Genomic DNA, 114,325 nt, shown 5'->3' with positions numbered 1-114,325 from the left:
TCTACTTCGGCGTGCTGGGTGCGGTGGCGATCGCGCTCGGCGTCCTGCTCGCTGCCCTGACACCCCTTATCAAACGGCTCATGGAGGGGGTTCGATAGGGGCATGGCCCCACTCGAGACCGGTACCCCGCACCTCACCGCCACCGTCGACGACGGCGTCGCCGTCCTGACCATGTGCCGCCCGGAGCGGCGCAACGCGTTCAGCATGGACATGCTCACCGCGCTCGGCAGCGCCCTCAACGAGGTCGACGACGACCCTGCCGTGCGCGTCGTCGTGCTGACCGGCGCCGGCGGGGCATTCTGCGCCGGCGGCGACGTGAAGGACTTCGCCACGCGCACCGACGAGGCGTGGTCGTCGTCGTTCGAGGAGCGGCTGCGCTTCCAGCGGGTCAAGCACCGCAGCACCACCCTGCGACTGTGGGAGCTGACCAAGCCGACCGTCGCCGTCCTCCCCGGACCCGCCGCCGGCGCGGGACTCTCCCTGGCCCTCGCCTGCGACCTGCGCTACGCGGCGGACACGGCCGTGCTCACCACGGCGTTCGCCAAGGTGGGCCTCGCCGGCGACTTCGGCGGCGGGTGGCTGATGTCGCGCCTGGTCGGCACCGCCGTCGCCCGCGAGCTCTACTACCTCTCCGAGGTCCTGGACGCCGCCGAGGCCCAGCGGCTCGGCCTGCTCAATGCCGTCTTCCCCGCGGCAGACCTGCAAAAGCACGCGATGGAACGGGTCAGGCGCATCGCCGACGGCCCGGCGACGGCCATCCGGTACATGAAGGAGAACCTCAACCGCGCCGAGGAGGTCGGCCTCGCCGACTATCTCGACCTGGAGGCCATCCACCACCAGCGCACGTTCGACACCGCCGACCATCGCGAGGCCGCGCGGGCCTTCGTGGAGAAGCGCGCCCCGAAATTCGGCGCCTAACGGCTGGAGAACGCAAAGGCGATCAGGAACCCGAGCACCGTCACGAGCCCGGTGTAGAGCCGGGCGTCGTCGAAGGCCTCCGGGATCATGGTGTCGGCGATCATCGCCAGCATCGCCCCCGCGGCGAACGCCATGATCCCGGCCAGCCCGGCCGCCCCCACACCGCCCGGCAGCGCGAACCCGACCACCGCCGCCGCCCCGCTGACCAGCGCGATGCCGCCCCACAGCCCGAAGACGTACCCCGGGGTGCGGCGCGCCCGCTTCATGCCCGCGGCGCTCGACAGCCCTTCCGGCACGTTGCTGATGAACACGGCCGCCACGGTGGCGATCGAGACGCCGGCCTCTCCGCCGGCGGCCGCCAGCAGGCTCGCGCCGATCACGACCGACTCGGGCACGCCGTCCAGCAGCGCACCGAGCGCGATGGCCGTTCCCGATCCGCCCGCGTCGTCCTCGGCCGGCTGCCCGGTCGAACGCTTGCGGTGCCGCGCGCCCCGCCGGGCGAGCAGCGCGTTGCAGGACGTGTAGACGAGCGCACCCGCGACGGCACCGAGCACCACGGGTGGCAGCCCGGCGCGTTCGTGCGCGTCGGCGACGAGTTCGAACGACACCGCCGAGATCAGCACGCCCGCCCCGAACGCCATGACCGCCGCCACGAGCCGGCGCGGCACGTTCACGAAGAATCCGACGAGCGCACCGATCAACAGCGACGACCCGGCGAGCAGTCCCCACCCACCCGCCTGCATCCATCCCGGCATGGCGTGACTATGCCCTAACCTGCGGGGGTGGTAACCATGGCGACGCTCGGTCTGCTGCCGCACCTGCGCCGGGCGCACGACCACATCGACCGGCACTACCGCGAGCCGCTCGACCTCGACGCCGTCGCGCGGGTGGCCGGCGTGTCCAAGTTCCACTTCGTGCGCACGTTCGAGGCGACCTACGGCGAGACGCCGATGCGCTACCTGACCCGCCGCCGCATCGAACGCGCCCAGGACCTGCTGCGCCACGCCAACCTCACGGTCACCGAGATCTGCATGCTGGTGGGCTTCGCCAGCCTCGGCGCCTTCTCCCGGCGGTTCACGCTGCTGGTGGGCGAGAGCCCGACGGCGTACCGGGACCGCTGGGCGGCGCGCGGCGGCCCGCACGTGCCCGGCTGCTGGCTGTTCATGCGCGGCGCACTCGACCCGGGCGGAACAGCAATTTCGGCGAAGCCCCCGGCCGACGACGGACGGTAACGTCCAGCCCATGATTACGAACATCTCCCTGGTCACCGTGTACGTCCTCGACCAGGACAAGGCGCTGGACTTCTACGTCAACACGCTCGGCTTCGAGACCGCCGTCGACATCACCATGGGTGAGGGCTTCCGCTGGGTCACGATCAGGCACCCCAGCCAGCCCGAACTGGAGGTCACGCTCATGGTGCCCGGCCCGCCGCTGGACGAGGAGGCGGCGGCGTTCGTGCGGCGGCAGTTGGAGAAGGGCGGCATGGGCGGGCTCGGCCTGGCGGTCGACGACTGCCGCAAGACGTTCGAGGAACTGAGCGCCAAGGGCGTGGTCTTCATCCAGGAGCCCGCCGACCGGCCGTACGGCGTCGAGGCGGTGCTGCGCGACAACAGCGGCAACTGGCTCGTCATCGTCGAGAAGCGCCCCTTCACATCCGCGGACTTCGCCTAGCGGGGACCGTCCACGGGGCAGCACGCATGGGAGACTCGTGGCAGCATTCCCGTCCGGAGGTGACCCGCCGATGACCGCCGCACTCGATGACGCCCACCTCGGTCCATGGACCGAGGCCGAGTACTTCGCGCTCGGCGAGACCCAAAACCGGTTCGAACTGATCGACGGGAGCCTGCTCTTGAGTCCCGCACCGACCAAACCGCATCAGGAGATTTCCTCCTTGCTGTGGATGGCGATGCGACCAGGCGCCCGCGCGGCCGGCCTTCGTACCTACGAGGCAATCAACGTCCGCCTCCAGACAGGGCGGATCGTCATCCCGGACATCGTCGTGGCCGACACCGACCCGCTCGGTCTCGTGGCGGAGGCGTCGGAGGTGCGGCTCGTCACCGAGGTCGTCTCGACCAACGGTGCCGACGACCGCCTCATCAAGGTGCAGCTCTACGCCAAGGCGGGGATTCCTTGGTATCTGCTGGCCGACCCCGTGCTACCGGACTACGACTCGATCACCCTGCGGCTGCTGCGGCTCGACGGCGAGCACTACGTCGAGCACGCGGCCGCCAAGAGCGGCGAAACGCTCGAGTTCGACGATCCGTTCCCGTGTCGGATCGTGGTCTCGGACCTGCTCGACTTCGACTGAGTCGCTGTCCGTTTCAGGTGGATAGTCGGGTATTTGTCCGAGGCTCATCCTCGGCCTCGGCGCGGAGATCCATCGCACGGCGCGGTCCGTCGGTCACAGTGGATCGGTGACGTCTGATGCGCGGCGGATTCTGGTTCTGGGCGGGGGCGGGTTCGTCGGGGGCGCGATCGTCGCCGAGGGGCTGAGACGGGGCTGGTCGGTCACGGTGTTCAACCGGGGGCTGCACGGCTCCGTCCCCGAGGGCGCGCTGCGGCTGCGCGGCGACCGGACCGCTCCCGGCGGGCTGCGGCCGCTGACCGGCCGGCCGGCCGGCAACGGTTCCGCCTACTGGGACCTGGTGGTCGACACCTGGGACGGCGCCCCGAAACACGTGCTGTCGGCGGTGCGGACGTTGCGGGACTCGGCCGCGCACTACGCCTACGTGTCGAGCCGTTCGGTGTACCGGGAACCGGTCGAGCACGGCGCCGACGAGAACGCGCCAGTCGTCGACGGCGCACCCGATGACGACGACGGGGACTACGCGCGGATGAAGTCCGGAGCGGAGTTGGCCGTGCTGCAGGCGTTCGGGGAGCGGGCGTTGATCGCTCGGGCGGGCCTCATCCTGGGGCCGGGCGAGGACATCGGCCGCCTGCCGTGGTGGCTGCTGCGCGCCGCGCGGGGCGGCGACATGCTCGCGCCGGGGCCGCCGGACCTGCCGTTGCAGTGCCTCGACGTGCGCGACCTCGCCGGCTGGATCCTGGAACGCGGCGCCGCCCGCCTGTCCGGGACGTTCAACGTGCACAGCCACCCGGGACACACCACGATGGGCGAACTCCTCGCGCACTGCGTCGCCGTCACCGACAACCGCGCGGCGCTGCGCTTCGTCGAGCCCGACGCCCTGCTGGCACACGGCGTCGAGCCGTGGAACGAGCTGCCGGTCTGGGTCCCGGAGGGGCACCCGTACCGCTGGCTGCACACCGGCGACGCGACCCGGGCGCACGCGGCGGGGCTGCGCTGCCGGCCGTTCGCCGAGACGGTGGCCGACACCTGGGCCTGGCTCTGCGACGCCGGCGAGGTGCCGACGCGCGCGGGCCGTCCGAGCCGCACCCGCGTCGGCCTCGACCCGGACAGGGAGGCCGCCCTGCTCACCGCTTGTGGCAGCGAACAGGGCGGCTCCGTCTAGCGAGGATCTGACGAGGTCAGGGAGCCCAGGGCGCCACGACCCCCCAACTGGTGTCCTCGGCGTACGAGACCGGCGAGTCGTACGCGTTCGACCCGCCGTTCGCGGCGATCCACACCTCGGCGGCGTAGTGCCGCACCTTCGTGCCGGCGATGTTGATCGACCGCAGTTCCACCCCGGACAGCCCGTCGAACGCGCAGAACGTGGCGTCGTCCCGGAACAGCTGCGAGTTGTCGTTCGGGTTGAGCCGCACCCGCGAGTTGGCGTGCCGCAGGTACTGGCCGGGGAAGTTCTTCGACTCGAACGAGTAGCAGCTGCTGTCGCTGAGCCCGCGCCGGACGACGAACGTGGCGTCCGCCTTGAGCAGGGCGTCGCTGCCGGCGTTCACCACGTCGGTGCGGGCCAGGGCGCTCTGGTGCCGCAGGTAACGGTCGGTGTAGCCGGGCGTGGTCACCTGGAACGACCGCGCCTGGTCGAGCGGCAGGTCGGTGCCGCTGCGCCACAGCGGGCTCTGCACCGCCCAGGTCGCATCGGCGTCGAAGGCTCCGCCGGTGGGCGCCTCGACGTACACCTGCTCGTTGCGGTGCCGCAGGAACGTGCCCGGCTGGTTGGCCGACTCGAACGTCGAACCGCCGCCGGCCCTGCCCTCCCGCACGCAGAACGTGGCGTCGCCGGCGAACTGCGCCGACCCGTCGTTCGCCGCCAGCACCACCTGCGCACCGGAGTGGCGCAGGAAGGAGCCCGCGGCGGTGCGCGCCTCGAACGAGTAGCAGTTCGAGTCCGAGAGCCCGGGCCGCAGCCAGAACGTGGTGTCCTTGCGGTCCTGGTCCGGCGAGGCGTTGCTGATCACGTCGGTGCGGGCGGCCCCGTCCCGGTGGCGCAGGTAGCGATCGGTGTAGCCGCTGGTGGTGACCTTGAGCGCGACCATCCCGCCGGTGCTCAGCCCGAGCCCGCGCGCCGTGTCGAACATCGCCTGGTGCATGGCGCGCACCCGGTTCGCGTCCATCTTGAGGATGCGGCGGTCGTAGGTGTAGAAGCCGTTGATCTCGTTCTCGAGGTCGTACGGCTCGGTGTAGACCGACGCCGACAGGCCCCGCCCGTGGATCAGGTCCTTGACCTGCGTGGTGATCTGCACGTACCGGTCGGTCAGCGACTTCTCGTCCGGGTACAGCGCGCCGTAGGCGAAGCCGGCCCCGGGCTGCCACTCGTGGCCCTCGATGCGCCGGCCGAGGCCGCCGTACTCGCCGAGGACCGCCACGCGGTTGGCGTCGGGCAGCCGGGTGTTGCCCGGTGCCTGGTACCAGTGGTCGTCGATGATGTCGCCGTTGCCCGGGTCGGGGTCGGAGTCGCAGCAGTTCGAGCCGCTGTTGTGGTTGACCAGGCGGGTCGGGTCGAGGTTCTTCACGAGGTCGGCGATGCGGCCCGCTTCGTATTCGCCCCAGCCCTCGTTGAACGGCACCCACTGCACGATCGAGGTGATGCCCTTGAGCTGGTTGATCATGCGGGTCAGCTCGGACTCGAAGTTGGTGCGCGCGTACTGCGGCGGGTCCCGGTCGTTGTTGTTCAGGGCCGGCATGTCCTGCCACACCATCAGCCCGAGCCGGTCCGCGTGGTAGAACCAGCGCGCCGGTTCGACCTTGATGTGCTTGCGGACCATGTTGAAGCCGAGTTCCTTCTGGCGCACCAGGTCGGAGGCGAGCGCCTCGTCGGTCGGCGCGGTGTAGATGCCGTCCGGCCAGTAGCCCTGGTCGAGGGTGCCGAGCTGGTAGACGAACTTGCCGTTCAGGGTGGGGCGCATGACCCCGCCGATCATGGCCTTGCCGACCGAGCGCTGCCCGAAGTAGCCGCCGACGGTGTCACCGCCGCCGGTGCCGATCAGGGAGACCCGCAGCTGGTACAGGAAGGGGTCCGCGGGCTCCCACAGGTGTTGGTTCGGGATCGGGATCCGCAGGTGCGAGCCGACCGCGCCGGTCGCGGTGCCGACCACAGTTCCCCCGGAAAGGACCTCCGCGCGGACCTGCTGGCCCGCCGGGGCCTTGGCCTGCACGACAAGATCCAAAGCACTTGAGGGAACATCCGGAGTGGTGTCGAGACGGGTGATGTGTGCGGAGTTGACCGGCTCGATCCAGACGGTCTGCCAGATGCCGGAAGCGGGCGTGTACCAGATGCCGTTCGGCTGCAGGCGCTGCTTGCCGATCGGGATCTTGGCGGCGTCGACCGGCGAGTTGACGCCCACGATCAGTTCGTTGTTGCCGGGGCGCAGCGCCGACGTGATGTCGAACGTGAAGGCGTCGAACCCGCCGGTGTGCCGGCCGATCTCGAGCCCGTTGACCCAGACGCGGGTCTCCCACGTGACGGCGCCGAAGTTGAGATTGATTCGGCGGCCCGTCCAGTTGGCCGGCAGCGCGAACGTGCGCTTGTACCACATGTTGTTCTCGTGGCGCTGGATCCCGGACAGCGCACTCTCGATCGGGTACGGCACGAGGACCGCTTCACCGAGCGTCCGGTTGAACGGCGGCGTGTTCAGGTTGGGCGCGGACGCGAACTCCCACACCCCGTTGAGGTTCTGCCACTCGCCGCGGGTCAGCTGCGGCCGCGGGTACTCCGGCAGGGCGTTGGTCGGCGAGACCTCGCTCGTCCACGGGGTGGTGAGCGGCGGGGTCTTCGGTGTCCAGGTGGGTGCGGCGGACACCGGATCGGAGGGTACGAGCACCCCGGCCGCGACGACCGCCGCGGCGAGGAGTGTTCGGAGGGGGTGTTTGGACATGTGTGCTCCCGTTGGTTGGCGGTTAAACAGGGGCGACGGATCTGAGTCGGGTCAGAGACGTCTGGGCGACCACGACGACGGCCAGGAACGCGCCGCTGACGACCTGCTGGTACGCCGTGGGCACGTCGCCGACCTGGTTGATGAGGTTCTGGATGACGCCGAGGAGCAGCACCCCGGCGATCGTTCCGGACAGGGCGCCGGCGCCGCCGGTGAGCAGCGTGCCGCCGATGACGACCGCCGCGATGGCGTCGAGTTCGGTGCCGATGCCGAGCACCGTGACGCCGGAGCCGAGCCGTGCCGCGTTCAGCGCACCGGCGAAGCCGGCGAGCAGCCCGGACAGCGCGTACACCCGGATCTGCGTGGCCGCCACCGGAACGCCCATCAGCCGCGCGGCGTCGGTGTTGCCGCCGACCGCGTAGACCGCCTGGCCGAAGCCGGTGCGGTTGAGCACGACCGAGCCGGCGACGAACAGGACGGCGGCGATCCAGACCGGCCACTTCACGCCGAGCAGGTCGCCGTTGCCCAGGGTCTTGAACGGCTGCGACTCGACCAGGTAGGTGGTCGAACCCTCGGTGCTGACGGCCCGCATGAGCCCACGCGCACCGAGCAGCGTCGCCAGCGTCACGATGAACGGCGCCATGTTGGTGCGGGCGACGAGCACGCCGTTCACCAGGCCGACGGCGGCCCCGACGAGCAGCGGCACCACGAGTGCGGCCACGAACCCGTACTGCGACGCCCACGCGGCCACCACGCCGCCGAGCACGAAGACCGAGCCGACGGAGAGATCGATGCCGCCGGTCAGGATCACGAACGTCATGCCGAGGGCGATGAGGCCGAGCGGTGCGGCGTTCACGAGAAGAGTGCCGGCGTTGTCGACGGTCCGGAAACCGGGGAACGCCAGCAGCCCGACGAGCGTCACCAACGCCAGCACGGCCAGTGCCCCGTGCTTCTGAACGCCCTCCACACTGAGCTTCACCGGGTCCCCCGTTCCCGTGCGGCATAGACGGCGGCCACGATGATCACGGCCTGCACCATCTCAGCGATAGAAGAACGTAGATCATGCTTGATCAGCGTGGCAACGACCAGCTGCATGAGCAAGGCCCCGGCGACGGTCCCCAGAACGCGCACCTTCCCGCCGGTGAGCGGCGTCCCGCCGACGACCACGGCCGTGATCGCCGACAGCTCGTACAGCTGCCCCACCTGCGACGCGTCGCTCGACTGGATGCGCGCCACGGCCAGCACGCCGGCGATCGACGCCAGCACGGCGCTGAGCACGTACACGCCGATCAGCACCCGGCGCACGGGCAGCCCGGCGAGCTGCGCGGCCGGCCGGTTCCCGCCGACCGCCACGAGCTGCCGCCCGAACACCGTCTTGCGCACCAGCAGCGCCACGAGCACGGTCAGCGCGCCCGCGAGCCACACCGAGTACGGCAGCCCGAGCAGTTCGCCGTTGCCGAACGCCACCAGGTCCGCGTTGCGGATCTCCTTGAGCTTGCCGTCGGAGATCACCAGCGCGATGCCCCGGCCGGCGACCAGCAGCGCGAGCGTGGCCACGATCGGCTGCAGCCCGACGCCGGCGATCAGCCCGCCGTTGACCAGCCCGACGACGACCCCGCCGAGGAGCGCCATCGCGACGGCCGGCACCGCCCCATACCCCAGATAGATGGGAACGACCGCCGCCGCCAGCGCCATCACGGCACCGACCGACAGGTCGACGCCCTCCGTGCCGATGACGACCGCCATGCCCAGCGCGACGATCACCACCGGTGCCACCTGAACCAGCTGGATGCGCAGGTTCTCCCAGGCGAGGAAGTTGTCGGTGATGACGGCGTTGACCAGAACCAGCGCGGCGAGCGCCACGTAGACGCCGTACGCCGGCAGCCACCGTCCCCAGTGGACGGTCAGCCTCTTCGGTTTCTCCACGGTGGCGGCCGTCATTTCTCCACCTCCTTTTCGGCTGCTGCCGCGATGGCGCCCAGGAGGCCGTCGGCCGTGACCGCGTCGCCGGTCAGCTCCGCCACGACGGTGCCGTCGCGCAGGACGACGACCCGGTCGGCACCCTCCACCAGTTCCTCGGCGTCGCTGCTGACGAGCACCACGCCGAGGCCCTGGCCGGCGAGTTCGTCCACGAGGGACTGCACCTCGGCCTTGGCGCCGACGTCGATCCCCCGCGTGGGCTCGTCGAGCAGCAGCACCTTCGGAGAGGTGGCCAACAGCCGTGCCAGCAACACCTTCTGCTGGTTGCCGCCGGACAGTTCGCCCACTGGCTGGTCGGGGCCGGCGGCCTTGATGCGCAGGCGTTCCATGAAGCGCGTGACGATCTCGTCGATCCGCTTCTCGCTGACGATCCCGGCGCGGGACATGCGCGGGAGGACGGCGAGCGCGATGTTCTCCCGCACGGACAGCCCGGGAACGATGCCCTCGGCCTTGCGGTCCTCCGGCAGCGCCGCGATCCCGGCCTTCACCGCCGCCCCGGTGGAACCGCGCACCGGCCTGCCGGCGACCTCCACGGTGCCCTCGTCCAGCGGCAGCGCCCCGGCGATCGCCCGAACGGTCTCCGTCCGGCCCGCCCCGAGCAGCCCGCCGAGTCCGACGACCTCCCCCGGGCGCACCGCCACGTCGACCCCGTGCAGCTTGTGCCGGCTACGCAGGCCGGTCGCCTTGAGCACCGGCGTGGAGTCGGCCACCTGGCTCTCCTCCGAGAACCCGGTCACGCCCTCGCTGCGCACTGTCTCCACGTCGCGGCCGATCATGAGAGCCACCAGCTTCAGCCGGGGCAGCTCCTGCATCGGTCCACTGTGGACACGACGGCCGTCGCGCAGCACCGTGACGTGGTCGCAGATGCGGTACAGCTCGTCCAGCCGGTGACTGACGTAGACGATGCCGATGCCCTTGCCGCGCAGGTCGTCGATGACCCCGAACAGGGTCTCGACCTCGCGCGGCTCCAGCGACGACGTGGGCTCGTCCATGATGACGACCCGCGCGTCGACCATGACGGCCCGCGCGAGCGCCACCATCTGCTGCGCGCCGAGCGCGAGCTGCCCGAGCGGCCGCCGGACGTCCCCGGTGATGCCGTAGCCGCGCAGGGTCTCCGCGGCGACGCGGTTCATCGTGACGGTGTCGATGAGCCCGCGCCGCCGCGGCTCCCTCCCCAAGAAGAGGTTCCGGGCCACGCTCATCAGCGGGACGAGGTTGACCTCCTGGTAGATGGTCGAGATGCCGGCCCGCTGCGCCTCCTGCGGCGTGGCGAAGCGGACCCGCTCACCGGCGAGGCGGAGTTCACCCGCGTCCGGCCGGTACACCCCGGTGAGCACCTTGATGAGCGTGGACTTGCCGGCGCCGTTCTCCCCGACGAGGGCGTGGACCTCGCCGGGGCGCACGGACAGCGAGACGGAGTCCAGGGCCCGTACGCCCGGGAACGTCTTGCTGACGTCGATCGCTTCGAGCACGACGGTCCCTAGTAGGCGACCGCCAGGCCGTCCTTCGCGGTGGCCTGGTCGTACTCGCGGTCGGAGATGATGATGTTCTCGTTGACGGTCTCGCCGGCGAAGAACTTCGTCGCCGTCTGGAACGCCAGCGGGCCGAAGCGCGGGTTGGACTCGACGACGCCGTAGATCCAGCCGTCGACGATGCCCTGCACGGCGCCGCGGGTGCCGTCGATCGACACGATCTTCACGTCGCCCGCCTTGCGGCCGGCGCCCTTGAGCGCGGTGACGGCGCCGAGGGCCATCTCGTCGTTCTCGGCGTAGACGCCGGAGATGCCGGGCTTCGACTGGAGCAGCTGCTCGGCGACCTTCTGGCCCTCCTCGCGGGAGAAGTTGCCGGTCTGCTCAAAGTCGATCTTGATGTTGGGCGCGATCTTCGCGATCTCGTCCTTGAACCCGGCCGTGCGCTGGGTGGTCACGTTGTTGCCGGGCGCCCCGAGCAGGATCGCGACCGTGCCCTTGTTGTCCAGCGCCTTGGCCATCGAGCGGGCGGCCCGCTTGCCCTGCTCGTAGAAGTCCGAGCCGATGAAGGTCAGGAAGTCGGTGCAGTGCTTCGCGTTGATCTTCCGGTCGATCGTGATGATCGGGATCTTCTTCGCGGCGGCCTTCTTGAAGACCGGGTCCCAGCCGTCGGAGTTCAGCGGCGCGACGACCAGCAACTGGACGCCCTGGTCGATCATCTGCTCGACGTCGGCGATCTGCTTGTTGAACTTCGAGTCCGCGTTCGTCACGGTCAGGTTGGTGATGCCCAGCTTGGCGGCCTCGTCCTGGATCGACTTCGTCTCGGCGGTCCGGAACGGGTTGGCCTCCTTCTCGGACTGGGAGAAGCCGACCTTGGCGGTCTTGAGGTCGATCTTCTGCCCGCCGTACTGCTGGAGGGTGCAGGTGCCGCCGCCAGGCCCGGCGGAAGCGGTCTGCTGGGCGGCCGCGGCGTTGTCGGTGCCGGTCCCGCCGGTCTCCTCGGCCTTGCCACAGGCCCCCACGAGCAGGGCGAACGCCCCGATCGTGGCTAACGCGGCGGCGGTCGAACGACGGCGTCCAATCATGACGGTCATTGAGTACTCCCTGTGCAAGGTTGGGTGGTGTGGTGCTACGGGAGGCACCCCGCATTCATCCATTTGCAAACGTCAACTGTCAAGACTTCGCACATTTACGAACCCGAAATCAACATCTGCAGGGGTCCAGAGAGGGTGGAGAGCGTTCTCTGGCCCGTTGGGCTTCCCTGGACGCGTTGGATGGTGTTGACTTCTGGTGGAGTGCGTTCAACGCTGTACGGCATGTGCCTCGTACGCGGACGGTGCGGACCACCTTTTCGGTGGACAATGACCTCCTACGGCCACCGCCGGCAGGCCTCCCCCGGTTCCGAAGGAAACCCCACATGCTCGCTCAGCAACGCCAGTCCGCGATCCTCGACCTGATCCGCCGCGAGGGGGGCGTCAAGGTCAGCCAGCTGGTGCACCGGTTCGGGGTCTCGGACATGACCATCCGGCGGGACCTGGAGGCGCTCGCCGACCGCGGTCTCGTCGACAAGGTGCACGGCGGCGCCACCATCGCCGGCCCCGGCTCCACCGAGGAACCCGGCTTCGACGCCAAGTCCGTCCGCCAGCAGGCGGAGAAGCGGGCCATCGCCGCGCACGCGGCCACCCTGGTCGAGCCCGGTACCGCCGTCGCGCTGTCGGCCGGCACCACGACCGCGCACCTGGCCTCGCTCCTCGCCGAGGTGCCGGGGCTGACCGTGGTCACCAACTCGATCCCGGTCGCCGACGTCCTCTACCGGGCCGGTCGCCCCGATCAGACGGTCATCCTCACCGGCGGCGTGCGGACCCCCTCCGACGCCCTCGCCGGGCCCGTCGCCGAGGCGGCCGTCAGCTCGCTCAACGTCGACATGCTCTTCCTCGGGGTGCACGGCATGAGCGCGCGCACCGGGTTCACCACCCCGAACCTCATGGAGGCCGGCACCAACCGGCTCCTCGTCAACGCGGCCCGCCGGCTCGTCGTGCTGGCCGACCACACGAAATGGGAGACGATCGGCATCGCCACCATCTGCCCGCTCCAGGACGCCGACATCCTCATCACCGACAAGGGGCTTCCGCCCGAAGCCCATGACCAACTGGACGAACGCGTCGGCGAACTCGTCGTGGTCGCCCCGCAGGAGGTCAGGTGAAGATCCACCGCACCGAAACGACCCTGGCCGACGGCCGCACGCTCATCTACTTCGACGAGAGCGCGCAGGACCGCGGCACGGCCGACAAGCGCGACCTCCCGCCCCGCGCGGGCGGTTCCGAGCTGCGCTTCGACCCGCTCCTCGACGAGTGGGTGGCCGTCGCCACGCACCGGCAGAACCGCACCCACCTGCCGCCGACGACGGAGTGCCCGCTGTGCCCGTCGACGTCGGCGTTCTCCACGGAGGTGCCCGCCGCCTCCTACGACGTGGTCGTCTTCGAGAACCGCTTCCCGTCGTTCTCCTCGGCGGCCGCGCCGGTGGACGGGGACTCGTACCCGCTCAGTCCCAAGCGTCCGGGCAAGGGGCGGTGCGAGGTCGTGTGCTTCACCGACGACCACGACAGCGCGTTCAACCGGCTGACCGAGCAGCGGGTGCGCACCGTCGTCGAGGCGTGGGCCGACCGCACCGCCGAACTGTCCGCCATGGACGACGTCGAGCAGGTGTTCTGCTTCGAGAACCGGGGCGAGGAGATCGGCGTCACCCTGCACCACCCGCACGGGCAGATCTACGGCTACCCGTACGTCACGGCGCGCACCCGCCGGATGCTCGCGTCCGCCCGCGCCACGCCGTCGTTGTTCGCCGGCGTCCTCGCTTCGGAGCGTTCGGGGCCCCGCGTGGTGGCGACCAACGAGCACTGGACCGCGTTCGTGCCGGCCTTCGCGCGCTGGCCGTACGAGGTGCACCTGTACCCGCACCGGCAGGTGCCCGACCTCCCCGCGCTCTCCGCCGACGAACGGGACGCGTTCGGGCCGGTGTACCTGGAGGTGCTGCGGCGGCTCGACGGGCTGTTCGGGCTGGCCATGCCGTACGTCTCCGGCTGGCACCAGGCACCCGTGCGGGCCGACCGCGACCTGGCGTACCTGCACCTGCAGCTGTTCAGCACGCGGCGGGCTCCCGGCAAGCTGAAGTACCCTGCCGGTTCGGAGTCGGCGATGTGGGCCTTCGTCAACGACGTCCGTCCGGAGGACGCGGCCCGTGCCCTCCGCGAGGTCACACTGTGAACGCTCACAAGGAGGACCGCTACGTGGGTGCGGCTCGATTGTTCGTCTCGCGGTTCGATCGGGAGCCTACCGGGGTGTGGAGCGCTCCGGGTCGGGTCAACCTGATCGGCGAGCACACCGACTACAACGGTGGATACGTCATGCCCTTCGCCATCTCGCGCCGGACCGCCGTGGCCGCCGCGAAGGGTGGCACCGGCTGGACGGTCTGGTCGGCCGCCACCGACGAGGAAGCGGCCTTCGGCGTCGGTGATCTTGCTCCGGGGCGGGTGCAGGGATGGGCCGCCTACGTCGCCGGGGTGCTGTTCGCCCTGCGGGAGGCGGGCTTCGAACCGCCGGCCGCCGAGTTGGTGATCGACTCGGACGTGCCGCTCGGCACCGGGCTGTCCTCGTCGGCCGCGCTGGAGTGCGCCGTCCTGTCGGCCATGGTCGACCTGGGCGGGCTCGACCTGCCGCGCGAACGGTGGCCGGCCCTCGCCCAGCGCGCCGAGAACGAGTACGTCGGCGTGCCGACCGGCATCATGGACCAGTCCGCGTCGACGCTGTGCCGGGCCGGGCACGCCCTCTTCCTGGACTGTCGGGACGGGGCGTCGGAGCACATCCCGTTCGATCCGGGCGGGTCGGGCCTGGCGGTGCTGGTGATCGACACCAAGGCCCCGCACCGCCACGTCTCGAACGAGTACGCGGCGCGGCGGCGTTCTTGCGAGGAAGCGGCGCGCGTCCTGGGCCTGCCGAGCCTGCGCGACCTGTCCGGCGCGGATCTGCCCGCGGCCCTCGACAAGCTTGACGGGACGACCGGTCGCCGCGTGCGCCACGTCGTCACCGAGAACGAACGCGTCCTCAACACCGTCGCCATGCTCCAGGCCGGGCGGATCGCCGGGATCGGCCCGCTGATGACGGCGTCCCACGCGTCGATGCGCGACGACTACGAGATCACGGTGCCGGAGGTCGACACGGCGGTCGAGGCGGCGCTGGCGGCCGGCGCCCACGGGGCCCGGATGACCGGCGGCGGCTTCGGCGGCTGCGTGCTCGCACTGGTGGACGCCGATGCGGTCGACTCGACGACGGCGGCGGTCGCGAAGGCCTATGCGGAGGCCGGCTTCACGCCGCCCGAGGCCTTCACGGCGACGCCCTCCGCCGGCGCCCGCCGCGTCGCCTAGCCCCCGCCCGCACGCCAGCGGCTCCGCACGCCCGGTCTCGCACGCCTGCACGCCCGACCCGTAGGCCCGTCTGGCACGGGCCGGCCCGGCCCCGGGGCCGCCCACGGGTGGCGGCGGCGAGCGAGTGGTACGTCAGCCACGTAACTCCGGCGGAATCAGGTGGCTGGTGTACCACTCGGTCCCTCGTCGCGATCTTCGGGCGGCCGGTGAGCGCTGAGGGCGCCCTCGGCGATCGCCAGGGCCGCCGTCCGGCCGGGGCAGGCGTGGGCGCCGGCACCGAACGGGAGGCCGGCGCTCGCCAGGTCCAGCGTCACGAGTGCGCCGGCCCGCACGCCGGGACGGTCGGTGGTCGCCTGGCGCCGTGTGCTCCTGGCGGGCGGGTCCTCCCGGAGGGCCGCCGCCACGTCGCCGCCACGGGCCGCCGCCGCGCGGATCAGGGCGGCCGTCGCGTTGTTGGCCTGCAGGAGCACGCCGATCATCGCCGCCACCGCCTCGTCATCGCCGGCCGTCGACGTGCCACCCGGCTCGGCCGGCCCGCCGCAGCCTGGAGGCCGGACGCCGTCCAGCACGGCCGCCGCACTGCCGCCCAGACGCCGGGCTCCGGCCGGCTCGGGCGATCCGTCGCCGCCCAGCAGGCGGGCGTTGTCGGGCTCGGGCGGGTGGGCGTCGGCGGCGGACAGGTGGGTGCGCAGGGCCGCCACCGCGGCGTCCACCTCGGGGCCTTCCGGGCCGCCCGGGAGGTAACCGGCCGCGGCCGTCGCCACCAGGCGCGCCGTTCCGGGTAGGCCCAGTGCCGCTGTCAGCACCTCGGCCGTGACCAGGTCGAGGGGCGTTCCGGTCCGGACCGCCGCGGTCGCCGACGCGCGCAGGTGCGTCGGGTCGAGGGCGTCCAGGAGGTCGGTGGCGTCGCGACGGCGGCGCGCGTGTTCCTCGCCGGCGCTGAAGCGTGCCACGCGGGCCCGCAGCCAGGCCATCGCTCCGGGGCCGGGCGGCGGTGGGGGCACGACCATCGTGGGGTCCTCGAGGACGGCGGCCACGTCGGAGTGCGTGGTGAAGGTGCGCATGCGCCGAACCGTAGGGGCGCGACGGTTCGGGCCGCGCCGAAGTGTCGCCGCCGGACAATGGTGCGCATGACGGATGCCGACGGGCTCGCCGCGCTGGCCGCGATCTTCGCGGATCCGACGCGCGCGGCGTTCTGCCTGGCGCTGATGGACGGCCGGGCGTGGACCGCCGGCGAGCTGGCCCGGCACGCGGGAGTCGCCGGCCCGACGGCCACCGGGCACCTGCACCGCATGGTCGACGCCGGTGTGCTCGTGGAGCACCGGCAGGGCCGCCACCGCTACGTGCGGCTCGCCGGCCCGCAGGTCGCCCAGCTCGTCGAGACCCTCCACGCGCACCGCCCGGCCGGGCCACCCGCCAGGACGCTGCGGGCCGTGACCGCGCGGGCCGCGCTCGAGGCGGCGCGCACCTGCTACGACCATCTCGCCGGGCGGCTCGGGGTCGCCGTCACCGACGCGCTGACCACCACGGGACTGCTCGACCAGGACAACGGGTTCGCGGTGACGCCGGCCGGGCTCAGGTGGTTCGACCGGGAAATGGGCGTGGAACTGGTCGGACGGCGCCCGGTGGCCCGGTCCTGCATCGACTGGACGGAACGCCGGGTCCACCTCGGCGGCGCCGCCGGGGCCGCACTCTGCGCCACCTTCCTCGAACGCCGCTGGGTGACCCGCGTCGGCACGGGACGGGCGCTGCGCGTCACCGACGACGGGAAGACCGCCCTGCGTAACCTCTTGGGGGTCGAGGGGTTGACAAACGCGGCCTGAGGTTCCTCGGCGGGCATGGATGGGAATACCTCCCTACGAAGGAGGTAGGTGCCATGTCAAGCACGCTGATCACCGTCCTCGTCATACTCGCCGTCCTGATCGTCGTGGCCGCCGTCGTCGGGCTCGCCCTGTCCCGACGCCGTGCGCTGCGCCAGCGCTTCGGACCCGAGTACGACCGGGTCGTGGCCGAACAGGACGACCGCCGCGCGGCCGAACGCGAACTGCGCGAGCGCGAGCGCCGGCACGCCGAGCTGGAACTACGCGAGCTCGACCCGGCCGATCGGGAGCGCTACTCCGCCGAGTGGGACGAGGTCCAGCTCCGCTTCGTCGACGCGCCCGAACAGGCCGTCGGTGCGGCCGACGAGCTCGTCACCCGGCTGATGGCCGACCGCGGCTACCCCACGAACGGCTACGACGAACAGCTCACCCACCTGTCCGTGGAGCATGCCCGGACGCTCGACCACTACCGCAAGGCGCACGAGATCCACCAGGCGAACGAGCGCGGCGAGGCCTCCACCGAGCAGCTGCGCCAGGCGCTGGTCCACTACCGCGCGCTCTTCGCCGACCTGCTCGGCACCCAGCAGACGAACCCCGCCTGAATCTCCCGAAAGAGGGCCCCCTCCGATGCGTCCTGACAGCCGCACCGACCACACCGACGACGACCGAGAATCCCCGCAGCCGGCGGCGTACCCCGTCTTCACCGGCGACCGCGACCCCGCTGACATTCCGCTGCAGCGCCACGGCGAGAACCCGTTCGGCACGCCGCCCGGCGGGTATGCCGCGCCGCCCGAACCCGTCGACGAGTTCGACCGCGGGCACGACAGCACCGACGACGAGCCCGACCGGACCGAGTACCCGGCCACCGAGCACACCGCCGACGAGCGGGCCGAACAGGCACCCGACGCCGGGGCGGACGACGGCGGCGAGCACACCCGGCACACGTTCGCCGACGCGGACGCGCGCACCGACCGCAGCGACCACGGCGGTGCCGACCCGGACGAGGTGGCGGTCGGCCGCGCCTCGGTGCCGGGCGACACACCCACGCTGGACCCGGACGAACGGGAGGCCGTCGCGTCGACGGCGCCCACCGCCGAGGACTACCACCGGGCCAACGCCGTCGCGACGGATCCGGTGGACCGCGACGACCCCGACGTCCGGCCGACCGTGCTGCACGGCACCGAGCGCGAGACCGGTTTCCACGACGGCGCCGAGGACGAGGGCGGGCGCGGCGACGCGCTGCCCGACCTCGACAGGAGCGTCGGACACAACGTGGCCGCGGCCGACGACGACCGGCCCACCGGCTACCACGACAACACCACCGGCCTCCACGACAACACCGCCGAGGACGACGGCCCGCAAACGGGCGCGCCGGCCGACCTCGACACCAGCGTCGGACATAGTGCGACGGCCACCGACACCGACCGGCCCACCGGCTACCACGACAGCGCCGCCGACGACGACCGGCCGTCCACTGTGGACAGCGACGCCGATTCCGGAGCGACCGGCCACCCCGACGACCACGACGACACCACGGCCACCCACCACGACGAGGAGGAGCCCGTCATCCTGCCGGCGCCGGTCGACGACAAGGCCCACGACACGGCCGACGACGACGGCCACGACGAGCCGACCGCCGACGAGCTGAAGCCGGGCGACGCGGAGGTCGCACCCGTGCCGACGTTCTGGGCCGCCACCGACACCGACGGCTACCGGGACCGCTGGCGGGAGGCGCAGCTGCGCTTCGTCGACGACCCGCAGGGCGCCGCCGACGAGATCCGCGGCCTTGTGGGCGAGGCCGCCGAGGCCGTCGCGAGGGCGCTCGCCGAGCAGCGCCGCGACCTCGACGCGTGGAGCGGCGAGGGCGACGGCCCGCGCGACACCGAACAGCTGCGCGTCGTGATCCAGCGCTACCGCACCTTCTTCGACCGCCTGCTCAAGCTCTGAGAACCGCCTGCTGGGCCTCTGAGAACGCCTCCCGCACCTCTGAACCCGACGGAAAACCACGACGGGCGGCCCTGCACCGATGAGGGCCGCCCGCTGCGCTGTTGACACGAACACGGTTCCGGCATAGGCAGTGAAGAAACCCCTACCCCCGGGGTAAAGGAGCTGCTGCCGATGGAAACCAACCTCGCCCGGCTGTCCGAATCCGCCCACGAACGACTCGGCGACTACCCCTCGGTCTGGTTCGAGGGCACCTGGTACCGCTCCGCCGACCTCCGCGCACGCGCCGCCCGCGTCGCCACCGGCCTGCGCGAGCGCGGTGTCCGCCCCGGCGACCGGGTAGTCGTGATCATGGCGAACTGCCCCGAGGTGGGCATCACCTACAACGCCGTCTGGCGGGCGGGTGCCGTCGTGACGCCGGTGATCTTCCTGGTTTCCGCCCCCGAGCTGCGTCACGCCGTCGAGAACTCCGGTGCCGTCCTCATCGTCACGACCGCCGAGGTGCTGCCCAAGGTCAAGGAGGCGACCGAGGGGCTGGACCTGCCGGTGTTCGTGGTCGGGGCCAACTATGCCGAACTCGAGGCGGCCGATCCGGGCGGCATCGTCGAGCGTGCGCCGGACGACCTGGCGGCGCTCATGTACACCGGTGGCACCACCGGGCGCAGCAAGGGTGTCGCGCTCAGCCACCGCAATCTCGCGCACGTGGGCGCCGCGTCCCGCAAGCGCAGCCACGTCGAGGGGCTCACCCGCGGTCTGCTCGCCCTGCCGCTGTCGCACTCCTACGGGCTGCTCATCACGGTGGGCGGGTTCTACGCCGAGGAACACGCGCCGTCGATCCTGATGCGCTGGTTCGAGCCGCAGCGGTGGCTGGAACTGGCGGTCGAGCACCGGGCGCAGGTGGCCGCGGTCGTGCCGTCGATGCTGGCGCTGCTGCTGCGCTTCCCGCTGGAGTCCTACGACCTGAGCGAACTGCGGCGGGTGTACTGCGGCGCGGCGCCGCTGTCGCCGATCGTGGCGCAGGAGTTCCTGCGGCGGGTGCCGTCGGTGGAGATCCGTGAGGGCTACGGCTGCACGGAGACGGCCGGTCTGATCAGTTCGCAGCCGGACGGGGCGCCGAGGCTCGGCACCGTGGGCAAGCCGGTCGACGGCGTCGAGCTGCGCATCATCGGCTTCGACGGCCGGGAGGTGGCGGCCGGCGAGGAGGGTGAGATCGTCGTGCGCGGGCCCAACGTCATGTCGCACTACTGGGGCGAGGAGTCCGCCGGCGACGCCGACGGCTGGCTGCACACCGGCGACGTGGGCCGACTCGACGACGAGGGTTTCCTGGTGATCGTCGACCGGATGAAGGATCTGATCATCCGCAACGGCTACAACGTGTTCCCGCGCGACGTCGAGGACGTGCTGATGACGCATCCGGCCGTCGCGATGGCCGCCGTGATCGGTCGGCCGGACCCGGTCGTGGGCGAGGAGGTGGTCGCCTTCGTCGCCCTGTCCACGCCGGATGCGGTGACTCCGGGGGAACTGACGGAGTACGCCAAGGAGCGGATCGCGGCGAACAAGTACCCGCGCGAGGTACACATCGTCGACGCGATCCCGCTCACTTCCGTCGGAAAGCTGGATCGCAAGCGCCTGCGCGCCGCCATCACGCGCTGACGGCCTCCCGGACCAGTTCGAACGAGCGGATCCGGTCCTTCACGTCGTACACGAGCGTGGTGAGCATCAGCTCGTCGGCGGCGGTCCGCGCGAGCAGTTCCTCGAGCTGCCGCTTGACCGTCTCCGGCGAGCCGAGCGCCTGCCCCTCGTAACGCTCCTCGACGAACTCCCGCTCCGCCGCCGTGTACGGGTAGGCCGCCGCCTCCTCGGGAGTGGCCAGCGGCTGCGGCCGCCCGGTGCGCAACCGCAGGAACGACAACCCGGCCGGCCCGGCGAGGAAGTGCGCGCGTTCGTCGGTGTCGGCGCAGACGCAGTTGACCGCCACCATCGCGTACGGCTTGTCGAGCCACTGCGACGGGCGGAAGCTCTGCCGGTACAGGGCCAGCGCCGGTTCGGTGTTGGCGGCGCTGAAGTGGTGTGCGAAGGAGAAGGGCAGCCCGAGCAGCCCCGCCAGCCGCGCGCTGAACCCGCTGGAGCCGAGTAGCCAGATGTCCGGCTTGTCGCCCAGCCCCGGCGTGGCGGTGATCGGCAGCCGGGAGTTCTCGCCGGTGAAGTAGGCGAAGAGGTCGTTGAGCTCCTCGGGGAAGTCCTCGGCGGACAGCCCCTCCATCGTGCGGCGCAGTGCCATCGCGGTGAGCTGGTCGGTGCCGGGTGCGCGGCCGATACCGAGGTCGATCCGGCCCGGGTGCAACGCCTCCAGCGTGCCGAACTGCTCGGCCACCACCAGCGGCGCGTGGTTGGGCAGCATCACCCCGCCGGAGCCGACGCGGATGGTGGAGGTGACGGCCGCGAGATGGGCGAGCAGCACCGGCGGCGCCGAACTGGCGATGGCCGGCATGTTGTGGTGCTCGGCCACCCAGAAGCGCCGGTATCCCAACGCCTCTACGCGTTTTGCCAGCTCAGCGGTGTGGCGGAGGGCTTCCCCGCTCGTGGCGCCGGCGGCCACCGGCGCGAGGTCCAGGACGGACAGCGGAACGTCGATCACGTCAGTAATGCAACCCGCCCCGACCCCGGATGATTCCGGGATCGGGGCGCCGGAGCGCGGGACCGGGTCAGAAGGCCCGGCGGCGGAAGTACGCGTTGGCCGCCGGCAGCGCCAGCAGCACGATCACGGTGATGTAGATGACGAGGCTCAGCACCGACACGCCGTACGACAGCGGCAGGTACCAGCTGGGGATGATGCGGTCGACGATGTCGGAACCGGCTTCGCCCCCCGCCGCGGCGATCTTGTCGAGCGACGAACTGGTGGCGGCGAGGCCGATGAACCCGCACAGCCCGAAGACGGTGCCGAGGCCGAGCAGGACCCAGGTGGTGATCCGGGCGCCGTTGGCACCACGCAGGATGAACAGCGCGAGGATGCCGAACGCCATCGCGAAGATGAAACCGAGGATGACGGTGAATACACCGCTGTTGCCGAGGCTGGTGCTGGCGCTGGAGACGGTGAGGCCCATCTCCGCGTACCAGTCCTTGAGATTGTCCTCGATCTGACTCTGCGCGGCGAGGGACGCCGCCGTGTTGATCACCAGGATGACCGTCAGCATCAGCATCAGACCGGCCGCCGCCGTGACGACCCCGGGCCGGCGGCGCGGCTCGCCGGGCACGCCGTAACCCTGCTGCGGATAGCCCTGCTGCGCCACGCCGTAGCCCTGCTGCGGATAGCCGCCCTGCTGCGGGTAACCCCCCTGCTGGTAACCCTGCTGCGGGTAGCCGCCCTGCTGACCGTAGTCGGGCTGACCGTACTGCGGATAGGCCGGCTGCTGCGGCGGGTAGGCCGGGCCGGGCTGCGGCGGATAGGAGGGCCCGCCCGAGTACGGGACGCCGGACTGCGGGTCGGGGTAGCCGGGTGGACCCGACTGGGGATAGTTCGGGTAGCCGCCCTGCGGTGGATAGGTCATGGTCTTTCAGCTCCGGTCTGGGTCAGTCGTCAGCGGCTCAGAGTACCGCCGGGTCCTTCTATACGCTGGTCCCGATTTCGTGGAGTTCTCGCGTTACGAGACGGGTAAAAACGGGGGAAATGCAGTGCAACCCAACCAGTACGACGCATGGCCGCCACAGCCCGACGGCCCACCGCCACCCATGGGGAACGAGCAGCAGCCGCCCCCGCTCGACTTCGGGCAGCCGCCGCCGCTGCCCGGCTACGCGCAGCAGCCCGCCGTATTTCCCGGGCCGGAAGGCATGGGCCCGGGAGGAATGTCCGGGCCGCCGATGTCCGGGCCACCCATGTCGGGGCCCCCGATGCACGGCGCCCCGGACGCGTTCGCGCCTCCGCCGCCGGTGCCGTCGTTCGTGCCGCCGGCGCCGCGGCGCGACCCGCTGAGCTCGCCGGGGGCGCTGATCGGCGGGCTCGCCGGGGTGCTGCTGCTGATCGTCGTGCTCGGGTTCGGGACGTATGCCGTTCTCGGGGGCGAGGGTGACGGTGGCGGCGAACGCACCGCCAATGCGGCAGCTACCCGGGGCGCCACCGGCACCGCCGGGCCGTCCGGCCGGGCCGCCGCGACGACTCCCGCGCCCGGCCGGACGACGGGTGCGCCCAGCCCGACGCAGGGGGCGTTCCGCGATCCGTCGACGCTCGACAGCGCCAACACCGACAAGACGCCGATGGAACTGACGCAGTTCTTTCCCGTGGCGTCGTTCAGCCTGGAGGGGCAGAGCTTCACCCGTTCCGGCGCCGGTTTCTACAGCGCCTGCGAGAACGTCGGCAACAACGCGGTCAAGACGCTCATGAAGAACAACGGCTGCGGCAACATGGCCGCCGGCATCTACCTCAACGCCGACAAGTCCGTGATGATCGGCGTGATGGTGATCCCGCTGCCGGCCGCCTCCAACGCGAAGGCCGTCTTCGACGCGATCTCGGCGAGCCAGGACCTGCGCACCGAGCTGAACATCTGGTGCCCCGCCGCCGGTGAGCCCGGCGCCAACCTGTGCGCGAAGCAGCTACCGGCCGGCACCTACCGCTACTTCGGCTACCTGGCCTACCACCGCTACGCGATCATCGCCTCCGGCGCCTACACCGACGGCCGGACCAAGGGCGACGACGCGTACGTCGGCACGGTCGACAAGCTCTGCATCAAGCACGTCGCCGACTCGATCCCGCGGGTGTACTAGCCCGCGACAGTGAAGTCGGCCCAGGGCTGCACCGGCTTCAGCAGCAGCGGGCGTTCCGACAGGCGGCCGTCGACCCTGGCGAGCAGCGCGAGCGGGTCGGCGCCCGCCGGCTCCAGGGCGTCGTACTCGTTGCGGGCCACGGCGACGCTGACCAGGCAGGGCCGCACGGGCAGGCCGGTGCCGGGCGCCTCGGCGGTCACCCGGCCGTTGAGCTGGATCACGTCGACCACCTCGGCCGCCGACGTCGAGAAGAGGTCGACCAGGGCACAGAGCGTGGTCTGCGCGATCAGTCGCCGGTACCGCTCGTTGATCTCGCGCGGCGGTACCGGTTGGCGGTGGAACGTGTCCCGCGCCGGCACGTACCGGTAGGAGCGGAACCGGGGCAGCAGCTCGGGCGGCGGAAGCTCACCCTCGACGTCGAGCTGGCACAGCTCCGGCCGGTAGCGCACCCGCCACAGCGGCGCGAACTGCGGCGGCCACGACCGGCGCGCCAGCACGAACCGGCTGTACTCCTCCACGGCGACGGGGTCGCCCTCCCGGTAACGGCGGGCGAGCGCGTCGACCTCGGCGTGCTGCGCCCTGGCCCGGGCGGTGTGCGCGGACTGCCGCCGCTGGTGCTCCCGCTTGGCCAGGGAGAGCCGACGGACCCGCTCGTACTCGGCCGCCTGATGCTCGGCCAGGGCCTGCTCGTACTCGGCCTCGGCGGTGCTGCGCGCGCGTTCCCGCGAGGCCTGCTGACCGGGCAACCAGCTCGGCAGGCCGCCCGCGGCGGGCAGGAAGTCCTCCCGGGACGGCGGCGCGATCGGCCGGTCCAACCCGTGCGCGTCGAACGGCTCCTCGACCACCGGTCGCTTCAACGCCCGGAAGCCGGCGTCGACCGGATGCGCGAGCGCGGTGGAGAAGAGCCGGTCGAGCGCGGTGTTGAGGGCCTCGGCCCCCTCGGTGGCGGTCTGCGCGGCGGCATGCTTGCGCTTGGTGTACTCGGCGTAGCTCTCCCGCCGCTTCTGCCGTTCGGCCCCGGGTGGCGCGGTCGCCGGCCGCGAACGCTCGAACGCCCGCAGCCGCTCCTCGCGTTCGACGATGGCGGTCTCGGTCTCGACCTGGCGTGCCGCCCGCTTGGCCGCGGTGCGCTGCCAGACCCGCAGCCGCTGCTCCTGTTGCGGGGTGCGCTGCGGCGGGACGACCCGCCCCTGCTGGGTGAGGCGCCGCTGCTGGACGGTGCGCCGCGCGTCCGCGGAACCCGAGCGCGGCTCCGGGGCGGGAACCCGACGGGCGGCCCGCTGCGACGAGACGGACCGGTTGACGCTGCTGCCCGGGGCCATCCGTCACCACCTCCGGCAAACCCATGTTGATGTGCACGATCCGTGCCCAGCGTGCCACACGCTGCCGAGGAGTGCGCGATCTCGACGCCGAGGCGACTCTATTAGTTGGTTCGCGGCAGCGGACTACGCTCGCCGGCGATGGAGCCGACGCCGATGCCGCTGCGCGAACGCAAGAAGACCGCCACCCGGATGGCGTTGCACGAGGCGGCGCTCCGCCTGGCCGTCGAGCACGGCCTGGAGCGGATCACCGTCGAGGCGATCGCCGACGCCGCGAGCGTCTCCCGGCGCACGTTCTCCAACTACTTCGCCGGTAAGGAGGAGGCGCTCCTCTACGGCGACCACGCGCGGATGCGCACGTTCCTCGCGCACGTGCGGGACCGGCCGGCGGGCGAGCCGCCGTGGGAGGCGCTGACCCGTGCGGCCGAACGCCTCTACCTGGACCTGGGCGAACGCGACCCGCGCTGGGTGGCCCAGTCGCGGCTGCTGCGCGGGCACCCGTCGCTGCTGGAACGCCAGGCCGCCACGTACGCCGCCCTGGAACGCGACCTCGCCACGGCGGTGGCGGCCCGCCTGCCGGCCGGCGGTTCGCCGCTGCGCGCCCGGGTGACGGCGGCGGCGTTTCTGAGCGCGTGGCGCGCGGCGGTGCAGGTCTGGCTCGACCAGCCACCCGGCACCTCCCTCGCCGAACTGGCCCGGGACGCGCTGGGGATCGCCGCCGACCGGTTCGAGTAGCCGCGCTACAGGGCCTCGTACAGGTCCTTCGCCTCCTTGAGGCCGAGGCCGGTGACCTGCCGGATCAGTTTGATCGCCGGGATCGCCTGGCCGCGCGCCTTCAGCGCCATGATCTCCGCGCGGGCGTCCCCGATGCTCGCCGCGCGCTGCCGCTTGATGTCGGGCATCCGGCCGCCGGCCGCGATCGCCTCGACGGCGTCCAGGGCCTCCTTCAGGCCGAGCCCCGTGCGCTCACGCACCAGCTTGACCGCCTCGATCTTGCGGCCGGCGCGGACCAGCTCCATGACCTCGTACTCCATGGCGCCCGAGGATAGAAGGCCGGGGCACCCGGAGGAACACGATCAGACCTCGGCGACGGTGCGCGGGATCTCGTCGAGCAGTTCGCGGGCGAGGAAACCGACCCTCCCGTACCGGGGCACCAGGCGCTGGCCGCTGACGGCGTGCACCCAGGTGCCCCAGCAGGCGGCCTGGGCGGCGCCGGCGCCGCGCGCGAGGAAGCCGGCGACGATCCCCGAACGCACGTCCCCGCTGCCCGAGGTGCCGAGCCCGGCGGCGCCGCTCTCCTCCCGCCAGAGCCGGCCGTCCGGGTCGGCGATGTGGCCGTACAGGGTGACGACGGCCGAGTAGCGCCCGGCGATCTCCACGGCCGTCGCGCCGATGTCGTCGCCCGGTTCCGCGCCGAGAAGAAAGCGTGCCTCGGTCAGGTTGGGCGTCAGGACCACCGGCTGCGTGCGGTGGCGCAGCAGGTCCGGGCTCCGGCTCAGGGCGCCGAGCGCGTAGGCGTCCAGCACCAGCGACGTCTCGGGTCCGGCGGCGCCGAGCAGGCGCTCAAGGAGTTCCCCCGCCAACCGGACGTCGTCGAGGCCGGGACCGATCGCGATCACCCGGGCCTCGGCGGCCAGGTCGGTGAGGCGGTCCGGCGGGTCGCCCGCGACCGAACCCTCGGCGGTCTCCGGCAGCCCGATCACCAGCGCCTCCGGCACGCTGATGGACAGCGCGGTGGCCGAGGACTCGGCGACGGCGAGCTGCAGCACCCCGGCGCCCGCCCGCAGCGCCGCGATGCCGGCCAGCATCACCGCACCCGGCGTGTGCCGCGAACCGCCCACCACCAGCACGGTCCCCCGGGACTCCTTGCCGCCGCCGGGCATCGGCAGCGCCCACTCGCGCAGCAGCCGCGGCGTGACCACCAGGGGCTCAGACCGGCTCACTGTGCACGCCCGCCTCCGTCGTCTCGCGCCGCAGATGGTCGGTGTCGCAGAACCGGTCGACCGTCAGCAGGCCCTCGTCGTCGCGGCGCCACGTGGTGATCGAACAGTTGGCCACCAGGCCCGGCTTCACGAGCTTCATCATGTCCTGCTCGGTGAGGTGTTCGAGCAGGTAGCGCAGCAGGTAGACGCTCACCTCGTGGGCCACGACCAGGACCCGCTGATCGGCGTAGTCGCGGCGCAGGTCGCCGAGCGCGCCGCGCAGCCGCAGCGTGACGTCCGCCCAGGACTCCCCGCCCGGCGGCCGGTAGTAGAACGGCCCCAGCCGCTTGCGGCGTTCGGCCTCCTCGGGGTGGCGCACCCGCACGCCCTTGTAGGTGAGCAGGTCGAGGATGCCGAGTTCGCGGTCGCGCAGCCGTTCGTCGCGGATGATGCGCACACCCGTGTCGCCGACGGCGTGCTCGGCGGTCTGCACGGTGCGCAGGTAGGGCGAGCAGACCACCAGGTCCGGCGGGTCGGCCGCCAGCCAGCGCCCGACCGCCGTCGCCTGTTCCCGCCCGGTGTCCGACAGCGGCACGTCGGCGTCCCGTTCCGGGATGTCGATCACTTCCAGTCCGTCGGCCTCGGCGCGTGCCGCCGCCAGGTTTCCGGTGCTCTCGCCGTGCCGTACATATCCCAACCAGCGCAACTCGGCCATGACGCGCACCGTACCCACTGCGGGGGCGGATGATTCGACGGAACGCACACGTGGAACAACACCCATAGGGTTACGACGACACCGAAGACACCGAAAGGGTGGACACCATGGGACGCAGCAAAGCCGCCAAGGCCCAGCAGGTCGCCGAGGACGCGTGGGACACGCTCGTGTCCGGCTGGGAGACGGCACGCGATCGCACGGGTGACTTCAGCAGCCACACGCAGGACAGGGTCGGCACCGTGACCGACGAGGCCCTGCGCCGGGCAACCGCCGCGTACGAGGCGCTCGCCGGCCGCCGCAACAAGCTGCCGTGGGGCCTGCTGATCGCCGGCGTGGCGGTCGGCGCCGTGGCCGGGTTCGTCGCGGCGACCGTGGTCAACCGGGTGCCGGACTTCCCCGCCCTGGGCGAGGAGGACATCACCGACACGGACATCACCCGCACCGCGTAGACACGATCTTTCCTCTCGTACCTTGGCCGCCCGGCGGTCCGGATGCCATGCTGCTCCGGTCGCCGGGGCGGGCGAGGAGCATCGAGGGGAAGGGATGGCCGGAAAAAGGCGATCCAACGCGGACATAGCGAGCGGCGCGTTACCCGCGATCGTCGTCGTGCTCGCGGCGGCGGCGTTCGGGTTGGTTGTCGCGCTCGTCTCCGGGCTCGGTGCCTCCCCCGCGGGTTGGCAGCTCGGGCTCGCGCTTGTCGTGGCCGTCGGGCTCGGGTTCGCGGCGACACCCGCCGTTCGTGACGCGTACGCGGAGTTCGTCGGGGCCCGGGGGTCGTCGGCGCGCGGGTGGCCGGGGCCGGTGCGGATCGCCGTCGTGGCGCTGGCGGTGGTCGTTCTCGCGCTGATCTGTTGGGTGCATTGGGGGGAACCGGGCCGCGTGCTCTTCTCCCTCGCGCGCGCACTCGTCGGGTTGTTCGCGTACGCGCTGCCGGTGCTGCCGCTGTTCGCTCTTCTTCCGACGGCTGCCACGAGCCGGGTGCCCGTGCCGTGGGGTGTGCTGCGGCGCAGGGACCGCGCCGAGTACCTGCGCCTGGCGCGGGTCGCCGCCGGGGCGGCCACCGTCGCCGTGCTCGGTCGCTGGGTGGGCGTCGCCCTGGTCACCACCGGGCTGTTCCACCTGCTGCGCGGCGCCCCCGGAACGGCGTTCGGCGCGCACCGGCTCGCCGGTGGGCTGATCGGCATGGCCGTCGCCGGCCCGCTCGCGGCGCTGCTGTCGAACGCGGCGGCGCTGGCCCTCCTGTTCGCGGTGCTGGTCTGCGCCGCGCTCGTGATCACCGGCCACCTGTACCGGCACCTGACGCGCTGGCCGTCCGTCGCGGCGCTCGCGCTCCTCATCGTGGTGCCGCTCGTGAGCACCGGCGTGTCGCACCACGTCGGCTACGACCACTACCTGGGTGTGCGCGACGACCGCGTGGTCGTGATCGCCGGCCTCTCCCCGATCCACCGCCAGGAGGTCGAGGACGCGGGGGTGGCGCTGGTGGACGTTCCGGCGGCGATGCGTGACGTGCTCCGGGGCGGGCTGCGGGTCAAGGACCCCGCCGACGGCCGGAACATCGCCAAGGGGCTGGCCGACCCGGCACAGGCGGCGGCCGAGTCGCTGCAGGACGGCGGCCTCAAGCTGAAGGCCGGCGAGTGCTTCACCTTCGTCGGCGGCTCGTCGGGCTTCCGCTACACCGCGCCGTGCAACGGCGAACACACCGGCGAGGTGTTCTACGTGGGGCGGCTGCCGTTCCGCGACAACCCGGGCACGCAGGTGCGCGACGCGGCCGCCCGCGGGATCTGCGAGAAGTCCTACGGCGGGTATCTCGGGGTGCCGTTCGGCTCGTCGTACCTGCCGATGGAGGCGCCGGTGGTGCAGGGCGGCGGCTGGCAGCCGAAGCCGCTGGTGGCGTGCGTGTTCGGGACGGTCGGGCCGTGGTCGCTGAAGGGCACGCGCACCATCGCCGCGCTGGCGCAGCCCGGCGACTGGAGCCCGGGCGAGGGCTGCAAGGCGACGCCGGAGTCCGGCCTGAAGGTGGCCGCCGAGGCGCCGAACGCCCGCTGCGTCGCCCCGGGCAAGGCCGCCCGGCTGGACAATCCGGGGCCGGCGGTGATCGACGCGGAGTTCGCGCCGCTCGGCAGGGCCGCGGGCAACGGGCGGGTCGGGCTGGCCTGCCTCGACGCCGACGCCACGACGGGCTACTACGCGACGGTCGGCGGCGACGGCATCCTAGAACTGGTCAAGCAGACCGGCGCCGAGCGGGTGAAGGTGCAGTCCGCCGGCAAGGCGCGCGCCTCCTCGTCGCCGAGCCCGCAGACGGCGATCACCCCCGTGCAGCTCAGCTGCAAGCCGGTCGAGGGCGGCACGCAGGTCGACGCCAGCGCCGGCAACGGCCGGAAGATCGCGTTCACCGACCAGACGGCGCCGGTGACGCGCTACGCGCCGCGGCTGGTGGTCGAGGCGGCCGAGGCTCCGGTGACCGCCACGGTCAGCCTCTTCGCCGCGGTCCTGCCGGGCGCCTAGCGGGTGTCGGCGTGGATCAGTGACTCGACCTTGTCCAGCAGCGTCCGCAGGACGATCGGCTTGGTCAGGTACATGTCGGCGCCGGCCATGTAGCCGAGCGTGGAGAACTCGGTCGAGTCGCGTGCGGTCAGCATGATCACGGGGATGTGCGCGGTGGCGGGGTCACCGCGCATCTCCTTGCAGACGTCGTAGCCGGTCATGCCGGGCATGGCCACGTCGAGCACGACCAGGTCGGGGTGCCACTCGCGGGCCCGGTCGAGGCCGTCCGGGCCGTTGCCGGCGACCGTCACCGTGTAGCCCGCCTGCACCAGCTTGAACTCCACGAGGGAGCGGATGTCGTCGTTGTCGTCCACGACGAGCACCCGCCCCGCTGACTGATCATGGCCCACCATTGCGAGGGTAACGCCGTATGGTAGCCACGAAGTCGCTATCCGCTATGTAGTGCGGGACCAGACCGTCACGTCGGTCGGAATCGTGTCGCCCTCGACGGGCTCGCTCGCCAGCACGATCCGGCGGCCGGCCGGAAGCTCGACCCGTTCGACCCCGAAATTGGTGACGACCAGGGTCTCCCCCACCTCGGCGGCCAGCACGCGCGGACCGAGGTCCAGGAAGCGCAGTTCCCCCGACCCCAACCCGAACTCCCGGCGCAGCCGCAACGCGGCCTTGAACAGCTCGAACGTCGACCCCTCGACCCCGCGCTGCCGGTCCGGGGCAAGCTGCGCCCAGATCGGCGGCTGCGGCAGCCACGACGCGCCCGTCGGCGAGAACCCGTACGCCGGCGCGTCCGCGCGCCACGGGATCGGCACCCGGCAGCCGTCCCGCCCCTTCGACGTGTGGCCGGAACGCTCCCACGTCGGGTCCTGCCGCAGCGTGTCCAGCAGCGTCGTGTGCTCGGGCAGCCCCAGCTCCTCCCCCTGGTACACGTACGCCGAACCGGGCAGCGCCAGCATCAGCAGCGCCGCCGCGCGGGCCCGCCGCAGGCCCAGCACCGGATCCGGCTGCGGGTCGTCGGCACCGATCCCGCCCAGCATCGGCGGTCCCGAGACGCCCAGCCGGGAGGCCGTCCGGACGACGTCGTGGTTGGAGAGCACCCACGTCGTGGGCGCCCCGACGGCGCCGTTGGCCGCGAGCGACTCGGTGATGATCCGCCGCAGTTCGTCGGGCTCCCAGGGGGCCAGCAGGTACTCGAAGTTGAACGCCTGGTGCATCTCGTCGCCGCGCACGTACCGGGCCAGCCGCGGCGGTGGCGCCACCCACGCCTCGGCCACCAGGATCTTGTCGCCCGGCGTGCCGTACGTGTCGAGCAGCGCCCGCCAGGAACGGTAGATGTCGTGCACCGCGTCCTGGTCCCACATCGGCGGGCCCTCGCCGCTCGGGTCGGCCTTGGCGATGCCCTCGCTCTGCCCCCTCCAGGTCGCGTCGTCGAGCCGCTTCACGAGCCCGTGCGCGACATCCACCCGGAACCCGTCGACCCCGCGGTCCAGCCAGAAGCGCAGCACGTCGAGGAACTCCTCGCGCACCTCGGGGTTGTCCCAGTTGAAGTCCGGCTGATGGGTGTCGAACAGATGCAGGTACCACTGGCCGTCCGGCACGCGGGTCCACGCCGGGCCGCCGAAGACGCTCGTCCAGTCGTTCGGCGGGGCGTCGCCGACGCCGTCGCGGAAGACGTAGCGCGCGCGTTCCGTGCTGCCGGGCGCTGCGGCCAGCGCCGCCTGGAACCACGCGTGCCGGTCCGAACTGTGGTTGGGCACGAGGTCGACGATGAGCTTCAGGCCGAGTTCCCTGGCCCGGGCGGCCAGCTTGTCGAAGTCGTCGAGCGTCCCGAAGAGCGGGTCGACGGCCCGGTAGTCGGCGACGTCGTACCCCGCGTCCGCCTGCGGAGACGTGTAGAACGGCGACATCCACACCGCGTCGACGCCCAGCTCGACCAGATGATCGAGCCGGGCGGCGATGCCGGCGAGGTCGCCGTACCCGTCCCCGTCATGGTCGGCGAACGACCGTGGATAGACCTGATAGATGACCGCGTCTCGCCACCAGTGCATGAGCACCAGCTTTACCCCTTCACGCTGCCCGCAAGCAGACCGCGCACGAAATAGCGCTGAAGCGAGAGGAAGACGATCAACGGGATCACCATCGAGACGAACGCGCCCGAGGTGAGCCGTTGCCACTCGCCACCCTTCGTGCCGGCCAGTGACGCCAGGCGCACGGTCATCGGCGCCGTCTGGTCGGTGCCGCCGAACGTCAGCGCGACGAGCAGGTCGTTCCACACCCAGAGGAACTGGAAGATCGCGACCGAGGCGATGGCCGGGACGATCAGCGGCAGCACGATGTTCCGGAAGATCTTGGCGTGGCCCGCGCCGTCGACCTTCGCGGCCTCCATGAGGTCACCGGGCAGCTCCGACATGAAGTTGTGCAGCAGGAAGATCGCCAGTGGTAGCGCGAAGCACGTATGCGCGAACCACACCTGGACGAACTTCTCCGCTCCCTCCAACTGCCACGGGGGCATCAGCGTCAGGCCGCCGAGCTTGACCCCCCGGGAGAAGAACGACAGCAGCGGCACCAGCGCCATCTGCAGCGGCACCACCTGGAGGGCGAAGACGCCGATGTAGACCCAGTCCCGGCCGCGGAAGTTGAGCCACGCCAGCGCGTACGCCGCGAACGAGGCGATCGCCAGCGGGAACAGCACCGACGGCACGGTGATGACGATCGAGTTGACGAGGAAGCTCGCGAGCCGACCGTTGGCGGCGGACTGGCCGAAGAGCACGTCGTTGTAGTTCTTCATGGTGATCTCGGGGTCGGTGAAGAAGTTCCACCAGCCCGTCGTCTTGATCTCGTTCTCCGGCCGGAACGAGGACACCAGCAGACCGAACGTGGGAGTGGTCCACAGAATGGCGATGATGATCGAGGCGATCGTGGCGCCGCGGCTGACCAGCTTCTTGCGGGTCTTTCCGGCCAGCGTGTCGGCGACGGGGGTGGGCACCGCCGCAACGGGCGGGGTGGAGGTGGTGGCTGCCATCGCGTCCTCCGGGATCAGCGGGTCGCGCGCTGCTGGCGCAGCGCCCGGATCTGGTAGACCACGATAGGAACCACCAGGACGAACAGGAAGACCGCGAGCGCGGAGCCGCGGCCGGCCTCGCCGTAACGGAAGGCGTTGTTGTACATCTCGTTCGCGATGACGCTCGTGTCGAAGTTGCCGTTGGTGCCGGTCCGCACGATGTCGAAGACCTTCAGCGAGGCGATCGAGATGGTCACCAGGACCACGGTCAGCGCGGCGCGGATGCTCGGCATCGTCACCCGCCAGAACATCTGCCAGGCGTTGACCCCGTCGATCCGGGCCGCCTCGACGATCTCCCCCGGGATGGCCTTGATCGCCGCCGAGAGCACCACCATCGCGAACCCGGCCTGGATCCAGACCATGATGACGATGAGGAACAGGTTGTTCAACGGCTTGTTGACCAGCCACTGCTGCGGCTCGCCGCCCATCGCGGCCCAGATGTAGTTGAGCAGGCCGATCTGCTCCTGCCCGGGCGGCCGGTCCGCGTAGACGAACTTCCACACGATCGAGGCGCCCACGAACGACACCGCCATCGGCATGAAGACCAGCGACTTGGCGACCCGCTCGAACTTGGCCTTGTCGATCAGGACCGCGTAGACCAGGCCGATCCCGGTGGAGAGCAGCGGCACCAGCACCACCCAGATGAGGGTGTTGCGCAGCACGATGCGGGTGCCCGGGTCGTTGAACATCCACTTGTAGTTCTCGAGGCCGACCCACTCGGTGCTGCCGCCGTTCTTGAACGACAGGATCGTGGTGCGGATCGCCGGCACGACCAGCCCGATCAGGAGCAGGACGACGGCCGGGAACAGGAAGATGACGGCCGGCAGCCGTTCGGGGCGGTTGCGGAACCGCTCGACGATCGCGCCGGCGAAGCCCTTGCGCTTACGGGTGCCCGTGCTGATCCGGTCGGAGAGTGCGACCAGGGCCAGGAGTGCGGCGACGAAGACGACGAACGCGACGATCCCGATCAGCAGCTGAACGAACTTGGGCGACTCCCTCGCGAAATCCATGCGTTCTCCCAAGGGGTGGGATGGGGTGGCCGCGACGCCTCGGGGTGGGGAGGCGCCGCGGCCGGGGTGGAACCTGCCTCTTCGCAGGCAGGGTGCTACTTCGGCCAGCTGGCCTCGATGGCAGCCAGGGTGGCCGCGCTGTCCTTACCGTTGACCCACTCGATCATCTGCTTCCAGAACGTGCCGGCACCGACCGAGCCCGGCATGAGGTCCGAACCGTCGAACCGCAGCACGCTCTTCGGGTCCTGCAGGATCTGCACCGACAGCTTGTCGATCGGGCTCTCGAAGGTCTCGACCGGGACGTTCTTGTTGGCGCTGACCCACGAGCCGAGCTTGGCCCGCGAGAGGGCCCACTCCGAGCTGGCGAGGTACGCCTGCACGGCCTGCACCTCGGGCCGGTCCGCGAACGCGGCGACGAACTCACCGGCGGCGAGCACCGGCTTACCCTTGGCCGGGTCGACGGCCGGGAAGTAGAAGGCGTACACGTCGCCGTCCTGCGCGACCTTGGTGCCGTCCGGCCACTGGTTGGCGTAGAAGGACGCCTGGCGGTGCATGGCGCACTTCTTGTCCTTGACCGGCAGGCCACCCTCCTGGAACGAGGTGGTGACCTCGCGCTTCGGGTCGCCGACGTACTTGTTGTTCTTGATGATGCTGCCGACCTTGTCGAGCGAGCTCACGATCCGCGGGTCGTTGAACGGGATCTTGTGCTGCACCCACTGGTCGTAGACGTCCGGACCGTGGTCGCGCAGGATCACGTCCTCGAGCCAGTCGGTGGCCGGCCAGCCGGTCGCGTCCTGTGACTCGAGACCGACGCACCACGGGCTGATCCCGCCGCCGCCGGAGGCGACCTTGTCACTGAGTTGGATCATCTCGTCGAACGTCTGCGGAACCGCCCAGCTCTTCTCCTTGAAGAGGCCCGGCGAGTACCAGACGAACGACTTGACGTTGGAGCCGAGCGGAGCCGCGTAGAACTTGCCGGCGACCGTGCCGTAGTTGAGCCAGTCGGTCGAGAAGTTCTTCTGCGCGGTTTCCTTGGTCTTGGCCGAGGCTTCCTTCAGTTTGCCCGCCGTGGCGAACCGCTGCAGCAGGCCGGGCTGAGGGAAGAACGCCAGGTCGGGGGCGTTACCGCCGTCCGAGCGCACCTGGACCTGCGCCTCGAAGGCACCGTCCCCCTCGTGCTGGATGTCGATGCCGGTGCAGTCCTCGAACAGCTTCCACGACTGGTCCAGCTTGTCCGACTCGACGTCCCGGATCGACGAGTAGGCCGTCACCTCGGTCCCACTGTGGCCCTGGTAGTCCTTGAACGGCTGGCACTCCGCGGAATCCGGATCCTTGGCGGTGCCACCGTCGTCGCTGCTGCAGGCCACGGCACCGGTCAACGCCAGGCCCATGACACCGGCGACGGCGAGCACTCGGCGGCCGCGCCTCAAGAGGTCGGTCACGTGGTCCCCCTCACGTCTCAACTGGTTGCGTAGCGCTTGATTTCACCCAGGTTGCCTGCGTGAAGATTTTGTTTCGTGCTAAGCCTCTGTATGTAAGCGCTTGCAAAGCACGGCTGTCCAGCGATCAACCCCCCACCACCGCATAACGATTCGGAGTCGGGCGGTAACCTGCGCGTCGTGGCACGCCAGGTAGAGCCGGTCAGCATGGAGGACGTCGCGCGCCGGGCGGGCGTCTCCACCGCGACAGTCTCCCGCACCCTGCGTGGCCTGCCGAACGTTTCAGCGGACACCCGCGGACGGGTTCTGGCCGCGGCCGCCGAACTCTCGTACGTCGTCTCCCCCATCGCCTCACGGCTGGCCTCCCGGCGCACGCACACCGTGGGAGTGGTCGTTCCGCACGCGGCCCGGTGGTACTTCAGCAAGGTGGTCGCCGGCGCCGAGGAGGTCCTCCGAGAGGCCGGTCTGGATCTGCTGCTGTACAGCCTCGGGGACCTCTCCGCGCGCACCCGCTTCTTCGACCAACTGCCGCTGCGGCGCCGGGTCGACGCCGTGCTCACCGTCGCCATGCCGCTCACCGAGCCGGAGTACGAGGCGGTGCACACGCTGGGCGTTCCGGTGGTGGCGACGGGGCTGCGCGCCACCGGGACGCACTGCGTGCGCATCGACGACACGGGCGTCATGCTCACCGCCGTCGAGCACCTCGCCGGCCTGGGACACCGGCGGATCGGCATGATCTCGACCTACGCCGACCAGAGCATGTGGCTGCCCGTCGCCCACGAACGACGCGCCGGCTACCTCGCCGGGCTGGCCGTCACGGGACTGCCGGTCGAGCCGGACCTGGTGGTGTCGGTGCCGTTCGGGGTGTCGGGCGGGGAGCGGGCGATGCGCCGGCTGATGGAACGGCCCGACCCGCCGTCGGCCGTCGTCGCCGAGTCGGACGAACTGGCGTTCGGGGCGGTGGCGGCGGCGCGCCGGATGGGGCTGGCCGTCCCGGGGGACGTCTCCGTGGTGGGCATCGACGATCACGATCTGAGCGACGTGATGGACCTGACGACGGTTCGGCAGGAGGTGGTCGAACAGGGCGTGCAGGCCGGACGCATGATCGTGCGGGCGGTGCAGCATCCCGGCGAGGAGCCGCGGGAGCTGGTCCTGCCCACGTCGCTGGTGGTGCGCGGGTCGACGGCTCCGGTGGCAGGATCTTCCCCATGAAGCTCGCCACCGCAGACCGGGTCGACCGCGACGCCCTCCTCGACTTCGTGCGCACCCGGCACCACGTCGTGCTGATCACCCACCGTTCGCACGGGGGACTCCAGGTCTCTCCGGTGACCGCCGGGGTGGACACCGAGGGCCGGATCGTGATCTCGACCTATCCGCAGCGCGCCAAGATCCGCAACCTGCGGCGCGACCCGAAGGTGACCGTCTGCGTCCTGTCCGACGAGTTCAACGGCGCGTATGTGCAGGTCGACGGCACGGCGGAGGTTCTGGACCTGCCGGAGGCGCTCGAACCGCTGGTCGAGTACTTCCGGGTGATCTCCGGCGAACACCCGGACTGGGACGAGTACCGCGCCGCGATGGTGAAGCAGGGCAAGTCCCTGATCCGCATCACCATCGACGCCTGGGGCCCCATCGCCACCGGCGGCTTCCCCCCGGAACTGGCCGAGTAGCCGCCGGTCAGACCATGACCGCGTAGATGATCAAATTGTCGGCGTAGTGGCCGGTGCCGTCGTCGAAGTCGCCGCCGCAGGTGACCAGGCGCAGCTCCGGCACCGGCGTCGGCCCGTACACCTTGTTGGTCGGGAACGCCGTCTTCGCGAACGACTCCGTGGCCGTGATCTGGAACGACAGCGTCTTCGGCCCGCGCACCACCTCGATGGTGTCGCCGGGCTTGAGGTCGCGCAGCCGGAAGAAGACCGCCGGCCCCTCGCGGGTGTCGACGTGGCCCGCGATGACGGCCGGCCCGAGATCCCCGGGCGCGGCGCCCTTCGCGAACCAGCCGGCGCGGTGGAAGTCGGTCGGCGGGGTCAGCGTGCCGCCCGCGCCGACGTCGATCTGCTCCAGCTCCGCGTCGACGCCGATCGCGCCGATGCGCACCCGCTCCGGGGCGGGCAGGTCCTGCGCGGTCGCGGCCGGCGAGACGACGGTCGCCGTGAGCGGTCCCGCCGTGGACGGCGGCGCGGACGAGGGCGCGGCCGCGGGAGGCGACGACGCCGGGTCCTTCCTGAGCGCCCACGCCGTCCCGGCCAGGCCCACGACGAGCAGGACCACCACCGCGATGATCAACCGGCGCAACCGGCCGCCGCGGTGGCGGACCACCCGTCCCTTGTCCCGTTCGGCCACGACCGTCAAACTACGACCCTCCGGCGGCGCCGCACCAGCCAGGCGCCCATACCGGCCGTCAGCAGCACGGCCAGCGCCACCTGGGCGGAGATCAACAGCGTGCGGTTGTGGGCCGTGCCGCCGGCCCCGGTGTCGACACCGCCCGCGGGCACCACGGCGCCGCCCTTGGCGTCGGTGCGCACCTCGACCTTGAGGCCGCCTGACGCGTCGTCGAGCACGAGCACGGAGTAGACCCCGCCGGCCGCGCAGTCGGCGGCCACCTCGGTCGCGGTGGTGGCCCCCTGCGGCTGCAGCTTGAGCTTCCACGCGCCCGGGTTGACCTCCTGGTACGGCGTCGTCGTGGCGAACGCGGCCCCGCTCGCGATCGTCGCCCCCGACGACGTCGTCACGTCGATCACCGGCGCCTTGACCGACGCCTGCACGACGCGCACCTTCGCCTTGCCGGCGCTCGGCAGGCCGAGGTCGTCACCGATCACCTTCAGCCCGAGCTCGGCGTTGCGGCCGACGCCCGCGACGGTGTACGCGCCGCCGCCGGAGACCGTCACCTGGGTGCTCAGCACCGGCGGGGTCGACTCGGCGGCGCCGGCACCGCGCATCGCGACCGCGTACGTGCCCTCGCTCAGCGGCAGGTACTGGGAGACCACCCCGTAGCCGACCGCCGGGAACTTCTTCGGCGAGCTGCCGTCGACCCCCGCGAGATACACGTCGACGGCGGGTGTGTCCGGGGACAGGTGCGCCAGCCGGACGTATCCGACGGCGGCGGCCTGTGCCGGGACGGCCGCGGTGGCGACGAAGGCCAGCGCCGCGGCGGCGGATAACGCTGATGCGCGCAAGGTCCGAGACATGTGCTGCACGCTCCGATCGGGGTTTCGGTTGGCAGGCTCGGCGTGTGTCTACCGAAAACGCGAAGATCCGGTCAAGGAAACGGGCGAAGCGTCACCGAACCGTGCACCTTTGCTGTCCGTGTGGCCGGATCGATCAGTCTCGAGGCCGATCGGATCGATCCTGATGGACCTCCAGGATCAGGTCGACGACGAGCGCCGTCCACCCGGTCTGGTGAGAGGCGCCGAGCCCCGCTCCGCTGTCGCCGTGGAAGTACTCGTAGAAGAGCACGAGGTCGCGCCAGTGCGGGTCGTTCTGGAAGAGGGCGCTGTCGCCGAAGACCGGGCGCCGGCCGGCACCGTCCACTGTGAACAGTCGGATGAGCCGGCGGGAGAGGTCGTCGGCGATGGCGTTCAGGGTGGTGCGGTTGCCGCTGCCGGCCGGGTACTCGACCAGCAGGGCGTCGCCGTAGAACTCCGCATAACGTCGAAGTGCTTCGATGAGTACGTAGTTGACGGGGAACCAGATCGGCCCGCGCCAGTTGGAGTTGCCGCCGAAGAGCCCGCTCGCGGACTCCCCCGGTTCGTAGCCGACGGTGAAGTCGCTGCCCCCGAGGTGCACGGTGTACGGCTCGTCGAGATGCGCGCGGGACAGCGTGCGCAGCCCGTACTCGCCGAGGAACTCGCCCGGCGACAGCATCCGCGAAAGGATCCGGGTGAACTGGTCGGTGCCCACCATCGACAGCAGCCGCACCCGTTGGCCGAAGCGGGAGGCCGCCGCACCCACCACGTCGGTGTACGCGGGCCGGTTGGCGAGGAACCAGCGCAGCCGGTTGGCCAGGTCGGGCAGCTTGCGCAGGGTGCGCGACGGGATGACGGTGGCGGCCGCGAGCGGCAGCAGCCCCACCACGGAACGGATCTTCAGCGGCACCGTGTGCCCCTCGACGGTGCGCAGCACGTCGTAGAAGAACGCGTCGTGCTCGTCCCACAGCCCGTACCGCGACGCCGCCTCGGCGATGTACGCGAAGTGCTCGAAGAACTTCGTCGCGATGTCCTCGTACACGTGGTCGTGGTCGGCCAGCACGAGCGCGATCTCCAGCAGGTTCAGCGCGTACATCGCCATCCAGGCGGTGCCGTCGCTCTGCTCGAGCACACCGGCGACCGGCAGTGCCGCCGACCGGTCGAACGGCCCCACGTTGTCCAGCCCGAGGAACCCGCCCTCGAAGACGTTGTTGCCGTTGGCGTCCTTGCGGTTGACCCACCAGGTGAAGTTGAGCAGGAGCTTGTGCAGCACCCGTTCCAGGAAGTCGTAGTCCCGACCCCCGTCGAGCCGGAACACCCGCAGCGCGGCCCAGGCGTGGACGGGCGGGTTGACGTCCCCGAACGCCCATTCGTAGGCCGGGATCTGCCCGTTGGGGTGCAGGTACCAGTCGCGCAGCAGGAGCAGCAGCTGGCTCTTGGCGAACCCGGGGTCGACCCGCGCGATCGTCACCGCGTGGAACGCCAGGTCCCAGGCGGCGTACCAGGGGTACTCCCACGGGTCGGGCATGGAGATGACGTCGCAGCTGTTCATGTGGCGCCAGTGGCTGTTGCGCCCGTGCTTGCGGGAGGCCGGCGGCGGCGGTGAGGCGGGGTCGCCGTCCAGCCAGCGGGCGACGTCGAAGTGGAAGAACTGCTTGCCCCACAGCACACCGGCGATGCCGAGGCGGGCGACGCGCCGCTCGTCCTCGCTCGCGCCGGCCGGGATCACGCTGTCGAAGAACTCGTCGGCCTCACGCGCGCGGCAGGCCATGACGGCGTCGTGTCCGTCCGCGACGTCGAGGTCCCCGCCGGCCGTGAGCCGCAGCCGGATCGTCGCCTCGCCGCCCGCCGGCACCTCAAGCGTGTAGTGCAGCGCGCCCTTGGTGCCGACGCCGTCCGGGTTGACGGTCGCGTGCCCGTGCAGGAGGTGGTCGTTGATGCCGTCCTTGGGGAACGCCGAGCGCCCCGGCAGCCCGAACAGCCGGTCGGCGTTGGTCTCGTTGTCGCACAGGAGCGGCACCGGTGCGCCGTCGCCCGCGAGCACCAGCCGGCCCAGTTCGCGGTGCTCGGCGACGAGCGTGCTCCCGGCGCCGCGGATCTCGGGGGCGTAGTCCCGCCCGGGCAGCCCCCACGACCACGTGTTGCGGAACCAGAGCGTCGGCAGCAGGTGCAGCGTGGCCGGCTCGGGGCCGCGGTTGACGACCGTGATCCGGATGCACATGTCGGTGGGGTCGGCCTTGGCGTAGTCGACCTGGACGCTCCAGTAGCGGTCCTCGTCGAAGACGCCGGTGTCGGCGAGTTCGTACTCGGGCTCGTCGCGGCCGCGCCGGTGGTTGCCGTCGACGAGGTCCCGGTAGGGGAACGCGCGCTGCGGATAGTGGTAGCGCCAGCCCATCCAGGAGTGCGTCGGCGTGGAGTCGGTGTACCACCAGTACTCCTTGACGTCCTCGCCGTGGTTGCCGTCGTGGCCGCCGAGCCCGAACATGCGTTCCTTCAGGATCGGGTCCCGGCCGTTCCAGAGGGCGAGTGCGAAGCAGAAGAGCTGCCGGTCGTCGCAGATGCCGGCCATCCCGTCCTCGTTCCACCGGTAGGTGCGGGAGCGGGCGTGGTCGTGCGGGAAGTAGTCCCAGGCGGTGCCGTACTCGCTGTAGTCCTCGCGGACGGTCCCCCAGGCGCGTTCGGAGAGGTAGGGGCCCCAGGATCGCCAGGGCCGGGCACCCGCGTCGGCGTCCGCCAGCCGGGTGCGTTCTGCCCCTCCGTTCCCGATCATCGACCAATTGTGCGGCCCGCGAGTTACAAAGTGGGTCCGGACCCGGTACGTAACGGAAAGAGACGGCCCTGCGGCGCATATGGTTCGGTCATGGTCGGGTTGGGATCGCAGGTCCTCGGGGACGACCGGGCCGGGGCCGCCCGGGAGTGGCTGGTCACCGACGGTCTCGGCGGCTACGCGATGGGCACCGCGTCGCTGCTGCGCACCCGGCGTTACCACGCGCTCCAGGTGATCTCGGGGCAGCCGGCCGCGGTGCGCACCGTCGGGCTGGTCGCCCTCGACCCGGTCGTCACGACCGCGGGTGGGACCCCGGTCGAGTTGGGCGTCCACGAGTGGGCCGACGGCACCGTCCATCCCACGGGCCATTGTCTGTTGGAACGCTTCGAGCTGGTCGACGGCCTGCCGAGGTGGCGCTGGCGGATCGGGGACGTGGTCCTCGAGCGGGAGCTGGCCATGGCGCACGGCCGGGCGGCGCTCGGCGTGGTGCACCGCCTCGTCAGCGGCGGCCCGGTGCAGCTGACCCTCGACGCCCTGCTGACCCGGCGCGACGCGCACGGCGAACGCGGGGCGGGCGGCCCGGACGTCGACGTGGCGCACCTGTCGGACGGCTGCGTCGTCGAGGACCTGTACCGGTTGCGCGGCACCGGCTGGGAGCCGGCCGGCGGCTGGTGGCGGGGTGCGCACACCCGCGAGGAGGCGGCCCGGGGGCTGTCCGCCACGGAGGACCTCTGGCACGCGGGCCGCTTCGCGGTGCGGCTGACCCCGGGCGCCACGCACGAGGTGCTCTGCTGGGCCGGCGATCTCGACGTGGCGCCCCGGCCGCCCAGCGCGCTGATCGCGGCGGCCCGGGCGCGCGCCCACGCGATCACGGCCGACGCCGGCGACGCGCCCGACCGGGAGGTGGCGGCGACGGCGCTGCTGGCGGCCGACCGGTTCGTGATCACCGGTGCGAACGGGCCGGACGTGGTGGCCGGCTACCCGTGGTTCGGGGCGTGGTCGCGCGACACGATGATCTCGTACGAGGGGCTGTTCCTGGCGACCGGCCGGTACGAGGAGGGGCGCGCGCTGCTGCGCGGCTACGCCGCGACCCTCTCCGAGGGCATGCTCGCCAACACGGCCGACACCGGGCAGACCGAGTTCAACACGGTCGACGCGACGCTCTGGTTCCTGCACGCCGTCGAGCGGCACGTCGCCCGGGCCGGTGACGCCGACCTCGCCGCCGAACTGCTGCCGGCCCTGCTGGACGTGATCGAGGCGCACGTCGCCGGCACCCGCTACAACATCCGGATGGACCCGGCGGACGGGCTCATCTCGCAGGGCGCCCCGGGTGTCGCGCTCACCTGGATGGACGCGCGGGTGGAAGGCGTTCCGGTGACGCCCCGGCACGGCAAGCCCGTGGAGGTCAACGCCCTGTGGGTGAACGCGCTCGGCGGCCTCGGCACGCTGTTCGACCGGGTGCGCGGGGCCGGCCGGCCGGACTGGTTGGAGGCGCTGCACTGGCGGGCACGGGCGTCGTTCGCGGCCCGGTTCCCGGCCGGCGACCGGCTGTACGACGTGATCGACGGCCCGTCCGGCGACGACCGTTCGCTCCGCCCGAACCAGCTCCTCGCCTACTCGCTCCCCTACGCGCCGCTGCCGCCCGACCCGGCGGTGCTCGCCACCGTGTCGGCGCACCTGTTGACCCCGCTCGGGTTGCGCACGCTCGCCCCCGACGCGCCCGGCTACGCGCCGCTGCACCGGGGTGACCCGGCCGCCCGCGACGCCGCCTACCACCAGGGCACGGTGTGGCCCTGGCTACTCGGTCCATACATTGACTGCTATCGAAGTTTGCACAACGTGAACGATTCGCCACTGGTTGGCATCGAAGCCCATCTGGCAGAGTGGGGCCTGGCATCGATCAGTGAAACCGCTGACGGGCAGGCTCCACACCTTGCCACGGGATGCCCGTTCCAATGCTGGTCGGTGGCCGAGTTCGTGCGGGTGCGGCATTCTCCCGCACGGGGTGGAGAATCCGCCTGAGCTTTACGTGTCGGAAATGATTTCAGCCTCCGCGTTAAAAAACGCGAGGCAGAATACCGGGTAACTCCGTCGCTCCACCCACGACTCCCGACCCAGGGGGAAGCGGGTGATGGGTGCTGCGCGAGTGATGAAGTTTGGGAGTGGATCATCCGGGGAAGAGGGCGGGCCGTGTCCGAGAACAACAAAAGCGTCCGGGTGCTCATGCTCTCCTGGGAGTACCCGCCGATCGTGGTAGGGGGCCTCGGACGGCACGTCCACGCGCTCGCCACCGCACTCGTGGAGGCGGGGCACGAGGTCACCGTCGTCACCCGCCACTCCCCCGGCGCACCGCTGGAGGAGTACGCCGAGGGGGTGCGCATCGTGCGGGCGCCGGAGGACCTGCCGCGCTTCCCGCTGGACACCCAGAACCTGCTCGCCTGGACGATGGCGTTCAACCACACGCTCACCCGGGCGGCGCTGCGGGCGGCCGAGTCGGGCGGCTACGACGTCATCCACGCGCACGACTGGCTGGTCGCGCACACGGCCGTCACGCTCAAGGAACACCTCGACCTGCCGCTCGTCGCCACCATCCACGCCACCGAGGCCGGCCGGCACCAGGGCTGGCTCCCCGACCCGATGAACAAGACGATCCACTCCGTCGAGTACTGGCTCGCCGCGGAGGCGTGCCGGGTCATCGTCTGCTCCGAGTACATGCGCTGGGAGATCGACCGCCTGCTGGACACCCCCGCCGCACGGGTCGACGTCGTCCCGAACGGCGTGGACGTGGGCGTCTGGCAGGCGCCGCAGCGCGCGGTGACGGCCGCGCGGTCGACGTTCGCGGGCGACGGGCCGCTGCTCGGCTACGCGGGCCGGCTGGTGTACGAGAAGGGCGTGCAGGACCTCATGGCGGCGGTGCCGCAGCTGCGGGCCCGGCACTCCGGACTGCGCGTGGTGATCGCCGGCGACGGTCCCTACAGGGGTGAACTCCAGCGCACCATCGACGAGCACGGCATCGGCGACGTGGTGCGCTTCTCCGGCTTCCTCGGTGCGGGGCAGTTGCCGGCGCTGATGGCGGCGACCGACGCGCTGGTGGTGCCGAGCATCTACGAGCCGTTCGGGATGGTGGCGCTCGAAGGGGCCTCGGCGGGTGCGCCCCTGGCGGTGGCGCGCACCGGTGGGCTGGCGGAGATCGTGGAGCCGGGGGTCACCGGGGTCACGTTCCCGGCGAAGAACCCGGAGGCGCTGGCCGGTTCCGTCGACGCGCTGCTCGGCGACGAGCCGTTCGCGCGGCGGGTGGCGCGCCGGGCCAAGGCGATGGTCTCCGAACGCTACGGCTGGCTCTCCATCGCCGAGCGCACGGTCGACGTGTACCTGCGGGCGACCGGCGAGGCGGCCGGTTTCGCGGCGGCCCAGACCGCCCGCTACCTCGAACAGGGGCGGCCGACCATCGTCGTTCCGGACGGCAACCTGCTCGAACCGGCAGTCGCCCGTTGATCCGACGGGATGACATCCGGTTGTCGTTCGGTGGTAAGGGTCACCATCACTCCGGGAAGCCGCTCGGCTACGGGTACGTTGGACCACAAGCCGGCGTGGGACAGTGTCCCCGGGCCTCAACTAAATAAGCCTTCGTGGAATACCGTTCGGCTGGAGCCACGTCGCGCCATTCGCCGAGAGGCGACCGCCACGCCGGCCAAGTCGTGGCCCGCCCCGTGACCGCACACCGGTCGCGGGGCGGTTTGCTGTCCGGGCCGGCGGATCAGCGCAGATCCACCGCGCGGTACGCGAGCACGGCGAAGGCCAGCACCCGCTCGCGCACCACCTCGGGCGGCAGCGGATCGCCCTGCCACTTGTAGCGCACCTCGACGTAGACGTTGCCGCGGCGCGCCCGCAGCACGGCGCCGTCCGGCTGGAACTGTCCCCGCGCCTCCGCGCCCAGCCCGACGTCGGGAATCGGCTTCTCCCGGCCGCTCGAGAACCGGGCGATGTAGCCCGACGCGTGGGCGGGGTCGCGGAAGAAGGCGCTGTAGTGCAGTTGGATGTGGGTCCGGTCGCCCTGCGCCCAGGTGCAGTGCCGCGAGTCGAGCACGAACGAGCGGGTCCGTTCGCGCACACCCGGCCCGGGGCCGGGGGCCAGCGCGCCGAGCGCCTCGACCGGTGCGGCGCACGGGTCGGGCGCGGCCGACGCGGCGCTGACACCCGGCCACCACCAGCGGTGCCACGGCCGGTCGACGAACCCGGTCAGCAGGACCACCGCCAGCACGAGGCCGAACACGATCGCGATCCTGGCGTCGCGCCGCAGACCGTCACCGGGGGACGGGCGCCCCGGGCCGCAGCCGCCGAAGGGCCACGCGTCCCCCGAGCACCACCGCCGCGACGCCCACCAGCGCCGGCGCGTAGACCCCGAGCACGAAGCTCGTGAGGGCCAGCACCACGCCCGCGACCACCACCACCAGCGCCGGCAACGCCGCCCGCCGGGACCCACTCAGCAAAGCCACGGCGGCAGTGTGCCCCAGCCGGGCAAGACGGAGACCGCCAGGCGACGGCACGCGGACCCGGCAAGCGGAGCGGGCGATCCCGCGCAGCGGATCGGCCCCGGAGCGGCTCGGCGGGAGCAACGGTCGCGCCCCCGACGGACCGTCGCAATGAAGCGCTAAAGCACTTAAATGCTCTGAAGCATTTAGGCGGGGACGGCCGTGAGCGACGTGGTGAGGCGAGCAAACGCGTCCTCGGCGGTCGGCCCGTAGACGGCGGCGAGCGGGTCACCGGCGGGCGCGAACGCCCACTGCCCCTCCTTGGAGAGTGTGACCGTCCCGTGGTCCTCCCACCGGTCCCGCCGCACCGTGCTGAACGCCGCCGAGCCGCCGCCGTGCCGCTCGACGAACTCCCGGGCCAGCTCGACCAGGGCCTCGTGGCGGTCGGTCGTGGCGTCGAGGGCCGCGATGTCGAAGCAGCGGTACGCCCGGCGGGCGACCACGAAGCGGACCTGCCCGGCCTCGAAGAGCACGACCCCGTCGGTGCCGCCCTCGGCGGACATGCCGACCTGGACGCACACGTCGGGCCGGCCGATGCCCTGGGCGATGGCGGCCACGACGGGCCCGAGCTGGATCTGCTGGTCGTCGGCGGGCACCGCGAGGTGGCGCAGGAGCAGCGAGCCGAGGCCGGCGCCGAGCATCATGTCGGTGCGGTCGTCGGGCGTGAAGCCGAACAGCCCGGCCGCCGGGGAGTCCCCGACGGTGTCCCCCACCGACAGCAGGAATGCCAGTTCTGCGGCGGTGAGGCTGATCTGGTCGGTCATGGTGGTGCTCCCTCGTCACGTTCGAGCGGTCGGTGAATCAACGCCGAACCGCGCCGGGGGTAACTCAGACATTCGACAGCGATGCGGAAATAATCCTCATATCGTGGTTTCGTGGCTGCCCCTGGGTTCCCGATCCCGCCGGACGAGGCCGAACGGCTGACCGCCCTGCACCGCTACGACGTGCTCACCGGCACGCCGCTGCCCGATCTCCACTCGATCGTGGAACTGGCCGCATACCTGGCGGGCGTCCCCACGGCGGTGATCAACATGATCGACGAGGAGACCCAGAACCAGATCGCGGCGGTCGGCTTCAAGGGGCTGATCACGCCGCGTTCGGACTCGATGTGCGCGATCACCATCGTCGAACCCGAGCCGGTCGTGCTCGCCGACGCCAGCAACGACGTGCGCTTCAAGGACAACCCCTGGGTGAACGGCAAGATCGCCGACGTCCGTTTCTACGCCTCCAACCAGCTGCGCGAGCCGGGCGGGCACGTCCTCGGCACGCTGTGCGTCTTCGACGACCGGGTGCGCGAACTCACGCCCGAGCAGGAGGAAGCCCTCGAGAAGCTCTCCCGGATGGTGGTCGACGTCCTGGAGCTGCGCCGCCACACCGAACTGGTCCGCGAGGCCCTCGCCGAGGTGCGCGCCACCGGTGAGGAACTGGCCCGTTCCAACGCCGCCCTCCAGGAGTTCGCGGGCCAGGTGAGCCACGACCTGAAGAACCCGCTCACGGGCGTGCTCGGCTTCGTCGCCACGCTCGCCGACATGCCGTCCGTCCAGGCCGATCCGGCCGCGCGCATGTGCGCCGACCGGGCCCTCTCCTCGGCCACCCGGATGTGGCGCACCATCGACGACGTCCTGTCGCACGCCTCCGCCGGTGCCGCGCCGTACCTCACGACCGTGCCCCTGGAGGAGGTCGCCGACCACGTGATCGACGACGTCGAGGCGGCGATCCGTTCGGCCGGGGCCAGCGTCACCGTGGGCAAGCTGCCGACCGTCCTCGGGGACCCCACCCAGTTGCGGATCCTTCTGCAGAACGTCGTCAGCAACGCGCTCAAGTTCCGCGAACCCGGCCGGGCGTGCCGCATCGACATCACGGCCGACGTGACGGACGAGTCCTGGATCCTGCGCGTCGCCGACAACGGCATCGGCATCGCGCCCGAGGATCGCGGCCGGGTGCTGGAGATGTTCACCCGGCTGCGGCCGGACATCGAGGGCTCCGGCATCGGGTTGTCCACCGTGCGCCGGATCGTGACCGCGCACCACGCCGAACTATCGATCGACGAGACGCCCGGCGGCGGCACCACGATCAGCGTGACCCTGCCGCGCCGCCGGCAAGCGGCCGCCCCGGAACTGGCCGCCGCCCGTCACTAGGCTGCCCGGGTGGATCTCGCCGCCCTCGACCGGGCTCACGTGTGGCACCCGTACGCGCCGATGCCGGCCACCGTCGCCCCGCTGGTGGTCTCGTCCGCCTCCGGCGTGCGGCTGCAGCTCGCCGAGCCCGTCGCCGGCGTGACCGAACTGGTCGACGGCATGTCGTCCTGGTGGGCCGCCGTCCACGGGTACCGGCACCCGGTGCTGGACGCCGCCGTGCACGCCCAGGTCGACCGGATGTCGCACGTGATGTTCGGCGGGCTCACCCACGAACCGGCGATCCGGCTCGCCGCCACGCTGGTGGACATCACGCCCGGGCCGCTGCAGCACGTGTTCCTGTGCGAGTCCGGTTCGGTCTCGGTGGAGGTCGCCTTCAAGATGTGCCTGCAGTACTGGCTCGGGCGCGGGCGTCCGGCCAAGCGGCGGCTGCTGACGTGGCGGGCCGGGTACCACGGGGACACGTTCCAGACGATGTCCGTGTGCGATCCGGACGGCGGCATGCACAGCCTCTGGAAGGGGACGCTCGTCGAACAGCTCTTCGCCCCGGCCCCGCCCGGGCCCTTCGACCGGTCCTATGTGGACGGTTTCGCGGCGCTGCTGGGGCGGCACGCCGACGAGGTGGCCGCGATCGTCGTGGAACCCGTCGTGCAGAACGCCGGCGGCATGCGCTTCCACGACCCGGCGTACCTCGTCGCTCTCCGCGAACTCGCCGACGCGCACGACGTTCTGCTGATCTTCGACGAGATCGCCACCGGGTTCGGGCGCACCGGCACGCTCTTCGCCGCCGACCGGGCCGGCGTCAGCCCGGATGTCATGTGCGTAGGCAAGGCCATGACCGGCGGGTACCTGCCGATGGCCGCCGCGCTGTGCACCTCCCGCGTGGCGTCCGGGATCGCCGAGGGCGGGTTCCCGGTGCTGGCGCACGGGCCGACGTTCATGGGCAACCCGTTGGCGGCCGCCGTCGCGAACGCCTCCATCGACCTGCTGCTGCACGGGGAATGGCTCGGCGGCGGCTGGGAGCACAACCTCGCGCGCATCTCGCTCGGGCTCTCCCGGGGACTGGCGCCCGCCCGGGACCTGCCGCACGTGAAGGACGTGCGGGTGTTGGGCGCGATCGGGGTCGTGCAGCTGGACCGGGAGGTCGACCTGGCCGCCGCGACCGCCGCCGCCGTGCGCGCGGGGGTGTGGCTGCGGCCGTTCCGCGATCTCGTCTACACGATGCCGCCGTACGTCACCGACGACGAGGATCTCGCCCTGATCTGCACGGCGGTGATCGCCGCCGCGCGCACTTGCGGGTGACTCGGCGACCCACCCGCGTTGCCTTCCCCGTGTAAGGTTCGGCCACATGCCGTCCGTCACCGCCGGCTCCACCGAGCCCGTTCTCGAGTCCTCCGCTGACGGACCCTCCATCGATGCGGGCCGCCCGCCACGATGGCGCCGGCCGCTGACCTTCGCGGGCGTCACGGCCGGGGCGGTCGCCCTGTTCTTCGTCTACCTGCGCCTCGGGCGCACCCAGATGACCAACTCCGACGGGGCCGCCAACGCGCTCCAGGCGTACGACATGGTGCACGGCAACCCGCTGCTGAAGGGGTGGACCTTCACGGACGTGTCGTTCTACACGACCGAGGTGCCGCAGTACGCGCTGATCGTGCTCGTCCACGGGCTGCGCGCCGATGTGATCCACGTCGGCTCAGCGATCACGTACGTGCTGCTGATCCTGCTGGCCGGCGCGGTGGCGAAGGGGCGCAGCACCGGCTGGGAGGCCGTCCTGCGGGTCGGCCTGGTGCTCGCGATCCTGATCCTGCCGGCGCCCGGCTCGGGGTACTCGGTGCTGCTGTCCAACCCCGATCACACCGGTACCTCGGTGCCGTTGCTCGCGACCTGGCTGGTGCTGGACCGGATGGTGATCGCGCGGGACGGGAGCCCGCGCCGGCCGCGCTGGTGGATCGTCGCGCCGGTGATCGCGGTGCTGCTGACCTGGGCGCAGATCGGCGACCCGCTGGCGCTGTTCATCGGCGCGCTGCCGCTCGTCGCCGTGAGCGCCTGGCGGCTGCTGCGCGCGGGTTGGCGGCCGCACCCGGACCGCCTCCTCGACCTGGGACTCCTGCTCGCCGGGGTCGCCTCGGTGGCGCTCACCCAGGTGATCCAGTTGGCCATCCGGGCGGCCGGCGGCTGGGCGACGCACTCGCCGTTGGCGGAGTTCAGCGAGTCGCACCAGTGGGCGGATCACGCCCGCAACGCGCTGCACGGCCTGTCGGTCAACTTCGGCGCCTACTTCCCCGACCTCGAGGGGCGGCCGTTCGGGACGCTGACCGGTGTGCTGAACGCCGTCGGCCTCGCCACCGTCCTCTTCGCGACCGCGTACGGCGTGGTGCGGGTGCTGATCCGCCGGCGCGCCGACGCCGGCGACCGGGTGAGCGAGATCCTGACCACCGCCGTCGTGGTGAACCTGGGCGCGTACATCTTCTCCACGCAGGCCATCGGCGACCTCGGCACCGCCCGGCAGATCGTGGCCGTGCTGCCGCTCGGCGCCGCGTTGGCCGGGCGGCTGCTGATCCGACCGGGCTGGGCGGGGTGGAAACCGGCCGTCCCGCTCGGCGCCACGACGGCCGTGCTCGTCGCGCTCCTCGGCCACCAGGTCTCGGTCGCCCCGCAGATACCGGCCGAGGCGCACGACACCGGGCAATGGCTGCTCGCCGAGGGGCTGCACTACGGGATCGGCACCTACTGGGCCTCCAACAACATCACGCTGGACACCGGCGGCAAGGTGCGGGTCGCCCCGACCAACGGCGGCGACAGGATCTACGCGTACCGCTGGGAGAGCAACGAGGAGTGGTACGACGCCACGAAGCACGACGCGCGGTTCATGATCGTCGACAGTGTGCGGCCGGGGTACGGCACCGACGCGCAGGCCGTCGCGCAGTGGGGTGAGCCGTTGCGCCGGCAGACGTTCGGGCAGTACACGGTGCTCGTCTACGACAAGAACCTGCTCGTCGGGCTGACCGCCGCGTGCCAGCCCGGATACGCCCCGTCGATCCCCGAATGCCCGGTGCTGAAGCCGAAGGTGCCCGGCGCGGCGATCCTCGGTGCATAACTTTCCCGCGTTACGCATAAACTCCACCCGTGGTGGCACGTGACGACTCCCCCGGCAGTGTGACGCTGGCCGATGTCGCCCGTCGGGCTCGGGTCTCTCCGGCCACCGCCTCACGGGTGATCAACGGCAGCACCAAGCCGGTCGCCGAGGGGCTGCGCGAGCGGGTGCTCAAGGCGGTCGCCGACCTGCGCTACGTGCCCAACGCCCACGCGCAGAACCTGGCCCGCGCCGGCCGCAGCGTCGTCGGCGTGATCGTGCACGACGTCTCCGACCCGTACTTCGCGGAGATCACCCGCGGGCTGCAGCGCGTGGCGTCGGCCCACGGCCAGCTGCTGGTGATCTGCAACAGCTACCGCGATCCCGCGCGCGAACTGGAGTACGTGGCGCTGCTGCGCGCCCAGCGGGCGGGTGCGCTGGTGCTCGCCGGCTCGGGCTACCACGACGCGGTCTTCACCCGGCAGCTGAACGCGCACCTGACGGCGTTCACCGACGGGGGCGGCCGGGTGGCGGTGATCGGCCGGCACGAGCTGGTCGGCGCGGCGGTGCTCCCGGAGAACGAGCACGGCGGCCACGCGCTCGGCGGGCACGTGTGCGCGCTGGGGCACAAGAAGATCGGTGTGCTGGCCGGGCCGCGCCAGCTGACCACCACGACGGACCGCCTGACGGGGTTGAAGCGCGCGTGTGCGGAGCACGGCGTTCCGCTGCCGCCGCGGCGCATCGTGTACAGCGACTTCACCCGGGACGGCGGAGCCGCCGCGGCGGCCGCGCTGCTGGACGCGGAGCCGTCGTTGACCGCGATCGTCGCGCTGAACGACGCGATGGCCGTGGGCGCGCTGGCGACCCTGCGGGAGCGCGGGATCGCCGTTCCGGACCGCGTCTCGGTGGTCGGCTTCGACGACATGCCGATCGCCCGGGACGTGACGCCCGCGCTGACGACGGTGCGGCTGCCGCTGGTCGAGATGGGCGAGCGCGCGATGTACCTGGCGCTGTCGCGCACCGAGGAGGGGCACGTCGAACGGGCCGCCGCCGAGGTGGTCTGGCGCGACAGCTGCGTCGCCCCGCCGGCCTGACTTCACGTGGCGTGCTTCACGCCGCCGGCCCCTTCACGCACCGAGCCTCCGGGCGTAACTTTGGGTGCGGAGCTTCTGGATCGATTCAGAAGATTCCAGAAGGATTTCTGGAGGGAGTTCAGAGTCATGAATCGTACCGAGGAAAAGCCCAGGAAGACGCTGGCGCCGCGTTTCGCACGGCTGCTACGCCGCGCGGCCGCGCGCCTGGATCGTTCCGCCGACCGTTCGCAATACGGCTGAATCAATTTAGAAAGGAGCCGGCAATGCTGCGTTACCCGACTGCCCGCCGGCAGGATCTGACCGACCTCGGCCGCCTCATCCTGCGCGGCGTCGACCGGTGGACCGTGGAGGTCCTCAACCCGCCGCGCCACTCGCGCCGCGACTCGCGTAGCTGACGGGAACCGAACTGCACCCGATCCGCACCCGAAGTCGAGGATCTTTCGCACCGGGAACGGGCAATGCTGCGGCGTGCGCCAGAAAACGCTGATTCCGCTGCTTCTCGTCCTCGGTGTCGCGATGTCCGCACAGGCGCTGACCGACTTCCCGACCGCCGCCGTGCAGCACGGTGAACGGTCCGGCGCGGCGGCCGGCAGCGAGGCCGGACCGGGTGTCGTGCGGACCCTCACGGACCCGTCCCGTACCGCGACCGCCCTCCGCTGGGTGAACGTGCGGGGCGGGCCCGACGTGCGGGCGGCCTCCGTCGACTCGCTCGACCCCGGCCAGGCCACCACCGTCGTCTGCTGGGTCACCGGCAGCACCGTGGCGGGCCCCGGCGGCACCACCGACCGGTGGGACCGGCTCGGCGACGGCCGCTACGTGTCGCACGCGTTCCTCGACGGGCCGGCCGATCATGTGCCGTGCGAGGAGACGCCGGCGGTCGCACCGCCCGAAGCGCCGCAGCCGCCGCCGGGCGTGGGCCGCAACCGCATCGCCTGAGCAAATCCTGAGGATCCGGTCCGTCAGGAAGCGGCCGGCGGCGTCGAAGGGGCAATCGTGGCCATGGACGCTCGGTTCCTCAGCCGCGATCGCCGACTGATCGCGATCGCGGTCGCCGCGGTGCTCGCCGGCGCGGTCTTCGGGCTCGACCTGCTTCCGCTGCCGGCCGCCGTGGTGTGCAGCTGGGCGCTCACGTTGGCGTTCCAACTGATGGAGACCGTGCTCGCGGTCCGGATCGGCGCGACCGCACCGGCCCGGTCGGCGGCCCGCCGCTTCTGGTGGGGAATCACCGTGACGGTCGGGCTCTTCGCCGTCGGCACCGTGATCCAGCTCGGTGCGGTGCTGCTCAACGTCGACGACCTCGACCCGGCCCGGCGGGGCGAACTCTTCTTCGGGCTGCCGATCTCGCTCGGGCTGGTCGACCTCGGCGCCCTCGTGCTCATCGTCTCGCTGCTCGGCCTCCCCCTCGGGCTCCCCTCCGGCCGCGAACGGCAGCGCTTCTGGATCGACGCCGCCTCCGTCATGGTGGCCGTCGGGCTGTTCGCGTGGGAAATCACCGGGCTCGGCGAGGGGCACGAGGTGCCCGACGGGCAGGCCGACCTGGTGCACATGGTGCTCGCGCCGGCGGCGTTCGTGGTGGTGGCGTTCGGGATCGTGAAGATCACTCTCGGCGGGAGCGCGCCGTTCACCCGTTCGGCCGCCGCGTTCGCCTGCGTCGCGGCGGCGCTGGAGAGCCTGAACGCCGGCCTCGGCAAGACGTTCCTGGAGTCCGGGCACGCGTCGTGGAACCTGGGTCTCGGCCTGCTCGCCAACCTCGCCTGCGTGGCGTGCCTGCACGTTCAGCTACGGCACACCGCCACGCCGGCCCGGCCGAAGTCGGCCCGCTCGTTCAGCCTGCTGCCGTACCTATCGGTCGGTGTGACGTTCGCGCTGCTCATCGTGGTGCTTGCGGACGACTCGCTGACCTTCGGCGGCTGGCTGGCGCTGGGCTGCGCGATCGTCAGCACGGGGCTGGTGGCGGTGCGGCAGCTGATCGCGTTCGTCGACAACGACCGGCTGCTCAAGAGCCTCAACGTCACCGTGTGGGAGCTGGCCGAGGCGCAGGACATCCTCACCCAGACCCTGGACGAGCGGGACCAGCTCGCCGCCCGGCTCAGCCACCTCGCCTACCACGACCCGCTGACCGGCCTCGCCAACCGGGCCCTCTTCCTGGAACGGGCGGCCGAGGCGCTGGCCCGCCGGGACGCGCTGCCGACGATCGTCAACATCGACCTCGACGAGTTCAAGCCGGTGAACGACCGGTTCGGGCACGACGGCGGGGATCAGCTCCTGCGGGAGATCGCCGGCCGCCTGGTCTCCTGCGTCGGCGGCGCCGGAACGGTGGCCCGGCTCGGCGGCGACGAGTTCGCGATCCTGCTCCCGCACACCGCACCGGAGGCCGTGGAGGTGCTCGTCTCGCTGGCCGCCGCGGCCGTCCGGCGCCCGGTGGCACTGCGCGGTGGCGCGGTCGTCAGCGTCGGCGCGAGCATCGGCACGGCCGTCGCCGAACGGCCCGGCGAGGACCTGCACACCCTCATGCAGCGGGCCGACCTGCGGATGTACGCGGAAAAGCGAGCGGCGCGTTCCGTCCCGGCTTAGTAGGGTGGCCCGATGGCCGAGCTGAGCACGCGTCCCCTGACCCCCGGCGACTTAGGGGCGGTGGCCGAGCTGTTCAACCTCGCGGCCAAGGCGGGCGGCGGCTACGACGGCGTGACCGCGGAGGAGCTCGAGTCGCTCTTCGGCTCGATCATCGCCGACCCCGCCACCGACACCCGCCTCCTTTACGAGCCGGGCGGCATGCTGGTGGCGGCCGCGATGGTGCCGGCCGCACCGCCCGGCGGGTTCCGGGTGGACCTGTTCGGGGCGGTGCACCCCGATCGGCACGGCCGGGGCATCGGCCGGGAGCTGATGGCGTGGTCGCTGCGACACGCCGCGGCCCTGCGCGCCGCCCACGCGCCGGGGGCCGAATGGGTGGCCGAGGCCAGCATCTTCATCGACGACCTGCCGACGGCGCGGCTGTTCCGGCGCTTCGGGTTCACGCCCGTGCGGTACTGGTTCGAGATGCTCGCGCCGGCGGTGCGCCGCGACGTCGAGCCGTATCCCGACGGGTTGCGCACCGTCGCGTACGGGCCCGAGTGGGAGACCGCGCTGCACGAGGCGCACATGGAGGCGTTCGACGACCACTGGGGCTACCAGAAGCGCGACCTGGAGAGCTGGGCCGGGTTCACCACCCGGTCGGCCGGCTTCCGCCCCGACCTGTCGCGGCTCGTCCTCGACGGCGAAACGATCGCCGCCTACCTGCTCTCGTACGTCGACGCCGACCCGGAACGCGTGTACATCGGCCAGGTCGGCACCAGGCGCCCGTGGCGGCGGCGCGGGATCGCCGGCCGGCTGCTCGTCGAGGTGCTCTCGGCGGCGGCGGCGGCCGGGTTGCGCTCGGCCGCGCTCTCCGTGGACGCGGACAGCCCCACGGGAGCCGTCGGCGTGTACGAACGGGCCGGCTTCGCCGTCGAGTCGCGTTCGGTGGCGTACCAGCGGCCGGTCGACTGAAACTCCCTCGGGCGCTGGCCCGACGCGGTGTCGGCTAGGGGATTCGGTACCCTCGCGCGGTGCCCCGTACGACGCGCCGCGCCGCCGCGGCGACCCTCGCCGCGCTGACCCTGCTGGCCGGCTGCTCGCGCGAGGTTCCCAAGGTCGACTCGCAGCCCGCCCGGCCGGCCGTCGCGCTGCCGCCGGACCTCTGCGCGCTGATCGGCCCCGAGGCGTTGCGGTCGCTGGTACCTGACCCGCAGACGACGGCACTGGCCGACCGGGTCCGGCTGCCCGATCAGGTGTACTCGTCGAGCTCGTGCGAGGTGCACACCGGCGCGGTGGATCCGGCGCAGGGCACCGGGCGGTTGAGCTTCACGCTGGCGCGGCACTCCCGGTACATGAACGAGACGGGCGAGCAGCACGCCGATCGGACGTTCGAGAAGCACTGCGCGGACCTGAAGACGATCACGCCGACCAACGCGACCGACCTGACCGTCGCCGAACTGGGGCAGCGCACCTGCGGGCGGGTCGTGCGGGTGCCGTCGGAGCCGCAGCGGGTCGACGTGTACCTGCGGGTGCTCAGCGGCACCGACGTCCTGATCGTGAACCAGTCCCGCGACCCCGGACCGACCTCCGCGCCCGAGGCCGGCCTCACGGATCTCACCCGATCGGTGCTGGCGAAGCTGCACGCGTAGGCGGCCGCTTCAGGCTCCCGCCTTGCGGGCCAGTTTGCGGCTCGCCCTGCGCAGCCCGCGGGCGAGCTGTTCGGTGTCGGCCGTGCGCAGCTCGCCGTGGCGGACCACCGTCTCACCGCCGACCATCAGCAGTTCGAGGCTCGCCGGCGGGCCGAAGACGAGCGCCGCCACCGGGTCGTCGATCCCCACGTGGCCGATGCCGTCTAGGCGCCAGACGGCGAGGTCGGCGAGCTTGCCCACCTCGATCGAACCGAGTTCGGCAGCGCGGCCGAGGCAACGCGCGCCGCCGATGGTGCCCAGCGCCAGCGCCTCCCGCGCGGTCAGCGCCGACGGGCCGCCGCGCACCCGGGCCGCGAGCAGGGCCTGGCGGAGTTCGGCGCCGAGCTGGCCGGACTCCTGCGACGCGGGCCCGTCGACGCCGAGGCCCACCGGCACGCCGGCGTCCAGCAGCTGCCGCACCGGGGCGGTACCGGCACCGAGCCGGCCGTTGGACGAGGGGCAGTGCGCCACGCCGGTGCCGGTCGCACCGAGCCGGGCGATCGCCGCGTCGTCCAGGTGGACGCAGTGCGCCAGCCACACGTCGTCGCCGAGCCAGCCGAGCCGATCCGCGTACTCGACCGGCGTGCAGCCCTGCGTCTCCCGGCAGAACGCCTCCTCCTCGACGGTCTCCGCGAGATGGGTGTGCAGCCGGACGCCCTTGCGGCGGGCCAGGGCGGCGGCCTCCGCCATGAGCGTGGCGGTGACGCTGAACGGCGAGCACGGCGCGACGGCGACCCGCAGCATCGACTCGGCGGCGGGGTCGTGCCACTTGTTCACCGCCTCCTCGGTGGCGATCAGGGCGGCCTCGGTCTCCTCGACGACGCTGTCCGGCGGCAGCCCACCGGAGGAGGCGCCGAGGTCCATCGAGCCCCGCGTGGGATGGAACCGCAGCCCGATCCCGCGCGCCGCCTCGACCTGCGCGGCGAACAGGTCACCGGCGTCGTGCGGGTACACGTAGTGGTGATCCATCGAGGTGGTGCACCCGGACAGGGCGAGCCAGGCGAGGCCCGCGCCGGTGGTGGCGCTGACCAGTTCGGCGTCGATGCCGGCCCACACGGGGTAGAGGGCGGTGAGCCAGCCGAACAGGTTCTGGTCCTGGGCCAGCCCGCGGGTCGCCCACTGGTACAGGTGATGGTGCGTGTTGACCAGCCCGGGCGTGACGAGGCAGCCCGTGGCGTCGATGTACTGCGCGGAACGGTGGTACCGCCCGGCGTGCCCCGCCCCGACGGCCACGATGCGGTCGCCGTCGACGACGACGTGCCCGTCCCGGTACTCCGTGCCGGCGCCGTCCACCGTGGCCACGGCGACGTTCTGCAGGATCGTGAACGTCACAATGCGTACCCGTCCCACGCGAGCGGAGCGTCCACTGTGTCCTCCCGGGTGACGGTGCCCTCGATCCGGCCGTACGGACGGTCGTCAGCGTGGTACACGGCCGCGGGGTTGTCCAGCCCGAACGGCGCGGTGTCGACGAGGAAGTGGTGCTTGTTCGGCAGGACGAGGCGCGCCTCCACGATCCCGGCGTCGGCGAGCACGGCGCCGCCCATCGCGTACAGCGTCTGTTGCAGCGCCAGGCTGTAGGTGCCCACGAAGGCGTCCGTCATCCGCGCCACGGCGTCCACATAGGACTGTCCGAAGTCGACAGTCGTCCCGCCGTGCCGCCACGCGGCGGAGACCTCGGTCGCCAGGATCCGGTCGGTGGTCGGCGGGAGCGTGGTGTACCGGTCGACCACGTAGCCGTGGAACTCCGAGTTCGTGGTGTTCATCAGCACGAGCTCGCGCACCCCGGACAGCACCCACTCGGAGTCGCCGTCGACGACCGCCCGCGCGGTCCGGACGGAGCCGCCGTCGCGCGCGAACGAGTGCGGCCCGAGCCGCCGCCACGGATACTCCTCGATCGCCACCCAGGCCCGCGCGATGGCCGGCTGCGAGGAGACGAAGTGGCGCGCCAGCCGCAGCGCGAAGTCCTCGATCTCGCCGACGCCGCGCTCCGCCGCGAACGCGTACACCGTGTTCTTCTGCGTGTCGGTCGGCAGCACGTTGCTGTTGTCGCCGCGCAGGTGGGTGCCGGCGAGGTCGCCCGCCAGGGCCACGCTCACGTTCAGGTCGGCCAGTTCGTGCGCGCCGGAACGGGCCACGTGCACCATCCGGATCTCGGCCTTGCCGTAGCGGTTGTCGCCCAGCACGATGCCCATCTCAGCTCCCCCGGTACGTGGTCAGCCCGAACGGGCTCAGCAGCAGCGGAATGTGCAGGTGCCGGCCGGGGTCGGTGATCTGGAAGACGACGATCGCCTCCGGGAAGAACGCGTCCGGGCCGAGGTAGGTGGCGGTGTCGAAGACCAGCCGGTAGCGCCCGGGGCCGAACGTGCCCTCGTCGCGCAGCCGGCCGTCGTCGTCGGTGGTGCCGTGCGCGACCACCAGCCAGGTGCCGCCGTCGAGGCGTTCGAGGGTGATGGGGACGCCGCGGGCCGGCTCGCCCTGGGACGTGTCCAACACGTGGGACGAAATGCTCACGTAAAAAGCCTCTCCAGGCGCAGGCGCACGATCTTCGCCAGTTCCTCGCGGACGATCGCGCGTTCGGTGGGCCCGTCGTTGTCGACGCGCTCCCGGGCCGCCGCCAGCATCTCCGCCGCACTCCGGCCGGTGGCGAAGATCAGGAAGACGTGCCCGTGTCGTTCCTCATAGAGCTTGTTGGCTTTGATCAGCGCGGACGCCGTCTCCGCGTCCGCGTCGCCGGCCCCCGACTGCTCGCGCCGGGACCACGCGGCCTCGCGCCCCGCCCCGGCCATCCGCTCCCCGATCCGGGGGTGCGCGTCAAGGGCGATCCGGACCTGCGACCACGGCAGCTCCGCGATCAGGTCGCCCCCGACCGCCACCAGGCGTCCCACTTGGTGGAACGGCCGGAGCGCCACCACCCGGTCGAGCCACTCCGGGGCGGCGCAGCACGGCAGAACGGTTTCACGCGCCACGGACTCCGGGGCGGTGTCGAAGTCATGGAGTACACCCACGTGCCAACGTTGTCACACCGGCCCCGCAGCCGGGGAGGGTTGCCCCCCGGTGCGTGCCCGGCGAGGATTCGGATGGGTCCAGAATGATCCGAACGACAAGCAGAAGGGTGCCCAGGATGGGAACGTCCGGTTCTTGGTACGTGGTCGGCATCGACAACGGCGGCACCTGCAACAACGCGACAGTGCTCGACGCCGGCGGAAAGTTCCTGGTGGACCGGCTGGTGGAGACGCCGAGCCGGGTGCTGGAGGGGCCCGAGATCGCGGTGGAGGCGCTCGCCGAGTCCTACGAGGGGATCCTCGCGCACACGAATCTCGACCCGTCGCAGGTGCGCGCCGTCGGGCTCGACACGCCCGGGCCGGCCAGCGCGGACGGGGTGATCTCCAACAAGGGTGCGACGAACTTCTCGATGCCGGCCTGGCACGGGTTCGACATCCGGGGTGCGCTCGCGGCGCGGCTGGGCAAGCCGGTGACGTACACGAACGACGCCAACGCCGCCGCGCTCTACGCCCACCACGCGCACTTCGGCGCCATCGCGTCGGAACGCTCCTCGGTCGCGGCCATCGTCGGCACCGGCCTCGGCGGCGGCGTGGTGGAGTCGGGGCGCGTGATCACCGGTTCGGCCGGGATGGCGGGCGAACTCGGCCACGTGCACATCCCGGTCGAGGGGATCCTGGCGGAGGGCCAGCCGGTGCCGCGGTGCAACTGCGGGTTCACCGCCGACGTGGAGAGCATCGCGTCGCTGACCGGCATCGTCAACAATCTCCTGCCGTACTGGCTGACCCGCTACCCGGACCACGAACTGGCCAAGGGCGTGCCGATCGGCAAGGCGGCCAAGCTGCTGCGCGGGTTCGGCGAGAAGGGCGACGAACTGGCGCTGAAGGTCTTCGAGCAGCAGGCGAAGGCGATCGGGCGGCTGTTCACGATCGCGGCCAACTTCAGCGACCCGCACGCGTACTTCGTGGGCGGCGGCGTGGTCGAGGCGGCCGCGGCGTTCCGGGACTGGTACCTGGCGAAGGTGCGGGAGAACACGCTGCTCCGGGACGAGCAGCGCGCGCTGAGCGTCTTCGCCCTGGTCCCCGACCTGGACATGGCCGGCGCCCGGGGTGCGGCGGTCGCGGCACTGGCGGCGACGCCCGCGACGTAGCGATCTGCTGCGCCGATCTTGCAGTTGTGGCTGCGACAAACCGGCCCGGGCTGGGTAATTCGGGCGCCACGACTGCAAGATCGCCGAGGAAACCCCGCGCGCGGACGCGACGGCGCGCGGACAATCCTTCGGCGTGACTACCGCCGCCGAACTCGTCGATGCCGCCGCCCTACTCAACCCCGCCGAACGGATGCGCCACGTCGCCACCACCGCGCCCCGGCTCGCGCCCGGGGCGTTGGCGGAGCTGGCCGCCGGGGACTGGTTCGCGCGGCGGTTGGGTGTGGTCGCGGCGGCCGCCGTCCGGGACGGGGCACATCTCGCGCGGGCCCTCGACGACCCGCTGACCCGGGCGCACGCGCTGGACTCGGCGAGCGTTCCCGAGGAGGCGATCGAACGGCTGGTGCGCGGCGGCTCGCTCGAGGGGCGGCGCGGCGCGTACCTGTGGCTGCGCAGGCACCGGCGCAGTGCGGTCGCCGACCGGCTGGTCGACGGCGTGATCGCGCGGTGGGGCGACACCGAGGGGGCCGCACTTCTTCCGGCGTGTTCCACCGACGTGGTCGCCGCCCGGCTGCCCGCGCTCGCGCACGCCGTCACGGGCTGGCGCGGGCTGGTGAGCCGGCATCCGGACGCGGTCGTCGCGCACGTGTCGCGGCACCTCGCGGCGCTGCCGCCGGCCGAGGCGTCCCGCTGGTTCGACCACTCGTCGGCCGCGCTCGGCGTCCTCGCGCGCTACCGGCCGGCGGACGTGCTCGGCTGGCTCGAACGGCACCGGCCCACCGGCACCCTGCCGTACCAGGTGCTCGTTGCGCTCGAACGGCTGCTCGCCGTGGACACCGTGCGCACCGTCGCCTACCTGCGCGGCGAACCGACCAGGCTGGCGCGGATGGGCGCGTTCGCGCGGCGGCGTTCCGTGCGGGAACGGCTCGCCACGCTGCCGGACGACGCGCTCGGCGGGCTGCTCGCCGCGTCCGGGCCGGCCGAGGGGCTCGTCGCGCAGGTGCTGCGCGGGCTGCCGCCGTCCCGCCGCGCGGCCGTCCTCGACATCGCCTACGCCGAACGGGACCGGGCGCGTGACGTTCTGCCCGACGCGGTCGTGCGGGTGCTGCCGCACGCGCGCCGGCACGCCGAGGCGCGGCGCATGCTCGCCCTGCCCGTCGTCGCCGCCGATCCGGCCACCCGCCTGTGGGCCGCTTCGCTGCTGCCGTTCGCCGAGGCGGAACCGCTGCTGGACGAGGCGGTGCGGGCCCGTTCCGCCGACGAGCGCGCGCTCGGCTACGGGCACCTGGTGCGCGCGGCAGCCGCGGAACGCGACCCGCGGGTGATCGTCGCCCTGCTCGACCGGCTCGGTCGGCTGCGCAACGAGCAGGATCCGGTGCGTTCGCACGTTCTGCGCGAACTGGCGAAGGTCGGGCCGGAGCTGTTCCCGGCGGAGTCGCGTCCGGGGCTGGACGCGCTGGTCACCGCGACCCTGGAGAGCCGCGACGCGTCGCACGCGTCGCGCAGCGCGCTGTTCGGGTTCGCCACGCGGATGCTCTGGCACCGCGCGGTGGAGCACGACGCCGGCCTGCTCGACTGGGCGCTGTCCACCGTCGCCGCGCTGGCCCGCCGGGGCGGCGGCACCTGGCACCCGACGCCGCTTCACCGGGTGCTGCGGCGCGGGCAGGAGCACGCCATGGTCGAACGGCTCCTCCCCTACCTGGAAGCCGACCTCGCGCGCGGCGAGACGGCCCCGCTCTTCGCCCTGGTGGGCCAGCTCGACCGGCGCGCCTGGAACGTTCCCGCGCTGATGGCCCTCCTCCCCCGCACGCTGGAGATCAAGCGGAACCCGCCGGTCGACCGGGCGTTGGCGCTGTGGCTCGCCCCGCCGCGCGGCCGGACCGACCGGGTGAGCGCACTGGTCGCCGACGAGCCCTCCCTGATCGCGAACTGGCACGTGCTGCGCTGCGTGGTGCGCCGCCGGCCGGATCTGCTGGAGGAGTACGCGCTGTCGGGGCGGGCGCCGCGCGGGCGGTTCGCGCCGAGCGGCCGTTGGGTGCCCAGGGTCGGCCGGCGGGATCTGCTCGGTTGGGCGCCGCGGCAGGTGACGACGTTCGCCCGACTGCTCGACGAGGAGATCGCGGACCGCAAGGTCAACGACTGGCAGCGCGCGACGTCGGCCCGGCTGCGGGTGGCGGTGCCCGGGACGGACCCGGCGGCGACCCCGCTCGTCGACCACCCCGAGGTGCTGATCGCGGAGGCGGCGCTGACCGGCCTGCCCGACGGCGACGACCCGGCGGCGGCGCTGCCGGTCCTGCTCGCGCGCGCGGACGGCGACCGGGCACGGGTGACGCTGTACGCGGCGTCCCGCTGCGCCCGCGACGTCGACCCGGCGCGCCTCGCCGCCCTGCTCGGTGACCTGCTCGCGAACGCCCCCAAGGTGACCGCCCGCAAGGAGGCCGCGCGGCTGCTGTCCACGCTGCGCGTGCCGGGTGCCGCGGACGCGCTGCTCGCCGCCCTCGAACGCCCCGACCAGCACCGCGACGTGCGGGCCGCGGTGATCGGCGCGCTGCGCGGCTGGCCGGACGACCCGCGCGTGTGGCCGGTGCTCGACGCCGCCGCGACCGGGGACCGGCACGTGGCGAGCGCGCTGCTCGGGGCGGCGCCGGAGGGCCTGCCGGAGGCGCATCGGCGGCGGTACGCGGGGATCGCGGTGGCGCTCGCCGGGCATCCGGCCGAGCAGGTGGCGGTCGAGGGGCTGCGCCGGCTCCCGGCCTGGGCACCGTGGACGGCCCGGGTGGATGTCGCGGGTGTGTTGCGCGGCGCGCTGCTGGACCGCAAGGGCGAGGTGTGGCGCGCGGCCGCGTCCGCCGCCGCCGACCCGCGCACCTGGACCGCGCTGCCGGAACTCCCCGCCGATCTCGTGCGGGCGCTGCTGGCGCGGGCCGCCGACGACGTGGACGCGAAGGCCAAGCGGGACCGCCCCGCGCGGCAGCGGCTGTTCGGCCTCCTCGAGGAGCTGATCTCCGCCGTGGGCCGGGCCCGCGCGCACGCCGCGCCGCTGCGCCCGATCGTCGAGTCGCTCGCCACCGACCCCACCCTGGTGCCGGACGCGGCGGAGCTGTCCGTCGCGCTCCTGGCCCGTGACGATCTGGTCGAACGTCTTCCGGCGCTGGCCACCCTCGTCGTGAACCACCCGGCCGCGGCCGCCTCGGTGGCGGAGGACCTGGCGGAACGCTTCGCCGACGAGCCGGACGCCGCCGAGGCCGCACTGGCGGCGCTGGCCGGCCGGGACGACCGCGCGGCGGGCCTGTTCGCGGTGGCCCTCGTCGAACTGGGCGGCGACGACGCCGGCTGGTCGAAGCCCTGGCGACGGCGCCTGCGCGCGCTGCGCACGCATGCCGATCCGGAGGTGCGCATCGCCGCGCTCGAGGTCTGGACAGCCGAGGAGTAACCGAACAGGTTGTAACAATCCGCGTATTGTCTGGTGACACATGTGCCATTAGCGTCGGTCGGGTAGCCGCCCCGCGCGAGGAGGTTCCCATGCCGGAGTCCGCTGCCTTCCGCGACGATCGGGCCCACGTGTTCCACTCGTGGTCGGCCCAGCGGGCGCTCGCTCCGGCGGTGGTGGCCGGCGGCGAGGGCGCCTGGTTCTGGGACGAGGCCGGCAGGCGCTACCTCGACTTCTCGTCGCAACTGGTCAACCTCAACCTCGGCCACCAGCACCCGACCGTGGTGCGGGCGATTCAGGAGCAGGCGGCGACGCTGTGCACGGTCGCGCCGACGTTCGCCAACCCGGCGCGCAGCGAGGCCGCCCGGCTCATCGCCGAGATCGCGCCGGGCGACCTGCGGCACGTGTTCTTCACCAACGGCGGCACCGAGGCCAACGAGCACGCCGTCCGGATGGCCCGGCACACCACCGGCCGACACAAGATCCTCGCGGCGTACCGGTCGTACCACGGCGCGACGACCGGTTCGATCACGCTCACCGGCGATCCGCGGCGCTGGCCCAACGAGCCGGCCATGCCCGGTGTGGTGCGCTTCTTCGGGCCCTACGCCTACCGGTCGGCGTTCCACGCCTCGTCGGAGGAGCAGGAGGGCGAGCGCGCGCTCGCGCACCTCGAGGAGGTGTTCACGCTCGAAGGGGCGCACACGATCGCCGCCGTCATCCTGGAGCCGGTCGTCGGCACCAACGGCATCCTCGTGCCGCCGGACGGCTACCTCCGGGGCGTGCGCGAGCTGTGCGACCGGCACGGCGTGCTGCTGATCGCCGACGAGGTGATGAGCGGGTTCGGCCGCTGCGGCGAGTGGTTCGCCGTCGACCGGTGGGGCGTGGTGCCGGACCTGATCACGTTCGCCAAGGGGGTCAACTCGGGCTACGTGCCGCTCGGCGGCGTGGTCCTGGGGCCGCGGGTGTACGAGACGTTCGCGCAGGCGCCGTATCCGGGCGGGCTCACCTACTCCGGGCACCCGCTCGCGTGCGCGGCGGCGGTCGCCGCGATCACCGTCATGCGGGACGAACAGGTCAACGCGACCGTGCGCCGGCTCGGCGAGGAGGTGGTGCGCCCGCGCCTGGCGAAGCTGCAGGAGCGGCACCCGTCCGTCGGCGAGGTGCGCGGGCTGGGCCTGTTCTGGGCGATCGAGCTCGTGCGGGACCGCGACACGCGGGAGATGCTGGTGCCGTACAACGCCTCGGGTGCCGCCGCCGCGCCGATGGCCGAGGTCGCGGCCGCCTGCAAGGAACGCGGGCTGTGGCCGTTCACCCACTTCAACCGGGTGCACGTGGTGCCGCCGTGCGTCACGTCGGCGGAGGATCTGGCGCTGGGGCTGGACATCCTCGACGACGCGCTGGACGCGGCGGACAGGTACTACACGGGCGTCTGAGGCCCGCTCAGGCGATCAGCAGGCGGACGATCGCCACGACGCCGACGACCACGATGAGCGCGCGCAGGACGTTCTGCGGGAGGCGGCGGCCGTAGCGCGCGCCGAGCAGTCCGCCGGCCGTCGAACCGACCGCGATTAGGATCGCCGGCAGCCACGCCACCTCGGCCACCAGCACGAACACCACCGCCGCGACGGCGTTGACCACGCCGGCGAGGACGTTCTTGATGGCGTTCGCCTCCTGGAGATCGGTCGTGTACATCGTGCCGAGCAGGCCGATCAGCAGAACGCCCTGCGCCGCCCCGAAGTAGCCGCCGTAGATGCCCCCGCCGTAGACCCCGAGCAGCAGCAACGGCCCGACGTGCCGCACCCGCGCCGCGGCACCCCCCGGCACGGCCTGCGGGGCGGCCCGCCCGGGCGCGCCCGCGGGCTGCAGGGCGGCACGCTCGGCCAGCCGCTTGGAGAGCCGGGGCTGCAGCACCACCATCACGAGCGCGATGCCGAGCAGCACCGGCACGATCGCCTTGAACGCCGCCGCCGGCAGGTACAGCAGCAGGATCGCCCCGGTGAGGCCGCCGAGCGTGGACGCCACGGCCAGCCGCAGCACCACCGGACCCAGCCCGGTGAGCTTCTCCCGGTACCCGTAAGCCCCCGACGCCGAACCGGGCACCAGGCCCACGTTGTTGGAGACGTTGGCGAGCACGGGTGGATAGCCGAACGCCAACAGCGTCGGAAAGGTCACCAGCGTGCCGGAGCCGACCACCGCGTTCATACCCCCGGCGACCACCCCGGCCAGCAGGACGGCGAGTGCTTCTACGAGGTTCACGACCGGCGGGGTCCCATGTTCACGAGCGTAATGGCCGGTTCTCCGGCCCGCCTCCGACAGTGGCGATTGCCACCGCCCGGCGGTACGGCCGGCCGCCGGTAGCGCGCCGCCGGCCGGTGGGCCACCCGCACCACCGCATCGATGATTGCGCCTCGGTCGATGTCCGGCCGACGATGAGGCATGTCGATGAGACGCACCCCCACGGCGGTTGTCGCCGCCACCCTGGTGGGCCTGCTCGGAGTACCCGGCGCCGCACACGCCACGGGCTCCGGCCGGTCCCCCGACATCACCCTGCTGTCGAGCCCTCTCCCGCACGTCGTCACCGGCGGGCAGGCGCTGCTGCGGGTGACGCCCCCTCGTGGCGTTCCCTCGAAAAGCCTGAAGGTGACGGTCGAACGCCGGGACGTGACCGCCGCATTCGTGGCGCAGCCGGACGGCTCCCGGATCGGGCTCGTCGGCGGGCTCCGGCTCGGCGCCTCGACGGTGCGGGTCGCCGCGCCGCGCGGCGGCACCGACGCGCTCACGCTCGTCAACCACCCGGCGGACGGCCCGGTCTTCAGCGGCCCGCAGCAGCAGCCGTTCGCCTGCGAGACGACCGCGTTCGGGCTCGACCCCGCCACCGGGCCCGGCTGCGAGGCGCCCACCCGAGTGTCCTATGTGTACAGGAACACGGCCGGCGCGTTCGTCCCGCTGACCGACCCGGCCGCACGGCCCGCCGACCTGTCATCGGCCACAGTGGAGGGTCGCGCCGTCCCCTACGTCGTGCGGGTCGAACGCGGCGTCATCGACCGCGCAGTCTACGAGATCGCGGCCCTGCACGACGGCACCGACCCCTCGCCGACCAGGGCACACGGCGCCTGGAACCGGCGGCTGGTGTACACGTTCGGCGGCGGCTGCAACGTCGGATACCACCAGGGCGCCGGCACCGGCGGCGTGCTCAACCCGCTCTTCCTCGGCCGGGGCTACGCCGTCGCGTCGTCCAGCCTGAACGTCCTGGACAACAACTGCAGCACCGTCATCTCCGCCGAGGTGGCGATGATGGTGAAGGAACACTTCGTCGAGACCTACGGCCCGGCGGCGCACACGATCGGCTGGGGCGGCTCCGGCGGGGCCATCCAGCAGTACGGCATCGCCGACAATTACCCCGGCATCCTCGACGGCATCATCCCGCAGATCTCCTACCCCGACGCCACCACCAACAGCCCGACGGTCGGCGACTGCCGGCTGCTCAACCGCTGGTTCGCGGCGCATCCGGGCGCGTTCACGCCGGCGCAGATGAACGCCGTCTCCGGCTTCCGTTCCTTCGGCACGTGCGTCAACTGGGATTTGGCGTTCGCGAGCCGGGGCAACGCCACCGAGGCCTGCCCGCCGGCGCTGCCGGTCGAGTGGCGCTACCACCCGGTGACCAACCCGGGCGGCATCCCGTGCACCGCCGCCGAACAGATGGTCAACCAGCTCGGCCGCGATCCGCGCACCGGGTTCGCGCGGTCCTATGTGGACAGTACCGGCGTGCAGTACGGGCTGGCCGCGCTCAACGCCGGCACGATCACGCCGGCGCAGTTCGTGCAGCTGAACGAGTCCGTCGGCGGGTACGACCCGGCCGGCAACCAGGTGGCCGCGCGCAACGTGGCGGACCCGTTCGCGCTGGTGCGGGTGTACCGGTCCGGGCTGGCCGTCGCCGGAACGGGCGGCCTCGCGACGACTCCGGTCATCGACTACCGGGCATACACCGACGCCGTGAACGACATCCACACGCGGTCGTGGTCGTTCACGATGCGGCAGCGGCTGATCGACGCGCACGGGGACGCGGGGACGCAGGTGCTCCTGACGTCGGCGCTGACCACGGGCTCCGCCGACCCGAACGCCTACGTCCTGTCCGCCATGGACCGCTGGCTGACGGCCCTGGGTCCCGGACATCGGACCCGCGGCCGCGTCGTCCGCGCCAGGCCGGCCGAGCTGGGCGACGGCTGCTGGACCCCGGAGGGCGCCTTCGTCGCCGAGCCCGCCGTGTACCAGGGCCCGGGGACGTGCAACACCCTGTACCCGGCCTTCGGCGACACCCGGATCGCCGCCGGCGCCCCAATCCGCGACAACGCCCTGAAGTGCCACCTGAAGCCCTTCGACCCCGGCGACTACCGGGTCACGTTCACCCCGGCCGAGCAGACCCGCCTCCGCACGACCTTCCCGCACGGCGTCTGCGACTGGACCCGCCCCGGGGTCGGCCAGGTCCGTCCGGCCGGCGTCTGGCAGCACTACTAGAGCCCGCCGATCTTGCAGTTGTGGTGCCCGACCTGCCCACCGCGGGCCGGTTTTGTCGCAGCCACAACTGCAAGATCGGCGGAACGGCCTACGCGCCGCCGGCGTTGAGCGTGACCTGCTTCGGGGTGAAGCCCGCGCCCTGCACGTCGACGCCGGCGGACTTCGCCTGGTCGAGCGCCTTCTGGACGTACTCGTTGGTGTACGCCGTGCCGTCGGGCTTCTTCGTGAGGACCGTCTTGCCGTCCTGGTTCTTCGTGCTCATGGACAGGTCGACCGTGCGCTGCCAGTCGGCCTCGTCGACCAGGCCGATCCCCTTGGTGCTGGGCCAGATGAGCTTGCTGGTCTCGTTCATCTGCCAGAGCTGGTGGCTGGCGCCGAGCTTCGAACCCTTCGCCACCACCAGATCCCGGCACGCCTCCGCGTTGTCGCGGCAGAACGCCCAGCCCTTGATCGTGCCGGCGAGGAATTTCACCGTCGTGTCCTGATAGGACTTGTCCTTGAGGCGTTCGGTGCTGGCCCAGACCGCGTCCTGGAGCATCGCCGTGCCGACCTTGTTCCAGTCGATGACGGTGAAGTCGGCCGGCGTGTACAGCTTGCCGGTGGCCGGGTTGGTCGCCTCCAGCAGCTGGGCGTACTCGTTGTAGCTCATCGCCTGGGCCGCGTCGATGTCGCCGCGCAGCAGGGCCTGCATGTCGAACTGCTGCTGGACCAGCGTCACGTCCTTACCGGGGTCGAGGCCGGCCTTCGTCATGCCGGCGAAGAGTTCGAACTCGTTGCCGAAGCCCCAGTTGCCGACCTTCTTTCCCTTCAGGTCGCCGGGTGAGTTGATGCCCTTGTTGGCGAACGACACCTGGTAGGAACCGCTGCGCGCGAAGAACTGCCCGACGTCGGTGATCTGCGCGCCCTGTTCCCGGGAGGCCAACGCCTTCGGCACCCACGCGACGGCGTAGTCCGCGCGCCCCTGCGCCAGCACGGTCTGCGGCACGATGTCGACGCCGCCCTCGAGCAGCTCGACCTTGAGCCCCTGCTCGGTGTAGAAGCCCTTCTCGACAGCGGCGATGTACCCGGCGAACTGCGCCTGGTAGAACCACTGGAGCTGGAGCTTGACGGTGGTCACACCGTCCTTTGTGGACGTTCCGCCGGGGTCGTCGGCGGTGCCACAGGCACTGATCAGGAGTAGAGCCGCGAGGGGAAGAGCGAGACGTCTCAAGGGGACCTCCAGGGCATCGAGAGGCGTTCGGCCACGAGGGTGACCAGGTAGAACAGGAGACCGAGCAGGCACGCACCGACCACGTACGCCCACGCGCGCGGGTACGCCGTGAACGCCGCCGCCGACGTGATCCGCGAACCGAGCCCGTCCTGGAGTCCGCCGAAGTACTCCGAGACGACGGCCGCGATGACGGCGAGCGATGATGCCTGTCGCAGCCCGGTGAAGAGGAACGGCAGCGCACCCGGCAGCCGCACCAGCCGCGCGACGGTCCACCCGGACGCGGCGTAGCTGTCCATCAGTTCCCGGTGGACGGGTTGAATTTCGCGCAGCCCACGCAGCGTGTTGACGAACACCGGGAAGAACACCACGATGCCCACCACCACCCGGCGCGGGATGCTGCTGGTCGACTCGAACATGTTGTTGAGGATCGGGGCGAGCGCGATGATCGGCAGGGCGTTCAGCAGCGCGGCCACCGGGACGGACACCTCGGCGAGGAGCCGCACGCGGGCGGCCACCAGCGCCGCGAGCACCGCCGCCGCGGCACCGAACGCCAGTCCCACCAACGCATTGGCGCCGCTGGCGAGGCCGGCCCGCCACACGACCTCCCGGTCGAGCCAGAACTGTTCGCCGATCGCCGACGGCGCCGGCAGGATGAACGGCGCGATCCGTCCGACCTTCACGGAGATCTCCCACAGCCCCAGGCCGACGATGCCGACGAGCAGCGGTGGGAAGACCGTGCGGAGCCACCTCATGTGTCGGCCGTGACGGCGGTGGGCGTGCCCCGCAACGCTTTTCGGACCTTCGTCACCGCGGTGAAGAAGCCGGCCGACTGACGGGTCGCCTCGGTGCGTGGGCCGAGGTCGACGGGGATGACGTCGGTGATCCGCCCGGGCCGCGCCGACATGACGACGACGAGGTCCGACAGGAACACCGCTTCCGGTATGGAGTGCGTGACGAAGACCGTGCTGGTCTCCGTCTTCGCGCAGACCGCGAGCAGTTCCGCCTGCAGGCGTTCGCGCGTCATCTCGTCGAGCGCACCGAAGGGCTCGTCCATCAACAGCAGCTTCGGGTGAACGGCCAACGCGCGCGCGATCGCCACCCGTTGCTGCATCCCGCCCGACAGTTGGGCGGGATAGTGCGCGGCGAAGTCCGACAGGCCGACGAGCGCGAGCATCTCGTCCGCCCGTTCGCGACGGCGCTGCCTCGGAATCTTGCGCAGTTCGAGGGGGAGTTCGACGTTGCGCCGCACGGTGCGCCAGTCGAAGAGGCCGGCCTGCTGGAAGGCGATGCCGTACTCCTGGTCCAGCCGGGCCCGGCGGGCGGGTTTGCCGGCGACCGTGACGCTGCCGGCGGTCGGTGCGGTCAGGTCGGCGATCAGCCGCAGCAGGGTGCTCTTGCCGCAGCCGGACGGTCCGATGAGGGAGACGAACTGTCCACTCTCGACGGTCAGGTCCACATCGGACAGTGCGACCACCTCGTCGTTCCGGCCCGCGTTGAAGACCTTCCGCACTCCCTGGACAGAGACCGCCGTCATGGGAGAAGCACCTTTCGCCGGTGACGGGTGAGCGGAAACTCGAGTGCGGCAACGGCTCCGGCGACCACGAGGCCGAGCAGGGCCGCGCCGAGCATCGCCGTGTACACCTTCGCCGGATCCGTGGTGGCCTCCCGGGAGTACTCGATGACGAGCCGGCCGATGCCGCCCCGCGTTCCCGTGGAAATCTCTCCGACGACCGCGCCCACGACGGCGGCGGCACCGGCCAGGCGCAGGGCCGGGAAGAGATAGGGCGTCGCCGCCGGCAGGCGGAGCTTGAGCAGCGTGCGCCACCAGCCGGCCGCGTAGCTGCGCATCAGCTCGACGCCCGCGGGCGACGGCGACTGGAGGCCGCGCAGCATGCCCACCGCCACGGGGAAGAACGCGAGATACGCCGCGATCATCGACACCGACATCCACGCCGGCCAGATCCGCCCGCCCCAGCCCGCCACCAGCGGCGCGAGCGCCACCAGCGGGACGGTCTGGGACAGCACCACCCACGGCAGCAGCCCGCGCTCGGCGACCCGGAACCGCTGCATCAGCACGGCGAGCAGCAGCCCGACGAGCGCGCCGACGAGAAACCCGACGGTCGTGATGCCCAGGGTGAACAGGCACGCGTCCACGAGCACCTGCCACACGGGACGGCCGCCGGCCAGCTCCGGCCGGGCGAGCCGACGCACCACGTCCAGCACATGCGGCATGGCCGCGTCGTCGGAGCGCGGCAGGATCCGCACCCCGGCGACGACCGTGCCGTCCGGATCGCCCACCGCCTTGTAGGACTCCCAGGCGACGATGCCCAGGAGCACGGCGGCGAGCGCACCCAGAACCTTCCTCATGAGAAATGCGGAATCACGTCAGACCCGTAGGCCGCGAGGGTCTCGTCCTTCGCGTCGTGCTGCAGGTAGAGCGCGAACTGGTCGACGCCCAGGTCGCGCAGCTCCTCCAGGCGTTTGACGTGCTGTTCGACCGGGCCGAGGATGCAGAACCGGTCCACCACCTCGTCGGGGACGAAGTCGGTGTGCGTGTTGCCGGCCCGGCCGTGTTCGGCGTAGTCGTAGCCGCGGCGTCCGGCGATGTAGTCGGTCAGCACCTGGGGCACCGCCCCGCCGGAGGAGCCGTAGCGCGCCACGATGTCGGCGACGTGGTTGCCGACCATGCCGCCGAACCAGCGGGTCTGCTCCCGTTGGTGCGTCAGGTCGTCGCCGACGTAGGCCGGGGCGGCGACACAGAACCGGATCGCCGCGGGATCCCGCCCGGCCTTCTCCGCGGCGGCGCGCACCGCCCCGATCATCCAGGCCGCGATGTCCGGGTCGGCCAGTTGGAGGATGTACCCGTCGCCGACCTCTCCGGTGAGCGCCAACGCCTTGGGCCCGTAGGCCGCCACCCACACCTCCAGGCGGCTGTCGCCGGCCCATTCGAAGCGGAGCCGCCTGTCCCGCAGCGTCACCTCCCGGCCGTTGGCGAGTTCGCGGATGACGCCGACGCACTCGCGCAGTTCGGCCAGGGTGGTGGGGCGGCTGCCGAGCACGCGCACCGCCGAGTCGCCCCGCCCGATGCCGCAGACCGTCCGGTTGCCGTAGAGGTCGTTCAGCGTGGCGAAGAGGGACGCCGTCACCGTCCAGTCCCTTGTGGACGGATTGGTGACCATCGGCCCGACGACGACCCGTTCGGTCTCGGCGAGGATCTTGCTGTAGATGACGAACGGCTCCTGCCACAGCACGTGCGAGTCGAACGTCCACACGTGGCTGAAGCCCGCCGCCTCCGCGCGTTTCGACAGGTCGATCAGCGAGGAGGCCGGTGGGTCGCACTGGAACACCACACCGAAGTCCACTGTGGAATCACCTCACTTTCGGGAAGCCGAGGTCGACCTGGCTGGTGGCCGGGTCGGGCCAGCGCGAGGTGACCACCTTGGTCCGGGTGTAGAACTGCAGCCCCTCGGGCCCGTACATGTGCAGGTCGCCGAAGAGGGAGGCCTTCCAGCCGCCGAAGCTGTAGTACGCCACGGGAACCGGGATCGGCACGTTGACGCCCACCATCCCGCACACCGCGTCGTACTGGAACCGTCGCGCCGCCCCGCCGTCCCGGGTGAAGATGGCGGTGCCGTTGCCGAACGGGTTGCTGTTCACCAGGTGCAGCGCCTCGTCGTAGGTGTCGACGCGCACCACCGACAGCACCGGCCCGAAGATCTCGTCGGTGTAGAACGGCGACTCCGGCGTCACGTTGTCCACAAGGGACGGTGCGAGGAAGAACCCCGGCCCGCCGCTGATGTCGGCGGTGCGCCCGTCGACCACCACGTCGGCGCCGGAGGAGTCCAGATAGCCGGCCACCCGGTCGCGGTGTTCGCCGGTGATGAGCGGGCCCATCTCGGCATCGGGGTCGGAAGCCGGCCCCACCCTGATCTTCTCGATGCGTTCGGCGATGGCCGGCACCAACTCGTCCCCCGCGGTGCCGACGGCGACCACCACGGAGACGGCCATGCAGCGCTCCCCCGCCGAACCGTAGCCGGCCGACACGGCGGCGTCGGCGGCCGCCGGGATGTCGGCGTCGGGCAGCACGACCATGTGGTTCTTCGCGCCGCCGAGGGCCTGCACGCGCTTGCCCGCGCGGGTCCCGTGTTCGTAGATGTGCCGCGCCACCGGGGTCGAACCGACGAAGCTGACCGCCTCGATGTCCGGGTGCGCGAGGATCGCCTCGACGGCCTCCTTGCCGCCCTGCACCACGTTGAACACGCCGTCCGGCAGCCCCGCCTGGCGCAGCAGGTCGGCCAGGAGCAACGACACCGACGGGTCCTTCTCGCTCGGCTTGAGCAGGAAGGCGTTCCCGGCGACGAGCGCGTTGCAGAACATCCACATCGGCACCATCGCCGGGAAGTTGAACGGCGTGATGCCGGCGACGACGCCGAGCGGCTGCAGGATCGAGTACACGTCCACGCCGCCGGCGGCCTGTTCGCTGTACCCGCCCTTGAGCAGGTGCGGCGCCCCGCACGCGAACTCGACGTTCTCCAGGCCGCGCGCCAACTCGCCACCGGCGTCGGCCACCGTCTTGCCGTGCTCGGCGGAGACCAGGGAGGCGATCTCCTTCCGGTTGGCGTCCACCAGTTCCCGGAAACGGAACATCACCTCGGCGCGCCGGGAGAGCGACGCGGCCCGCCAGGCCGGGAACGCCTTGCGGCAGGACGCCACCGCACTGTCCACTTCGGACGCCGTCGCGGCGACCACCTCGGCCTGTTGCTCACCGGTCGCGGGATCCCACACGGGCAGCCGGTGCGTCCCCTTGCCGGAGACGGCCTGCCCGTCGATCCAGTGCTTCACCTCTCGCATGAGAGGACCCCTTCCTAGAGCAGGTAGTCGCTGAGCCCGCGGCGCAGGTACTGCCCGTGGCCCTTGCGTCCGTGGTAGTTGCCGTCGCCGTCGACCACGACCGTGCCGCGGGACAGGACGGTGTGCACCCGGCCGGCGATCTCGTAGCCCTCCCACGCGGAGTGGTCCATGTTCATGTGGTGCGTGTCGACGCCGATCCGGGTGGTGCCGGCCGGGTCGTACAGGACGATGTCGGCGTCGGACCCCGGCGCGATGACGCCCTTGCGCGGGTACAGCCCGAACATCCGGGCCGGCGTCGTGGCGATCGTCTCCACCCAGCGCGCCAGCGACAGCTGCTTGTCGACGACGCCCTGGTACACGAGGTCCACCCGGTGCTCCACGCCGCCGATCCCGTTGGGGATCTTCGAGAAGTCCCCGCGCCCCAGTTCCTTCTGGTCCTTGAAGCAGAACGGGCAGTGGTCGGTCGACACGACGGCCAGGTCGTTGCTGCGCAGACCCTTCCAGAGGTCCGCGCGGTGCGGCTCGTGCTTGGAGCGCAGCGGCGTCGAGCAGACCCACTTGGCCCCCTCGAACCCGGGCGCGCCGAGCTGGTCCTCCAGCGTCAGGTATAGGTACTGCGGGCAGGTCTCGGCGAACACGTTGCGCCCGGCGTCCCGGGCCGCCGCGACCTCTTCGAGGGCCTGACTCGCCGAGAGGTGAACGATGTACAGCGGGCAGTCCCGGGCGACCTCGGCCAGCCGGATGGCCCGCGAGGTGGCCTCCGCCTCCAGGGCCTGCGGGCGGGTGATGCCGTGGTGGATCGGATCGGTCTCGCCCCGGGCCAGCGCCTGCTGCACGAGAACGTCGATCGCGATGCCGTTCTCGGCGTGCATCATGATCACGGCGCCGTTGTCCCGCGCGCGCTGCATCGCCCGCAGGATCTGCCCGTCGTCGCTGTAGAAGACGCCCGGGTAGGCCATGAACAGCTTGAAGCTGGTGATGCCCTCGTCGGCGACGAGCTGGTCCATCGCCTTGAGCGAGTCGTCGTCGACCCCACCCAGGATCATGTGGAACGCGTAGTCGACGTGGCAGTTGCCTTCGGCCTTGCCGTGCCAGGCCGCGAGGCCGTCCTGCACCACCTCACCGGTGCGCTGCACCGCGAAGTCGACGATGGTGGTGGTGCCGCCGAAGGCGGCGGCCCGGGTGCCGGTGTCGAAGGTGTCGGAGGCGAAGGTGCCGCCGAACGGCAGTTCCATATGGGTGTGCGCGTCGACGGCGCCGGGGATGACGTACTTGCCGGTGGCGTCGATGGTCTCGACGTCGGCGGGGCCGCGGCCCGGCGCGAAGAGGGCGGCGATCTTCTCGCCCTCGACGAGCACGTCGGCGGCGTAAGGACCGGCCGAACCGATAACCGTGCCGTTAACAATTAACAAAGTAGTCACGGGGCGACCAGCCCTCCGTACGACTCGGGACGGCGGTCCCGGTAGAACTGCCACCGGTCGCGCACCTCTTCGAGCAGCCCGAAGTCGAGGTCCCGCACGATCAGCTCGGGATTGTGCGCGTCGCCCACCTCGCCGACGAACTTGCCCTCCGGGTCCACGAAGTACGAGGTGCCGTAGAAGTCGTTGTCGCCCAGGTCCTCGATGCCGGTGCGGTTGATCGCCCCGATGAAGTACTCGTTGGCGACGGCGGAGGCGGGCTGTTCGAGCTTCCACAGGTACGCCGAGAGGCCGCGCGACGTGGCGGACGGGTTGAAGACGAGCTGCGCGCCGGCGAGCCCGAGCGCCCGCCAGCCCTCGGGGAAGTGCCGGTCGTAGCAGATGTACACGCCGACCTTGCCGACCGCCGTGTCGAAGACGGGATACCCGAGGTTGCCGGGACGGAAGTAGAACTTCTCCCAGAAGCCCTTCACCTGGGGAATGTGGTGCTTGCGGTACTTGCCGAGATAGCGGCCGTCCGCGTCGAGCACGGCGGCGGTGTTGTACAGCACGCCGGGCTGTTCCTGCTCGTACATCGGCAGGATCATCACCATGCCGAGCTCCGCGGCGAGTGCCTGGAAGCGTTCGGTGGTGGGGCCGGGGATGCTCTCGGCGTAGGAGTAGAACTCCTTCTCCTGCACCTGGCAGAAGTACGGGCCGTAGAAGAGTTCCTGGAAGCAGATCACCTTGGCGCCCTGTGCGGCCGCCTGGCGGGCGTACTCCTCATGCGCCTTGATCATCGATTCTTTGTCGCCGGTCCAGTTGGTCTGGACGATGGCGGCACGGACGATTCCTGTCATGGCCGTCCCCTCGGGTCCACATTGTGTTTTGCGGTCCGGATGGCGTAGGACTTTAATGACACAACCCTAGGCGGACAACGCTTCGTTTGTTACATGCTGTTTTCAGAAGACTCTGCGTTTCGGAGAAATTACGGTGCTCTCCCTGATCACCAAGGCCGTCGACGACCGGAGCGCACGCGGCATCGCCGCCGCCGTCAGCCGCCTGGTCACCACCGGGGATCTCCCCGCCGGTACCCGCCTGCCGACCGTTCGCGCCGTCGCGCGGGAGCTGGGCATCAGCCCCACCACGGTCAGCGAGGCGTGGCGTTCGCTCGCGCGGGCCGGCGCGATCCAGACGCGCGGGCGGTCCGGGACGTTCGTGCGCACGCCGGCCGTGCCGCGGCAGCGGCTGCGCTTCGCGGCCGTCACGCCGCGGCCCACGACGCTGCCGCGGGACTTCTCCACCGGTGTGCCCGATCACGACCTGCTGCCCGACCTGGCCGCGCTGCTCGGCCGGGTGGGCGACTCGCGCCTGACGACGAGCTATCTCGACGAGCCCGTGCTGCCGGCCCTCGAGGAGGTGCTGCGGGCGCGGTGGCCGTTCCCGCCGGATCGGCTGACCGTCGTCGACGGTGCGCTGGACGCGCTCGACCGGATCACCTCCGCCACCGTGCGCTTCGGGGATCACGTGCTGGTCGAGGATCCGGCGTTCCCCCCGATGCTGGACCTGCTCGACGCGGTCGGCGCCACCGTCGTCGGCGTCCCGGTCGACGGACAGGGGATGCGCCCCGACGCGCTCCGCGCGGCGCTGACGGCGCACTCGCCGGTCGCGGTCTTCCTGCAGCCGCGCGCGCACAACCCGACCGGGGCGAGCATGGGCGCGGCCCGCGCGGCCGAGCTGGCCGAGGTGCTGCGGGGCCACCCCGGCACGCTCGTGATCGAGGACGACCACGCCGGCGACATCGCCACCGCCCCGCCGGTCAGCCTCGGACTCCGGCTGCCCGAGCGGACCGTCCACGTCCTCAGCTTCTCCAAGAGCCACGGCCCCGACCTGCGCCTGGCCGCGATCGGCGGTCCCGGCGACCTGATCACGCTCATCACCGACCGCCGGCTGCTCGGCCCGGGCTGGTCGTCCCGCCTGCTCCAGGCCGTCCTGGTCGAGCTGCTGACCGACCCCGCCACCGTCGAGCGCATTTCCTTCGCGCGAACGTCGTACGAGCACCGCCGCAGCTCGCTCCTGACGGCCCTGTCGGCGCGGGGTGCCCGGGCGAGCGCCGACGACGGCATCAACCTGTGGCTGGAGGTCGCCAACCAGCAGGTGGCGCTGCTCTCGCTCGCGGCCCACGGGATCGCCGTCGCGCCGGGTGCGCCGTTCGAGGTGAGCCCGTCGGGGACCGACCATCTGCGCATCACGGTCGGGCTGGTCCGCGACGGCTTCGACGAACTGGCACAGGTGCTCGCGGAGGCCGCCGGCACTGCCGAGGGCGGCAGCGGCCGGCGGGGCGACGGTCATCCACGCGGCTGGCGATAGGCCCTCGCTCCCCTAATAGATCATGTACGGATCCGAAGCGGCGATCAGAAGCCTGGCGTCGAGCGACGCGGCGACATCGGACCCACGGTTGGCCGCCAGCGTCGCGGAATCACCGTCAGCGACGACGACGACAAGAAGGCCCAGGGTGTCCGTCAGGCACTTGTCGCACTCCGGCGAGGACGGCGTCGTGATCACTCCGGACGGCTGGGGCACGGCGTACGACTTCGTCCCGGGCCCGCCGGACTCGAGTGCGAACAGCGGAAAGTAGGTCCAGCTTCCGCCGACCTTCAACTGTCGGTACACGGCCCAGTAGGTATGGCCCTGCGGCGCCGGGCTGCACACCTCGACCTCCGCCGCCCGCGGGGCGTCGAACGACCGGATCCGGACCGGCCAACGGCCACAACGGCCCAGGTCCGTGGTGGAGGGGGCAGTCGCGGGAAGCGCCGCCGGAGTGGCGGAACTTCCACCGGGCCGCTCGCCTCGGGGCGCTGCCGTCAACCATCCGGCGAAGGTCATACTGCCGCCGTAAGCCAGCACGACGGCCACCACAGCGGCGGCGGCCCCGATCCACCATCGGCCGGAACTGCGCATGGAGGGCCTGGTCGAAACCGGGTCCACGGTGATCGTTCCCGGTCCGGCACCCCTCGGTGGGCGGGCCCGGTGCTTCGCGGACGCCCGCAGTCGGAGTTTCGCCGGCCGCGCGCCCGCGGTGTCCGCCGACGGGTCGATACCGACCCGCTCCGCGACGAGAATCAGCCATCGATCCTCCTCCGTCGCGATCGAGGAGGCGGCGGCGATTGCCTTTTCGAGTCCGTCGGCCATCGGCCTGAGGCCTTCGGTGTCGTCGACGGAACTGAGCAGAAATGCGGCCGTGGCGAGGAGCAGTTGGAGCAACACCCCACGCGGCTCGTCCGGGTCGACGGGCTCGACCGTGCGCACCGCACGGAAAACGAATTCCAGGTCGCCTCGGGCCAGCGCCTCCGCGCAGAAATTCATGAGCTGGTCGATCGCCGCCCCGCCGTCCACATGAACCAGATGACGCAGGCAGCGAAGTGCGGCGTCAAAATCGGTTTCGGCCTCGCGTGCGTTTGCCTGACGCGCGTAGAAATCGGCCGCGGCCCGATGCGTCTCCGCGGCGTCGGCCGGATCGCATTCAGCGGCGATGAGATCCTTGAGGCCCGGGTTGACCCGGTATCGCTGGGGCACCGTTTGCGGAAGCCACTCGACGACGACGGAGTCGAGAAGGTCCGCCGCGCATTCCCCGGAATCGCCCGAAACGGCCGCGATCAACGCATCGTCGAACTCACCGAGGATCGCCAACCGCAGCACCAGGTTTCGCTCGGTGCCGGAGAACCCCGCCAGACATGCTTCCCGCACCGCCGCCTGCGACATGAGGGTCACGGACACTTCCATTCAAGACATTTGAGCCCCGCCAGGATCCCGCCGATGTCCGCGGGGTTGCCCTGTCCGACAAAGCACAGCGCCCCGGCGACGGCTTCCAACGTCGTGGGCGGATAGGTGGCCGCGAGCGCGCGCATCCAGTCGGCCACGTGCTTCGACCGGAACGGCGGCAGTTGCAGCACCGTCGCACGGCCCTGAGAGTCGGTCAGCCGTCTCGTCTCGCGCCCGGCGACGACGAGCACAAGTCGCGGCACCGTCATCAGGCGGGGCACGAACACCTGGGGCAGCCATGAGCGGCACTCCTCCCCGACCCTGTCGTAGCTGTCGACCAGGATCAGCGTGGACTTCCTGCAATCCGCCTGTAGGTCCGCCACCAGCTGTTCCAGCAGGATCTCGCGCCGGCTGACGGCATCCTGATAGGAGTTGGAGGAGATCCGTAGAGAGGTCTGCCGCAGGCGCACCCGACGGATGTCGACCCTGGGCGGAGCCACCAGCTCCTCCAGGCGCATGGCGTACTTGTCCGTTCGGATGCCGACGGCACGCAATTGAGCGGCGAGCGCGCTGAGGATCGAGTCGATGGACGTCAGGCCCTCGAGATCTATCCGCACGCGCCGCGCATCGATAGATTCGTTCTGCAGAAGCTCGATCTGCATGGCCGTCTTTCCCATGTTCTCGCCGGCCTCGACGGCGATGAAGTGCGCCGCCGGATCTTTTCGTCCGAGCACTTCGCGAATGCTGCCCAGCTCCGCGGTCCGGTTGATGTGCAGGGCCATCAGGGACGCCGGTCCTCTCTTCCGGGGCCGCCGGCGTCGGTGTCGTTCTCGACGCGGACGACGCTGTCCACGAACTCGTTCGAGGTCAGCTCCACCGTTGCTCCGGAGGTTGTCCGAACCTCGGAATTGCGCAAGCCGTTCCGTCGCATGAGAAGATTTCGCCTCGGGCGCGGCACGATTCCGGGCCCGTCGAGGTCGACACGCGAGCCGAAAATCTTGATGCCGACACGACCCGGCCGGCGCCGCACCGCGAGAACAACAAGGATCATCGCCACGACTGCCACGATCGCAATGAACAGTGGGAGCAGGTCAGCCAACATCAACTTTTCCCATCAGGCAGCGGATATCCGCGAAGGTAGGGCGTCCGACAGGAATCCGGAAGCGGAGCGCACAACTATGGGAAACACGTTGTCCGGGTCCGGCCAAATGGCGAGCGGGGGTGCGCTTTCTCGTTAACCCGATCGACGGAGAAGGCGAGCCGGGTCCGGTAACCGACGACCCGACGGCTCGGACGGGCTTGACATACTCACATGTCGTGGTGATCTCGCGGCGCTGGGCCGCCTTCCTGATCCTGTTCGGCGCGTGGAACTGGCTGATCTGGCCCCGGTTCGCGGTGGCCGTCTGGAAGGACGACCGGGCCTGGTCCGGCGACACCCCGACGAGCTTCCTCTGGGTGCACGCGCTGTTGATCGTCGCCTCACTGACGTTCGGCACCGCCGTCGCCGTGCTCGGCCTGCGGGCCTGGCGCCGCGCGGTGCGCAACTAGCAGTGCAGCCCGGAAAACTAAGGGTTTGATCACACCCTGCGACCGAGGTGTGGACGTACGGCACGGTGCCGTTTATGGTGCTACCACTCCCGTGGCATAGGGGTACATCGCATGCCCCCGAAAAAGGGATCGGCCGAACGGGTGATCCACTCGGTGACACCCGAACGACAAGGTCACACCCCGGATTCCCGATAGGGAAAACCCGCGCTGCGCGCATTACTGTCGGCCAATGCCGACCGGGAACGTCCAGTCGAGCCGTTTGGGGGAGCGGCTCAGAGCAGCGCGAGAACGAGCGTTCGTGGGACGACGCACGGAGCTTTCCGTGTTCCGCGACGCCCTCGACGACGCGGGCCAGACGATAGCCGCGATATTCCTGCACGGCCCCGGCGGAATCGGGAAATCCGCACTCCTACAGCGCTACGCCGACGAGGCGCGCGACCGCGGCCGGACCGTGGTGGAGCTGGACGGCCGGGCGATCAGTCCGACGCCGGCGGCGTTCCGCGAGGCTGCCGGCGACGCGCTCACCGACGACCGGACCGTGCTCCTGGTCGACGGCTTCGAGCACTGCCAGGGGCTGGAGTTGTGGCTGCGGGACCGGTTCCTGCCGCGGTTGCCGGTGGGTGTGCTCGTGGTGCTGGCCGGGCGGCGGCCACCGGACCTGGGCTGGCAGTCCGACGCCGGCTGGGCCGAGGCGTTGTGCGTGCTGCGGCTGACCGAACTGGACCGCGACGACGCCGTGGAGCTGCTCGAACGCCGCGACGTCCCGGCCGAGGCGCACAAGCCGGTGCTGCGGTTCACCAGCGGCCACCCGTTGGCGCTGTGCCTGGCGGCCGAGTCCGCCGGGCGCTCCGGCACGTGGTCGCCGGACCGGTACATGGTGGAGACGCTGCTCGCCCGGATGGTCGGCGAGCCGCCGTCCGCGGCGCACCGGCGGGCGCTGGAGGTCTGCGCGCACGCCCACACCACCACCGAGGATCTGCTGCGCTCGGTGCTGCCGGACGACGCCGGCACGCTGTTCGCCTGGCTGCGGCGGCTGCCGTTCATCGACTCGGGGCGGCACGGGCTGTTCCCGACCGGCGCCGCCCGCGAGGCGATCGACACCGACCTGCGCTGGCGCGATCCGCACGGCTACCGGGCGTTGCACGACACGATCCGTTCGCACGTCATCGAGCGGATCCGGGACGCGCCCGAGGCCGGTGTGCTGCCGGCGGCGACGGCGTTCTGCTATCTCAACCGGCGGGGCGGCGTCATCTCGCGCTTCATCACGTACACCCGGATCGGGGAGTTCGTGGAGTGCCGATACCTGCCCGAGGATCGCGCCGACGTGCTGCGCCTGGCGCTGTCCGCGGAGGGTCCGGCCTCCGCCGCGCTCGTCGAGTTCTGGTTGGAACGCCAACCCGAGGGCTTCTGGGTGCACAAGCGCGCCGACACCGGCGAGGTCGTCGGCTTCATGGGCCAGCTGCGCTCGGCGCACTGCTCCACGGAGGAACTGTCGGCCGATCCCGTCGTCGCCGCGGCGTGGGCGCACTGTCGCGCGGCGGGGCCGGTGCGCAGCGGCGAGACGATCACGATCACCAGGTTCCTGGTGGCGGCCGGCTCCTACATGCGGCCGTCGCCCGTGATGGACATGATGCTCTGGCGCGTCGTCGCGGGCTGGGTGCGCGACGAACGGGTGGCGTGGTCGTTCGCGGCGATGGCGGATCCGGAGTACTGGGAGCCGCTGATGGCCTACACCGACCAGCAGCTGGTGCAGCGCTGCCGGCCAGAGGTCGGCGGCCGGGCGTACGGGATCTTCGCGCACGACTGGCGGGTGACGCCGCCGGACCGGTGGCTGGCGGTGGGTGCGCTGCAGGCGCTGTTCGGCCCGCGGGCGATGCCGAAGATCGGCGCGGGGCTGGAGCTCACGGTGCTGGCGCGCGGGGAGTTCGACACGGCGGTGCGCGACGCGTTGCGGGCGTGGCGCCAGCCGGACCTGCTCGCCACGAACCCGTTGGCCCGCAGCCGGCTGGTGACCGACCAGGCGGACGGCTCCCCGGCCGAGCGGCTGCGCGCCGCGCTGAACGAGGCCGTGGACGGGATGCGGGACGACCCGCGGGAGGCCAAGCTGCACCGCGCGGTGGTCGCCACGTACCGCCAGGGCGCGCCGACCCAGGAGGCCGCGGCCGAGCGACTGGGACTGCCGTTCAGCACGTACCGCCGGCATTTGGCCGCCGGCGTCGAACGGATCTGTGAACGTCTGTGGGATCGGGAGCTGCGGGGGCCCGCCTCCGAAGCAGGTTCATAACCGCACAATTCATACATGTAAGGCCGTGGAGCCCAGCTCCGCGGCCTTCTTGCTGTGCCCGTTCAGGGAAATCGACGCCAAACTTGGCCTTGACGGCCCACACAAACAGGCGTAAACAAATCCGCAAGCAAAACGAAACGGCGGTGAAACCACATGTACGCCGAAGAACGCCAGCAGGAGATCCTGCGGTTGGCGCGAGTCGAGGGTCGGGTCGACGTGGCCGCCCTCGCCGACACGCTCAACGTCACGGCAGAAACTATCCGTAGGGATCTCACCACGTTGGAGCGCGCAGGGGTACTCCGGCGCGTCCACGGCGGAGCGATTCCCGTCGAGCGCATCGGCTTCGAGCCCGCCGTCGCCACCCGGGACGCGGTGCTCACGGTCGAGAAGGAACGCATCGCCAAGGCGGCCCTGTCCGAGCTGCCCGAGGACGGGGCGATCATCCTGGACGCCGGCACCACCACCGCCCGGCTGGCCCAGGCACTCCCCCTGGATCGGGAGCTGACCGTGGTGGTCAACTCTCCCGTCCTCGCGACGATGCTCGCCTCGCGCGCCAACATCAACGTGCTGCTGCTCGGCGGCAGGTTACGCGGACGCACCCTCGCGACGGTCGACGACTGGGCGCTGCGCCCGCTCGCCGACCTTTACGTCGATGTGGCGTTCCTCGGCGCCAACGGCTGCTCCGTCGAACGCGGCCTCACCACCCCGGACCCGGCCGAGGCGGCCGTCAAGCGGGCCATGATCACGGCGGCCCGCCGCACGGTGCTGCTCGCCGACCACACGAAGATCGGCAATGACTACCTGGCGAGGTTCGGCCAGTTGTCCGATCTGGATCTGCTGATCACCGACACCGGACTCGACGACGACCTCGTCACCGACGTCGAGGCGGCCGGTGTCCGGGTGGTCCGCGCATGATCGTCACCGTCACGCTGAACCCCAGCCTGGACCGCGCCGTCGAAGTGGACGAGCTGGTCCGGGGAGAGGTCATCCGCGCCACCGCGGCGCAGGTCGACCCCGGCGGCAAAGGGGTGAACGTGTCGCGCGCACTGCTCGCCAACGGCGTTCCCAACCGGGCCGTGGTGCCCTGCGGGGGCGACGAGGGCGCGCAGCTCATCCACCTGCTGGTGCAGGAGGGCGTCGACGTGCTGGCCGTCCCGATCAGGGGCCGGACCCGCTCGAACATGACGCTCGCGGAGCCGGACGGCACGGTCACCAAGGTCAACGAACCGGGGCCGAGCCTGTCGCCGGAGGAGTTCGAGGCGGTCATCCGCCAGGTGCTCGGCGTTGTCTCCAGCGCTGACTGGGTCGTCGCGTGCGGCAGTGTGCCGCCGGGGCTGCCCGTGCAGGCGTTCACCGAGCTCTGCAAGAGGGTGACGGCGGCGGGCGTCCGGCTCGCGGTCGACACCAGCGGACCGGCCCTGCGGGCGGCGGCCTCCGCCGGCGCGGCCCTGGTCAAGCCCAATCGTGAGGAGCTGGCCGAGGCCGTCGGCCGTCCGCTCACGTCACTGGGTGACGTCATCGACGCCGCCCGACAGATGCGGGAATGGGGCGCCGGTGCGGTGCTCGCCTCCCTCGGGGCCGACGGCGCCGTCCTCGTCGACGACGACGGGGTGGTGGCCGGAGACTCGCCGGTCGAACGGCCACGCAGTTCGGTGGGTGCCGGCGATTCCCTCCTCGCCGGCTTCCTCGCGGCGGGCGCCTCCGGCGCCGAGGCCCTGGCCGAAGGGCTGGCGTGGGGCGCCGCTGCGGTCAGCCTCCCCGGCAGCACGATGCCCGGCCCGTCCGATCTGCTCCGGCAACACGTTCGCATCCACCCCAGGCCGGACCAGGTCCGACCATTACCTACCCCCTGACCCCTCGCGTACCTGCGTAAGGAGCCACCCCCCATGTCCGACGTGAGCTACACCCCGAGAGTGACGGGGACCGGTCTCAAGGCCTCCGTCCAGAGGTTCGGCGGCCACCTGGCCGGCATGGTCATGCCCAACATCGGCGCGTTCATCGCGTGGGGCCTGATCACCGCCCTCTTCATCGAGAAGGGCTGGACCCCCAACGCCAAGATCGCCGAACTCGTCGGCCCGATGATCACCTACCTGCTGCCGACCCTCATCGGGTACACCGGCGGCCGGATCGTGCACGGCCAGCGCGGTGCCGTCGCCGGTGCGGTCGCGACGATCGGTGTCATCGTCGGCTCCACGGTGCCGATGTTCCTCGGCGCCATGATCATGGGCCCGCTGACCGCCTACATCGTGAAGCTGTGGGACGGCCTCGTCCAGGACAGGGTCAGGCCCGGCTTCGAGATGCTGGTCGACAACTTCTCGCTCGGCATCATCAGCGGTGCCATGGCGATCCCCGGCCTGTACTTCATCGGCCCGGTCGTCGACTGGTTCACCAAGGTCGCCGGGAACGCCGTCGACTGGCTGGTCGACAACAGCCTGCTGCCGCTGGCGTCCGTTCTCGTCGAGCCGGCCAAGGTGCTGTTCCTCAACAACGCCATCAACCACGGCGTGTTCACGCCGCTCGGCGTCACCGACGTGCAGGAGAAGGGCAAGTCCATCCTGTTCATGATCGAGTCCAACCCCGGACCCGGTCTCGGCCTCCTGCTCGCCTTCATGTTCTTCGGCCCGAAGATGATGCGCGGCACCACCCCCGCCGCCATCGTCATCCACTTCTTCGGCGGGATCCACGAGATCTACTTCCCGTACGTGCTGATGAAGCCGCGCCTGATCCTGGGCATGATGGCCGGTGGCGCCGCCGGTGTGGCGACGTTCATGATCACGGGTGCCGGCCTGGTCGCCTCCCCCGCGCCGGGCAGCATCTTCGCCTACCTCGCCGTCACGCCCAAGGGCGGCTACTTCGGCGTCATCCTGGGGATCCTGATCTCCGCCGCCGTCAGCTTCGCCGTCAACTCGGCACTGCTCGGGTTCGGCCGGCTGGAGAAGGATGAGGAGACCGAGGAGGAAGGGGCCGAGGCAGTGACCGCGGCCGACGAGCCCTCGGCGAACGGCACCCAGCCCACCACGTCAAACCGCGCAACCACGGAGGTGTAGTTCCGCCATGACCACCACCATCAGCGGCAAGGAAGTCAAGAAGGTCGTCGTCGCCTGCGACGCCGGAATGGGCAGCAGCGTGATGCTCGCCAGCATGCTGCGCAAGCAACTCAAGGCGAACGCCGTCACCGTCGAGCACACCCCGGTCAACTCGATCCCGGCCGACGCCGACGTGGTCATCTGCCACAAGGGGCTGGCCGATCGGGCCCGGGCGAGCGCGCCGGACAAGGTGATCGTGCCCATCCAGGTGTTCATCGGCGACCCGGCCGCCGCGGCGGTGGTCAAGGCGATCCAGACGGGTGGCGACATCCGTGGCTGAGGAAGAACTGCTGGAGCGGCGGGCCATCCGGCTCGCCGCCACCGCGGCCGACCGGGCCGACGCGATCCGCCAGTGCGGCGAGACGTTCGTGGAGATCGGTGCGACCGACGGCTCGTACGTCGACGCGATGCTGGCCCGCGAGCGTTCCGTCTCGACCTACATCGGTGAGGGTGTCGCCATCCCGCACGGCACCCTCGCCGGCAAGGAGGCCGTGCGGCGCGACGCGCTCGCGGTGCTCCGTTTCCCCGACGGCGTCGACTGGGACGGCGAGCGGGTCACCGTGTGCGTGGCCATCGCCGCCAAGGGCGACGGCCACGTGGCGCTGCTCGCCGCGCTCGCGGAGATCCTCATGGATCCCGACCAGGCCGCCGAGCTGCGCAACGCGACCGAACCAGATCAGGTACTGCAACTACTAGCACCCATGCGAGAGGGTTCCGCTTCATGAAGGTGGTCCGATTCCACGCTCCCGGCGACGTCCGCATCGAGGACGCCCCGGTCCCGACCCCAGGCCCCGGCGACGTCCAGGTACGGGTGCGCAACTGCTCCACCTGCGGCACCGACGTGAAGATCTCGAAGTTCGGGCACCAGAACATCACGCCGCCGCGGGTGATGGGGCACGAGATCGCCGGCGAGGTCAGCGAACTCGGTGAAGGGGTCGAGGGCTGGGCCGTCGGCGACCGGGTGCAGATCATCGCCGCCGTCCCGGACGGCACCTGCGGCGAGTGCACCCGCGGCCGGATGAGCGTCTGCGCGCACCAGGAGTCGATCGGATACCAGTACGACGGCGGGTTCGCCGAGTACGTCGTCGTTCCGGCCAAGGTGCTCGCCGTCAACGGCCTCAACCGCATCCCGGACGGGGTGGGCTTCGCCGAGGCGTCCGTCGCCGAGCCGCTCGCCTGCGTGCTCAACGGCCAGGAGCTGGCGAACGTCGGCCCCGGCGACGACGTCGTCATCATCGGCTCCGGCCCGATCGGCTGCCTGCACGTGCGGCTGGCCCGCGCGCGCGGCGCGAACCGCGTGTTCCTCGTCGACCTCAACCGCGAGCGGCTCGACCTCGCGGCCGGGCTGGTCCACCCGGACGCCGCGATCTGCGGCAGCGAGACCGACGTCGTGGACGCCGTGCTCAAGCTGACCGACGGGCGGGGCGCCGACGTCATCATCACGGCCGCCGCATCGGGTGCCGCGCAGGAACAGGCCATCCAGATGGCCGCCCGCAGCGCGCGGATCAGCCTCTTCGGCGGCCTGCCGAAGGACAAGCCGACGATCACGCTCGACTCGAACCTGGTGCACTACCGGGAGCTGACCGTCGTCGGCGCCAACGGTTCGGCGCCGTCGCACAACGCCGAGGCGCTGCGCCTGATCGCGTCGGGCGAGGTCCCGGTCTCCGATCTGATCACGCACCGGCTGCCGCTCGACCGCGCCCTGGAGGCGTTCGACATCGTCGCGCGCGGCGAAGCGATCAAGGTCACCATCGAGCCCTGAGAGAGGACCCCGCCATGCCCTCCCGCACCGTCACCATCGGTTCGACCAGCGGTTTGCACGCCCGCCCCGCCGCGCTCTTCGTCGCGGCGGCGGCCGCCCAGCCCGTTCCGGTGACCATCCGGACCGGCGAGAAAAAGCCCGTTCCCGCGCGCAGCATGCTGTCGGTGCTGTCGCTCGGGGCGAAGCACGGCACCGAGGTGACCCTCGAGGCCGCCGACGGTGACGGTGCCCAGGAGGCCGTCGACGCGCTCGCGGACCTGCTGGAGCAGAACCTCGACGCCGAAGAGTCAACAGCGTCATGACCTCCCTCAAGGGGATCGGGGTCTCTCCCGGGTTCGCCGCGGGGCCGGTCTACTCCGTGGCTCCCCCGCCCGAGTTGCCCCCGCCCACCGCGGTGTCCGACGTGGACAGCGAGGTGGCGCGGGGCCGGGCCGCCCTCGCCGACGTTTCCGCTGATCTGGAACGTCGTGCGCGGGCGGCCGGGGACTCGCCGGCCGGACAGATCCTCAACGCCCAGTCGATGATGGCCGCCGACCCCGCGCTCGCGGATGCCGTGGAGGAGGAGATCCGGGGCGGTGCCGATGCCGCGCACGCGATCGACGCGGCCATCGCGGTGCACCGGGCGGCGTTCGAGGCGGCCGGCGGTTATCTCGCCGAACGCGTCGCCGACCTCGACGACCTTCGGGACCGGGCGGTCGCCGTGGCCCTCGGCCGGTCCATGCCGGGGATCCCCTCGCCCGGTCACCCGTTCGTACTCGTGGCGAACGACCTCTCCCCCGCCGACACCGCCGGACTCGACCCGCGGAGCGTGGTGGCGCTGGTGACCGCGGCCGGCGGCCCGACCAGCCACACGGCGATCCTGGCCCGCGGGCTGGGCCTGCCGGCCGTCGTTCGCTGCCCCGACATCCTGACCGTCGTGGACGGCATGCCGGTGACGGTCGACGGCAGCACGGGCGAGGTGCGGGTGGGCGTCACCGCCGAGGAGGTCGCCGAGAGCACCGCACGGGAGACCGCGCGCCGGGCCGCCCTGGCCGCCAGCAGCGGGCCGGGGCGCACCGCCGACGGCCACGGCGTGCAGCTGCTCGCGAACGTCGGTTCGGCGAAGGACCTCGCCGGTGGGCTCGGCGACGGCGTGGAGGGCATCGGGCTGTTCCGCACCGAGCTGCTCTACCTCGACCGCGCCGAGGAACCGTCGTTCGACGAACAGGTCGAGGCGTACCGGGCGGTGTTCGAGGCGATGGGCTCGCGGAAGGTGGTCGTGCGCACGCTCGACGCCGGTGCCGACAAGCCGCTGCCGTTCATCACTCCCGATGACGAGCCCAACCCTGCCCTGGGGGTGCGCGGAATCCGCATCGCGGAGAAGCGGCCGGCTGTCCTCCGTTCCCAACTGAAAGCCATTGCGGAGGCGGCCCGGACGACGGACGCGGACGTCTGGGTGATGGCGCCGATGATCTCCACCCCGGCGGAGGGTGCGCGCTTCGCGGAGGAGTGCCGCGCGGCGGGCATCGCGACGGCCGGCGTGATGATCGAGGTCCCGGCCGCTGCCCTGCGGTCGGCCGCGATGCTGCGCGGTGTCGACTTCCTCAGCATCGGCACGAACGACCTCAGCCAGTACACCTTCGCCGCCGACCGGATGTGCGGCGAGCTGGCCGAACTTCTCGACCCGTGGCAGCCCGCACTGCTCGAACTGATCGCCACCTGCGCGGCGGCGGGCAAGGCGGCCGGCAGGTCGGTGGGCGTGTGCGGCGAGGCGGCCTCGGATCCCGGGCTCGCGGTGGTGCTGACCGGCCTGGGCATCAGCAGCCTGTCGATGTCGCCACGCAGCGTGCCGGCGGTGCGGGAGTCGTTGGCCCGGTACACGCTGGCCGAATGCGCGGAGATCGCCAAGGCCGCGCTCGCGGCGGAGGACGCCGCTGCCGCTAGATCGGTGCTCAGCTAGCTTCTCCCTATGAGCGAGTGTGCCAGCAGATGAGCAGCACGGTCAGGGTCCCGGAGACCCGGACGATGGACGACGACCAGCTGTCCGCCGACGACGCGTGGCACACGCTGCGCAGGTACGGCGGATGGCGGTTGTTCGTCGACGCCTTCGTGCGGTTCCGCTACGGCGACGGGTTCTCCCACGCCCGGGCGCTGGGGCTGCAGATCTGTCTCGCCACCGTGCCGTTCCTCATCGCGCTCGTCGGGCTCGCCAGCGACCTGGGCGTCGAGGAGGGCGGCCGGGTGGTGGCGGACGTCGTGCTGGCCCTCACGCCGGGCACCAGCGAGGGCATCGTCAGCGAACTCCTGCTCGACACCGAGGGTGCCGAGGAGGCGGGCGAGGTGGCCCTGACGCTCGGCCTGATCACCGGGCTGTTCGCGCTCACCAGCGCCATCGCCCAGATCGAACGCGGCGCCAACCGCATCTACGGCGTCGAACGCGACCGGCCGGTGCAGTGGAAGTACCTGCGGGCGTTCGTCCTGGCGATCGTGGCCGGCATCCCGGCGGCCGGCGGCTTCGTGCTGCTGGTGGCCGGTGAGGCGGTCGGCGCGTCGCTGGACAGGTGGTACGCCTGGTCGCCGTGGATGCACACGACGTTCGACATCGTGCGGTGGCCGGTCAGCCTGGCGCTGACGGTGCTGTCCGTGGGGGTGCTCTTCCGGCACTCGCCGCGCCGCTGCCAGCCCGCGCTGTCGTGGCTGCTGTTCGGGGCCGGGCTCGCGACGGTGCTGTGGTGGCTGGTGTCGATCATGCTGGCGATCTACGTGCGGAGCAGCGACGCGTTCTACTCCACGTACGGGGCGCTGGCCGGGATCATGGCGCTGCTGCTGTGGGCCAACCTCACGGGGATCTCGCTCTTCCTGGGGCTGGCGTTCGCGGCTCAGCTCGAGGGGCTGCGGGTCGGGGTCGCCGAGCCGGCCGAACCGGACGAGTGGGAGCCGCTCGACTCCGAATCCCCCTCGGCCGCGCCCGAAACCACCCCCGCCACCTAACTCCGCCGGTATTACGTGGCCGGCGGCTCACTCGTCGCCCTCTTGTGCACCGTCCGGCCCCGGGGCCAGGTTGTCGGTCATGCGGCGCAGGACGCGCAGCGTCGTGCGGTAGTCGTCCTCCGTCACGCCGTCGGCCATGGCGGCGCGCATCGCGTGTGCCTTCTCCGCCACGGCGGCGTATCCGGCCACGCCGGCGGGCGTGAGCCCGTAGCGCCCGGCGTCGTCGCCGGCGATCCAGCCGCGTCGGGTCAGCCCGTCGAGCGTCTCGTCCACCCCCGTGAACGGGTGCAGCGCCCCGGCGATCCCGGCCGCGTCGCGCGGGGTCTCGCGGACGACGTTCAGCAGCTGCCAGTGCCGCCGGGTCAGCTGCTCGCCGGCGAGCACCCGCGCGAACGCCGTCTCGATCCGGCCGTCCAGTCGCTTGAGCCAGTAGCCGATGGGTCGTTCCATCGCATGCCTCCTGTCATGTACATGTTGTTTAGCATATAGTTTGCGCTCGTGGCACCCGAGAGCGACGAGCACGTCGAGACGGTCGAACGCGCGATGGTGGCGTTGCGCCGAAGCCAGAGCCGGCGCGCGCTGGCCCGGCTGGCCGCCGATCACCGACCCACCGCCCTGAGCAGCGGCGCGGAGGTGCTGGACGCGATCGAGCAGGCCGAGGAGGCGCAGACGCCGGCGACCGTCACGAGCGTGGCCGCCGCCCTGGGGATCGACCAGCCGCGCGCGAGCAAGCTCGTCGCGGCCGCCGTCGAGGCGGGACTGGTGCGGCGCGTGGCCGATCAGTCCGACGGGCGGCGGGCCCTGCTGGTGCGCACGGCGTCGGGGCGGCGCGTGTCGGCGGAGATCCACGCGTTCCGCCGGCAGGTCGCCGGGCAGGCCATGGACGGGTGGTCGGCCCGGGACCGCGCCGACTTCGCGCGGCTGCTCAGCCGCTTCGTCGCAGCTCTGAGCGCGGTGACCGCCGACCGCTGACGCGGCCCGGTCACGGCGATGATCCGATCGCTCGCGTCGCAGGCGGCCCGGTACCCGGCCCGCAGCGTGCGCAGTGGTACCGCCGGATCCACCGTCATCGAACGGCTTCCGCGTGCGGCCGCACCACCGGCGACGATCTCCTCGAACCACATCGACTCGACGAAGGTCAGGTGCTGGAGCAGCCCGGCCAGGTTGGTGCCCGAGCCGACCGTGCTGCGGCGGGCGTCCTCGTCGCTGAGCCCCGCCACCTTGCGCAGCACGCCGGCACGCAGGCCGTCGAGCACGGCGCGCAACTGGTCGAGCTCCCGCGTCACGGTCGTGAGCATAGGGGCGCGCACGGCCGATGAGTTTGCGCGGCGGCGGCGGTCTACCACCTCGAGACGATGCGACTTGAGAGGATCACCACCATGGCAAAGGTCATTTCCACCCTGTTCATCTCCGCCGACGGTGTGGCCGAGATCGATCCCGACTGGCACTTCCCCTACTTCGACGAGAACATGGGCCGCGCCGTCACCGAGGACTACGAGACCTCCGACGTGCTGCTGATCGGCCGCGAGACGTACGACAGCTTCGCCGGTGCGTGGCCCGAACGGGAGGCCGCCGGCGGGGAGGACGCGCCGTTCGCCAAGCAGCTCGGCGACATGCGCAAAGTGGTCGTCTCGCGGCAGCCGCTGGAGTTCACCTGGCGCAACTCCGAACTGGTCGGCGGGGAGCTGGTCGAAGCGGTGACCGCGCTCAAGGCCGACGCCGGGATCAAGGGCATTCTCATCCCCGGTTCGATCTCGGTGGTGCAGCAGCTGCTGGCCGCCGGGCTCGTCGACGAACTGCGGCTGCTCGTGCACCCGGTCGCGGCGCGCAAGGGGCGGCGGCTGTTCGACGACGGGGATGCGCCGTACCACCTGCGCGTGGCGGCGACGGAGGCGTTCCCGACGGGTGTGCTCCGGGTGATCTACACGCCGTCCGAGGCGCCGAAGGCCGCCGGCTACGAGGACACCAAGGGGCAGGTCTGAGCTTGTCGCGCCCGGCGCGCACATGATCGGATGGTGGGAGCATCGCGTGCCGGTGGCGGACTGCGCCAGGCATGGAGGTGCCGGATCGAAGGGCCGCCGTACCAGTGGCTTCCCATCAGCGCGACCGTGCCGTCGCGTTCGGCCTGCAGTTGTCGCAGGCACATCGAGAACTACGTAACCGGATCACCCGGCTCAAGGCCGACCTGGGGCGGCGCCGATCGGCCGACAGTGTGCTCGTGACGCACTGCCTGGCGTTCTGCGCCGCGTTGACCTCGCACCACGAGGGTGAGGACAAAGGGATGTTCGACCAACTCCTGAAGGAGCGCCCGGACCTGGAACGGACGGTCGCCAACCTGATGGAGGACCATCAGCTGATCGAGGGGATCCTGCGGCGGGTGGCCGCGCTCGCCGACCGGGCGGCGGAGTCCGGGGACCTGGAGGCGGTCCGGCGGGAGCTGGACGGGCTGACGGCGATCATGGACTCGCACTTCGCCTACGAGGAACGCACGATCAGCGCCGCGCTCGACGCCGGGATCACCGACACCGGCTGGTCCGAGCGGGTTTTCCAGCTGGGAGAGGGCTGACCCGCGCCCGGCCCGGCACCACGGGGGAGCCGGGCCGGGGCAACGGCGTCAGCTCGCCGGGATCTCGCCGGTCGCGACGAGGGTGGCGCGGCCGAGGATGTGGTCCTTGATCATGAAGTTGAGGACGGCGGGGCTCGCACCCGGGTCGACCTGCAGGTCCTCGACGGCCAGCGCGTGCACGATCACGAAGTAGCGGTGCGTGCCGTGGCCGGCCGGCGGGGCGGCGCCGATGAACCGGGCCCCACCCGCGTCGTTGCGGTACTGGATCGCGCCGGCGGGCAGCCCGGAACCGGCGTCGTCACCCGCACCCTCGGGCAGCGACGTGGTGCTCGCGGGGATGTTCGCGACGGCCCAGTGCCAGAAGCCGGACTGGGTGGGCGCGTCCGGGTCGAAGACGGTGACCGCGTAGCTCTTCGTCCCCTCGGGCGCGCCGCTCCAGGTCAGCTGCGGCGAGCGGTCCTGCCCGCCGGGCACCCCGAACAGGCCCGAGTACTGCGCCGCGGCGAACGGCTTGCCGTCCTCCACGGTCTCGCTGGTCACCGTGAAGGTCGCCGCCTCGGGCAGGCGGGCGAACGGGTCGTTGCCACTCATGGGCTCTTCTTCCCTTCAGGACTGATGCTTTCGAAACGCTGACTACGATCGACCACGCTAGCAATAATCGATTATCTCGCCTAGTGTCGACCGCGTGTCGAGTGAAGGAACGCCGTCCGAACGCATGTACGCGGCGCTGCGGGCGGCCGTGCTGCACGGGGAGTTCGCGCCGGAGGCGCCGCTGAAGCCGCAGGAGCTGGCCAACCGGCACGGCGTGAGCCTCGCCGTCGCGCGGGAGGCGCTGCTGCGGCTGGTCGGCGAGGGACTGGCACAGCGTCTACCCAATCGCGGGTTCGCCGTGCCCGCCACCGGGGCGCGGCGCTGGCAGCAGCTCGCCGAGGCCCGCGCCGTGCTCGAACCGGCCATGCTGACCATGGCCATCGCGCGGGGCGACCTGGAATGGGAGGCCCGCGTGCGGGCGGCACACCACCGGCTCGCCGGCACACCCCCGTTCGCCCGGGAAGGCGACGCGCACTACAGCGACGCCTGGGGCGAGGCCCACCGGCTCTTCCACCGCGCACTGCTCGAGGGATGCGGCAACGCGGTGCTGCTGGAGGCGTTCGACCGGATGTGGATCGACAGCGAACTCGCACGCCGCTGGTCCGCGATCGGCGCACCCGGACGCGACGCCGTGGCCGAGCACCGGGCCATCGAGGAGGCGGCGCTCGCCCGCGACGCCACACTCGCCGCCGACCTGCTGCGACGCCACCTGGGGCGGACGGCCGAGGTGCTGCGGGCTCAGCCGCCCGTCGACGACAACGCCGTCACGAACGCCACCTGAAGCGCCGCCACCGCCACCAGCACGGCCGTGAGGGCGTGCCGGGGCAGCGAACCGGCGCGGTGCGCGTACTCGGCGATCACCGTGGTGGTCCCGATGCCGGTCGCGACGACGCACGCGTACACCAGCAGATGCAGGCCGTGCGACCGGGCATTCCAGTCGTAGGTCGCCGAGAGGACGACGCCGTACAGCGACAGCGCGTACAACGGCACGATCACCGCCGGCCGGGTGAGCAACCGCAGGCCCGGCGATTCGAGCAGCGCGGTCAGCCGCTCCGGCACGCCGTCGGCGGTCAGCGCGAGCACGCGGGGGCGGCCGCTGACGACCAGTGCGGGCACCAGGATCGCGACCGCGAAGTGCTGCACCGTGCTCGCCCCGGAGCCGGCCCCGAGAGCCGGTCCGGCCGCCGCGAGGGGCGAACTGGCCGCCACCACCAGCAGCAGCCAGCCGGCCACCCAGGAAGCGAGTCGGGCGCGGGGCCAGGGCAGGCGGCGTGCGGCGGTCAGGTAGGCGGCGATCGCCACCGCGGCGGCGGTCAGGAAGATCGGCTCGGGGATCCAGCGCAGCAGCGGCGTCGCCGGGGTCTCGACCAGTGCCACGCCGAAGTCGTTCGGGGGTGGGGTGCGGGCCAGGCCGGCCGCCAGGCCGATCGTCGCGGCCATCACCAGCAGCTCCACCGTCGCCAGCCGGGCGAACGCCCAGGAACTGCCGGCGGCCAGCCGCGGCAGCGACACCCGGCGGTGCCGTTGTCCGAGACCCGCCAGCAGCAGGATCGCCGCGGCCTTGGCCGTCACGACGAGGCCGTAGGCGCTGGTGTACAGATCCGACCACTGCGCCAGCCGGGCGGCCGCGCCGACGAGGCCGGTCAGCAGCGTCACCCCGCAGCAGACCAGCGCGAGGTGCGAGAAGCGGCGCACGGCGGTCGCCAGTTCGCCGGCGGGGGCGCGCGGGCCCAGCAGCACCGCGGCGAGGCCGCCGACCCAGAGCACAGCCGCGGCCACGTGGAGCACCAGCGCCGACACCACCACCTGGTGGCTGCCGCCCGTGCTCGCGTGGCCGGCGGTCACCGGCGGCATGACCGCGACGAGTGCGAGCGCGAGGACGAACGCCGCGCCGTTGGGCGTTCGGGCGAGGAAGCAGCCCACGGCGACGGCCACCGCGAGCGCGAGGCTCAGCAGGAGGGCGCGGCCGCTCGGGAGTTCGACCAGGAAATACTCGACGGCACGGGCGTCGACCGTCGGCCGGCCGAACACCTCGGACGCGGTGAGCACGATCCGGACCGCGACCGTGACCACCCACGCCACCGCGACCACGAACGCCACCCGCATCGCGCGGCGGGTCAGCGGGCGCAGGAAGCCGGCGGCCAGCAGCTGACCGGCGATCACCACCACCAGGAGGTCCGAGAGCAGGGCGGCGGCCGGCAACAGCCACGGCACGGCGCCCGGCTCCATCCCGAGCGCCGGGGCGACCTCGGCGAGCCGCCGATTCTCCCGCCACACGACGGCGGTGACGACGGCCAGCGCCAGCGCGACAGCGGCGGCGACCAGCGGCCAGCGGCGCCTCGGCCGCTCCGCCGGGCGGCCGGCCGCGGGGGTGATCAGGGCTACGGAGGATCGTTCGGCCAACGGGTCCGTCCTTCGGGGTGGTCTCCCAGGAAGTACGGGTGCGCCGACGCCGGGGTTCCGCTTCCGCTTCGCCGCACTCCCGCGCCGCCCCGGCAGGCATGGTGAGACGCGCGATACAGCCGCGGCGCCGCCGGTCTGACACCATCGGCGAAATGCTCCCCGCCGACAACCACGTGCACACCCAGTGGTCATGGGACACCTGGACCGACGCCTCCATGCACCGGGCCTGCGAACGGGCGATCGAGGTCGGCGTGCCGGCCGTCGCGTTCACCGAGCACGTCGACTTCGTGGTCTGGGGCGAGGACGACCCGACCGACCACGGGCTGACCCACACGCACGGGCGGGAGGGGCTCTCCCCGCTGGACGTCGAGGGCTACTTCGCCTGCGTGGCCGAGTGCCGGGAACGCTTCCCCGAGCTGACCATCTGGAGCGGCATCGAGGCCGGCGAGGCGCACCTGTTCGCGGGGAGCCTGGCGGCGGTGCGGGCGCGGGGGACGTTCGACCGGATCCTGGGGTCGCTGCACGCGCTGCCGTACGAGGGGCGGCTGGTCTACGCCGACCGGCTGTACGCGTGGTACCCGCCGGAGCAGGTCATGCGGCGCTACTTCGCGGAGCTGCTCAACCTGGTCGCCGGGAGCGACGCGTTCCAGGTGCTGGCGCACTGCGACTTCCCGCGGCGGAGCTGGCCGGGGGCGGAACCCTACGACGAGAAGGTCTTCGAGGAGGAGTACCGGGCGGTGTTCCGGGCCCTCGCCGCGTCCGGACGGGCGTTGGAGATCAACACGCGCAGTCCGCTCTGGTCGGTGTCGCTGGTGCGCTGGTGGCGCGAGGAGGGCGGGGAGGCCGTGTCGTTCGGCAGCGACGCCCACGTCTACGGCCGGGTGGGCGCGAGGTTCGCGCAGGCGGTGGACATCGTCGAGGAGGCCGGCTTCTCCCCCGGCCGCGACAGGTACGACTTCTGGCGCCGCTGAACCGGCGCTTGCGCCGATCTTGCACTTGTGGCGGCGACATTCCAGGGCGGAACCGGGCACGCCGGGCGCCACAACTGCAAGATCGCCAGGCCTGAGGTGGTTCAGACGTCTCCTTGAGTCTTCCTTGAGGCGACGGGTCGATCTCCCGGACGTCCCCAGAAACGTCCCGAGGAGTTGACCTACGTGGCCAAGCCCCGCCGCCTGACGACCATGGCGCTAATTTCCGCAGTCTCCGCCGCGTGCGGCATAGCGATGGGTTCCCCCGCCCTCGCCACGCCCCGCGACGGCGACATCCGCGGTGCCGGTGCCGAAGGCGCCATCAAGGACAGCTACATCGTCGTCATGAAGGACGGTGCGGCGCTCCCGGGTCAGGTCGGCGCGAGCGCCGTCGGCGGCGGCACCGTCGAGGAGATCTACGACTCGGTCAACGGCTACGCCACCACGATGTCCGAGGCGCAGGCCAAGAAGGTCGCCGGCCGCTCCGACGTGGCCTACGTCGAGCAGAACCGCGTCGTCAAGATGAGTGCGACCCAGCCGAGTGCGCAGTGGGACCTGGACCGCATCGACCAGCAGAGCCGCCCGCTGAACGGCTCCTACACCTACCCGAACACCGCCTCGACGGTGCGCGCCTACGTGATCGACAGCGGCATCCGCACCACGCACAGCCAGTTCGGCGGCCGCGCCACCGCCGGCGCCGACTTCATCGACGGCACCCCGACGGCGAACGACGACTGCGAGGGCCACGGCACCCACGTCGCCGGCACCATCGGCGGCAGCACCTACGGTGTGGCCAAGGGCGTTGCGCTGGTGAGCGTGCGGGTCCTCGACTGCGAAGGCGCCGGCACGCTGAGCGGCGTGCTCTCCGGTGTGCAGTGGGTGACCGCCAACGCCGTCAAGCCGGCCGTCGTCAACATGAGCCTCGGCACCAACACCGTCAGCACCACGCTCGACGACGCCGTGCGCGCCTCGATCGCCTCCGGCCTCACCTACACGCTGGCCGCCGGCAACGACACCATGAACGCCTGCCTCTCCTCGCCGTCGGACGTCACCGAGGGCATCGTCGTGGGCGCCTCGGACGCGGCCGACTGGGCGGCGTACTTCTCCAACTTCGGCCAGTGCCTCGACCTGTTCGCCCCGGGCGTGGACATCCGTTCGGCGGGCATCGCCGGCGACAGCGCCACGATGAACATGGACGGCACCTCGATGGCCGCCCCGCACGTCGCCGGCGCCGCCGCGATGCTGCTCGCCGCGAACCCGTCGCTGACTCCGGCCCAGGTGCAGACCGCCCTGGTCAACGCGGCCGTCCCGAACAAGATCCGCGACGCGGGCCCCGGCTCGCCGACCGGCCTGCTGCAGGTCAGCGGCGCCACCCCGGCCGCGGCACAGCCGTTCACGCTGATGGCGCGCGCCAACGGCCGCTGGGTGACGGCCGAGAACGGCGGCAACAGCGCGCTCGTCGCCCGTGGCGTCACGGTCGGCCTGTGGGAGCAGTTCGACGTGGCCGACGCCGGCAACGGCACCGTGTCGCTGAAGTCCCGCGCCAACAACAAGTACCTGACCGCCGAGAACGCCGGTAACAGCGCACTGATCGCCAACCGCACCGCCGTCGGCTCGTGGGAGAAGTTCAAGCTGGTGACGCAGGGCGACGGTGGCATCGCGATCCAGGCGATGGCCAACAACAAGTTCGTCACCGCGGAGAACGGCGGCAACGGCCCGCTGATCGCCAACCGCACCGCCGTCGGCGCGTGGGAGAAGTTCGACCAGCCGGTCGACCCGGCCCTGATCTCGCTGACCGCCGCCGTCAACAACCGCGTCGTCACCGCCGAGAACGGCGGCTACGGCAACCTGGTCGCCAACCGCACCGCCGTCGGCGCGTGGGAGGAGTTCGACATGCTGGACGCCGGTGACGGCTGGGTGGCGCTGCGTTCGCACGCGAACGGCCGCTTCGTCTCCGCCGACAACGCCGGCAAGAACCCGCTGGTCGCCAACCGCACCTCGATCGGCGCCTGGGAGAAGTTCCGCGTGATCCACATGGGCGGCACCGCGGTGGCCCTGCTCGCCAACGCCAACCTCAAGTTCGTCACCGCCGAGAACGCGGGCAACGGCGGCCTGGTCGCCCGTGCCGACGAGCCCGGTTCGTGGGAGGTCTTCTACCGCTCGGTCGTGTGACGCGCGGAACGGATGGTTTGCCGGCGACGGACCATGGGCACTCCTCAGTCATCGATCAACAACCAGGATCTTTGACCAAGGGAGAGTGGACATGACCGTCGTCGGCATCGTTTCCGCACTGGTCGTCGGCCTCATCGTCGGCTTCCTCGGCCGGCTCGTGGTGCCGGGCCGCCAGAACATTCCGCTGTGGCTGACGCTGGTGATCGGCGTCGTCGCCGCCCTGCTCGGGACCGTCGTGGCCCGCGCGATCGGCGTCGACACGACCGGCTTCAGCGTCCTGGAGTTCCTGCTCCAGGTCCTGCTCGCCGCCGTCGGTGTGGCGATCGTGGCCGGTGGCTTCCACCGCCGCGGGCACCGCAGCCGGTTGTAAGAGCATCCGCAACAAGTGCACAGAGAAGCGGCGTCCGACCCGGTCGGGCGCCGCTTCGTCGTGCGGCAGTTCGGCTACGGATAAGCTGTGATCATGGCAAAGAAGGCGGTTGAACTGCGCGAATGTGACCGATGCGGAAAGGAGCCCGCACACACGTGGACCATTACTGGTCCGGAGGGCGCCACCCGCGAGATCGAGCTGTGCGAGCGGCACGGCGCGCCGGTCGCCAACGCCTATGCGCTCGCCCGACCGGTCGTGCGCAAGCCGGGCCGTTCCGCCGGTCGCGGTCGTCCGCGCAGCGCCCCAGCACCCGCCGCGCCGCCGCAGCAGCTGCCGCCGGCCCCGCCGGAGCCGATCTGGCGCTGAAAATTACAGGCGCAGGTGCCGGTAGGGGGCCGTCTCCCCGTTCCGGTACAACCGCACTTCAGCTCCTTCCGGGGGAACCGGCACCAGGCGCACGCCGTCCGGTTCGAGCCGGAATTCGGTCGTCTCCGTCACCCGCCCGTCCTGGCGCACCTCCAGGCGGTAGTCCTGCGCGGTGCGTTCGCGGTTGCGGACCCGCACCGTGCCGGGGTCGGCGGCGGCGAGTTCGGTGTAGTAGGACTCCGGCGAGCGGTACCGCGCGGCCTCGGCGACCTGCCAGACGAGCACGCCGGTGAGGGCCACGGCCGGCAGCGCCGCCAGCCAGCTCCAGCGGGGCCGCACGCCCGGCCGCCAGAACCCGGGCGCACCCGGCGAGTCCCGGTACCGCCGCCCGATGGACACGGCGGCGAGCAGCAGGCACTGCGCCAGCAGCGTCGCGCACACCGGCACCGGCCGGAACCCGCGCCCGAGCGCCGCCACGGCCAGCCCGGCGGCGGCGGTTGCCACTAGGGAGAGCGGCCCGATCAGCACGGCCCGCAGGTACCGGTCCGGGGACGCGTGGTCGACGAACATGGCCAGCACCGCCAGCCGCCCGGGCAGGTACAGGCAGAGCGCCGCCCCGGCGAGGTAGCGCACCGGCCCGTCGGTGAGCGCCGCCAGCACCGCGCACACCACGGCCACCGCGGCGAGCGCCACGGAACGCGGCCATCCCGGCTCCTCGGGCAGCACCTTCACGGCGCCACCCTGGTGCGCGCCCGGGAGGCCCGGATCCAGGAGACCGCCGCCGCGCCCCCGACCGCCGCGAGCCATCCGGCCGCCATGCCGTTCACGCCCCAGCGGAACGCCGCGAGCACCGGCACGGCCAGCGCGGCGGCACAGAACCCCCCGGTCAGCGCCGTCAGCGTGCCGAACCGGTGCTCGGTACGCAGCCGCGCCTGCACGATGATCACGACCGCCCACGGGACGGCCCCGACGAGCAGCAGCCGCAGCGGGTCGGCGGCCCGCTCGCCGTACTCGGCGCCGTAGAGGGCGAGCAGCCAGCCCGGCGCCACGATCACCGGCATCGCCGGCACCAGCAGCAGCAGGGCGAACCGCAGCCCGCGCCGCGCCGTCTCTCCCGCCGAGCCGGCCGTTGCCTGGGCGAGGGCGATGTTCGACACGACCGCCGGCACCAGGTAGGCGATCTGGGAGAGGCTCCACGCGACGTGGAAGAACGCGTTGCGGTGCGCGCCGAGGACGTTCACGGCGACGAGCGGCAGGGCGAACTGCGGCGCGCCGCTGAGCAGCGAACCGGGCGTGTTGCGCCAGGCGAAGTCCGCCAGTTCCCGCACGGCCGGGTCGTCGCCGTACGGCGCGAGGAGGCGGTACCCGGGGATCAGCCGCGGCATCGCGAGGAGCACCACGGCGACGGTGCACAGGGCCGGCAGGGTCACCGCCAGGTACAGCCCGCGCGGGTCCGTGACGACGGCCAGCGGCGCCAGCTTCAGCAGCCCGGCGGCGGTGTTGCGGGCCAGGACCACGCCGGCCCGGCGCCGCGCGGCGAGCAGGTTGTCGACCAGTACGGCCGCCGCCGCCCCCACCCCCGCCAGTGCGAACAGCACCAGATCCAGCCAACCGTCCACATAGGACACCAGCGCCGGCGACACCACCGGCGCGGCGAACCCGAACACCAACGCGGCCACCACCGACGTCACCGCCGAGAAGTGCAGCCCGGCGTTGAGCCGCGCCGTGACACCCTCGTCCGCCGCGCCGTAACGCAGCATCGCGAACGGCAGCGCGAAACCGGTGAGGTAGCTGAGGAAGGCGTTCGCCGAGAAGAGACCGGCGGCGAGGCCGAGCACCTCGGGCGCGACCCGGTGCGCGGCGACGACCCAGAAGAGCAACCCCGTCCCGGCCGCCACACCGGTGCTCGCGAGCATCAGGTACGACTGCCGGTAGAGCGGGTCCCTCCAGTGCGCCCGCGCCGCACCGAGCGCCGTCACCGGACGGGTCGGGCGGCGCCGTCCATGATGCCGGTCGCCGCGCCGTACACCCCGGTCGCCGGCATCGGTTCGGTCCGCCGCGGGTCGGCGCCGGCGCCCTTGCGCAGGTAGATCCCGTACGCGCTGGGTGCCTCGGGCCGGTACCCGTGGGTCGCCCGGTCCGGGTACTCCTTGGTGCGGAAGAACGTCGGCGAGATGTAGCTCGGGTGGAAGACGACCGCCTCGTCGGCCACCAGGATCTCCTCCCCGTAGCGGTCGTGCGGGAACGCGATGCCGTAGCGATGCTCTTCTTCCGGGGTGAGGAACGCCGCCGGCGCGTCGGCCAGCGCCTCGTGGATGCCGAGGCGCACCGACGGTGTGCTGTACCAGAAGCGGGCGAACGTGCTGTCGACGAAGACGAGATAGTCCTTGCCGAGCCGCCAGCGGCGCAGGGCTGCGAAGAGGTCGTAGTTGCGGCGGATGTCGGTCATGCCGTGGTCGGAGAAGAGCAGCACGTGCGCCTGCGGGTCGTCGCCGACGCGTTCCCACACGGCCTCGGTGAAGCGGGCGACGCGGTCCAGGTCGGGGCGCAGTGCGACCGGGTCGGCGCCGAGGCGGTGGCCGTGCCCGTCGATGCTCGGGTCGTAGTAGAACGCCACGTCGTAGGTGCCGAGCACGCGGTCCAGGTCGGCGATCTGCGCGTCGACGTCGTAGCCGTGGTCGAGATAGCGGAAGAAGAAGCGCATCCCGCGTTCGAGGGCGGCGTCGCCGAGGTTGGGCACCGGCAGGTCCACCGGGGGGAACCGGCGGTAGTCCATGTCGTGGCGCGCGAAGTGGTGCGCGAACTGCAGCGGGATCCGCAGCTTGTGCGCCGCCGGCATCCCCGCCTTGCGGGCGAAGCGGAACAGCACGAGGCGGGCCAGGTTGACCGACGTCAGCAGGGCGGGCGTGCGCACCACCCGCTTCGCGAACGTCGACTGTGGACGGTCCTGCCGGTAGTACTCGGTCCAGACGCCGGTGTTCTGCGGCGGTTCGCCGGTCACCAGGCAGGGCAGGATCGTGGAGCTGTAGCCGAGCACGGTCTCCAGGGGACGGCGTTCCGGCCAGAAGTCGCCCATGAAACCGGTCTCCTGGACGTAGCGCCAGGCGAACGCGTCGGCGAAGTACAGCACGAGTCTCATGTGGACACTCCCGGTCGGCGGTGGACGAGGATCTGCGGGCACGCCCGCCAGTCGGCGAGGACGGTGCGCCGTTGCTCCGATGTGGACAGTTCGGGGGCGGCGGCCAGGCGCAGCGCCCGCTGCCACACGCGCAGGATCGGGTCGATCGTCGGGTCGATCTCGGCCCAGCGGCGCTGCTTCGCGAGGCGGGCCGTCCAGTACAGGCGGTGGCGCCAGTGGCGTTCGAACCGGCCGAGGCGGACCAGGCCGGCGAGGGCGTTCTGGTCGACGCCGGCGTACCGGGTGATGAGCCGCGCCAGCCCGCTGACCAGGTGCGCGCGGGCCTGCTCCACCGGGGCCACGAACGGCGCACCACCCAGCCGGGCCCGCAGCACGCCCAGCATCGCGGCGTACACCGGCGGCGGGGTGTGCGGGGCGCAGTGCTCCAGCTCGGCGAGGCGTTCGCGGTAGCTGGGGCGGTAACGGCGTTCGGCCACCAGGTACGCCTCGGCGAGCGCCTCGTAGGACTTGGCGACGACCCGCTCCGCGGGGATCAGTCCCTCGACGTACTTCACGTGCTCGAGCACGCGGTTGCCCAGGACCCGCACGCCCTCCCAGATCGGCAGGTCGGCGTCCCGCCCGTCGGGGATGAGGGTCGCGAGGTCGAGCCGGCCGGCGACGACGACGCCGTTCGCGCGCGCCTCGTGGAACGCCAGCGTGTGGTGCCGGCGCAGCGGCCCGACCGGCACCGCGCCGCCGTCGATGCCGCTGTGCCGCAGCGGTGCCAGCACCCGGTCGACGGCGGCGATCAGCCGGGGGTCGGTGCGGCGCACCAGCACCATGAGGTCGATGTCGCTCAGCAGGGTGTCGCCGGCCCAGATCTCCTCGCCCCGGGCCGCCGACCCGCTGACGACGACGCCCAGCACGTGCTGGCGCACCGGGTTCCCGTCCAGCGCCGCGAGAAAGGCGTCCACCCGCTCCTTCACCGCCGGGTTCAGCCCGCTCACCCGGCCACCTCGTAAAGCACGATCGTGCCGTTGTCGTACGCGCGGCGGAACCCGGGCGCGTCGAACTTCGTGAGCGCCCGCCGGCTCAGCTGAGTGTCCACATAGGCCCCCGGTTCGGACTCGTCGAAGTAGAAGCCGGTCAGCGGGAAGACACCGGCCGTGCGCAGGTCGACGGCGATCCAGTCGAGCCGGGCCCGGCGGATCTCGGTGAACACCGCCGGCGTCAGCTCCTCCGCCGCGACGATCTTCCAGACCGGATAGCCGTCCTCCTGGTAGGTCACCGGGATCTGCTCCCCCACGCTGCCCAGCAGCGCCGCCAGCGTCCGGTCGCCGGTGACCCGTTCGTCGTGGGTCCGCCCGGCCAGCCAGCGCGCGGCGGCCACCACGTCCGGCGTCATCGACCGCGGGTCCGCCGAGGGCAGGTAGGGCCCGGGGAAGCGGATGTGCTCACCGGAGCGCATCACGCCGCTGCCGACGAAGACGACCAGCAGCATCGCCGCCGTCGCGAGCCACGTCGCGGGCTTGCGGCGGGCCACGAGCGTGGCGAGCGCGAGCGCGCAGACCGGCGCCAGCCCGATGAACGCGAACTCCCAGAGCCGCTTCACCACCTGGTCCCCGCGCAGCACCACCAGCGGGATGGAGCCGAAGTAGATGGCGCCCAGGGCGGCGCACACCCAGGGGTCGAGCCGGTTGCGGCGGCGCAGCGCGGCGTAGCCGCCCCAGCAGTACAGCCCGAACAGGATCAGCACGGCCGCGTAGCTGGCGTAGCGCTCGTAGGCCGGCGTGGGCAGGAAACCGCCGAAGAGCCGGCGCGGGCGGGTCTCCCCGGTGAGGAACTCGGGTATCGACATGAGGTTCGAGCGCACGTACGGGCCGACGTAGGTGAGCGTGTACGACGCGGCCGTGAAGAGCCACGCCACCGTCGCCGCCGTCGCGCCGGCCGCCAGCGCCACCAGGTGCGCGGACGGGCGTCGCCGCGCCGCGGCCTGGCCCAGCACCACCAGCACCAGCAGCCCCGCGAGCAGGTACGCCGAACCGTGGTGCGTGATGACCACGAGTCCACTGAGGACGGTCGCGGCGACCAGCGCGGCGGTGCGGCCGGCGGCCGGAGCGGCCAGGTTCAGGGCGAGCAGCAGCACCAGTGCGACCAGCGGCGCCGCGACCGACTCGTAGGCGAACTGCGCGTCGAAGAAGGCGAAGGCCGGATTGGCGACGAAGACGAGCGCCGCCAACAGTGCGGCGGCGGGCGCGCGTACAAGGCGTTCGGCCAAGAGGAAAACGGCGACGCAGCCGGCGCAACGGGCGAGCAGCACCACGAGATTGCCGGTCTCGAAGACCGAGCCGCCGGTCGCGGCGGCGAGCGCGGCCGTCGCGGCGTGCAGGCCCGGATAGTCCGCCACCACGCGGTTGAGCGGGTTCTCCGCGAACAGCGGCAGGCCGTCCAGCAACGCCTGCGCCGCGCGCACGTGCGCCTGCTCGTCGTAGAAGTTGAAGTACGCGGGCGCGCGCAGGAACTTCGGCAGCGACAGCAGCACCGCCAGCACCACGGTCAGCCACGCACCCGCCCGACGGCGGTCCGTCGACAGCGCGAACGCCGCACCGGCCGTCGCGACGGCCAGCGCCACGCCGCCCCAGTACAGCTCGTGCTCCCAGCCGGCGTCCCGTTCGGCGCGGTGGTACGCGGCCACGAACAGCAGCCCCGCCAACGGGAACCCGACACATACCGAGGCGAGTTTCATAGCGCGTCCACGTAGACCGACTCGATGCGATCGACCACAGTGGACGTCGCGAAGTCCCGGGAGCGCGCGTACGCGGCGTGTGACATCAACGCCACCCGCTCGGGGTCGCTCAGCAGCGAGATGGCGGCGTTCGCCAGTGCGGCCGGGTCGCCCGGCGGCACGAGCGTGCCGGTGACGCCGTCGATGACCAGATCCGGCATGCCACCGATGCGGGTGCCGAGCACGGGACGGCCGGCCGCCATCGCCTCCAGCACCACCGTCGGGCACGGGTCCGGCCAGATCGGCGGGGCCACCACCACGGCCGACTCCCGGTAGCGGCGCCACAGGGGTTCGCCGCTGAGGCGGCCGGCGAACGCGACCCCGGAGACCCCGCCCGGCGGCCCCGCCGTGCCGACCACGTGCAGCCGGGCCAGATCCGGGGGCATCCGGCGCACCGCGTCCAGCAGCACCGGAAGGCCCTTGTGCCGGTCGCCCGGGCCGACGAAGAGCAGCCCCTCCCCCGGCGGGCTCCACGCGCCCTCGGGCAGGTCGAGGAAGTTCGGGATCACCTGCACCGAGATGCCGCGCGTCTCGCGGTGCCGGCGGGCCACGTGTTCGGAGACGGCGAGGAAGCGGGTCACCCGGCCGGTGAAGCGCGGCACGGTGTAGCCGAGCGCGGCGCTGAGCACGCCCCGCTTCACGATGCCCTGTTCGGGGCCCTGGCAGGTGAGGCAGCGCAGGCCCCGGCCCTCGCGGCACTCCTCCCCGCCGCGCAGGAGGTTCTTCTTCGGGCAGCGCAGCCCGTAGTCGTGCAACGTCACGACGACCGGCCTGGCCCCGGCGGCCGCCACGACGCTGAACTCGCACCACCCGTGCGCGTGCACCACGTCCGGTTCGGTCGACCCGATGATGCCCTCCAGCACCCGCCGGAACGCGGGATCCGCCCACGGCGGGTGGAACGCGCGCCCGTGCTTGCCGTAGGCGCCGGGAAGGCGTCGCAGCCCGCCGGGGATGCGGTGCACGCGCACGCCATCGTCCACAGTGGACGGTGTGTCGGGGAGGCCGCCGCCGGCGACCACGGTCACGTCGTGGCCGCGCCGGTGCAGTTCGTGGCCGAGGCGGCGCACGTGTGCCTCCAGCCCACCGGGGGCCGGTGGGTAGAAGTCCGACACGAGCAGGATCCTCATGCCAGCCGCTCGTAGACCCTCTGGTACCGGTCGAGGACCGCGGTGAGCGCATACTCGCCGAGGTCGACCTGGACCCGTTCCCCCGAAACGCCCTGGATCGCGGCGGCGACCTCGGCGGGGCGCGACGGGTCCGCGGTGCGTACCGCGTCGGGAAAGCGGCGCGCCCACGCGGACAGCGCCGTGTCCCCACTGGTGACCACGGGCGTCCCGGCCGCGAGCGCCTCCAGAACCGTGTAGGAGAACGCCTCCGCGCTCGACAGGTTGACGTGCACCGCCGCCGCGCCGACGGCCTCCCGCACGGCCGCGTCGGAAAGCCCCTGCTCCCAACGGATCCGGTCGGCGACGGCCAGCCGGTCGGCGAGGCGGCGCAGATCGTTCCACTGTGGACCGTCACCGATCACCCGCAGCGTGTACCCGGGCAGCTCGGCAAGGGCCCGCAGCACGGCGTCCACCCGCTTGTAGCCGACCAGCCGGCTGACGACCACCAGGGTCTTGTCCTGCGTGGGCGGCGCGGCCGGCACGGGCTCCACGCCGTTGGGGATCACCTCGGGCGCGATCCCGAAGTGGCGGTCCACCAGTGCGGCCTCGCTCGCCGACACGGCCGTGACCGCGGCCGCCCCGCGCACGATGTGCCTGCCCAGGCGCCGGTACGCCGGATGCAGCAGGCGCGCCGCCGGCGTGTGCCCGGCGCCGTGGTAGTGACAGGTCAGCACGTACGGCCGGGTCCGGCTCGCCCACACGCCGGCCGCGACCGTGGAGTGCAGGTTGTGCACGTGGCACACGTCGGCGCGCAGCCCGCGCAGCACCCGCACGAGGTCCGGCGACCACTCGAACGCGTCCCCGCGGCTCGGCACCCGCAGCACCCGGAACGGCCCGCGCTCGACGCTGCGCGGCGCCCTTCCCCCGAACGTCAGCACCGTCACGTCCGTCCCGCGCGCGGCGAACCCGTGGGCGAGTTGCCGGCACAGCGTCTCCACCCCACCCACCCGCGGCGGGAACCCGCGGGTCACGAGCAGCAGTCTCATGTGGACGCGGGCCGCAGCCCGCTGGCGACGAAGCGCCCGCCGTACGCCCCCGCCGTGACGAGCAGTCCCCCGGCGCCCACGAGCGCGCGCACACCGGCGGCCCGGTCCCGTTTCACCACACCCTGCCGGGCGTAGCGCACGATGGCGGGGATGAGCGTGTGGCGCGCGTACGACTGGTCGAACCCCATCGCCGCCGGCCCGTACCGCACGTGCACGTCCGCCTTGCTGATGCCCTCGGCGACGCAACGGGTCCACAGGTACCGCCAGCCCACGCGGGACGCCGGCACGAAGTGGTGCACCAGCGCGTCCGGCGCGTACCAGATGCTCTCCGGCCCGAACCGTCGCCGCAGCGCCACGGCGAGCGCGATCTCCTCGTTGGAGTGGTTCTTCGCGCTGGGGCCGCTCGGCCCGAAGTCGTGCGGGAAGCCGCCGACCGCCCGCAGCGCGTCCCGCCGGGCGGCCATGTTGCACGCGATCGGCCGGGTCACCGGCTGCGGCGTCGTCGGATGGCCGGCGTACGTGCAGCCCACCACCCAGAACAGCTCGTCGGGCAGGCGCGGGTTGCCGGCCTCCCAGCGCGGCACGATCCGTCCCCCGGCGGCCACGGTGTCCGGTTTCTCGAAGGGCCGGGCGATCTCGGCGAGCCACTTCGGGTCGGCCACGGCGTCGTCGTCGATGAACGCCACCAGTTCCCCGGAGGCGTGCTCGACCCCGGTGTTGCGGGCGGCGGAGACGCCCTTGCCGGTGCTGGCGAGCAGCTTCGTGTCGGCGGGCAGCAGTGCCGGGAGGCGGGCCAGCAGGCCGGGGTTGTCGTCGACGACCACGATCACCTCGTGCGGCGCCGGTTCGGCCGCGAACAGGCTGTCGACGCACTCACGGAGCAGCCCGAGCCGCCGGTCGGTGTGGGTGCACACCACCACCGAAACGCTCCCCACGCGCGGCCCCCACCAAGAGTAATGAGACAGACACTTCACGTTACCCTCGGTGGGCGGCCGCACGCGGAGATTCGGTCACCCGCAGGTCCAGCGGGCCAGCACGCTCGGAGCCACGCCCGCCCGGCCGGCCACGAACGACCGGCCCCCCGGGCCGATCCAGATCGGGTCCGCGAGGCGCCCGCTCCCGTCGGGGTCGCCCGCGAGCGGATGTTCGACACCGTCCGGGGAGAGCAGCATCTGGCCGGCCGCCCCCTCGTACACCAGCCAGCCCTCGTCGTTCGCGGCGAACACGTCGCGCGCCCGGTCGCCGATGCGCACCAGCCGGTTGGCCCGCAGGTCCCAGCGGGCCGGCAGCTCACCCAGCCGGCCGTACAGCAGGCCGCCCCGCAGGAACGTCGCCCGGAAGCCCCCGATCCCCGCCGGGAGGGTCAACGGACCGCCGCTCGTCAGCTCCGGGGACCAGACGTACGGCGTGTGATCGGCGGCCCCCGTGCGCACCGACGCCACCAGATTGCCCCGGTCGTCGAAGCCGATCGCCTCGGCCTCGCCGGGTTCGCTCAGGATCCGCGGCTCGCCGCGGGCATCCGCCGACCAGTAGACCAGGTCGCGATCGGCCGGCGCGGGCGTGTCGTGGAACCGGTAGCCGGTGCGGGTCAGCATGTCGCCCGCATCGACCTCGCGCACCAGCGTCCCGAAGACGTCGCCGCGTTCGTTGACCGCCGCCGGCACCGCCAGCGCGTAGCCCGCCGGCTTCATCAGCTCGTACCACGAGCCGTCACGCGCCAGGAACGCCCGCCGGTCGTGGCCGTAGTAGGTCTCGAGGCCGGCCATCATCCCCGCGGCGTTCACCGTCAACCACTGCACACCGTCCTGCTGCGCCGCGATCGTGTCGTCCCGCCACAGCACCCGTACCGGCGCCGCACTCGAGTCGGCGAAACCCGTCCCGGTCACCCCGGCGAGCACGTACCGTCCGGTCCGATCGGTAGCACCGTCCTGCCGCACCGCCCCGCGCTTCCCGCCCGGCATCGGCAGGTCCCGCGGCACGCAGCCGGTGAGCGGCTCGCCGGGGGTGATGTCCAGCCGCACCACCTCCGGCGCATCGGCCGGTCGGCGTTCGGGGGCGGGGATCACGGCCGCGTAGGCCACGCCCGTGGCGGCCACCACGAGCACCGCCGCCGCACCGGCGATCGCCAGCCGGCGCCGGCGCACGGCACGCCGCCCCGCCTCGACGGCGTTCGTCGTGTCGAGCCCCGGTGGCAGGGCGAACCCCCTGAATCGCGTCGCAAGATCGTCTCCATTCACGCGTGCGCTCCTTCCCGGCCGAGCGTCTCCCGTAGTGCCGCGAGGCCCCGCGACGCATGGCTGCGCACATTGCTCTCCGAACATCCGACGATCTCCGCGATCTGCGGCACCGACAGGTCGCAGAGGTAGCGCAGCACCACCACCGTGCGCTGGGCGTGGGTCAGTCGGGCGAGGGCGGCCCGCAGCACGTCGCGTTCCTCGACGCCCTCGGCCGCCGGCTGCGCCGCCTCCGGCAGCCTCGGCATCAGCGCCACGCCGGACCAGCGCAGCCGCCGTTCCCCCAGGTACTTGCGCACGAGCATTCGGTGCACGTAGGCGTCGACGCTGTCGGCCGAGCGCACCCGCCGCCAGCGGCAGTACAGCGTCGTGGTGGTCGCCTGCACGATGTCGTCCGCGCGGTGCGGGTCGCGGCACAGCAGGTACGCGGCCCGGCGCAGTGCCGGGAGGCGTGCGGTGACGTACTCGACGTACTCCCGTTCCCACTCTTGGCGCATCGGCGCTCCTTCCTGCCTCCGTGTGTAGAGGCGGGCGGGCACCCATATTGACGCACCCCGACATTACGCACAAAAAGCGCCGCCCGGACCGCGCGAAGCGTGGTCCGGGCGGCGCCCCTACCCCAGGTCAGCTGACCTTGAAGCACCCCGCACAGGTGCCCTTGCCGAAGTCGGCGTTCGTCACCAGGACCGTGCGGCTGCCGGCCCCCGTGTTGGCGGCCACCGAGACGACCGCGGTGATCGTGGTGTCGCTGACGACCTGCACGTCCGTCACGGTCACGCCGGTGCTGAGCGAGACGGCCGCGCCGGCCGCGAAGCCCGTTCCGGTGATGGTGACCTGGCCCGAGCCGCCCCGCGCCATGGTCGCCGGTGCGATCCCGGTGACGGTCGGCGCGCCGCTGACCGCGAACGCCGTCGCCGTCGAGCCCTTGCCGGCGTCGCCGTTGATCACGCTGACGGTGCGGGCACCCGGGACGGCCGCGCCGGCCACCGAGACGACCGCGGTGAGCGTGTTCGCGTCGACCCGCTGCTGGGAGAGAATCGCCACGCCGCTGCCGGCGAACGAGAGCCGCGCGCCGTCGGTGAAGTTCGCGCCGGTGACGGTGACCGTGGTCTGCGCGCCGCCGCCGAGCACCGCCGGGGTGACGTCGGAGACGACCGGGGCCGGCGTGACGGTGAGGCAACCGGCGCAGGTGGTCTGGCCGGCGTCGCCCGGGTTCGTGATGATCAGATCGCGCGGGCCGGGAACGGCGACCGAGGAGGTCGACAGCCCCACCACCAGGGTGTGCGCGTCGGTGACCGCGACCGAGGTGACCGCGACGCCGCTGGCCGGGATCGTCACCTTGGTGTCGGCGGTGAAGCCGTTCCCGGTGACGGTGATCGTGCGCTGGCCGCCGGGGCCGATCGCGTCGGGGCCGACGCCGCTGACCGACGGGCCGGCGTTGACGGTGAAGCAGCCGGCGCAGGAGACCGAACGGCCGTCGGCCAGGTTCACCGTGACCGTGCGGGCACCCGGTGCCGCGTCCGCCGCGACGACCACGTGCGCCACGAGCTGGGTCGCGTCGACCACCGTCGTGAACTTCACCGTGACGCCCGGCCCGAAGTCGGCCTGCGCGCCAGGGGTGAAGCCGGTGCCGGTGACGGTCACGCTCTGGCCGAACGCGCCGCCGTTGGCGCCCTGGCCGCGGCTGGCCGGCGAGACACCGGAGACGGCGAGCGGAGCGAGTTCGGTCAGCGTCGCGGTCTTCGACACGGCGCCGGCCGAGGCGGTGAGCGTCTCGGTGCCGGCCGTCGTCGACGCGGTCACCGTGGCGGTGTACACCCCGAAGCCCTGGTCGGTCACTGCCGAGACGGTGACGTCGCCGTCGCTCACCAGCGCGACGGTGTCGCCGGCGCGCGGGTTCCCGAACTGGTCCGCGACGGTGATCGTGGCGTCCGCCGCCGAGGTGCCGTCGGCGGTGAGCGTCGCCGGGGAGAGCACCAGCGTCATCGCCGCCGCCGGACCGGCCACCAGGGTCAGCACGCGGCCGGCCGTGGCGCTGCCCGCGGTCGCCGTGATGGTCTGGGTGCCGGCGACGGTCGAGGCGGTCACGGTGGCGGTGTAGGTGCCGTCGCCGTGATTGACCACAGTGGACAGTTGCGCGCCGCCGTCGGTCGACAGGTCGACCGTGTCGTTCTTACGCGGGTTGCCGTACTGGTCGGCGACGGTGACGGTGACGGTCGCGGAGGACGCGCCGTCGGCGGTGAGCGTTCCCGCGGAAAGGCCGACGGAGACGACCGGAGCGGCCGGGTTGACCGTGAGCGCGGCGGTGCCGGTGGCGGCGCCGCGGGTGGCCTGCACGGTGTGCGGACCGGCGACGGTCGCGGTGCAGACGTTGAGCGCGCACGAGCCGTCGGGCGAGATCGTCCAGGTCGTCGCGCCGCCGGTCATGTCGCCGAGGCTGTTGCCCGCCGCGTCCCGGCCCTGCGCCGTGAAGGTGCGCGAGGTGCCGGCGTCCATTGTGGACGTTCCCGGCGAGACCGCCAGCGAGGCGAGCGTCCCGACCGTCACCGTGATCGGGCTCTGGGTCGATCCGAGGGAACCGTCGGAGACCGACACGGACTGGTTCCCCGCACTCTTCAGGACGATTCCGGGGAACGCCTTCGCGCCGTTGTCGCCCGCCGTGAAGGTGTAGCCCGCCGGCAGCACCGCGGCCGCGTCGGACGACGTGAAGCTCACGCTGCCCCGGTAGCCCGTGGCGACGTTGCCGAACGCGTCCTTCGCCGTCACGGTCGCCGTCGTCGAGGCGCCGGACGTGGTCGGCGTCGCGATGCCGGCGATCGTCAGGCTCGTGGCGTTCGCCGCGGTGACCGCGGTCGTGGTGACGCCGGCGATCGACGCGGACGCCTTGTCGGTGGCCGTGAGGCTACGGCTGCCGGCCGTCTTGAACACCGGCGTCGTGAACGTGTGCGCCCCGGCGTCACCGGCGGTGAACGTGTAGTCCGCCGGCAGCACCGCGGCCGGGTCGGAGGAGGTGAACCGCACGGCCCCGCGGTAGGCGGGCGTGGTGTTGCCGTAGGCGTCCTTGGCGGTCACGGTCGCCGTCTGCGCGACCCCGGCCGTGGCCGTCGC

General features: G+C 71.9%; 108 protein-coding genes and 1 pseudogene (2 of these 109 cut by a window edge). 54 read left to right on the top strand and 55 right to left on the bottom strand.

All coding sequences use genetic code 11. The annotated features are described in order from the left end of the window. Positions 1-98 carry the 3' portion of a peptide MFS transporter gene (locus Val02_RS16595; protein ID WP_239153016.1) on the top strand. 1,369 nt of this gene lie to the left of the window's left edge, so the window shows 98 of its 1,467 coding nt (coding positions 1,370-1,467); the start codon falls outside the window, past its left edge; its stop codon occupies positions 96-98. A gap of 4 nt (positions 99-102) precedes the next feature. Beyond that, positions 103-918 carry an enoyl-CoA hydratase gene (locus tag Val02_RS16590; RefSeq protein ID WP_203899968.1) on the top strand — a complete coding sequence of 272 codons (816 nt, stop codon included), beginning with the start codon at positions 103-105 and terminating at the stop codon, positions 916-918. On the opposite strand, the gene Val02_RS16585 is transcribed toward Val02_RS16590, so the two are convergent. After that, a complete protein-coding gene (locus tag Val02_RS16585; protein ID WP_203899967.1) occupies positions 915-1,673 on the bottom strand; it encodes a ZIP family metal transporter in 759 nt (252 codons plus the stop codon). The two genes, Val02_RS16590 and Val02_RS16585, sit on opposite strands and share 4 nt — an antisense overlap. A gap of 36 nt (positions 1,674-1,709) precedes the next feature. On the opposite strand from Val02_RS16585, the gene Val02_RS16580 reads away from it, so the two are divergent. From Val02_RS16580 to Val02_RS16565, 4 genes are all read left to right on the top strand, one after another. Then, a complete protein-coding gene (locus Val02_RS16580; protein WP_203899966.1) occupies positions 1,710-2,150 on the top strand; it encodes a helix-turn-helix transcriptional regulator in 441 nt (146 codons plus the stop codon). A 10-nt stretch (positions 2,151-2,160) separates the two neighbouring features. After that, on the top strand, positions 2,161-2,589 hold the full coding sequence (locus tag Val02_RS16575) for a VOC family protein (protein WP_203899965.1): 429 nt from the start codon (positions 2,161-2,163) through the stop codon (positions 2,587-2,589). Between the two features lie 70 nt (positions 2,590-2,659). Continuing rightward, on the top strand, positions 2,660-3,226 hold the full coding sequence (locus Val02_RS16570; protein WP_203899964.1) for a Uma2 family endonuclease: 567 nt from the start codon (positions 2,660-2,662) through the stop codon (positions 3,224-3,226). A 106-nt stretch (positions 3,227-3,332) separates the two neighbouring features. After that, positions 3,333-4,388, top strand: coding sequence for an NAD-dependent epimerase/dehydratase family protein (locus Val02_RS16565; protein ID WP_203899963.1), 1,056 nt, complete (start codon positions 3,333-3,335; stop codon positions 4,386-4,388). A gap of 16 nt (positions 4,389-4,404) precedes the next feature. On the opposite strand, the gene Val02_RS16560 is transcribed toward Val02_RS16565, so the two are convergent. The 5 genes from Val02_RS16560 to Val02_RS16540 are packed head-to-tail and all read right to left on the bottom strand — an operon-like array spanning position 4,405 to position 11,692. Continuing rightward, entirely contained in the window at positions 4,405-7,152 is a 2,748-nt protein-coding gene (locus Val02_RS16560; protein WP_203899962.1) for an AbfB domain-containing protein, read from the bottom strand. A 22-nt stretch (positions 7,153-7,174) separates the two neighbouring features. Next, a complete protein-coding gene (locus Val02_RS16555) occupies positions 7,175-8,128 on the bottom strand; it encodes an ABC transporter permease (protein WP_203899961.1) in 954 nt (317 codons plus the stop codon). Continuing rightward, the gene (locus tag Val02_RS16550; protein WP_203899960.1) at positions 8,125-9,090 is read right to left on the bottom strand and encodes an ABC transporter permease; all 966 of its coding nucleotides are present in this window, start codon (positions 9,088-9,090) and stop codon (positions 8,125-8,127) included. The genes Val02_RS16555 and Val02_RS16550 overlap by 4 nt, the downstream gene beginning before the upstream one ends. After that, complete coding sequence (locus Val02_RS16545) at positions 9,087-10,601, bottom strand: sugar ABC transporter ATP-binding protein (protein ID WP_203899959.1); 1,515 nt, start codon at positions 10,599-10,601, stop codon at positions 9,087-9,089. The genes Val02_RS16550 and Val02_RS16545 overlap by 4 nt, the downstream gene beginning before the upstream one ends. Positions 10,602-10,609: 8 nt before the next feature. Next, entirely contained in the window at positions 10,610-11,692 is a 1,083-nt protein-coding gene (locus Val02_RS16540; protein ID WP_239153014.1) for an ABC transporter substrate-binding protein, read from the bottom strand. A 323-nt stretch (positions 11,693-12,015) separates the two neighbouring features. Here Val02_RS16540 and Val02_RS16535 point away from each other — a divergent pair, with 323 nt between their 5' ends. The 3 genes from Val02_RS16535 to galK are packed head-to-tail and all read left to right on the top strand — an operon-like array spanning position 12,016 to position 15,019. After that, complete coding sequence (locus tag Val02_RS16535; protein ID WP_203899958.1) at positions 12,016-12,801, top strand: DeoR/GlpR family DNA-binding transcription regulator; 786 nt, start codon at positions 12,016-12,018, stop codon at positions 12,799-12,801. Between the two features lie 2 nt (positions 12,802-12,803). Then, positions 12,804-13,862 carry a galactose-1-phosphate uridylyltransferase gene (galT, locus tag Val02_RS16530; protein ID WP_203900090.1) on the top strand — a complete coding sequence of 353 codons (1,059 nt, stop codon included), beginning with the start codon at positions 12,804-12,806 and terminating at the stop codon, positions 13,860-13,862. After that, the gene (gene galK / locus Val02_RS16525; protein WP_373317902.1) at positions 13,859-15,019 is read left to right on the top strand and encodes a galactokinase; all 1,161 of its coding nucleotides are present in this window, start codon (positions 13,859-13,861) and stop codon (positions 15,017-15,019) included. The genes galT and galK overlap by 4 nt, the downstream gene beginning before the upstream one ends. A 155-nt stretch (positions 15,020-15,174) precedes the next feature. On the opposite strand, the gene Val02_RS16520 is transcribed toward galK, so the two are convergent. After that, complete coding sequence (locus tag Val02_RS16520; protein WP_203899957.1) at positions 15,175-16,083, bottom strand: cytochrome P450 family protein; 909 nt, start codon at positions 16,081-16,083, stop codon at positions 15,175-15,177. Positions 16,084-16,140: 57 nt separating this feature from the next. Between Val02_RS16520 and Val02_RS16515 the strand changes: the two genes are divergently transcribed. The 4 genes from Val02_RS16515 (at position 16,141) to Val02_RS16500 (ending at position 20,436) form a co-directional block, all read left to right on the top strand. Continuing rightward, on the top strand, positions 16,141-16,842 hold the full coding sequence (locus Val02_RS16515) for an ArsR/SmtB family transcription factor (protein ID WP_373317901.1): 702 nt from the start codon (positions 16,141-16,143) through the stop codon (positions 16,840-16,842). 53 nt (positions 16,843-16,895) lie between these two features. Then, on the top strand, positions 16,896-17,441 hold the full coding sequence (locus Val02_RS16510; RefSeq protein WP_203899955.1) for a hypothetical protein: 546 nt from the start codon (positions 16,896-16,898) through the stop codon (positions 17,439-17,441). A gap of 25 nt (positions 17,442-17,466) precedes the next feature. Further along, positions 17,467-18,786 carry a hypothetical protein gene (locus Val02_RS16505; protein WP_203899954.1) on the top strand — a complete coding sequence of 440 codons (1,320 nt, stop codon included), beginning with the start codon at positions 17,467-17,469 and terminating at the stop codon, positions 18,784-18,786. A gap of 171 nt (positions 18,787-18,957) precedes the next feature. Further along, complete coding sequence (locus tag Val02_RS16500; protein WP_203899953.1) at positions 18,958-20,436, top strand: class I adenylate-forming enzyme family protein; 1,479 nt, start codon at positions 18,958-18,960, stop codon at positions 20,434-20,436. Here Val02_RS16500 and Val02_RS16495 read toward each other — a convergent pair. Together Val02_RS16495 and Val02_RS16490 are read right to left on the bottom strand one after the other, a co-directional pair. Further along, positions 20,426-21,421, bottom strand: coding sequence for an LLM class flavin-dependent oxidoreductase (locus Val02_RS16495; RefSeq protein WP_203899952.1), 996 nt, complete (start codon positions 21,419-21,421; stop codon positions 20,426-20,428). The genes Val02_RS16500 and Val02_RS16495 overlap by 11 nt on opposite strands. Positions 21,422-21,488: 67 nt before the next feature. After that, positions 21,489-22,331, bottom strand: coding sequence for a hypothetical protein (locus Val02_RS16490; protein WP_203899951.1), 843 nt, complete (start codon positions 22,329-22,331; stop codon positions 21,489-21,491). Positions 22,332-22,455: 124 nt separating this feature from the next. Here Val02_RS16490 and Val02_RS16485 point away from each other — a divergent pair, with 124 nt between their 5' ends. Beyond that, positions 22,456-23,541 (top strand): hypothetical protein, encoded by a 1,086-nt coding sequence (locus Val02_RS16485; RefSeq protein WP_203899950.1) that lies wholly within the window; start codon positions 22,456-22,458, stop codon positions 23,539-23,541. On the opposite strand, the gene Val02_RS16480 is transcribed toward Val02_RS16485, so the two are convergent. Beyond that, entirely contained in the window at positions 23,538-24,863 is a 1,326-nt protein-coding gene (locus tag Val02_RS16480) for a hypothetical protein (RefSeq protein ID WP_203899949.1), read from the bottom strand. The genes Val02_RS16485 and Val02_RS16480 overlap by 4 nt on opposite strands. 138 nt (positions 24,864-25,001) lie before the next feature. Here Val02_RS16480 and Val02_RS16475 point away from each other — a divergent pair, with 138 nt between their 5' ends. Further along, on the top strand, positions 25,002-25,595 hold the full coding sequence (locus Val02_RS16475; protein ID WP_239153012.1) for a TetR/AcrR family transcriptional regulator: 594 nt from the start codon (positions 25,002-25,004) through the stop codon (positions 25,593-25,595). A gap of 5 nt (positions 25,596-25,600) precedes the next feature. On the opposite strand, the gene Val02_RS47380 is transcribed toward Val02_RS16475, so the two are convergent. Genes Val02_RS47380 through Val02_RS16460 form a run of 3 tightly spaced genes read right to left on the bottom strand, consistent with a single transcriptional unit; the run spans position 25,601 to position 27,497 of the window. After that, positions 25,601-25,894 (bottom strand): ribosomal protein L7/L12, encoded by a 294-nt coding sequence (locus Val02_RS47380; RefSeq protein WP_239153010.1) that lies wholly within the window; start codon positions 25,892-25,894, stop codon positions 25,601-25,603. A gap of 42 nt (positions 25,895-25,936) precedes the next feature. Continuing rightward, positions 25,937-26,803, bottom strand: a complete 867-nt coding sequence (locus Val02_RS16465) for an NAD(P)H-hydrate dehydratase (protein WP_239153008.1) — start codon at positions 26,801-26,803, stop codon at positions 25,937-25,939. Next, positions 26,790-27,497: a histidine phosphatase family protein gene (locus Val02_RS16460; RefSeq protein ID WP_203899948.1), complete on the bottom strand. Its 708-nt coding sequence runs from the start codon at positions 27,495-27,497 to the stop codon at positions 26,790-26,792. Before Val02_RS16460 ends, Val02_RS16465 begins: the two co-directional genes overlap by 14 nt. Positions 27,498-27,604: 107 nt before the next feature. Between Val02_RS16460 and Val02_RS16455 the strand changes: the two genes are divergently transcribed. After that, on the top strand, positions 27,605-27,946 hold the full coding sequence (locus Val02_RS16455) for a hypothetical protein (protein WP_203899947.1): 342 nt from the start codon (positions 27,605-27,607) through the stop codon (positions 27,944-27,946). A gap of 94 nt (positions 27,947-28,040) precedes the next feature. Next, on the top strand, positions 28,041-30,002 hold the full coding sequence (locus Val02_RS16450; RefSeq protein WP_203899946.1) for a hypothetical protein: 1,962 nt from the start codon (positions 28,041-28,043) through the stop codon (positions 30,000-30,002). Here the strand turns inward: Val02_RS16450 and Val02_RS16445 are convergent. The 5 genes from Val02_RS16445 to Val02_RS16425 all read right to left on the bottom strand — a co-directional run bounded on the left by Val02_RS16445 (position 29,999) and on the right by Val02_RS16425 (position 35,458). After that, complete coding sequence (locus Val02_RS16445) at positions 29,999-30,391, bottom strand: response regulator transcription factor (protein WP_239153006.1); 393 nt, start codon at positions 30,389-30,391, stop codon at positions 29,999-30,001. The two genes, Val02_RS16450 and Val02_RS16445, sit on opposite strands and share 4 nt — an antisense overlap. A 45-nt stretch (positions 30,392-30,436) precedes the next feature. After that, complete coding sequence (locus Val02_RS16440) at positions 30,437-32,044, bottom strand: glycoside hydrolase family 13 protein (RefSeq protein ID WP_203899944.1); 1,608 nt, start codon at positions 32,042-32,044, stop codon at positions 30,437-30,439. 11 nt (positions 32,045-32,055) lie between these two features. Then, entirely contained in the window at positions 32,056-33,018 is a 963-nt protein-coding gene (locus tag Val02_RS16435; RefSeq protein WP_203899943.1) for a carbohydrate ABC transporter permease, read from the bottom strand. Between the two features lie 14 nt (positions 33,019-33,032). Then, positions 33,033-34,067 (bottom strand): carbohydrate ABC transporter permease, encoded by a 1,035-nt coding sequence (locus tag Val02_RS16430; protein ID WP_203899942.1) that lies wholly within the window; start codon positions 34,065-34,067, stop codon positions 33,033-33,035. A 95-nt stretch (positions 34,068-34,162) separates the two neighbouring features. Beyond that, the gene (locus tag Val02_RS16425) at positions 34,163-35,458 is read right to left on the bottom strand and encodes an ABC transporter substrate-binding protein (protein ID WP_203900085.1); all 1,296 of its coding nucleotides are present in this window, start codon (positions 35,456-35,458) and stop codon (positions 34,163-34,165) included. Between the two features lie 228 nt (positions 35,459-35,686). Between Val02_RS16425 and Val02_RS16420 the strand changes: the two genes are divergently transcribed. Then, on the top strand, positions 35,687-36,718 hold the full coding sequence (locus Val02_RS16420; protein WP_239153004.1) for a LacI family DNA-binding transcriptional regulator: 1,032 nt from the start codon (positions 35,687-35,689) through the stop codon (positions 36,716-36,718). Next, entirely contained in the window at positions 36,715-37,173 is a 459-nt protein-coding gene (locus Val02_RS16415) for a PPOX class F420-dependent oxidoreductase (RefSeq protein WP_203899941.1), read from the top strand. The genes Val02_RS16420 and Val02_RS16415 overlap by 4 nt, the downstream gene beginning before the upstream one ends. A gap of 7 nt (positions 37,174-37,180) precedes the next feature. Here the strand turns inward: Val02_RS16415 and Val02_RS16410 are convergent, their stop codons facing one another. The 3 genes from Val02_RS16410 to Val02_RS16400 form a co-directional block, all read right to left on the bottom strand. Next, a complete protein-coding gene (locus Val02_RS16410; RefSeq protein ID WP_203899940.1) occupies positions 37,181-37,846 on the bottom strand; it encodes a class F sortase in 666 nt (221 codons plus the stop codon). A 5-nt stretch (positions 37,847-37,851) separates the two neighbouring features. After that, a complete protein-coding gene (locus Val02_RS16405) occupies positions 37,852-38,691 on the bottom strand; it encodes a DUF4397 domain-containing protein (RefSeq protein ID WP_203899939.1) in 840 nt (279 codons plus the stop codon). 133 nt (positions 38,692-38,824) lie between these two features. After that, entirely contained in the window at positions 38,825-41,458 is a 2,634-nt protein-coding gene (locus Val02_RS16400) for an MGH1-like glycoside hydrolase domain-containing protein (protein WP_203899938.1), read from the bottom strand. Positions 41,459-41,548: 90 nt separating this feature from the next. On the opposite strand from Val02_RS16400, the gene Val02_RS16395 reads away from it, so the two are divergent. Then, positions 41,549-43,477 carry an amylo-alpha-1,6-glucosidase gene (locus tag Val02_RS16395; RefSeq protein WP_203899937.1) on the top strand — a complete coding sequence of 643 codons (1,929 nt, stop codon included), beginning with the start codon at positions 41,549-41,551 and terminating at the stop codon, positions 43,475-43,477. A gap of 201 nt (positions 43,478-43,678) precedes the next feature. Then, positions 43,679-44,950 (top strand): glycosyltransferase family 4 protein, encoded by a 1,272-nt coding sequence (locus Val02_RS16390; RefSeq protein WP_203900083.1) that lies wholly within the window; start codon positions 43,679-43,681, stop codon positions 44,948-44,950. A gap of 262 nt (positions 44,951-45,212) precedes the next feature. Here Val02_RS16390 and Val02_RS16385 read toward each other — a convergent pair whose 3' ends face one another. The 3 genes from Val02_RS16385 to Val02_RS16375 all read right to left on the bottom strand — a co-directional run bounded on the left by Val02_RS16385 (position 45,213) and on the right by Val02_RS16375 (position 46,751). Continuing rightward, a complete protein-coding gene (locus tag Val02_RS16385; protein ID WP_203899936.1) occupies positions 45,213-45,728 on the bottom strand; it encodes a hypothetical protein in 516 nt (171 codons plus the stop codon). 31 nt (positions 45,729-45,759) lie between these two features. After that, positions 45,760-45,951, bottom strand: coding sequence for a hypothetical protein (locus Val02_RS16380; protein ID WP_203899935.1), 192 nt, complete (start codon positions 45,949-45,951; stop codon positions 45,760-45,762). A gap of 182 nt (positions 45,952-46,133) precedes the next feature. Further along, positions 46,134-46,751 (bottom strand): hypothetical protein, encoded by a 618-nt coding sequence (locus Val02_RS16375; protein WP_203899934.1) that lies wholly within the window; start codon positions 46,749-46,751, stop codon positions 46,134-46,136. 111 nt (positions 46,752-46,862) lie between these two features. Between Val02_RS16375 and Val02_RS16370 the strand changes: the two genes are divergently transcribed. The 9 genes from Val02_RS16370 to Val02_RS16335 all read left to right on the top strand — a co-directional run bounded on the left by Val02_RS16370 (position 46,863) and on the right by Val02_RS16335 (position 56,491). After that, positions 46,863-48,125, top strand: coding sequence for a GAF domain-containing sensor histidine kinase (locus tag Val02_RS16370; protein ID WP_203899933.1), 1,263 nt, complete (start codon positions 46,863-46,865; stop codon positions 48,123-48,125). A gap of 9 nt (positions 48,126-48,134) precedes the next feature. Further along, on the top strand, positions 48,135-49,424 hold the full coding sequence (locus Val02_RS16365; protein ID WP_203899932.1) for an adenosylmethionine--8-amino-7-oxononanoate transaminase: 1,290 nt from the start codon (positions 48,135-48,137) through the stop codon (positions 49,422-49,424). Positions 49,425-49,470: 46 nt separating this feature from the next. Next, positions 49,471-51,219 (top strand): hypothetical protein, encoded by a 1,749-nt coding sequence (locus tag Val02_RS16360; RefSeq protein WP_203899931.1) that lies wholly within the window; start codon positions 49,471-49,473, stop codon positions 51,217-51,219. Positions 51,220-51,248: 29 nt separating this feature from the next. Next, the gene (locus Val02_RS16355; protein WP_239153002.1) at positions 51,249-52,289 is read left to right on the top strand and encodes a LacI family DNA-binding transcriptional regulator; all 1,041 of its coding nucleotides are present in this window, start codon (positions 51,249-51,251) and stop codon (positions 52,287-52,289) included. A gap of 263 nt (positions 52,290-52,552) precedes the next feature. Then, positions 52,553-52,684 carry a hypothetical protein gene (locus tag Val02_RS48205; protein ID WP_275415578.1) on the top strand — a complete coding sequence of 44 codons (132 nt, stop codon included), beginning with the start codon at positions 52,553-52,555 and terminating at the stop codon, positions 52,682-52,684. Positions 52,685-52,805: 121 nt separating this feature from the next. Then, the gene (locus Val02_RS16350) at positions 52,806-53,225 is read left to right on the top strand and encodes a hypothetical protein (protein WP_203899930.1); all 420 of its coding nucleotides are present in this window, start codon (positions 52,806-52,808) and stop codon (positions 53,223-53,225) included. 63 nt (positions 53,226-53,288) lie between these two features. After that, on the top strand, positions 53,289-54,863 hold the full coding sequence (locus Val02_RS16345; RefSeq protein WP_239153063.1) for a GGDEF domain-containing protein: 1,575 nt from the start codon (positions 53,289-53,291) through the stop codon (positions 54,861-54,863). 12 nt (positions 54,864-54,875) lie between these two features. Next, positions 54,876-55,814, top strand: a complete 939-nt coding sequence (locus Val02_RS16340; RefSeq protein WP_203899928.1) for a GNAT family N-acetyltransferase — start codon at positions 54,876-54,878, stop codon at positions 55,812-55,814. 59 nt (positions 55,815-55,873) lie between these two features. Next, a complete protein-coding gene (locus tag Val02_RS16335; protein WP_203899927.1) occupies positions 55,874-56,491 on the top strand; it encodes a hypothetical protein in 618 nt (205 codons plus the stop codon). Positions 56,492-56,500: 9 nt separating this feature from the next. Here Val02_RS16335 and Val02_RS16330 read toward each other — a convergent pair whose 3' ends face one another. From Val02_RS16330 to uraD, 4 genes are read right to left on the bottom strand one after another with little or no spacing between them, the layout of a single operon-like run. Continuing rightward, positions 56,501-57,880 carry an 8-oxoguanine deaminase gene (locus Val02_RS16330; RefSeq protein WP_239152999.1) on the bottom strand — a complete coding sequence of 460 codons (1,380 nt, stop codon included), beginning with the start codon at positions 57,878-57,880 and terminating at the stop codon, positions 56,501-56,503. After that, entirely contained in the window at positions 57,859-58,722 is an 864-nt protein-coding gene (pucL, locus tag Val02_RS16325; protein WP_203899926.1) for a factor-independent urate hydroxylase, read from the bottom strand. Before pucL ends, Val02_RS16330 begins: the two co-directional genes overlap by 22 nt. A 1-nt stretch (position 58,723) precedes the next feature. After that, complete coding sequence (gene uraH, locus Val02_RS16320) at positions 58,724-59,041, bottom strand: hydroxyisourate hydrolase (RefSeq protein ID WP_203899925.1); 318 nt, start codon at positions 59,039-59,041, stop codon at positions 58,724-58,726. Next, the gene (gene uraD / locus Val02_RS16315; protein ID WP_203899924.1) at positions 59,038-59,535 is read right to left on the bottom strand and encodes a 2-oxo-4-hydroxy-4-carboxy-5-ureidoimidazoline decarboxylase; all 498 of its coding nucleotides are present in this window, start codon (positions 59,533-59,535) and stop codon (positions 59,038-59,040) included. The genes uraH and uraD overlap by 4 nt, the downstream gene beginning before the upstream one ends. Before the next feature lie 116 nt (positions 59,536-59,651). On the opposite strand from uraD, the gene Val02_RS16310 reads away from it, so the two are divergent. From Val02_RS16310 to Val02_RS16300, 3 genes are all read left to right on the top strand, one after another. Next, the gene (locus tag Val02_RS16310; RefSeq protein ID WP_203899923.1) at positions 59,652-60,680 is read left to right on the top strand and encodes an ROK family protein; all 1,029 of its coding nucleotides are present in this window, start codon (positions 59,652-59,654) and stop codon (positions 60,678-60,680) included. A 133-nt stretch (positions 60,681-60,813) separates the two neighbouring features. Next, a complete protein-coding gene (locus Val02_RS16305; protein ID WP_203899922.1) occupies positions 60,814-64,110 on the top strand; it encodes a hypothetical protein in 3,297 nt (1,098 codons plus the stop codon). An 89-nt stretch (positions 64,111-64,199) separates the two neighbouring features. Further along, positions 64,200-65,540, top strand: a complete 1,341-nt coding sequence (locus tag Val02_RS16300; RefSeq protein ID WP_203899921.1) for an aspartate aminotransferase family protein — start codon at positions 64,200-64,202, stop codon at positions 65,538-65,540. A gap of 7 nt (positions 65,541-65,547) precedes the next feature. On the opposite strand, the gene Val02_RS16295 is transcribed toward Val02_RS16300, so the two are convergent. Beyond that, positions 65,548-66,363 carry a sulfite exporter TauE/SafE family protein gene (locus Val02_RS16295; RefSeq protein ID WP_239152997.1) on the bottom strand — a complete coding sequence of 272 codons (816 nt, stop codon included), beginning with the start codon at positions 66,361-66,363 and terminating at the stop codon, positions 65,548-65,550. 186 nt (positions 66,364-66,549) lie between these two features. On the opposite strand from Val02_RS16295, the gene Val02_RS16290 reads away from it, so the two are divergent. Continuing rightward, on the top strand, positions 66,550-68,622 hold the full coding sequence (locus Val02_RS16290; protein ID WP_203899920.1) for a DUF6351 family protein: 2,073 nt from the start codon (positions 66,550-66,552) through the stop codon (positions 68,620-68,622). A gap of 88 nt (positions 68,623-68,710) precedes the next feature. Here the strand turns inward: Val02_RS16290 and Val02_RS16285 are convergent, their stop codons facing one another. The 8 genes from Val02_RS16285 to Val02_RS16250 are packed head-to-tail and all read right to left on the bottom strand — an operon-like array spanning position 68,711 to position 76,940. Next, positions 68,711-69,832, bottom strand: coding sequence for an ABC transporter substrate-binding protein (locus Val02_RS16285; protein ID WP_203899919.1), 1,122 nt, complete (start codon positions 69,830-69,832; stop codon positions 68,711-68,713). After that, the gene (locus Val02_RS16280) at positions 69,829-70,584 is read right to left on the bottom strand and encodes an ABC transporter permease (protein ID WP_203899918.1); all 756 of its coding nucleotides are present in this window, start codon (positions 70,582-70,584) and stop codon (positions 69,829-69,831) included. The genes Val02_RS16285 and Val02_RS16280 overlap by 4 nt, the downstream gene beginning before the upstream one ends. Continuing rightward, a complete protein-coding gene (locus tag Val02_RS16275; protein WP_203899917.1) occupies positions 70,581-71,366 on the bottom strand; it encodes an ABC transporter ATP-binding protein in 786 nt (261 codons plus the stop codon). Before Val02_RS16275 ends, Val02_RS16280 begins: the two co-directional genes overlap by 4 nt. Beyond that, positions 71,363-72,199: an ABC transporter permease gene (locus tag Val02_RS16270; protein WP_203899916.1), complete on the bottom strand. Its 837-nt coding sequence runs from the start codon at positions 72,197-72,199 to the stop codon at positions 71,363-71,365. Before Val02_RS16270 ends, Val02_RS16275 begins: the two co-directional genes overlap by 4 nt. After that, positions 72,196-73,194, bottom strand: coding sequence for a TIGR03842 family LLM class F420-dependent oxidoreductase (locus Val02_RS16265; protein ID WP_203899915.1), 999 nt, complete (start codon positions 73,192-73,194; stop codon positions 72,196-72,198). The genes Val02_RS16270 and Val02_RS16265 overlap by 4 nt, the downstream gene beginning before the upstream one ends. A 7-nt stretch (positions 73,195-73,201) precedes the next feature. Continuing rightward, positions 73,202-74,683, bottom strand: coding sequence for a CoA-acylating methylmalonate-semialdehyde dehydrogenase (locus tag Val02_RS16260; RefSeq protein ID WP_203899914.1), 1,482 nt, complete (start codon positions 74,681-74,683; stop codon positions 73,202-73,204). A gap of 14 nt (positions 74,684-74,697) precedes the next feature. Beyond that, positions 74,698-76,104: a dihydropyrimidinase gene (gene hydA / locus Val02_RS16255; RefSeq protein ID WP_203899913.1), complete on the bottom strand. Its 1,407-nt coding sequence runs from the start codon at positions 76,102-76,104 to the stop codon at positions 74,698-74,700. Then, positions 76,101-76,940 (bottom strand): nitrilase-related carbon-nitrogen hydrolase, encoded by an 840-nt coding sequence (locus Val02_RS16250; protein WP_203899912.1) that lies wholly within the window; start codon positions 76,938-76,940, stop codon positions 76,101-76,103. The genes hydA and Val02_RS16250 overlap by 4 nt, the downstream gene beginning before the upstream one ends. Positions 76,941-77,073: 133 nt before the next feature. On the opposite strand from Val02_RS16250, the gene Val02_RS16245 reads away from it, so the two are divergent. Next, complete coding sequence (locus Val02_RS16245) at positions 77,074-78,450, top strand: aminotransferase-like domain-containing protein (protein WP_203899911.1); 1,377 nt, start codon at positions 77,074-77,076, stop codon at positions 78,448-78,450. 12 nt (positions 78,451-78,462) lie between these two features. On the opposite strand, the gene Val02_RS16240 is transcribed toward Val02_RS16245, so the two are convergent. From Val02_RS16240 to Val02_RS16230, 3 genes are read right to left on the bottom strand one after another with little or no spacing between them, the layout of a single operon-like run. Next, positions 78,463-79,851 carry a hypothetical protein gene (locus Val02_RS16240; protein ID WP_203899910.1) on the bottom strand — a complete coding sequence of 463 codons (1,389 nt, stop codon included), beginning with the start codon at positions 79,849-79,851 and terminating at the stop codon, positions 78,463-78,465. Then, positions 79,848-80,624 carry a hypothetical protein gene (locus Val02_RS16235; RefSeq protein ID WP_203899909.1) on the bottom strand — a complete coding sequence of 259 codons (777 nt, stop codon included), beginning with the start codon at positions 80,622-80,624 and terminating at the stop codon, positions 79,848-79,850. The genes Val02_RS16240 and Val02_RS16235 overlap by 4 nt, the downstream gene beginning before the upstream one ends. Continuing rightward, entirely contained in the window at positions 80,624-80,944 is a 321-nt protein-coding gene (locus tag Val02_RS16230; protein ID WP_203899908.1) for a hypothetical protein, read from the bottom strand. The genes Val02_RS16235 and Val02_RS16230 overlap by 1 nt, the downstream gene beginning before the upstream one ends. Positions 80,945-81,159: 215 nt before the next feature. On the opposite strand from Val02_RS16230, the gene Val02_RS16225 reads away from it, so the two are divergent. From Val02_RS16225 to Val02_RS16180, 11 genes are all read left to right on the top strand, one after another. Then, complete coding sequence (locus tag Val02_RS16225) at positions 81,160-81,390, top strand: SCO4848 family membrane protein (RefSeq protein WP_203899907.1); 231 nt, start codon at positions 81,160-81,162, stop codon at positions 81,388-81,390. Positions 81,391-81,688: 298 nt separating this feature from the next. Next, positions 81,689-83,674 (top strand): ATP-binding protein, encoded by a 1,986-nt coding sequence (locus Val02_RS16220; protein WP_203899906.1) that lies wholly within the window; start codon positions 81,689-81,691, stop codon positions 83,672-83,674. Positions 83,675-83,827: 153 nt separating this feature from the next. After that, entirely contained in the window at positions 83,828-84,589 is a 762-nt protein-coding gene (locus Val02_RS16215; RefSeq protein ID WP_203899905.1) for a DeoR/GlpR family DNA-binding transcription regulator, read from the top strand. Further along, on the top strand, positions 84,586-85,527 hold the full coding sequence (gene pfkB / locus Val02_RS16210) for a 1-phosphofructokinase (protein WP_203899904.1): 942 nt from the start codon (positions 84,586-84,588) through the stop codon (positions 85,525-85,527). Before Val02_RS16215 ends, pfkB begins: the two co-directional genes overlap by 4 nt. A gap of 33 nt (positions 85,528-85,560) precedes the next feature. After that, positions 85,561-86,721, top strand: a complete 1,161-nt coding sequence (gene mtlA / locus Val02_RS16205) for a mannitol-specific PTS transporter subunit IIC (protein ID WP_239152994.1) — start codon at positions 85,561-85,563, stop codon at positions 86,719-86,721. Between the two features lie 7 nt (positions 86,722-86,728). Then, positions 86,729-87,040, top strand: coding sequence for a PTS sugar transporter subunit IIBC family protein (locus Val02_RS47375; RefSeq protein ID WP_239152993.1), 312 nt, complete (start codon positions 86,729-86,731; stop codon positions 87,038-87,040). Then, positions 87,033-87,485: a PTS mannitol transporter subunit IIA gene (locus Val02_RS16200; protein WP_239152991.1), complete on the top strand. Its 453-nt coding sequence runs from the start codon at positions 87,033-87,035 to the stop codon at positions 87,483-87,485. The genes Val02_RS47375 and Val02_RS16200 overlap by 8 nt, the downstream gene beginning before the upstream one ends. After that, the gene (locus Val02_RS16195) at positions 87,482-88,522 is read left to right on the top strand and encodes a zinc-dependent dehydrogenase (protein ID WP_203899902.1); all 1,041 of its coding nucleotides are present in this window, start codon (positions 87,482-87,484) and stop codon (positions 88,520-88,522) included. The genes Val02_RS16200 and Val02_RS16195 overlap by 4 nt, the downstream gene beginning before the upstream one ends. Before the next feature lie 14 nt (positions 88,523-88,536). Continuing rightward, positions 88,537-88,824, top strand: a complete 288-nt coding sequence (locus Val02_RS16190) for an HPr family phosphocarrier protein (RefSeq protein WP_203899901.1) — start codon at positions 88,537-88,539, stop codon at positions 88,822-88,824. Continuing rightward, positions 88,821-90,461 carry a phosphoenolpyruvate--protein phosphotransferase gene (gene ptsP / locus Val02_RS16185; RefSeq protein ID WP_203899900.1) on the top strand — a complete coding sequence of 547 codons (1,641 nt, stop codon included), beginning with the start codon at positions 88,821-88,823 and terminating at the stop codon, positions 90,459-90,461. Before Val02_RS16190 ends, ptsP begins: the two co-directional genes overlap by 4 nt. Positions 90,462-90,490: 29 nt before the next feature. Then, positions 90,491-91,492 carry a YihY/virulence factor BrkB family protein gene (locus tag Val02_RS16180; RefSeq protein ID WP_203899899.1) on the top strand — a complete coding sequence of 334 codons (1,002 nt, stop codon included), beginning with the start codon at positions 90,491-90,493 and terminating at the stop codon, positions 91,490-91,492. Positions 91,493-91,519: 27 nt separating this feature from the next. On the opposite strand, the gene Val02_RS16175 is transcribed toward Val02_RS16180, so the two are convergent. Then, positions 91,520-91,942, bottom strand: coding sequence for a winged helix DNA-binding protein (locus Val02_RS16175; protein ID WP_203899898.1), 423 nt, complete (start codon positions 91,940-91,942; stop codon positions 91,520-91,522). Positions 91,943-91,990: 48 nt separating this feature from the next. Here Val02_RS16175 and Val02_RS47370 point away from each other — a divergent pair, with 48 nt between their 5' ends. After that, entirely contained in the window at positions 91,991-92,464 is a 474-nt protein-coding gene (locus Val02_RS47370) for a MarR family winged helix-turn-helix transcriptional regulator (RefSeq protein WP_239152989.1), read from the top strand. Positions 92,465-92,508: 44 nt separating this feature from the next. Here Val02_RS47370 and Val02_RS47365 read toward each other — a convergent pair. Further along, positions 92,509-92,790 (bottom strand): annotated as a pseudogene (locus Val02_RS47365) (mycothiol transferase); the annotation flags it as partial. Positions 92,791-92,871: 81 nt separating this feature from the next. Here Val02_RS47365 and Val02_RS16165 point away from each other — a divergent pair. Together Val02_RS16165 and Val02_RS16160 are read left to right on the top strand one after the other, a co-directional pair. Further along, positions 92,872-93,474, top strand: a complete 603-nt coding sequence (locus tag Val02_RS16165) for a dihydrofolate reductase family protein (RefSeq protein WP_203899896.1) — start codon at positions 92,872-92,874, stop codon at positions 93,472-93,474. 104 nt (positions 93,475-93,578) lie between these two features. After that, positions 93,579-94,058, top strand: a complete 480-nt coding sequence (locus Val02_RS16160) for a hemerythrin domain-containing protein (RefSeq protein WP_203899895.1) — start codon at positions 93,579-93,581, stop codon at positions 94,056-94,058. Positions 94,059-94,106: 48 nt separating this feature from the next. Here Val02_RS16160 and Val02_RS16155 read toward each other — a convergent pair whose 3' ends face one another. Beyond that, entirely contained in the window at positions 94,107-94,649 is a 543-nt protein-coding gene (locus Val02_RS16155; protein ID WP_203899894.1) for a YbhB/YbcL family Raf kinase inhibitor-like protein, read from the bottom strand. A gap of 94 nt (positions 94,650-94,743) precedes the next feature. Here Val02_RS16155 and Val02_RS16150 point away from each other — a divergent pair, with 94 nt between their 5' ends. Continuing rightward, a complete protein-coding gene (locus Val02_RS16150; RefSeq protein WP_239152987.1) occupies positions 94,744-95,430 on the top strand; it encodes a GntR family transcriptional regulator in 687 nt (228 codons plus the stop codon). Here Val02_RS16150 and Val02_RS16145 read toward each other — a convergent pair. Beyond that, the gene (locus tag Val02_RS16145) at positions 95,388-97,052 is read right to left on the bottom strand and encodes a cytochrome c oxidase assembly protein (protein ID WP_203899893.1); all 1,665 of its coding nucleotides are present in this window, start codon (positions 97,050-97,052) and stop codon (positions 95,388-95,390) included. The genes Val02_RS16150 and Val02_RS16145 overlap by 43 nt on opposite strands. Positions 97,053-97,204: 152 nt before the next feature. On the opposite strand from Val02_RS16145, the gene Val02_RS16140 reads away from it, so the two are divergent. The 4 genes from Val02_RS16140 (at position 97,205) to Val02_RS16125 (ending at position 100,928) form a co-directional block, all read left to right on the top strand. Then, complete coding sequence (locus tag Val02_RS16140; protein ID WP_239152986.1) at positions 97,205-98,023, top strand: PHP domain-containing protein; 819 nt, start codon at positions 97,205-97,207, stop codon at positions 98,021-98,023. Positions 98,024-98,275: 252 nt separating this feature from the next. After that, positions 98,276-100,192, top strand: a complete 1,917-nt coding sequence (locus tag Val02_RS16135) for a S8 family serine peptidase (protein ID WP_239152983.1) — start codon at positions 98,276-98,278, stop codon at positions 100,190-100,192. A gap of 91 nt (positions 100,193-100,283) precedes the next feature. Next, positions 100,284-100,562, top strand: coding sequence for a GlsB/YeaQ/YmgE family stress response membrane protein (locus Val02_RS16130; RefSeq protein WP_203899891.1), 279 nt, complete (start codon positions 100,284-100,286; stop codon positions 100,560-100,562). 93 nt (positions 100,563-100,655) lie between these two features. Next, positions 100,656-100,928 carry a hypothetical protein gene (locus Val02_RS16125; RefSeq protein ID WP_203899890.1) on the top strand — a complete coding sequence of 91 codons (273 nt, stop codon included), beginning with the start codon at positions 100,656-100,658 and terminating at the stop codon, positions 100,926-100,928. 3 nt (positions 100,929-100,931) lie between these two features. Here the strand turns inward: Val02_RS16125 and Val02_RS16120 are convergent, their stop codons facing one another. The 11 genes from Val02_RS16120 to Val02_RS16070 form a co-directional block, all read right to left on the bottom strand. Next, complete coding sequence (locus Val02_RS16120; protein ID WP_203899889.1) at positions 100,932-101,660, bottom strand: DUF8471 domain-containing protein; 729 nt, start codon at positions 101,658-101,660, stop codon at positions 100,932-100,934. Then, a complete protein-coding gene (locus Val02_RS16115; protein WP_203899888.1) occupies positions 101,657-102,907 on the bottom strand; it encodes a lipopolysaccharide biosynthesis protein in 1,251 nt (416 codons plus the stop codon). The genes Val02_RS16120 and Val02_RS16115 overlap by 4 nt, the downstream gene beginning before the upstream one ends. Beyond that, a complete protein-coding gene (locus tag Val02_RS16110) occupies positions 102,904-104,067 on the bottom strand; it encodes an alkaline phosphatase family protein (RefSeq protein WP_203899887.1) in 1,164 nt (387 codons plus the stop codon). The genes Val02_RS16115 and Val02_RS16110 overlap by 4 nt, the downstream gene beginning before the upstream one ends. Continuing rightward, positions 104,064-105,053: a nucleotidyltransferase domain-containing protein gene (locus tag Val02_RS16105; protein ID WP_203899886.1), complete on the bottom strand. Its 990-nt coding sequence runs from the start codon at positions 105,051-105,053 to the stop codon at positions 104,064-104,066. Before Val02_RS16105 ends, Val02_RS16110 begins: the two co-directional genes overlap by 4 nt. Beyond that, a complete protein-coding gene (locus tag Val02_RS16100; protein WP_203899885.1) occupies positions 105,050-106,792 on the bottom strand; it encodes a hypothetical protein in 1,743 nt (580 codons plus the stop codon). The genes Val02_RS16105 and Val02_RS16100 overlap by 4 nt, the downstream gene beginning before the upstream one ends. Beyond that, complete coding sequence (locus Val02_RS16095) at positions 106,789-107,958, bottom strand: glycosyltransferase family 4 protein (RefSeq protein WP_203899884.1); 1,170 nt, start codon at positions 107,956-107,958, stop codon at positions 106,789-106,791. Before Val02_RS16095 ends, Val02_RS16100 begins: the two co-directional genes overlap by 4 nt. Then, positions 107,955-108,983, bottom strand: a complete 1,029-nt coding sequence (locus Val02_RS16090) for a glycosyltransferase family 4 protein (RefSeq protein WP_203899883.1) — start codon at positions 108,981-108,983, stop codon at positions 107,955-107,957. The genes Val02_RS16095 and Val02_RS16090 overlap by 4 nt, the downstream gene beginning before the upstream one ends. Beyond that, a complete protein-coding gene (locus tag Val02_RS16085) occupies positions 108,980-109,918 on the bottom strand; it encodes a glycosyltransferase family 2 protein (RefSeq protein ID WP_203899882.1) in 939 nt (312 codons plus the stop codon). Before Val02_RS16085 ends, Val02_RS16090 begins: the two co-directional genes overlap by 4 nt. A 75-nt stretch (positions 109,919-109,993) precedes the next feature. Next, positions 109,994-111,220 carry a hypothetical protein gene (locus Val02_RS16080; protein WP_203899881.1) on the bottom strand — a complete coding sequence of 409 codons (1,227 nt, stop codon included), beginning with the start codon at positions 111,218-111,220 and terminating at the stop codon, positions 109,994-109,996. Beyond that, positions 111,217-111,714: a SigE family RNA polymerase sigma factor gene (locus Val02_RS16075; protein WP_203899880.1), complete on the bottom strand. Its 498-nt coding sequence runs from the start codon at positions 111,712-111,714 to the stop codon at positions 111,217-111,219. Before Val02_RS16075 ends, Val02_RS16080 begins: the two co-directional genes overlap by 4 nt. Positions 111,715-111,841: 127 nt before the next feature. Further along, positions 111,842-114,325, bottom strand: partial view of a beta strand repeat-containing protein gene (locus Val02_RS16070; protein WP_203899879.1) — the 3' portion only. It continues 621 nt past the right edge of the window; 2,484 of the gene's 3,105 nt are visible here — the last part of the coding sequence; the start codon falls outside the window, past its right edge; it ends in the stop codon at positions 111,842-111,844.

It is taken from the genome of Virgisporangium aliadipatigenens (genome assembly GCF_016863615.1).
Classification (GTDB): domain Bacteria; phylum Actinomycetota; class Actinomycetes; order Mycobacteriales; family Micromonosporaceae; genus Virgisporangium; species Virgisporangium aliadipatigenens.
The sequence above is the reverse complement of the archived record's forward strand: the minus strand, read 5'-3'. Positions and strand labels throughout refer to the sequence as shown.

Excerpts from the sequence above, each read along its gene's own strand:
- Val02_RS16590 (WP_203899968.1), top strand. The coding sequence starts at position 103 with ATGGCCCCACTCGAGACCGGTACCCCGCACCTCACCGCCACCGTCGAC.
- Val02_RS16585 (WP_203899967.1), bottom strand. The coding sequence starts at position 1,673 with ATGCCGGGATGGATGCAGGCGGGTGGGTGGGGACTGCTCGCCGGGTCG.
- Val02_RS16580 (WP_203899966.1), top strand. The coding sequence starts at position 1,710 with ATGGCGACGCTCGGTCTGCTGCCGCACCTGCGCCGGGCGCACGACCAC.
- Val02_RS16575 (WP_203899965.1), top strand. The coding sequence starts at position 2,161 with ATGATTACGAACATCTCCCTGGTCACCGTGTACGTCCTCGACCAGGAC.
- Val02_RS16570 (WP_203899964.1), top strand. The coding sequence starts at position 2,660 with ATGACCGCCGCACTCGATGACGCCCACCTCGGTCCATGGACCGAGGCC.
- Val02_RS16560 (WP_203899962.1), bottom strand. The coding sequence starts at position 7,152 with ATGTCCAAACACCCCCTCCGAACACTCCTCGCCGCGGCGGTCGTCGCG.
- Val02_RS16550 (WP_203899960.1), bottom strand. The coding sequence starts at position 9,090 with ATGACGGCCGCCACCGTGGAGAAACCGAAGAGGCTGACCGTCCACTGG.
- Val02_RS16540 (WP_239153014.1), bottom strand. The coding sequence starts at position 11,692 with ATGACCGTCATGATTGGACGCCGTCGTTCGACCGCCGCCGCGTTAGCC.
- Val02_RS16535 (WP_203899958.1), top strand. The coding sequence starts at position 12,016 with ATGCTCGCTCAGCAACGCCAGTCCGCGATCCTCGACCTGATCCGCCGC.
- Val02_RS16520 (WP_203899957.1), bottom strand. The coding sequence starts at position 16,083 with ATGCGCACCTTCACCACGCACTCCGACGTGGCCGCCGTCCTCGAGGAC.
- Val02_RS16515 (WP_373317901.1), top strand. The coding sequence starts at position 16,141 with ATGGTGCGCATGACGGATGCCGACGGGCTCGCCGCGCTGGCCGCGATC.
- Val02_RS16510 (WP_203899955.1), top strand. The coding sequence starts at position 16,896 with ATGTCAAGCACGCTGATCACCGTCCTCGTCATACTCGCCGTCCTGATC.
- Val02_RS16505 (WP_203899954.1), top strand. The coding sequence starts at position 17,467 with ATGCGTCCTGACAGCCGCACCGACCACACCGACGACGACCGAGAATCC.
- Val02_RS16500 (WP_203899953.1), top strand. The coding sequence starts at position 18,958 with ATGGAAACCAACCTCGCCCGGCTGTCCGAATCCGCCCACGAACGACTC.
- Val02_RS16490 (WP_203899951.1), bottom strand. The coding sequence starts at position 22,331 with ATGACCTATCCACCGCAGGGCGGCTACCCGAACTATCCCCAGTCGGGT.
- Val02_RS16480 (WP_203899949.1), bottom strand. The coding sequence starts at position 24,863 with ATGGCCCCGGGCAGCAGCGTCAACCGGTCCGTCTCGTCGCAGCGGGCC.
- Val02_RS16475 (WP_239153012.1), top strand. The coding sequence starts at position 25,002 with ATGGAGCCGACGCCGATGCCGCTGCGCGAACGCAAGAAGACCGCCACC.
- Val02_RS47380 (WP_239153010.1), bottom strand. The coding sequence starts at position 25,894 with ATGGAGTACGAGGTCATGGAGCTGGTCCGCGCCGGCCGCAAGATCGAG.
- Val02_RS16460 (WP_203899948.1), bottom strand. The coding sequence starts at position 27,497 with ATGGCCGAGTTGCGCTGGTTGGGATATGTACGGCACGGCGAGAGCACC.
- Val02_RS16455 (WP_203899947.1), top strand. The coding sequence starts at position 27,605 with ATGGGACGCAGCAAAGCCGCCAAGGCCCAGCAGGTCGCCGAGGACGCG.
- Val02_RS16450 (WP_203899946.1), top strand. The coding sequence starts at position 28,041 with ATGGCCGGAAAAAGGCGATCCAACGCGGACATAGCGAGCGGCGCGTTA.
- Val02_RS16440 (WP_203899944.1), bottom strand. The coding sequence starts at position 32,044 with ATGCACTGGTGGCGAGACGCGGTCATCTATCAGGTCTATCCACGGTCG.
- Val02_RS16435 (WP_203899943.1), bottom strand. The coding sequence starts at position 33,018 with ATGGCAGCCACCACCTCCACCCCGCCCGTTGCGGCGGTGCCCACCCCC.
- Val02_RS16430 (WP_203899942.1), bottom strand. The coding sequence starts at position 34,067 with ATGGATTTCGCGAGGGAGTCGCCCAAGTTCGTTCAGCTGCTGATCGGG.
- Val02_RS16425 (WP_203900085.1), bottom strand. The coding sequence starts at position 35,458 with ATGGGCCTGGCGTTGACCGGTGCCGTGGCCTGCAGCAGCGACGACGGT.
- Val02_RS16415 (WP_203899941.1), top strand. The coding sequence starts at position 36,715 with ATGAAGCTCGCCACCGCAGACCGGGTCGACCGCGACGCCCTCCTCGAC.
- Val02_RS16405 (WP_203899939.1), bottom strand. The coding sequence starts at position 38,691 with ATGTCTCGGACCTTGCGCGCATCAGCGTTATCCGCCGCCGCGGCGCTG.
- Val02_RS16400 (WP_203899938.1), bottom strand. The coding sequence starts at position 41,458 with ATGATCGGGAACGGAGGGGCAGAACGCACCCGGCTGGCGGACGCCGAC.
- Val02_RS16395 (WP_203899937.1), top strand. The coding sequence starts at position 41,549 with ATGGTCGGGTTGGGATCGCAGGTCCTCGGGGACGACCGGGCCGGGGCC.
- Val02_RS16390 (WP_203900083.1), top strand. The coding sequence starts at position 43,679 with ATGCTCTCCTGGGAGTACCCGCCGATCGTGGTAGGGGGCCTCGGACGG.
- Val02_RS16375 (WP_203899934.1), bottom strand. The coding sequence starts at position 46,751 with ATGACCGACCAGATCAGCCTCACCGCCGCAGAACTGGCATTCCTGCTG.
- Val02_RS16360 (WP_203899931.1), top strand. The coding sequence starts at position 49,471 with ATGCCGTCCGTCACCGCCGGCTCCACCGAGCCCGTTCTCGAGTCCTCC.
- Val02_RS48205 (WP_275415578.1), top strand. The coding sequence starts at position 52,553 with ATGCTGCGTTACCCGACTGCCCGCCGGCAGGATCTGACCGACCTCGGC.
- Val02_RS16350 (WP_203899930.1), top strand. The coding sequence starts at position 52,806 with ATGTCCGCACAGGCGCTGACCGACTTCCCGACCGCCGCCGTGCAGCAC.
- Val02_RS16345 (WP_239153063.1), top strand. The coding sequence starts at position 53,289 with ATGGACGCTCGGTTCCTCAGCCGCGATCGCCGACTGATCGCGATCGCG.
- Val02_RS16340 (WP_203899928.1), top strand. The coding sequence starts at position 54,876 with ATGGCCGAGCTGAGCACGCGTCCCCTGACCCCCGGCGACTTAGGGGCG.
- pucL (WP_203899926.1), bottom strand. The coding sequence starts at position 58,722 with ATGGGCATCGTGCTGGGCGACAACCGCTACGGCAAGGCCGAGATCCGG.
- Val02_RS16310 (WP_203899923.1), top strand. The coding sequence starts at position 59,652 with ATGGGAACGTCCGGTTCTTGGTACGTGGTCGGCATCGACAACGGCGGC.
- Val02_RS16300 (WP_203899921.1), top strand. The coding sequence starts at position 64,200 with ATGCCGGAGTCCGCTGCCTTCCGCGACGATCGGGCCCACGTGTTCCAC.
- Val02_RS16290 (WP_203899920.1), top strand. The coding sequence starts at position 66,550 with ATGAGACGCACCCCCACGGCGGTTGTCGCCGCCACCCTGGTGGGCCTG.
- Val02_RS16280 (WP_203899918.1), bottom strand. The coding sequence starts at position 70,584 with ATGAGGTGGCTCCGCACGGTCTTCCCACCGCTGCTCGTCGGCATCGTC.
- Val02_RS16275 (WP_203899917.1), bottom strand. The coding sequence starts at position 71,366 with ATGACGGCGGTCTCTGTCCAGGGAGTGCGGAAGGTCTTCAACGCGGGC.
- Val02_RS16270 (WP_203899916.1), bottom strand. The coding sequence starts at position 72,199 with ATGAGGAAGGTTCTGGGTGCGCTCGCCGCCGTGCTCCTGGGCATCGTC.
- Val02_RS16260 (WP_203899914.1), bottom strand. The coding sequence starts at position 74,683 with ATGCGAGAGGTGAAGCACTGGATCGACGGGCAGGCCGTCTCCGGCAAG.
- Val02_RS16250 (WP_203899912.1), bottom strand. The coding sequence starts at position 76,940 with ATGACAGGAATCGTCCGTGCCGCCATCGTCCAGACCAACTGGACCGGC.
- Val02_RS16235 (WP_203899909.1), bottom strand. The coding sequence starts at position 80,624 with ATGGCCCTGCACATCAACCGGACCGCGGAGCTGGGCAGCATTCGCGAA.
- Val02_RS16230 (WP_203899908.1), bottom strand. The coding sequence starts at position 80,944 with ATGTTGGCTGACCTGCTCCCACTGTTCATTGCGATCGTGGCAGTCGTG.
- Val02_RS16215 (WP_203899905.1), top strand. The coding sequence starts at position 83,828 with ATGTACGCCGAAGAACGCCAGCAGGAGATCCTGCGGTTGGCGCGAGTC.
- pfkB (WP_203899904.1), top strand. The coding sequence starts at position 84,586 with ATGATCGTCACCGTCACGCTGAACCCCAGCCTGGACCGCGCCGTCGAA.
- mtlA (WP_239152994.1), top strand. The coding sequence starts at position 85,561 with ATGTCCGACGTGAGCTACACCCCGAGAGTGACGGGGACCGGTCTCAAG.
- Val02_RS47375 (WP_239152993.1), top strand. The coding sequence starts at position 86,729 with ATGACCACCACCATCAGCGGCAAGGAAGTCAAGAAGGTCGTCGTCGCC.
- Val02_RS16195 (WP_203899902.1), top strand. The coding sequence starts at position 87,482 with ATGAAGGTGGTCCGATTCCACGCTCCCGGCGACGTCCGCATCGAGGAC.
- Val02_RS16190 (WP_203899901.1), top strand. The coding sequence starts at position 88,537 with ATGCCCTCCCGCACCGTCACCATCGGTTCGACCAGCGGTTTGCACGCC.
- ptsP (WP_203899900.1), top strand. The coding sequence starts at position 88,821 with ATGACCTCCCTCAAGGGGATCGGGGTCTCTCCCGGGTTCGCCGCGGGG.
- Val02_RS16180 (WP_203899899.1), top strand. The coding sequence starts at position 90,491 with ATGAGCAGCACGGTCAGGGTCCCGGAGACCCGGACGATGGACGACGAC.
- Val02_RS16175 (WP_203899898.1), bottom strand. The coding sequence starts at position 91,942 with ATGGAACGACCCATCGGCTACTGGCTCAAGCGACTGGACGGCCGGATC.
- Val02_RS16165 (WP_203899896.1), top strand. The coding sequence starts at position 92,872 with ATGGCAAAGGTCATTTCCACCCTGTTCATCTCCGCCGACGGTGTGGCC.
- Val02_RS16155 (WP_203899894.1), bottom strand. The coding sequence starts at position 94,649 with ATGAGTGGCAACGACCCGTTCGCCCGCCTGCCCGAGGCGGCGACCTTC.
- Val02_RS16140 (WP_239152986.1), top strand. The coding sequence starts at position 97,205 with ATGCTCCCCGCCGACAACCACGTGCACACCCAGTGGTCATGGGACACC.
- Val02_RS16135 (WP_239152983.1), top strand. The coding sequence starts at position 98,276 with ATGGGTTCCCCCGCCCTCGCCACGCCCCGCGACGGCGACATCCGCGGT.
- Val02_RS16130 (WP_203899891.1), top strand. The coding sequence starts at position 100,284 with ATGACCGTCGTCGGCATCGTTTCCGCACTGGTCGTCGGCCTCATCGTC.
- Val02_RS16125 (WP_203899890.1), top strand. The coding sequence starts at position 100,656 with ATGGCAAAGAAGGCGGTTGAACTGCGCGAATGTGACCGATGCGGAAAG.
- Val02_RS16110 (WP_203899887.1), bottom strand. The coding sequence starts at position 104,067 with ATGAGACTCGTGCTGTACTTCGCCGACGCGTTCGCCTGGCGCTACGTC.
- Val02_RS16100 (WP_203899885.1), bottom strand. The coding sequence starts at position 106,792 with ATGAAACTCGCCTCGGTATGTGTCGGGTTCCCGTTGGCGGGGCTGCTG.
- Val02_RS16095 (WP_203899884.1), bottom strand. The coding sequence starts at position 107,958 with ATGAGGATCCTGCTCGTGTCGGACTTCTACCCACCGGCCCCCGGTGGG.
- Val02_RS16090 (WP_203899883.1), bottom strand. The coding sequence starts at position 108,983 with ATGAGACTGCTGCTCGTGACCCGCGGGTTCCCGCCGCGGGTGGGTGGG.
- Val02_RS16075 (WP_203899880.1), bottom strand. The coding sequence starts at position 111,714 with ATGCGCCAAGAGTGGGAACGGGAGTACGTCGAGTACGTCACCGCACGC.